The sequence below is a fragment of the Microscilla marina ATCC 23134 genome (assembly GCF_000169175.1).
Lineage (GTDB): Bacteria > Bacteroidota > Bacteroidia > Cytophagales > Microscillaceae > Microscilla > Microscilla marina.
Genome location: NZ_AAWS01000025.1, coordinates 1 through 115,343, shown reverse-complemented (window position 1 = coordinate 115,343; position 115,343 = coordinate 1). Strand labels below are relative to the sequence as shown.

Sequence of the window (115,343 nt, the reverse complement as noted above, 5' to 3'; positions counted from 1 at the left end):
AAAAACTATTGATGAGTAAATCCTCAAACCTGAGCAAACAACCAATGTAATGAATCATCTCTTTTTTATCATTCCCCTGCCTTGTGAAAAAGCTGGGCTTGTTCAAAAACAAAAAAGTGGTGTAATTATTTAGTCAAAAAAACCGTAATTTTACCTGCCATATGATACCTTATGGTAAAGCGTACATCATTGTATTTTTGATAAGTTTTAAAAGATCCAGTATTATGAATCAAGCCATCAAGACTGCCATTGACAAAGTAAGAGGCAATGACTTTGTCAGTTACTTCGAGATTATGGAACAAATAGTGCCTACCAGTAAAAGGGCCATGTTTAGTCAATTGCGCAGTAAATTTAATTCTGACCGAACTTCGGTACATTTCGATCAACAGTTGATTGTGTTTGCCAGAGAAGTAGAAAAACTGGTGGCAGATGAGGACTCAGTTCCTGCCCAGTCTGGTTCTTCTGATAAAGTGGCGATTGATGCCGTAAAGTTAAAAAAACTAATTGCGCAGGGGCAGTTACAAGTGGTAATCAATGAACTCACTGATGCATTGGGCACACCTCAGACTAAAGATTTATTTAATCGTGTGGTGGTGATTAGTGCTAACCTGAACAGCCTCAACTCTTTGACCATGACACACGACGAAATAAGCCGTAAGCAAAGTCAGTTAACTATGGAAGTACTGAACATCATCAACGAAATTGAATAATCTATCTATGGGTAACTTTGTGAAGGTTACCCTCCTTTGCCTGTTTCTATGTATACCCAATTTATTAGCACTCAATGATACCACATTTTATAAAAACACTACATAGTAAAATTTTAATTACTATTACCTATTTTTAAGTAGTTATACCCCCTATTTGTCATTTTTTACTATTTACTTTTCATATTTTATGAGGTGAAAAGTTTTTTTTATCCATAACAAATAATTATGTTAAATAAGTAATCCACAAAAAACTGCCTGTTCAAAAAGAACTTACATACCAAGCCTGAGGTATTAAACCCAAAACACAGGTTTATGCCAAACATGTGTTAAATTAAAAGAGAATTCACTAAAACATCCAAGGCAATATGACTGACTATCACCATATTTTAATTATAGATGATGACAAGACTTTTATCAAAGTCAATCACAAAATTTTTAGCACGATTACAGGGTGTAATAATGTAAATTTTAAAATGAGCGGAACTACTGCGCTGGAGTTTTTGGCTGAAATGGACAAAGCGGCTCAATTTCCCGACCTTATTACCCTTGACTGGCGTATGTCGCTGGGCAATGGCGCAGATTTTTTGAAAGCTTATGAGCAAAAATATTATGCAAACCACCCCAACACCAAAATACTCATCATCACAGAAGCATCTCAAGAGGTAGCCCCTTCGCACCAATCACTCGATTTTGTATCAGGAGTATTGGCAAAACCACTCAGGGCTAACCAACTTAAAGAAGTATTATAAAGAAAAAACCAGGTATCTTTCACCTGGTTTTATGCAATACACCCATCAAAAATCGGAAGGCTCTATGCTAATAGCATAGTCATCCACCAATACCTCCATCATTTCCCATCCATCTACATTGGCGTCATCGCAAGCCCACAGTATTTTTATTTGACTACTTTTTTCCACCGCTTCAAGCAATCGCATTAATATTTGCCACCCTCCTATATTATCCTGGTAGTAATACCACACCTTGACCCGGGTTTCGGGCAATGGGTTCAAGGCATACATACCCAACCAACGCTCAAATATAGCCCACTCCATAGCCGAAATCACTCGATTGCCCCAATAACCAATTTGAATGGCAAACTCTTGTTTGTAAATATCAAATTTTAAAAAGCACTGGTCACCTTCCTCATCATAAATAAAAAAGTTTTGATACGGCTTGACACAAGGTAACTTGGCAACTACTTCGGGAATATCTGAGTAAGCATCGTATACATACACACTTTTGAGTTGGGGACATTGCCTGATGACTTCGGGGGTGAGTAAAAATGATTGGGCACGGGTAAGCGACAAATACCGGAGTTGTGGCATATTGACCAACCACGAAATATCTTGTATTTGGGTGCCATGCAAAAATAATGATTTTAGGTGCTGGAGTTGCGACAAAGGCGTAGGCAAGGTAGTAAGTCTGGTGTGGGTAAGATCTAGAGTTTGTAGCAAGGGTAAATCGGTAATACTGTCGGGTAGAGCATCAATAGGGTTAAATGAAAAGTATAAATGGCGTAGATACGCAACAGGTGATAATTCGGAAGGAAAAGCTTGTACATCGCATCCTGACAGCGACAAACTATTGCCCCGAAAGGGTAAAAACCTAAAAGCTCCCTGCTCAAAATACAAACCCATTGTTTTGTTCAAATCAGTTGCTTTCAATAAACGATGTAATGTGATGTAGGCGGGTTGTTCTATGCTTCGCAGCAGCTGAAAAGCCAAGTCAATGTTTACCTTGTCTCTGGTCTTTAGTAATTGCTTTATTTTGAGTAGGTAGTTGCCTTCTTCGGAGTTGCCATCCGATGAATAAAAAAAGTTGCGCCAATGAGTCATAGATCAGCAAAAATAGCGTAAGGTGTTGTATAAAAAGTCACTTTTGCCCGCAATGGAAAACTGTTCAGGCTTTCTTATTACATTTGCTTGCATTTATCAACACCCAATAATGCCGCCAGACTCGTCTAATTTTACCTGAAAAAGCAAAATAATGATACTTGCAGCAAGCACTATTACTTGTCTTGCACAACAGATGGCATTGCTTTAAGCACTTGTTGAACAAGTATGACAAACGCTTTAAATTGCTATTGTTAGGGTTGTTGTTATTGGGTGGTTGCAAGTAATGACAATACCCACCACCCTGACCATACCTTTATACAAAAGAATGGGATAGAAACAGAACTGTTTTTTGTTATAAACACGCTTGTGGAGACACTAAGGGATGGTGTAAAAATAAAGTTCTATAGTAACGCCAAAATATTTTGTTGGCAGTAGAGGCAATATCCAGTGGATGTTGAGCCAGCCCTGCGGGACGGCGGCATAGCAGCGCTACGGCAAGTTTTTTTAACGAATTCTGTCAGCGAAAGATGACGTTAAAAATGTAAATTTATTTTGGTACTATTCCTAAGGGGAGCTTTTAAAAAAAATACAGGGCTTTCTACTTTTGACATTGTGCAGAAAACCCTGATTAACATACAGGAAGTTGACTTATAATATTGTTACAGAAACTTGCTATGGTTTGAAATTTATCTCATTATCCATTCAATGAACAAAAAGATTATTTTACCCAACGCTCCGCAGCATTAGGTTCGCTGTTGTTGGTATTTGCGTGAGTAGCTACCTTAGCCGCAGGAGTAGTAGTTTTGATGGCTAGTTCTTTGATTACCTGGTTTCCGCTGTGGTCGTTGGCAATTATACTTATTACATTGTATTTTTGGGTAAGGCGAATGCGTGTCTGAAAACTACCATAAGCATCTACATTTACTCTTTTACCATCTACAATAACCGATGCTACACCCGATACTTTGTCTTCTACCTTGCCTGTAAGCAAAAACTCATTCTTGTCGCATTTTACCAATATTCTTAAGGTATGATTAAAAACCTCTAACTTGGGCTTATGAAGGTTTAGAACAACTCTGGGGGCTTTTTTGTCAGTGCTGTTTGCTTTATTTTTGGTTACCAGACTCAATTCAGGGGTAGACTTGCTACTTGCTTTTAGCAGTTGTTTGTCTGGTGAAGCTACCTGAGCCTGTGCTGTATTTAGAAAAGCTACTGAGGCAAGTATTACAATAAAGGGGCGAAGTTTTGCAAAAATATTCTTCATTTTTTATAGATATTTAAAATAAGTATGGAATAGGGGGTTAGTTTTGTTGGGTCAATTGCCTTTAGTCGTACTATCAGGCAAAATTGTAGTGTACAAGCATATCGAATATGCTCAAAACAATATATTTTTGAAAATGTTGTTTTAAAAAAATTAAGTAAGCAAATTTACCATCATTTAAAGGGCAACAGGCATATAGCTACTGCCGAAAAAGATGGCTTACCCTGAGGGAACCTGGGGTGGAGAATACTCGCTGGCAATTACCAGAAAGGGGGTAACAGATAAAGAAGCGTAAACAGTGTTTGTGGGTGTGGGAATATTAATCATTATAATTCGTATTAAGATATTTAAAAATAAGCTTTGTAATCTGGAAATAATTGAGGTCAATGGAAGTAGTATTATTTTGATACTACAATTAATCAGTCTTTGTGCTACAAAGGTATAAAACAAGCAGACTAAGTGGAAGTGTTTTTAGTCGAAACAGTATGAAATACTTATTTGAGTAAGTTTTTTCAATACAAAATTATGAAAAACAGGTTCACCCACGAATCAGGTTTCTAATAAAATCATCTTATTTAATAAAAATCAGAATATAACTTATATAGTATAGCGTGCTGGCATATAGCCAGCCAGTTTGTAATTATTAAAAGTAGTCAAATGTTTTTATCATTAATTTCAGAGGCTTATACAATCATTCTCAAAGAACTCAATCTGTGGTTCGAGGTATTTGTAAAATTTTTACCCAATTTTTTACTTGCTCTTCTGGTAATGTTTGTTTTTCATCAGATTGCCAAGTTTGCAAAAAGAATAAGCCTTCGGATATTCGCTAAATTTTCTGACAGTTCTACCATCAATAGTGTACTGGTACAGCTGCTATTTATCACTATTGAGCTTGTGGGGATATTTGTTGCTTTAAATGTGCTAGACCTCAGCAAGGCGGTTACCTCATTGTTGGCGGGTGCCGGAGTAGTAGGCTTGGCGCTCAGTTTTGCGTTTCAAGACCTTGCCACCAACTTTATTTCGGGTTTCTTCATTGTTACCCAAAAACCATTTGTATTAGGCGACCTGATCAAAACCAATGATTATCAAGGACATGTAAAAGAAATAAACCTGCGTACTGTCATGATTGAAGATCTTGATGGTCAAGATATCATTCTGCCTTCTAAGATGATCATTCAAAACCCACTGACTAACTATAGCCTGGTACGAAAGAGAAGGGTTAACCTCACCATAGGGGTAGATTATGGGTCAGACCTGGGCAAAGTAAAGGAGGTAACAGTAAAGACTATCAAACAGTTATCGGTAGTAGATACCAGCAAAGGCGGAATCATTATAGATTTTAATGAGTTTGGAGGCAGTTCTATTACTTTTACGCTCCGTTTTTGGATCGGAAGAAGCGAAGAGAGTGATCATAACAATGCCATTGCTCAAGCGATTATGGCCATTACAGAGGCATACCGCAAAAGCGATATCAATATTCCGTTCCCAATAAGAACCTTGCACATGAAACCCAAACAGAGCGATGAAAAAAACAATTAGTTCATCATTTCCCGAACTTTTTTTTCCTAAGTTTGTACGGATTAACTCAGATTAAAAAACAAACAGGCACTCAATATTTGACACTGAATGGAGACCCAAATATTTTCTAACTACCTATTACCCATTACGCTTGCCCTCATTATGTTAGGCATGGGGCTTTCGCTGACCATGCGCGATTTCAGAAATATATTTTTGCAACCCAAAGCGGTTATACTGGGCTTGTTAAGTCAAATGATCATTCTTCCCCTGTTTGCCATGTTGGTGGCTCAACTATCGGGTTTGTCTGACGAACTTAAGGTAGGCTTGGTGTTGATAGCTGCCTGTCCGGGTGGTGCCGTATCTAACTTAATTACTCACTTGCTCAAAGGCAATGTGGCTTTGTCGGTGTCTATGACCACGGTAAACAGTTTTATTACTATTTTTACTATTCCAGCCATTGTAGGAATTGCCCTACACTATTTCATTGGCGACAGCAAAGAGATTGCGTTAGACTTTTGGGGTACGCTTATCAGGGTATTGCTCATTACTGTATTGCCTTGTGTAGTAGGGGTTATTATTCACCAACAGCATAAGTTGTTTGCCGAAAGTCTGGAAAAACCACTGAGAGTGATTATGCCTATTTCGCTGGCACTTATGATGATTGGTTCTATTTTTTTAGAAAAGAAAGAAAACGCCGTTCCCATTACATTTCATGAATACCTTACCGTGATCATCCCTTGTCTTATACTTAACCTGGGCGGCATGTTCATTGGTTACTATATCGCCAAGGCTTTTGGGTTGATCAAGAAAAACCAAATCACTATAGCAGTAGAAGTAGGACTGCAAAATACCGGACTAGCGATTTTTGTTGCCACCTCTTTATTAGAAAACCAACGCATGGCAATTCCATCGGCAGTATATGCCTTATTTACCTTTTTCTCAGCGGCTATTTTTGGTTTTTTGGTTAACAAAGAAGAAATTATGAAAAAACCTCCCCGAAAACCCCAGGCAGCCAATTAATCAAGTACCGCAATAAGCAACCAATCGATGTTACAACCAATCCAAGATACACTTTTTGACACCCATCAGGTCAAAGTATATGTGTACCGTCTTGACCTTATTCACCCACAGGTATCGGGCAACAAAGGTTACAAACTTAAGTATAACCTACTGGCAGCCAAGCAACAACAAAAAAACACCTTGCTTACTTTTGGGGGCGCTTATTCTAACCATATTTACGCCACGGCTGCTGCCGGAAAAGAGGCTGGTCTTCGGACTATAGGCGTAATAAGAGGAGAAGAGCACTTACCTTTAAACCCTACGCTCCAATTTGCCACTACAGCTGGCATGCACTTGCATTATATGGACAGAAGTACCTATCGAAATAAAAAATCGGAGGAAGTAATTGCTCAATTACGTCAAACGTTTGGGGATTTTTATTTGGTGCCCGAAGGAGGTTCCAATGCACTCGCGGTGAAGGGATGTACCGAGATATTGCCAGAGATTAATATTGATTTTGATGTAGTGGCTACAGCTTGTGGCACGGGGGGCACGCTTGCGGGCTTGGTAGCACACCTTGACGCCAGAAAACAAGTACTGGGATTTCCGGCACTTAAGGGTGGCGAGTTTTTGTACCAAGACATTGCCCAGTTGTTGGATGTCTACTACGCCCACGAACACCTGCCAGATACAAGGCAGTCCTATGCCCTGATAACTGACTATCACTTTGGCGGCTACGCCAAAAAAAAGCCTGCCCTGGAGCAGTTCATTGCCGAGTTTCAACAAAAGCACCGTATACCCATAGAATGGATTTATACTGGTAAAATGTTTTATGGCTTATACGATTTGATCGGCAAAGGTTATTTTGACTCAGGCACTACTATAGTGGCTTTGCATACGGGGGGATTGAGGTAAAACAAGTATTTTTGAAATAAATCGGGACTGTCTCATAAGGTATAGACAGCTCCACACTAACAATTCTCAGACAAACCGCTTACTTTCCCCACAAATATTCATCATCTGTAGGCTCACATAAAACTATGTCAGCATACTTCTTCATTTTGCGAGCAATCCCTCTTTCGGTGGTTTTAAATATGCTTAAATCTCCCGCTTCTCCAATATAAGAATAAAGGCGTTTTTTACCCCCTACTATACTGTTTGCTTCTGCTTTGGTTAAAGCCTGACTTTTGAAATTTGCTAACTTCTTCATAAGATTACTTTGATTTTTTAAAGCTTGTTTAAAATTAGCCAACAAGCTGAGCTTAATAGGCACTTTAAACAAACTCTTACAAATTTTGATGTCACAAAGGAAGGGATAAAACCAAAGAACAACTTGGACATATAGGTCAAAAAGTTGTTTATATGCATAAAAACAAAGCATTTTCACCTCTGAGGTTTACAAAAAAGGCTACACCACCAGTGGTCACTCCCCTACCCTCACTTCGCTCAAGTGCAACTCATATTTACCATAGCGCACTCCTCCTACTCCATAAAAAGCCACCGAAATACTTTTGCCTACGTAGTTTTTTAAAGGTATTTTACGCATCACAGGAGCAGTTGCTTTGATGTTTTGATGATTGTAAGCTGCAATGGTTTGGTAGGTTTTACCTCCATCAAGCGACACCCTCACCTCTAGCACATCATCGGTATCCATTGCCCGGTATTTGCCGGCATTGGGAGCGGTAGCAAAGGCTTTAAAGTAGAGCGTATCGGCAAGGCTACGTACCTTAAACACAGGACTTTTGACATAAGCATTGCGGTTGTTGGCCTGGAGCAAAAACACCAACGAACGAATGCCATAACGACGCTGTTGACGCAAGCTACTCAAGGCGGTACCCTTGCTTATCCAACCCAGGCGTTGGGCACCAGGCGGGTGTACCTGGTCAAGCTTCATTTGGCAGGGCAACGGTACTTTATTCACTACTACTTGTGATAGAATGGTGTCGTTTGCCAAAAAGTTGTCAACTGATGCTACATAAGCCCTGAGCTGGTAGGCACCCCCTTGCTTGATAGCAGGAATAAAAAAACTAATGGTGGTGTCTCTAAAAAAACCCAGCTTTCCTTTTTTAATCTCGATAGGTTGGATAGCAATTGCGGAAGATCCTACACTTTTGAGGTAAATTTTGAGCGGATGTTGGGCAAAATCAGCTTCTCTGATACGGATATTTTGCAGGGTCAAATCAATGTTATTATAATCGGCTTTAAGGTCTTGCCCGATGTCGGTTTTGAGTTTGGTCAGGCGCAGGTCAAAGTTGTTATTAAAAGTAAACATTGGGCGCAAGCCATCCATTTCGGTCAGTTGATCACTCATTTGGTCTGTGTTTCCCCGCACATAATAATGATACGCTTTTTGACGCTCGCCTTTGTTATGAAACACCTGAAAGTCAGCCCCATTGGCAGTAGGTTTGGTTTGTATATATTCTACCGCCATCAATAGGTTTTTGCCTTCAGTAGGGTCAAACCTAAAAGTATGATCTAAATGAAAATCAATGAGCGCATTGGGGTGTTTGGTATAAGGCAAAAAGTTGGTGTTCAAACTTTTAGCAGGATCTTGGTCGTACACCAAGGTCATATTTTCTATTGCGTTGCCCCAATCACGGTGTGCTTCGTTCAAGACCGAGTCGGGCACATTTTTCAAGTATATTTTTAACCTGCTTGCCCCAGCTACCACAATTGCCCGGTTCAGTTTTTTGTGCAAGGCAATTTCCAGGTTATAAATTTTTCCATCCACAAAAAAACGGTGAGGAATCATTTTCTGATCATACAAAAACAAGCTCCGGTTATAAGTATTTGGGCGGGCTGAAATATCCAATAACACCTTTTTTTGATAGTACTTATAGGTATTGGCTTGCGCCGACTTTCTTAATACTTGCTGCTTGCCCCTTGGCTTGTCTAAAGCAGGTTGGTTCAATGGCTTATTGCCTTGAGCCTGAGGACCCTTATTCAACCACACCGCCAGTTCGTCTATGCCCCGCACAATGGCCAATACATCTTGCCAGCCATCGCCGTTGAGGTCGGCTATAGCATACCCAAACTTTTTAGCGTCCACCTTGCCCAACATAGGCAAATAGTGGGGTTGATAAAACTGCCCCGCTTGATTGCGCAAAGCAAAAAATAGTTGGTCAAAGCCTTTTTTACGGAGCTGCACGCCCAATACATCTGCTGTACCGTCGTGGTTGAGGTCAGCCACGGCAAACCGCTCATTCTGTTGTTTGATAGGTACCGAAAGCTTGCTTTGCTGCACTACCCGTTTAAAATTTCCCAAAGAGTCGGCGGCAAGTACTTTTAGCTGCTGCCGGGTAGCTACATAAGCTTGAGTGCTGCCTTCAGCGCTTGTTTTGCACAATACTGGATAAGGCATTTTAAACGGACTACGCCTCCAGGTCGCTTTGAACTGTCCAGCACTGGTTTGCAAAAAGCTCACTTGAGCAAGCTTGTCAGTAACCAAAAAATCGGGCAAACCGTCATTGTTTAAGTCTGCCTGTAATACCTGATAATAAGTAGAGATATTGCCCACTGTAGATTGTATTTTTTTAGGAAGTTCAAAGCTCCCATCTCCTTTGCCTTTGAACAAATGCAACGCCAACGGTTCAAGAGCACCCGACGAAAAAGAGGCGATGTCTATATTCCCATCCTGGTCATAATCCAGGAAAAAAGTTTCCCCTCCGTGGCTACCTGTAGCAAAAAACTGGGGTGGTTCGAAAGCAAATTTGACTGAAACCTGAGGCACTTTCCCTTTGTAAAGCCAAAAACCATTTTTCCAGAAATGATGCACCACCATATCAGGGCGACCATCTTGGTTGAGGTCTGCCACATCGCTTATAAAAGCAAACTGATCGGGCTTTTCAAAAATAATTTCTTTACCAAAAATACCTTTGCCCTGATTCATAAATACAGAAGCTTTGGCAAGTTTGGGTCCCTGGCTCGACTGGTGCTGATGTAGCTGGGCGTCTAGTATTACATCCAAGTCACCATCGCCATCCAGGTCTTTGGTCAAGATGCGATTGGGGCAGTTTGCCTGCGGAATGTTGGCAATGGGTGAGCAAATATTGAAGGGGTAGTATTGAGGTGGAGCAAAACCTTGCCAAGCAATGCTTTGGCTAAACCCTGCCAGGCTCCAGAAAATAACAATTATAAAGATTGTGCCTAATGTTTTCATAAAGAACCTTTTACCAGCAACAAGTTGCTTTAACCTATAAACTTCATGTAAAAACTCAATCGCTGTTTTTAATCAACTGAATATAAAAACGAATTAATTGCTGATAGCTTTTCTTTGAAATACGTTCATTGGTTCCATGAAAACTATCAATTTCTTTGTTCTCCAGATACAAAGGGCTAAACCTGTAAATATTTTTGCTCAAGGTCTGATAGTGTTTAGAGTCGGTGCCTGCTACCATGAGCGCAGGAGCCACCAATGCCTCAGGAAAAAGTTGATGAATGGTTTTTTGCAGTTTTTGAAAGCTGGCTGCCTTTACATCAGACAATGGAACTGGGATGTTAAACTCAGTGTTCAGTATTTTCACCTTTACCTTGGGATTGTCAATTACTTTTTTGAAGTGAGCCAACAACGTTTTTTTAGTTTCGCCCGGGCTCAAACGCAGGTTAATCACAGCACTAGGGTTAGCAGGCATCACATTTGGCTTAGGGCTGCCCTGTAGCATAGTAGGCGCTATAGTAGTGCGCAACACAGCATTGGAAGTAGCTTCGCCTGCCATAATATTTTTGATCACCGAACTAAACAACCAACGATTGGCAAAGACCAATTTAAAACCCAGGTCCATCTCTGGAGCCAGAAAATCCATCAACTCTCCAGTAGCTCCTTGGATGCTTGCCGGAAACTGGTGCGTTTCGAGATCCACAATTGCTTGACTCAATATACGCACAGGGGTTTGTAGCGGTGGTCGTGACGAGTGTCCTCCGTTGACAGCTACACTTAGTTTTACATTGGCATAGCCCTTTTCTGCTACCCCTACATAAGCCACAGGCTTTGCCACCCCAGGCATTAGACCCTTTAGCACAAACAAGCCTTCGTCGAGTACATACTCTAGTTGTACCCCTCGCTTGATCAGGTATTGGGCAATTTTTTTGGCACCTTCGTGTCCACTTATTTCTTCGTCGTGCCCAAAAGCCAGGTAAATACTGCGTTTGGGTACATAACCGTTTTTAAGCAAATGTTCTACCGCCTCTAGCATTCCCAACACATTCATTTTGTCGTCCAGGGCTCCCCTCCCCCAAATAAATCCATTGCTAATATTGCCCGCAAAAGGAGGGTGTTTCCATTTACTTTCAGTGCCTTTTTCTACAGGTACTACATCAGTATGGGCAGCCCAAAGTATTGGCTTAAGCTGGGGGCTGGAGCCTTTCCAATAGTACAGCAAACTAAATTGATTGATTTTTCTCAACTTAAGTTGGCTATGCACTAGGGGAAAACTATTGCGTAAATGCTGGTGCAAGTGTATAAAAGCTGCTGTATCTATTGGGGCTCCTCTTTTGAGCGAGGTGGTGGGCAAAGTAATGGCTTTTGAAAGGTGCTCGAAGGCATTGGCAGAAATATCAACTGAAGCTACAGGTTTTAAGGCCATTTGGCGCGAAGGTAAACGATAGGCATTGATAAATAACACAATGACTATCAATAACAACCCCGCCAAAAATATAAATAAGATTTTTCTTAACATTATGATTTTCTAATTTCAGATGATTTATTCCATGCACTATTCACAATCTCTCGTATAATTTGTATATTTACTAACAGAGTCTGTACAACCAGGGTGTTCAGTATATTACTATCACTTTTGGTATAATCAATATAAACTTACCCACATCAAAGGGTACATTCAACACGGGCTGATCTTTCTACATATTTACTTAATGTTTTTGTATATGGCATCATTTTTTGAGCAAATTATAAAAAAATTACTTCCTACTCAACCCAATACTCACCAGCCACTGGTGACTGAAGTACTTAAACGCTCGCAGGCTCAGCTCGAAAAATACAATGAATGGCAAAGCGACCAACAACACCTTGCCCTGATCGAGTCTATTGCCAAGGCCTATTACCTGCGACAACAGAACATGAAGCCTGACTTGTCTATCCATATATTTGAATCACCTTATGCCAACGGTTTTGCCATTACTTATGATGAGCAACACATGGGCAAAAATGACTTGATGTTTTTGAGTGATTATTTCAAAGATATGCTACTGCCTCTAGAGTATACACTCAAATCAGCACAACGCGAAATCACCGATAAGGCCACCTATATAAGTACAGTAGAACGCTATTACTTAAAACCCGAAAGCAAGCAAGCCATGAGCGAAGGCAAACTCATTAACCAACTCTATGGCAATTTACTGCTGGAAAATGTGTGGGTAGACGAAAAACCCAGTTACCTCAAAGTTTTGTCTACCATTTATGCTGACCGCTCGTTTACACCTGCCCTTAAGTTTGACGATTTGGTGCAAATTCTTTTTCAGCTAAATCAATAATCCTTTCAGATAAAACCGTAATTTTGTTGTAACAAAAATGATTGTGTAGCTTGACCTCATAGCACAATGCCCCAAAACAATACTACAACATTAGTCAAAAAAGATTCCTGGACGAGCTTTCTTAAACTGGTAAGGTGGCAAAACCTGATGATCATAGTTTTTACCCAATACATGGTCAAAATTTTTCTTATCAGCCCTCAACAGCCCTGGCTTACTACTTTACAAGAACTTCCGCTATTGATCATTAGCTCCTCTACGGTGATTGTGGCAGCGGCGGGTTACATTATCAACGATTATTATGACATTAAAATAGACCGGGTCAATAAACCCAAACGCATTGTGATAGGGCGGCTCATCAAACGGAGGGTAGCATTAGGCGCACACTTTACCCTCAATTTTATTGGCATTGGTTTAGGTGTCTGGCTCAGCCTTAAAGTAGGGGTCATTAACTTTATTGCGGGTTTTCTGCTTTGGTTGTACTCCAACCAACTCAAACGCCTGCCACTGGTGGGCAATGCCGCTATAGCGGTGCTCACAGCAATGGTGGTGATAGTGATGGCAGTATACTACGAGCAACAGCAGCTGTCGTTGTTTACCTTTGCTACGTTTGCTTTTTTTATCACCATTATCCGCGAAATAATCAAAGATATGGAAGATGTAAGGGGAGATGCTACCTTTGGCTGCAAAACCCTGCCCATTGTATGGGGCATGCGCCGCACCAAAAACGTAATTTATGTATTTCTGGGTATTCTCACAGCTATATTACTCTCTACGCTCTTTGTATATCGTCATTTATTTATACTTTATCTGGTCATTTTTGTGCTCCCATCACTTTTTTTCCTTTTTATTCGCCTTCGCCGTGCCGATACCAAAAAAGAATACAGATATTTGAGTCACTTTTGCAAATTTATTATGCTGATAGGGGTGTTGAGTATGGTGTTGGTTTTTTAATTGAGAGTTATTCTATTACGAATGTAAAAACTAAAAAACAATCCATCAACCTATAAGCACCTGAAAATAACCAGCTTAATAAGCCAATTTTGCAAGTTCAACATAGCTAAAGACTTGTGGCTTAAAGTACCAACACCCAAGATTTACTGTAAAAAATAATTCATGAAAAACATTGCTATTTTTGCTTCTGGTACGGGCAGTAACGCCCAAAAAATAATAGAACATTTCGAAGACAGTTCGCTGGCAAAGGTGAGTCTGGTGGTGTCAAACAAACCTCAGGCAAAGGTACTTGACAAAGCGCAAAGTTTTGGTGTGCCTACCCAGGTGATCAACCGTCAAAGTTTTTACCAAAGCAACGAGGTGGTTGACTTGCTCAAACAACACCAGATTGACTTGATTGTATTGGCGGGTTTTTTATGGCTGGTGCCCCAAAATCTGATTGAGGTATTTCCTCAGCGGGTGATCAATATTCATCCGGCATTATTGCCCAAACACGGAGGCAAGGGTATGTATGGCATGAAAGTACACCAAGCGGTGGTGGCAAATAAGGAAACTAAAACTGGCATAACTATCCATTATGTAAACGAACATTACGACGAGGGCAAAGCTATCTTTCAGAAAAGCTGCCCAGTAGCCCCAGAAGACACTCCGGAAGTGGTGGCAAAAAAAGTGCAACTACTTGAACATGAGCACTTTCCAAAAGTGGTAGAAGAATTGGTAAAAAACCTACAGATATAACTAAAAAAACATGTAACTTTGTCGCCTAAATAAAGCCTGTCAAAAGCAGAATGCTAAGTCTTTAGCTCTCAAATAGTTACTTGATAAAATTTCGTGCAATAAAAACAGTGGGTTAGGTTTAATTTTCACACATTCACACAACCTGATTAAGTCGTTTCCCACCAGATTTATTCTTACTTAATGTTTATCAATACAATTTGGCAAAAGACCTGAGAGTTAGAAAGCAAGGCTGAGACAAAACCCCAAAATTTTAGTATACATTGAAAAAGATAGAATCTGCCCTGATTTCAGTTTTTCACAAAGAAAAACTAGACAAAATTGTCAAGCTTTTAGATCAAAACGGAGTCAAAATATACTCTACTGGTGGCACCCAAAAATTTATCCAATCACTTGACGTAGAAGTACACGCTGTAGAAGACCTCACCGGATACCCTTCTATTTTGGGAGGTCGGGTAAAAACCTTACACCCTAAAGTTTTTGGAGGTATTCTTACCCGCAGAGAAGAAGCACAAGACACCGTTCAAATTGAGCAATACGAAATCCCTTCTATCGACCTGGTCATCGTAGACTTGTACCCATTTGAAGACACTGTGGCTTCGGGTGCCAGCGAGAGCGACATCATCGAGAAAATAGACATTGGGGGTATTTCGCTAATAAGAGCTGCCGCCAAAAACTTTAAAGATGTGGCAGTGCTTGCCTCTCGTGAACAATACGACGATTTTAATGCCTTGCTTGAACAAAACCAAGGGGCTACCTCTTTGGCAGACCGCAAGCGTTTGGCTGCTCAGGCGTTTGACATTAGCTCTCATTACGACACGGCTATTTTCAACTATTTCAATCAAGACGCTGAACTTCCTCGTTTCAAGCAAAGCTTCCGCCAGGCAAAAACATTGCGTTATGGAGAAAACCCTCACCAAAAAGGGCACTTTTACGGTAACCTTGACGAAATGTTTGACCAACTGCATGGCAAAGAATTATCTTACAACAACCTAGTAGACGTTGATGCGGCAGTGGCATTGATGGAAGAATTTGACGAAACAGAAACGGCGTATGCCATACTCAAACATACCAATGCCTGTGGAGTAGCCACTGGCAGTACCCCCAAAGAGGCTTACTTAAGAGCACTTGCCGGGGATTCGGTTTCGGCTTTTGGTGGGGTAATTGTTACTAACAACACCGTAGACGCTGAAACTGCCGAAGAATTGCACAAATTATTCTTTGAAGTTTTGATTGCCCCCGATTTCAACGCAGATGCGCTGGAGATTCTCAAAGGCAAGAAAAAACGGATTTTGTTAAAAAAGAAAACAAATTTACCCGCTTCTCCGTTGTTCAAAACTTTGCTTAATGGAGTGATTGGGCAAGACAGAGACGCAACCATAGAAAGTGCTGCCGATCTGAAACCTGTGACGAAAAAAGAGGCTACCGCCGACGAAATAAAAGCTTTGGTGTTTGCCAGCAAAATAGCCAAGCACACCAAGTCGAACACTATAGTACTGGCCAAAGACAATCAGTTGTGTGCCAGTGGTGTAGGACAAACGTCGCGAGTAGATGCGCTTAAACAAGCCATTATCAAAGCCAAACATTTTGGTTTTGACCTAAATGGAGCTGTGATGGCTTCTGATGCCTTTTTCCCTTTTCCCGACTGTGTAGAAATTGCCCACGAAGCAGGCATCACAGCCGTAATTCAACCGGGGGGCTCTATCAAAGACCAAGCATCTATCGACTATTGCAACAACAACGACATAGCAATGGTCTTTACTGGGGTTCGCCATTTTAAACACTAATAAAAAGTGCATACACAGGTTAAAAAGCCTGCTTATAACTATCAATCAAGCTTTTTAGCCTGTATATGGCTTACTTTGTTACCTTTACGGAAGTAGTAAATCAGTACTTAAGAATTTTGTAGGTTACTGTTGGCTATTCCAAAATATTTGCCTAGCGTAGTGGTTTTTTAATAAAATAGCGTGTTGGATACCTGACAGGTTCTAAAACACTTGATACAAATATTAAATCTCAACTGCCTATACTAGAATCTGATCGTAATAACTGTCTGTTTTGACTTTATAGTACTCTTTGTTATGCTTTGTTAATTTTGGTTAGCCGTAGCTGTGGCTACAACTGCAAAAACCGATGGCTAAAGCTTCGCTTTGCCGAGCTCTGCCAAAGGCTAATTACCTCACATAACCTTGAGTTCCTTTGCCAAAACTCGACACTTATTTTGACCAAGCTCCTAAGGGCAAATACTATATCTGAAAAGTTTTATAAATATTGCAAAACTACCATGGGATTATTTGATTTTTTTACTGGCGACATCGCCATCGACCTTGGTACTGCCAACACTCTCATTATCCACAAAGATAAAGTTGTGGTTGATGAACCCTCTATAATTGCCATAGATCGAAAAAACAGTAAGGTAATTGCAATTGGCAAACAAGCCATGCAAATGCACGAAAAAACCCACCGGGAAATAGAAACTATCCGCCCTTTGAAAGATGGTGTAATCGCAGATTTTACTGCAGCTGAGCAAATGATTCGTGGTTTGATCAAAATGATCAACTCAGGAAGTCGTTTTTTCACACCCTCTTATCGAATGGTGATTTGTATTCCTTCTGGTATTACCGAAGTAGAAAAAAGAGCGGTAAAAGACTCGGCTGAACACTGCGGTGCACGCGAAGTATATATGATACACGAGCCTATTGCAGCCGCTATAGGTATTGGTATCAATATAGATGAGCCAGTGGGTTCTATGATTGTAGACATTGGAGGTGGTACTACCGAGATTGCCGTAATTGCCCTTTCGGGGATTGTATGCGAGCAATCTATCAAAACTGCCGGGGATGTGTTTACTCAGGACATTCTAAACTATATGCGTCGTCAGCATAACCTATTGATTGGTGAGCGTTCGGCTGAACGTATCAAAATGGAAGTAGGTTCGGCAATGGCTGAGCTCGACGAACCACCTGCCGACTACGAGGTAAGAGGACGCGACCTGATGACGGGTATTCCTAAAACAATCAAGGTGAGTTATTCTGAGATTGCTTTTTGCCTTGACAAGTCTATCTCTAAAGTAGAAGACGGGGTGTTGAAAACCCTGGAAATGTCTCCTCCAGAACTTTCTGCTGATATTTACAACAATGGTATTTATTTGACTGGTGGTGGAGCATTGCTCAAAGGTTTAGATCAGCGTTTGGCGCTTAAAACCAAGCTACCTATACATATTGCCGATGATCCATTAAGAGCTGTAGTACGAGGTACTGGTATTGCCCTAAAAAACCTTGAAGCATACAAACCAGTATTGATGAGCTAGGGTACTAGTAACCTACTTAATTGAAAGTATACTAAGTACACTGTAAAATAAATATCTTATGCTTTTTTCGGCTTCTTTTGCCCTCTGACTTCTCTTTACAAAAATCGCGTAGCTTTGGCTATGCTCTATTTGTAAAGATCGCCAGCAAACAAAATAAACTCGAACTAAATAACAACTTACTTAATTTACAGTGTACTAAGTTTTTTAGTGCTAATATACGCCTTATAATAATTTCTTTTGTGTATATGTTAAAATACATGGAAGAATTACTTATTGCTTGATTTTCAGGCAGTACTTGGTGTATATTAGCATTTTATTTTGGAGTATAACCAAAGTTTTTATTTACAGTTTTGTAAAATCACGCGAGTTTGCCAACAAAACCAAAAACTAACAAGGCAATACTTAAAATGGTTAGTAAGATAATACCATCGTACTCAGTCCCCGGAACCAAGTGGCAAATCCCGATTTATCGGGTATCTTTATAAATACTGAGAGTAAGGGACATTTAAATTTGTCAGAGTAAAAAATATGCAATCGCTATTTTTATTAATCAAAAGATTCAGGACTCCCATTTTATTCCTGCTACTTGAAATTTTCTGCCTGATATTAATTGTTACCCGCAATAAATATCAAAACACTATTTTTTATAACATTTCGAGCGAATATACCGGGCAACTGTTAGGTGTGTCGAACAGTGTCTGGGAGTATTTCAACCTGAGAGATGTAAACGAAAAATTGGCACAGGAAAATGCCCAGTTACGCTATTTGGTGGCAAAAAAACAATTTGCCAAAAATGCCCAGGTAGTCCCCATTCGCGATTCGCTCATTGTAGCACAGTACCAATATGATGTGGCCAAGGTAGTAAACAACTCTACCCATAAACACAATAATTATCTTACGATTAACCGAGGGAGCCTGCACGGTATAAAACCTGGCATGGGGGTCATTTCTCCAGAAGGAGCAGTAGGCAAGATCAAATCTTGCTCTAAGCACTACTCTATTGTAGTGTCACTGTTGCACTCTAAAATGAGGATTTCGTCAGAGATCAAAAAGAACAATTCATTGGGCTACATACAGTGGCAGGGAGGCGACCCCTCTCAAGCCAAAATGCTGGACGTACCCCGACATTTGAACGTAGTAGAAAAAGACACCATCGTTACCTCTGGCTATAACAGTACTTTTCCGGCAGGCATTACCATTGGTGTAGTAAAAAAAGTAGGTAGAAAAGCAGAAGAAACCTTTTTTGACATTGATGTACAGCTTGCCACTGAATTCAATCAGTTGTCTTATGTATATGTCATCAAAAACAGATTAAAATTAGAACAAGAGTCGCTTGAGCGAGAGTCATTTGAAGATATAGATGAATAACAAAACCATAGTAACCCAAGTAGTATACTTTGTACTCTACATCATTTTACAGGTATTTTTTGCCAAAAACCTTGAGTTATTTGATGTAGCCTTTTGCTTTGTGTACATCAATTTTATTTTAAACCTGCCCCAGGACACCAAACGTGATGTTTTGCTGTTTTCAGGTTTTTTGCTGGGCTTTATAGTCGACTCTTTTTACAATACCTGGGGTATTCATAGTGCTGCCTGTGTACTCATTGCCTTTATCCGACCCTTTGTGCTAAAGGTAGTGACTCCTAAAAATGCAGGTGATGACAATGATCTAAAAGAGCGAAGCCTGCTCAGGTTTAGTTTGTATGCCATCATTCTTATTTTTATACACCATAGTATGATCTTTTTTATAGAGATTGCACATTTCAAATTGTTCTTCCATACATTGGTTAAAATATTTTTTAGCACAATTTTCACTTTTGTATTAAGCGTTATTATTCAGTACTTATCGCCTAAAAAAGCAACAAAACAAGCATGAACGACAGTAGAAAATGGATTATATTGGGGCTATTTACGGCTACCGGGCTTACCTTCCTTATCAAGCTGTTTATGATCCAGGTTTTGGTAAGCGACTATAAAATAAAAGCCGAAAGCAATGCCATACGTTCTATAAAAATATACCCACACCGAGGACTCATTTATGACAGAAATGGTAAGCTGTTGGCTTTCAATACTCCAGTGTATGACCTGATGGTAGACCTTAAAAAAGTAAAGATAAAGGATACCCTTGCCTTTTGTAATTTTTTGAGCATAACCAAAGCCCAGTTTGACAAAAACATGAAGCGGGTAAAAGTACGTGGCAAGCAGCCCAAGGCTTTTCTAAAACAAATTTCCCGTAAGGACTTTGCCAAAATCCAGGACAAACTCATTGACTACCCCGGCTTTTATGCCGAATCTAAAATTGTACGTGCTTATCCTCATAAAAGCCTGGCAAATGCCTTGGGATACATCGGAGAAATAAGCAAAAAACAGCTAAAGAAAGAAAAAGACACGGCTAACTATTACCAACAGGGCGACTACATTGGTATTAGTGGGCTGGAGGCTGCTTATGAAAAGTATTTGCGTGGACGACGTGGAGTAAAAATGGTATATGAAGACGCTCGAGGTAATAAAAAAGGGGCGTATAAAGGAGGAAAATACGACACTGCTTCAGTGGCGGGCAAAGACTTGATTTCGAGCATAGACCTTGAACTACAAAAATACGGTGAACAACTCATGCGCAACAAACGGGGAGCTATAGTAGCTATTGAACCTACTACTGGCGAAATTTTAACTATGATTTCGGCACCTTCGTATGACCCTAATTTGTTGACAGGGCGTGAGTTTTCAAAAAACTTTGGCCCCTTGTTGCTCAACAAAACCAAACCTTTGTACAATCGTGCCATTCGGTCTAAGTACCCGCCAGGTTCTACTTTTAAGGCAGTACAAGCATTGATTGGGCAAGAAGAAAATGTAATTTCATCACAAACAGTATTTGCCTGCAACAAAAGCCTGGTAAAATGTCACTGGCACCCCACAGTAGACCTACAGCGCTCTATTCAACACTCTTGCAACCCTTATTATTTCAATGTGTTCCGACGCATTATTTACCAAAACAAACTGGTTGACAGTACTGGCGGAGTATCTAAAGGAAGCGATGGTAAAATTGGCTATGAAAAGTGGCGACAACACCTTTTGAGCTTTGGCTTGGGAGCCAAAACAGGCATTGACCTTAACAACGAAAAAGGGGGCAATGTACCATCACTTTCGTTTTATAACCGAAAGTTTGGCGAAGGTAAATGGAAATTTTCTAACATTTATTCTTTGAGTATTGGCCAGGGCGAACTAGGGGTTACACCGTTACAGATGGCAAATATTGCGGCCATTATAGCCAACCAGGGGTATTACTACACGCCACACCTGATTAAGGGGATAGGCAAAAACAAGAAAAAATTGCCTGAGTTTATCAAAAAACATAAGGTAACCATTGACCCTCAGTACTTTAAACTTATTATAGACGGTATGGAAGGGGCAGTAAAAGCAGGTACAGTAGCTGGTTATGCCATTATGCCCGACATTACCATATGTGGTAAAACTGGTACTGCACAAAACCCACACGGAGAAGATCACTCAGTATTTATTGCGTTTGCTCCTAAAGAAAATCCTAAAATAGCCATTGCAGTATATGTAGAGAATGCCGGATTTGGAGGAACTTGGGCGGCTCCTATTGCTAATCTAATGATTGCCCGCTATCTCAAGGGAAAAACATTGCGCCCCAGCACAGAAAAAATGGTCATAGAAAAAAGCTTTATCAATTGAACACACAGGACAAAAAAAACGGGCTCAACTTCGACGGGATGGCAGTATTGCTATACCTGGCATTGGTGTGTGTGGGCATTGTCAATATTTTTGCAGCCGTATACAAACCAGAAATACACCAGGGTTTTTTCGATTTTTCGCTTAGGTCAGCCAAGCAAATGATGTGGTTTGGCTTGGCGGTGATCCTAATTGTAGTAATTATAGTGGTAGACATGCGTTTTTTCGAAGCCTTTGCCTATCCCATCTACATTGCTATGTTGTCGGCACTGGTCATGGTGCTTTTGGTGGGCTCTACCATCAATGGTTCTAAGTCTTGGTTTATGATAGGCGGAGTAGGTTTACAACCCGCCGAGTTTGCCAAGTTTGCTACGGCGCTGGCGTTGGCGCGTTTTCTGCAAGTGCCCCGCCCGCAAAGCCTGGGATTTTTTGGCAGAATTACCTGGTTTTTCTCTGAGCAAGTATTTGGTTTATCACGCATTGGGTTAGGTATTCCACGAAAGGCGCTCGAAAAGCTAGACACTTATGTAATAGCCGGATTTATTATTGCTATTCCGGCAGTGTTGATCATCATTCAAGGCGATACAGGCTCAGCCATGGTGTTTGCTTCGTTTGCCTTTGTGCTATACCGCGAAAAAATTATCCCTCACTGGTTACTCTTGGGGGGGTTCTCGGTGGTTACTTTGTTTTTCTTAACCCTTATTGTAGGGGTTTGGAACCTTGCTGTTGGCATTGCCATTATGACTGTCATCAGTTTACTTTTGTTTACTGAGTCTAAGCAACGTACCGTCATTATCATGAGTGCGGTGTTGGTATTTGGCTATATATTTAGCGTAAGTTATATAGTAAACGATGTACTCAAAAAATACCAACGAGAACGAATCATAGTATTGATTAAGCCAGAAAAAGCCTCAAAACGTGCACGTTGGAATGTAGACCAATCAAAAATTGCCATTGGTTCGGGGGGCTTTTTTGGCAAAGGGTTTAGACAAGGTACCCAAACCAAACTGGGCTATGTACCCGAACAAAGTACTGATTTTATTTTTTGTACCATTGGCGAAGAACGTGGCTGGATAGGAAGCCTAGTAGTGATCTCGCTATACCTCTTGCTTATGGCAAGGCTGATAGCCATCGCCGAAAGGCAAAAAGATACTTTTGTGCGAGTCTACGGCTACTCGGTGGCTTCTATTATATTTTTTCACTTTGCCATCAATATCGGCATGACTATAGGGCTGTTTCCGGTGGTGGGTATTCCCTTGCCCCTCATCAGCTATGGAGGCTCATCTATGTGGTCTTTTTCTATTTTGATATTTATTCTGCTCAAACTTGACGCTCACCGTAAGCAAATACTGGCAAGACAGTAAAAGGCATCTCTACAGTTTTTAGAAATAAATTCGCACAACAGGGAATGAATGTTTATATTCATTCCCTGTTTTTATATAGTTTTTTGAGTGCTTGTTTAAAATTAACCAAAGGGCAGTTTGATAAGTTTCTAAAAAAATGATAAAGCGTATTTTTAAATGGTTGGGGGTTCTTTTGTTGGTATTGACAATTGTATACCTGCTAGGCCCTACTCCTCCCTCTCCTGTGCTTGACACTACCTTGCCTCAAGTAACCAATAACCTGGCACAACTTGAGCAAGAGGTAATCGCCAAAGAAAAAAAAGTAAAAGATCTAAGGCCGGATAATGAAGCACGCATTGTGTGGGCTGACTCAACTAAAAAACAAAAAACACCTTACGCTTTAGTATATTTGCATGGTTTTTCGGCTACTTGGGCCGAAGGCGAACCTGTACACCGCAATTTTGCTCGACGCTATGGGTGCAATATGTACCTGGCACGGCTTGCCAGACATGGCATTGGCAATCAGGAAGCATTTGAAAACCTCACGGTAGACCAATTATTAGCTTCGGCTAAAGAGGCAGTGGCCATTGCCCAGCAATTGGGTGAGCGGGTTATTATAATGGCTACCTCTACCGGGGCAACTTTAGGGCTATACCTGGCAGCACAACACCCCGAACTTGCTGGTATTATTTTATACTCTCCGCTTATCGACTTTTACTCTCCTGCACTTTATTTGCTCAATAAGCCGTGGGGCTTGCAAGTGGCCAGGCTGGTATTTGATAGCAAATATTACGATTTTACCGGAGAAAGTAGCCCAAAAAAACAACAATACTGGACTACCCGCTATCGCTTTGAGGGTACTGTGGCACTTAAATCGCTGGTAGCAAATACCATGGGCAACGCTCTGTTTGCCAAAATCAAGCAACCTTTGTTTTTGGGGTATTACTACAAAGATGAAGCACATCAAGACAAAGTTGTTTCGGTAAAAGCAATGAAACAAATGTATACACAACTGGGTACTCCCCCATCTCAAAAAAGACAGGTGGCGTTTCCTAAGGCAGGCTCCCATGTCATTGCTTCTTATATTACCAGCAAAAACTATCAACGAGTGGCTCAAAAAACCTTTGAGTTTGCCGAAGAAGTGCTTAAGTTGAAGCCCGTAGAAAAGTAATGCCTGTATACAGGGTTTGGTCGTAATATTCGTTAATAAGTCAGATTGAAGACAATCAATCACTATTATATATAACCTAAAATATCTAATCAATTAAATCTTATCAGGCATTCAATGCCAACAGCTTTGAATGACAGGGTTACTTAACTAATTAAAAATACAATGAATTTGAGAAAACCATTACATCAACAACACACACAACGAAAATACAAGCCTATAGGCCTCACTGGTTTTGGCTGGTGGTTGGTGTGCCTGGCTATTTTTATGGGTCATTGGGTACAAGCTCAACCTACCCAGCCCTGGGAACAGGTGTTTCGCAAAACTGAGCGTTTGTACAAAAAGGGGCGTTACAAAAAAGCGTTGCGCAAACACAAAAAACAAAAGAAAAAGCTTACAAGCGAGGTGCTCAAAGCCTGGGGAAAGATTCAGGAAGCGAAGAGCCGGGAAGCTTTGGGACACTTTGACAAAATGAATCAACTGCTGAATGAAGGACTGTCTACATTACAAGCCGTCAAAAGCAATGACTTTAAAAGCTATCTTGTAGGGGCCTACAAAGCCGCAGATGTATACCTGGAATATGGCTACTACTCGAAAGCCCGCAAGCTACTGGAAGAGGCCAGGCAAAACTGGTTGTCACAACCCACTGGTGACAGTACTGCCAAAGATTCAATAGGGCTAACCGAAGTAAACCATCGTCTGGCAGTCACTTATATTCGTATTGGCAAACTCAAAGATGCTGGTCAATTGCTGGATCAGGCGCTTCCTTTTTGGCAAAATCTGATTGCTACACCAGTGGCTAACAAATGGGTGCGTAGGTACCACAAACACCAGTATATAAAGTTGCTCATTGCCCAAAGTATGCTCATGACCGACAAAGGGGAGTATGAAAAGGCTGCTAAGTTTTTGTTGGCAAAACGCAGAAAAGTAAGAAAGCTGATTTGGAAAAAAAGCCAAACTTATGGATTGTACCTCAAACAAATCGCCGATAACTATGCCAACGACGAACGCTACGCCCGCTCGATGCGCTGGTACAAAAAAGCCCTGAAAATAGCCAAGCCTAATTTGTTTTTAACCAGAGGGTACATTAAGTCAAGTAAAACTTATTTGTCGGTGTATGATCAAACCATTCGGATGTATTTTGAAAACCGACACCCTATCAAGGCCAACCTACAGCAAGAATACCGCGATAAAATTATGTATGCATTTTATAGAGGCAAAAATATACAACGTCTGCGTGGGGAGTTTTTACGTGCCGAACGCTCTAAGCATTATAATCGTGGTAGCCGACGAACCAAAAGAAGGTTTGATGAATTGCAACAAACTGATAGTACCTTGTTGCCCGTGTATCACCCTCTAAGGGTGCGGTTGGTAGAAGACCTGTACGACTTGCATATGTACAAAGAAGCGAACTTGATACAGGCCGAAAAAGATATTAACCATTTGCTTAAGCTACAAAAAGAGCTGATGGGTGAAGATGCTCCCAAGTATGAGTTGTACAAGCTCAAATGGGCAAATTATTACCTACTGCACGCAGATGATTTGAGCAATGCTGAAAAAGTATTCACCGAGAAAAAATACCAAACATATTTGGACGAGCTCACCAAAACCCACAAAGATTATATTCCCATACAAAACTATATTGCTACCTATCATGATGTAAAAGAGGAGTATAAAGAAGCATTGGCGATTTTAGAAAATAACGTAAAAGTGCAGACAGAGAAATTGGGGGCTGAAGACCGTGAAACCGGAAAACAACTCGCCAAACTCGCCGAAATGCAAATTAAAGTAGGGGATTATAAAAATGCAGAGAAAAACATAGAAGAGTCTATGGGCATCATTAGGTCGAAAATTCGCCGACGTTCGTTTGAGTATGCCGATGCATTGAGCACCGCAGCCCGTTTGTATGGCATTATTGGGCAATATTATACCGCCGAACGTTTGCTAAGGCGAGCCCGTCGAATTTATTGGGGAATGCGCGCCCGCGATATTTCGCAACAATCGAAGTCGGTAGAAAACCTTGCTTTTTTGTACATAAGAATTGGCGAATACGCCGAAACTGAAGAGTTATTGAATGAAGCCATTGAACAAAAAGAAGCCAAATATGGCAAAGAAAGCCGTAAGTTGGTCAATTTACTCAACCAACTGAGTCAGTTGTACCTCATCACGGGTAAATATGCCGAAGCAGAAAAGCTTGCCGTGCGTGCGTCTGAAATATCTAAAAAGGTATATGGACATACTACCATTCGTTATGCCGAAAGTATTGGGTTGCTAGGCTCGTTGTACTTGGCTATTGGTGACTACCAAAAGGCTGAAGAAAGTATTAAAGAGGTCATGGATATACGCAAGGCTAAACTAGGCGAAAACCACATTACAATGGCAGAAGCATATACTCACCTTGCCTTGGTGAAATTTAACCGGGGCGGTCAGGACAGTACCGAGGTAAAGCCTTTGCTGGAGAAATCGCTTACTATTTATAAAACTACTTTTGGCGATAAGCACCCTTTGTATGCTGAGGCGCTCAAAAACATGGCGTATTATCACATAGAAAAAAACCAATATGAGACTGCTTTTGCCCAATTGAATCAGGCAGACGATATTTGGCTCGATGCTTTTGGCAAAGAAAATGTAAACTCAGCAAGGGTAGCCATGCTCAGCGGTGATTTATACGCCAAAACCAAAAACTTTAAAAAAGCCAAAGTAGAATATCAGCGGGCACGCAAAATGTATAAAAAGGTGTTTAATGACGAACATCCTGAGTACGTGCGTTCGTTGAGCAAAATAGGTAAAGTGGAGTTTGTAAGGGGAAGGTACCGTCAATCAAACAAAATTTTAGAGCAGGCAACCGATCAATACCTAGAGTATATCAAGACTTACTTTCCGGTGTTGAGCGAAGGCGAAAAAGCCAAGTACTGGGGGCTGATACGGGCTGACTTTGAGTTTTATAATACACTGGCTGTTAAACAGGCACACCGCAAAAGCCGACGCAAGAAGCTGTTAAGTAAAATGTATGACCACGCGCTTGCTACCAAAGCACTGTTGCTGAGTTCATCAAGAAAAGTACGTAACCGTATTTTGAATAGTGGCGACCAACAATTGATAGACTTGTACAAGCAATGGGTAGATCGAAAGGAGTTTCTGACCAGCATATTATCGTTGAACGAAGACAAGTTAAAAGAAAGCAATATCAAGCCTCGTAAAATAGAGAAGGAAATTGAACAACTTGAAAAAAAACTCAACAAAAAGTCAAACCTGTTTGCCAAAGAGTTTGAAAAGAAAAACTATACCTGGAAAGATGTACAAAAAACATTGAAAGATGGGGAAGCTGCCATAGAGGTTATCCGTTACCGGGAATACAATCAAGGGTTTACCGATTCGGTACGTTACGCGGCACTTATTGTAACCAAACAGAGTAAACGAAGCCCACAGTTGGTATTGTTGAGCAATGGCAATCAACTAGAAAACCGTTACCTGAGGTATTATAGAAACAGTACCCGTTTTCGTCGCAAAGATCGCTATTCTTATAAAAACTACTGGTTGCCCATAGACAAGGCACTGGCAGGAATCAATAGGGTGTACTTGTCGCCCGATGGAGCCTACAACCAAGTAAATGTATCGTCGATGCGCATAGCTGATACTACTTATGTGATAGACAAAACCAACGTGGTATTGGTGAGCAATACTAAAGATTTGGTGATAAACCAGCAAAATAAGCTGGCCAAAGCAAACGACAAACCAGCAGAGGTAAACAATCGGGCGGTATTGTTTGGAAACCCGGTATTTTACAGTAACGACAAAATCTTAAAAATAGCTCGTTCGGCAAGCAAAAGAGGAGAAATCGGATTTATTAGCCGCTTGCCTGGCACGGAGAAAGAAATAAGCGAGGTAAATAAATTGTTGCGCCAAAAGGGATGGAAAACCAACGTGTTTACTAACAATGTGGCCGAAGAAATTAACATAAGAGGCTTGCAAAACCCCAGAGTGTTTCATGTGGCAACACACGGTTTTTTTGTCAGTCACAAAAAAGATGACACTCCTGGAGCAGAAGGATTAAGAAGCAATCAAATCACCAGTGGTCCTTTGCACCGTTCGGGTTTGCTTACCCACGGCGCAGGCGATTTGTTGGCAAAAACAAATAACTTTTACAGCAGCGATGGTATTTTGACAGCTTATGAAGCCATGAACCTCAATTTTGACAATACCGAATTGGTGGTGTTGTCAGCGTGTGAAACCGGGCTGGGAGAAGTTCAGATAGGTGAAGGGGTGTTTGGTTTGCAACGCTCGTTTTTGGTAGCAGGAGCCGATGTGTTGATCATGAGCTTGTTTAAAGTGTCAGATGATGCTACTCAAAAGCTGATGAGTAAATTTTATAAAAAATGGCTTGCCACTGGCAACAAACGCCAGGCTTTTGTTGAAGCCCAAAAAGAGATCAAAGCGGAATACAAAGATCCTATATACTGGGGGGCTTTCAATATGATGGGCATTGATTAAAAGGCGCATACCTCCACTTCAAGGGCAGTTACTTTTTTGAGTAACTGCCTTTTTTTATGGGTGCTTATTCAAGATGAGTTCATCGCTTTAAGCAGCAAACTGAAGGTCACGCTACAAGCTCCCTCGGTTTTATAGTACATTGATTTTTAGCAACTTATAAAATCGGCAGATGAAAGTTGGTTGCTAGGCAACTATTTCCCACTGCTGTTTCCTTAAATACTGAACCCTTAAAAAGACAGTTGCGTAAGCCATCTGCGAGAGGTAAAAGCTAATAGCTAAAGGCTAAAAGCTTTGCTAAGGAAGCAACATTAAAATGAACACTTTATACCTACCACACTTACTTTAAAGCTCAGCCACACCTTCGTTTACTTCATTGATAAAGCTCTGCAGATTGGCTCTATACTTCAAGGCTTGCAACTTTTGCAAATATGCCTCAGCCGCCGCTTTGTCTTTATGTACCACCTTGATATCGGCTAAGTGCAAATACACCAGCGCTTCATTGTTTTGAGTACGCACACCAAACTCCAGGGCTTGATTAAACATTGTTTCGGCAGTATGAATATCATCTTTTGACATAGCCACAAATGCTTTGATAAAGTAATAGTAGCCTTTTTGACTTTTTGCCAGTCGCTCTGGTTGTTTTATTTCGCTCAAATACTCATTGGCTTTGTCATATTTTTGCCTACGCAACTGTTGCAAAGCCAGCCATACAGTGCCATTGCGATAATACCCCACCACTAACACCGCAATGCAGGCAATGTATAAAATGGTGCTGGGATAATTTTGATAAAACAACGAAAAAACAGTGGCTAAAAGGGCTGCTGTCCCCAATAAAAGCCGAACCTTGAGTGTAAACATGGTATTGATTAAGTTGTATATTTAGACACAAAGGTAATGAAGATGCGCTTTAGGTAGTGGAGATATAGAAAATTATTTCTATGGATGCACAAATGGTTTACTGCCCATAAAACCCTGTAAGAGTATGTTTAAATTTTGTCTTCGGAGTTAAAAATGATGAGTTTTTTGTGCTGACGAGATATATTTTTAAGTGAACCGATGGCTACAGCTATGCTGTGCCGAGCTCTGCGAAGCTAATAGCTAAAGCTATTGACGCAAAAATTAACGAAGTCAGCGCGTAAAAATCACTTTTTTAGCCCAGATTATAACCGAGCGTAAGCGAGCTCTGTTTCACCATTGACAATAAACAAGAAAACTAATTTTTAAACATACTCTAAAGCCATACACAGCTTACAGGGCGATGCAAGAAATCAGTTTTTATATGAATTATCCCATCGGAATATCATCCAGCTCTTTCAGGTTTTTGGTCAATTGCTCATCAGAATAATGGTGATCCTGGAGTTTTCCAGCAAAATAATCTTCGTACGCCCGCAAATCAAAATGCCCATGCCCACACATATTAAACAAAATCACTTTAGACTTTCCTTCCTCTTTGGCTTGATTCGCTTCGCGAATGGCACCCGCTACTGCATGCGTAGCCTCTGGTGCAGGTAAAATCCCCTCAGTTTTACCAAACAATACCCCCGCTTCAAAACACTCCAATTGCTGAATGGCCTGTGCCTCAATGATTTCGTCTTTGAGCAACTGGCTTACAATAGCTCCTGCCCCGTGGTAACGCAACCCTCCTGCATGAATGGTAGGTGGCACAAAGCTATGCCCCAAAGTATACATAGGTATCAAAGGAGTCATACCTATACTATCGCCAAAGTCATAACGGAACTCGCCTCTGGTAAGCTTAGGGCAAGAAGCTGGCTCAATGGCCAAAAAACGCAAATGGTCTTTGCCTTTGGTAAGCTTATGACGCAAAAATGGAAAGGTGATGCCAGCAAAATTAGACCCGCCACCAAAAGGAGCCACCACCACATCAGGAAAGTCTCCTGCCATTTCCATTTGCTTCATTGCTTCCATGCCTATAATGGTCTGGTGCATAAGCACATGATTGAGCACACTGCCCAACGAATACTTGGTATGCTCATCTTGCACCGCACGTTCTACGGCTTCTGAAATAGCAATGCCCAAACTACCTGGCGAGTGAGGGTCTTGAGCCAATATTTGCTTGCCCGCTTCAGTCAAGTTGGTAGGCGAAGCATACACACTTGAGCCCCAGGTATTCATCATAATCTTACGATAAGGCTTTTGCTCATAACTCACTTTTACCATAAACACCTCACACTCCATGTCGAACAAACCACAGGCAAAACTCAAGGCACTCCCCCACTGTCCAGCCCCTGTTTCAGTGGTAATCCGCTTTACCCCTTCTTGTTTGTTGTAATACGCCTGCGCCACTGCAGTATTGGGCTTGTGCGATCCACTGGGGCTTACTCCTTCGTATTTATAGTAAATTTTGGCAGGTGTATCCAACGCTTTCTCCAGGTCGTACGCCCGATACAAAGGGGTAGGGCGCCATTTTTTATAAATGTCTTGTACTTGTTCTGGTATTTCATGCCAACGCTCTTGCGAAACCTCTTGCTGGATAAGTGCCATAGGAAACAAAGGCGCTAAATCGTCGGGACCAATGGGCTGTTTGGTACCTGGATGCAAAGGAGGCAACATGGGGTTGGGCATATCAGCCTGAATATTATACCATTGGGTGGGCATATCTTTTTCAGATAGCAAAATTTTGCGTGTTTTACTCATAGTTTTGAAAATAGGTATTGGGTAATTAGTAGCGGTAAGCCTTGGATACCGAGGCATCCCGGTGCAATTAGCCCTGAGCTATCAATAAATATAACTGACTCATTATAAAATATTTACACCTAATTATTAGATGCATTTCATTCTCTTGTAATATATAAATTTTAGAAGAAAAATGTTAACATCCGAAGGATTTTAGTCAAAAGGTGAGCCTTGCCCACAAATCAATAATTCTATGCATATTTGCAGATTATAAAAATAGCATTTGCCAATAAATTCATTCACCCATGTTTTTACTCAAAACCCATACTGTCCCCCACAACGCCCCCGCTGCCCGCCTGAGTGACTACGCTTGTGGCATTTTTGAGCAACTCCCCTCACGCAAAGGTGTAAAAAAAGCCATCAAAAAAGGCGCAGTACGACTCAATGGCATGCCTGCCGAAACGGGTCGTTGGGTACAACCAGGCGACATTATCACATTGGTCGATTTGGAAGAAACTCCCCCCAAACAGTACGAGTTTACCTTGGAAGTGGTATACGAAGACGACCACTTTGCCGTGATCAACAAACCCGCTGGGGTAAAAGTAAGTGGCAACCAGTACCGCACTATAGTAAATATGCTACCAGGTAACCTTAAGGCCTCTCCCCTACCCGATGCCCTCAAATGGGCAAAACCTGTACACCGACTAGATGTGCCTACCAGCGGGCTGTTGATGGTGGCAAAAACCACTCAGGCACATATACACCTGGGGCAACAACTGGAGCAAAAAACCATCAAAAAAGCTTACCATGCCATAGTAAAAGGCACACCCGCTGCACGGGGGCATATTCGTACCCCAATTAATGGGCAAAGCGCCCACAGCGAATTTGAGGTATTGCAAACTGTGCCTTCGCTTCGCAACGAAACTTTGTCGTTGGTACGTCTATCGCCCCATACTGGACGCACCCACCAATTACGCGTTCATCTGGCAAGCTTGGGGCACCCCATCACTGGCGACACCACGTACGACGAAGCCGGTAATACCATGTTACACAAGGGTTTATTTTTGGCGGCTACTTCATTGCAGTTACAACACCCAACGCTCACTCAAACCATTGAAGTGAGTATTGATATTCCTCACAAATTTGCCAGTTTGCTCGAACGCGAAGCCAGAAGGTGGGAGAAGTTTAGGGCTACATAAGCAATAAACAATGTTGATATGCTTTGGCAAGGCGTTGCAGGGCTCAATATATCTTTTGCTAAAATTTGCTTTCTGTAAAAAATATCTGAATTTTTGAAGCTTGGTACACTAAATAAAACAACGCATGTTTGCTATACAAGAGGTGATACACAAATATGGTGATAAAACAGTGCTCCAAGCTCCCAACTGGTCAGCCGCTCAAGGCGAACAGTGGTTGTTACTGGGGAATTCGGGGAGCGGTAAAACCACGTTGTTGCACATTCTGGGGGGGCTGCTCAGGCCTACATCGGGCCAGGTACAAATGGCTGGGCAAAGTTTACAAACCTTACAAGGCTCCCAGCTCGATAAATTCAGGGCAAAAAACATTGGCTTGGTTTTTCAAAAACCGCACCTTATTCAAACCCTCACCGTATTAGACAACCTGCTGCTGGCGCAATACCTGGCAGGAGTTAAACAAAGCAAGGCAAGGTGTATGGATGTACTGGAACAATTGGGCATGCAAACCCATAAAAAATCGTATCCCAATAAGCTTAGCCAAGGCGAAATGCAACGCGTATCGGTGGCGCGGGCAGTACTCAATGCTCCCAAAGTGTTGCTTGCCGATGAACCCACTGCCAGCCTTGACGACCATAATACAGTACAAGTCATCAATTTGTTGAAACAACAGGCACAAGCAGTTAACGCAACCCTGGTGATAGCCACCCACGACCAAAGGGTAAAAACAGAAATAAGCCAAGTGTATGAATTGTGAGTAATGACTAGTATTGTTGTTATGACAACCCGTTCTTTTAAGTCTCCAGACTTGTTTGCGAATGCAAAGCCAGGTAATAGTTAAAGCCTGTTGAGCCATTCGGCTAGAAAGCCTGCCTTGTAAAGATCGGAGACTTCTTTTTGCCATAAGTTTCAAGTGCCCTTATGGAACACTTAAAACAGCCTGGGGAGCTACCGACTCCGGGCTAATTAACTCCGGACTAATCACTTGTTTGCGAATGCAAAGCTCGGTCATAGTTAAAGCCTATTGAGCCATTCGGCTAGAAAGTCTGTCCTATAAAGATCGGAGACTTCTTTTTACCATAAGTTTCAAGTGTGGGGTTTCGATAGGGCGTGGAGACACTGCCCTCCGAGCACAAGCTCGGAGCAGGCGAGGCGGGAATATGGTTTTTCTGGAGTATATTCTCCTAAAGAACCTTTTATAAGAAAACCCTGATCAACCATGAATTAATAACTAAAGCATGAACTTACTCAAATTAAGCTGGAGTTACCTCCAAAAGAAAAGACTCAACACCTTCCTCAACACTTTGTTGTTGGCGTTTGGGGTAGGCATCATTATATTCTTATTGCTAGTGTTGCACCAGGCAGAAGAAAAACTCAGAAACAATGCTCAAGGCATAGACTATGTCATTGGCGCCAAAGGCAGTCCATTACAACTCATTCTTAATGCAATCTACCACATGGACAGCCCTACGGGCAATATTCCACTTTCTGAAGCCAACGCCATTGCCCGCAACAAACGCCTGGTAAAACGAGCCATTCCGCTTGCCTTAGGCGATAGCTACAGGGCTTACCGCATTGTGGGTACCACCCATGAGTATGTCGATTTTTATCAATGCAAAATAGCTGAAGGCAAGCTTTGGCAAAAAAACTTTGAAGTAACCATAGGAGCCACTATAGCCCAGCAACTGGGGCTAAAAGTGGGCAGTAAATTTTATAGTGCGCATGGGTTAGAAGACGATGAAGACCTTGCCCACAAAGACCACCCATTTATAGTAAGCGGCATTTTGGCACGTTCGGGCACCGTAGCTGACCGCCTGATACTGACCAACATTGAAAGTATATGGGAGGTACACGGGCAACATGATCATCATCACGAGGAACCTGTAACACATAAAGAACACCATGAGGAGCATACAACCGACTCAACCCATACTGAAAACCACCACCCTTTTGTGCAAAAGAAGGAACCTGTAGCACATAAAGAACACCATGAGGAGCATACAACCGACTCGACACATACCGAAAACCACCACCCTTTTGTACAAAAGAAGGAAAAAGAAATCACGGCGATGCTCATTCAACGCCGCTCGAACATGGCTATAGTGATGATTCCGGCAATAGCCAACCGAAGTAATAAAATACAGGCAGTATCGCCCGCCCGCGAATACCTCAATCTGCTCGAAAACATAGGCATAGGAGCCGATGTATTGCAATACTTTGCTTATATCATCATTGGCATTGCCGGGCTAAGTATTTTTATTGCTTTATATAATGCCCTCAAAGAGCGGGAATATGACCTTGCCATTATGCGTACTCTGGGAGCCACTCGCCTCAAATTGTTTACCCACATTATTTTAGAGGGAATGTTATTGGCAAGCGTGGGAGCAGCTTTAGGTCTTTTGTTGGGGCATGGGGCAGTAGAGTTTACCGGGCAGATGATTAGCCACAGCTCGCAAATGTCGATCACAGGCTGGCAATGGCTCACCGCCGAACTAGGAGTAATAACCCTGGTATTGGGAGTTGCCTTATTTGCCGCACTTATTCCTGCCATACAAATCTATCGAATCGATATTTCTAAGACTTTGAGTAGATAGGTTTTTAATTACGAATGGATCAATTACGAATGAGGGAATTACGAATTACGAATGAACGCGAAGCAACTACGGTCTACCGACTACCGACTCCGGACTAATAGACGAATGGATCAATTACGAATTAGTCAATTACGAATTAAAGCGAAGCCACTATGGTCTACCGACTCCCGACTAATAGACGAATGGCTTCGCCCAATTCATAATTCGTAATTAACTTACGCAAAGCGACTCCCGACTCCGGACTAATAGACGAATGGCTTCGCCCAATTCATAATTCGTAATTCTCAAACTCGTAATTAACTTACGTAAAGCGACTCCCGACTCCGGACTAATAGACGAATGGCTTCGCCCAATTCGTAATTCGTAATTCTCAAACTCGTAATTAACTTACGCAAAGCAACTACGGTCTACGGACTACTAACTCCGGACTAATAGACGAATGAGGAAACCGACCATAAAACCATAAAAAATGAAAACATTCATCGATCAACTCTTCGCCCAACTACCTACCCAAAATGCCCCAGGGCTTGCTTTAGCAGTGGTGCAAAAGGGCAAATGTGTACTCCAACAAAACTATGGGCTTGCCAACCTTGCCGAAAACACCGCCATCAACTCAAGTACTGTGTTTGACATTGGCTCTACGGCAAAACAGTTTACTGCGGCTTGTGTGGCTTTGTTGATAGAAAACGGTGATTTGAACCTGGAAGACAACGTACAAACGTTTGTGAGCAACCTGCCCGATTATGGCTACCCTTTGCAAATAAAACATTTGATTTACCACACCAGTGGGCTAAAAGACTACCTCGAACTCGCCTATTTGCGGGGAATGGACGAACACGCCTATTATAATACAGCCTACGCCTTGCAATTACTTTTGCATCAACCCGACCTTAACTTTGTGCCAGGCGACGAAGAGAGGTACAGTAACTCTAACTACTTGTTGCTGGGACACATAGTGACACAAGTCAGCGGTCAATCGTTGCGGGAGTTTGCTCACCAGCACATTTTTGAGCCACTGGGTATGCACAATACCCATTTCCACGACTCTTTTGCCGAAATTACTCCTCATAAAGCTGTAGGCTATTTGCCCGACCCTAAAGGTGGCTACCAAGAGTTTACCTCTAAAATAGACGTTGTAGGTGATGGAGGGCTCTATACCACTATAGAGGATTTAACACGTTGGGATCAGAATTTTTATGACAACCAGTTGGGCAAACAAAACCCTGACTTGATAAAGCTCATGGGTACACCGGGCAGGCTCAACGATGACACGGCTTTTGAGTATGGATTTGGGTTGATACTGGGCAACCATCAGGGCAAAACTGTACAACGCCATGGAGGAGCCTTTGCGGGCTACTGCGCCGAATTGCTTCGGTTTCCCAAAGAAAAACTATCTGTCATAGTATTGGCAAACCTTGCTACCCTATCGCCTTGGACTATAGCTGAGCAAGTAGCAGAGGTATTTCTGGGCAATGCTCCTTTGCCCTCAGTGGCTTGGGCACCTGCCCACGCTCCTACCTCCCCTTCGCTCCAACTGTCCAAAGAACTATTGACCCAATACACCGGAGGTTATGACTTGGGGGCAGCTACTCCACTAGAGGTCATCCAAGAAGCTGGACAACTACTGTTAAAATATGGTGCTGAAGATATTTTACAACTCACTCCACAAGCTGAAGGTATTTTTACAGAACCTGAATACAATATTGTAATAGAGTTTAAGCAATCGAAAGGTGCAAGGGTACCCTTTATGGTATTCAGGACTCCCGATCAGGAAATTATTGCTGCCAAAGTACCCATCAATCATCATGTAGATATAGAGGGGCTCAAACCCTACACAGGTAGTTACTATTGTGCAACGCTCAAAGTGGTGTACGATTTATTTGTAACTGAAAAAGGGCTACAGTTGAGCATAGACTTCAACCCACCTTTTTTATTGCACATTACCGATACCGACTTCGCTGAAGGTAAAATTGGCTCGTTTCGTTTTTTTCGCAACAACGACCGCTCCATCAGAGAGTTTACCCTCAATACAGGCAGGGCAGACTACCTTCAGTTTATAAAATTATAATTGTTTTGTTATAAAAATTTGGCAATTGCACTTCACGAAAAAGCATATAACTACTCAAAAAAGCATTGCCATTATTTTATTTCGCATAAAACCTTTATACTTACTGTGATTTTTACCTAAAAAAACGAACTTTGTTAGTAGACTTTCGTGATAGATTAGTAGGGTTTATGAGTAGAAAATATTTATATATCAATTGATTATAACAAATCTCTACAACTCTTACTCTTTATATTGGTGAACTAAATGAAGCAAATCTTAATTATATACGGCCCTCCTTATTCTGGCAGTAGTCATACTGGCTTGCAAATAGCAGATTACTACAAAGGCGTATCTTTATCAGTAAGTGATTTGATGCGTAAAGAAGTAAGAGAAAAAAGCAAGTTGGGCAGTTTATTGTCCAGTTATATCCAAAAAGGTCAGGTAATTCCCCTCTCAGTTACTGAGCAACTATTATACGAAAGCTTCAAACAACACCAAAACGAAGAGTTACTCGTTTTTATCAACTTCCCCAAAAACACCTCTGAGGCAGAATCTATTGCCGAAATAGCCCCTCTGTTTGGCTACCAAAATATCAATACTGTATCGCTGGTCATTAACGAGCAAATGATTATTGAACGTATGCAACAAGCCAATACCCATGATGTAGAAGCCATCTGGGAAAAGCTGGAGAGCTATTATACCAATATTTCATTTGTAATCAATCATTATGAAGAAACAGGTATCCTTCAGGTCATTGATTTTAGCGAAAATGTCAACTTTCTGGTAGAAGAAATCAGTAAATCGACTGGCCTAAAGGTCACCCCCTAATATTTTTTTTGCTTACTCTAGTCACTTTGCACTAATTTTACTTTTTTATATAAACTATTCGCCCTATATTTGCAACATCATTTAGGGAAAGGCTACCAATATTGTCTACAGCCACCATTTTGATAAAAAGTAAAACTTAAACTTGTAACGATGGCGTCTACCAAGGAAAAAATAGTACAGATGGCAATTGAGATATTCAACAAGAAGGGGATCAAGAATACCACTTCGCGTGATATTGCCGATGCACTAGAGATTAGCCGGGGAAACTTATCGTACCATTACAAGTGTAAGACTGACTTGATCGAAGATGTGTATAAATACATTTTTGAGTCGAAAGAAATAGAAATATTGCCCAATGGCTTGGTAACATTGCACCATTTTCACGCGCTTTTTAAGCAAATGATTGATTTTCAGGATCGTTACCGTTTTTTCTTTTTAGATATTATAGAAATACTACGCGACTACCCCGCAGTGGGCAAGCTGTACCGCGAGCGTGCCCATCGCCGAACGGCACAAGGCAGAGCTTTGATCAATTACTATATAGGCAGTGGGTTGTTTCAACCCGAACCTATTCCAGGCATTTATGACCAACTCTCTAATACAGTTTGGATTGTGCGTGTATTTTGGCTCAACCAAGTGTGGATCAAACAAGAATGCAAAAAAGACGGTACAGTGGCGATGGATAAAAAACGAGCGTTGGAGTCTATCTGGATGCTGCATTATCCGCACCTTACCGACAAGGGCAAGGTAGAATACTTTGAAATAATGAAGCTGGTAGCAAAGCCTGCTTCTTAAAAGATACAACACTATACACTTAAATATCAGTCATCCTTCTTCTGCTGGCTATCATCAATATCAGGTTATTTACACCAACAAAATTGGCTACAAGCCAAAAAAATTTAAAATATATTAAAGAACATTAAAATTTCACATGTTGTGAGACACAAAGAAACACTATGGACAAGAGACTTCGTATTGTTCTGCTTGTCGTACTTGCTCATGGCAGCCGGGTTTTATTTTTTACTTCCGGTATTGCCTCTATATGTTACTCAAGTACTCGAAGAAGATAAAACAAAGATTGGTTACATCATAGGTTTATATGCGCTGTCGGCTTTATTGATCAGGCCATTTAGCGGCTATGCGCTTGACACCTTCGGGCGCCGCAAAGTCTACATCATATCTATGGTATTGTATGCCTTTTCTATGTTTTTGTATAGCTATGCCACTACCTTTTTACTTCTTTTAAGTTTGCGTTTTCTGCACGGTTTTGCCTGGGGCATGGTCACTACCGGAGGGGGAACCATTCCGGCTGACCTTGTCCCTGCCCGTCGCAGAGGCGAAGGCATAGGTTATTTTGGGCTTTCGGTTACACTGTCGATGGCACTAGGGCCTTTGGCGGGGCTTTGGATATTGGGCAACAACAACTTCTCGCTGCTATTTTATATAGGCTTTGGTGTTTCTATAGCATCGCTGATACTTGCCTATATGGTAAAATATCCCAGCATTGCCCAAGCAACCAGCGAAAGCAAACAAGTGGCTCCTGCCCCCCGCAAAAAAGGACAAATGTTTGAGGCTAAAGCAAGCCATGCATCAGTAGTAGTATTTTTATTTGGCTTTGCCTACGCCAGCATATTTGCTTTTGCGGCAGTATACGGCACCGAAACAGGTGTAGGACACAGTGGCATGTTCTTTTTGCTACTGGCAATCGGGGTAAGCATTTCGCGCCCTTATGCGGGCAAGCTGATGGATAAAAAAGGCCCCCAACAAATTATGCTGTTAAGCTTTATATTGGGCTTTGTGGGCTTTTTGTTGCTGTCTGCCACTGGGCACAGCCTAATAGTATACCTCACGGCTGGTTTTATCATAGGCTTGGGTTGTGGGTCTATTATTCCTACCCTGCAAACAATGGTCATGAATATGGTAATACCCGAACGCCGTGGAGTAGCAAATGCTACTTATTATGCAGCGGTTGACTTGGGCATTGGCTTAGGCTCGATCATACTGGGCTATGTTGCCAATTGGGCTTCTACTGCTCAAATGTTTCAGTTTTGCGCCCTGATGTTTGTATTTGCTGGCATTTACTTTTTTTCTATGGCAATCAAGCATTATCTCCGCAACAGCATTGCACTTAACTAAATTCGCATTAATTATGGATTAATATTATAGATTAATGAATCAATGACCAAACCCAATACTTCCTTGAGAGGTGTTGGGTTTTTTTGTTGTTATTTGGCAGCGTATATTTTATCTTGGGTAACCTTTACCTAAAAAATTGTCCCTAATATGACTAAAAAAATCTCTTATTCCCTCATAGCAATTGCTATTATAGCTATAGTAATCATACTTACAATCCAACAAAAATATAAATACGGTTTTATTGACAAAACTGGCAAGATAGTCGTCAAAGCTAAGTTTGGCTACCTTAACCCTAGCAAATATGGTGAAGGACTTTGGGGAGTAGCAAATGGGGGCAAGTATGGATTTATCAATGCTAAAGGTGAGTTTGTAATAAAGCCTCAATACGATCTCAGTACGGGCTTTATCGGAGGAGTTGCCGCAGTAAAAAAAGGGGAGAAATGGGGCTATATAGACAAAACAGGCAAAGAGGTATGCCCTATAGTATACGATAAGGTAGATGTATTGGTACACTCACCTATGTGTATGCTCCAAAAAGATAAAAAATATGGGCTTTTCAATCGCCAAACTAACACCTTTATTGACCTCAAAACAGACAAACCTATTTTTTTTGAACCTAACAAACCTATAGCTCCATTCGTGAAAAACGGGCTTTATGGCTTTGTAAACCGCCAAGGCAAAGTATTGATTCAACCCACTTATGACAAAGTCACTTTCTTTTATGATGGGCTCGCAAGAGTAGAAAAAGCAGGCTTTTATGGCTTTGTAAACCGCCAAGGCAAAGAAGTGATTCCTGCAAAATTAAAAAATGTTTATACTTTTTCGGGAGGGTTAGCCGCCCTCAAAAAAGACAGCTTGTATGGATTTATGGACACTACAGGCAAAATGGTAGTTAACCCACAGTTTACCAACGTGGCAGGCAGCTTTGCCGAAGGTTTGCAGGCAGTGCAAAAAGACAAACTATATGGTCTAATGGACACTACTGGCAAGGTGGTGATTGATTATCAATTTGATAAGGTCGAAGATTTTTATAAAGGAATCGGTTTAGTAAAAAAAGGGGGATACTGGGGAGCCATTGACAAAACAGGCAAACTGCTCATGCCTGCCCAATACGATAAGCTAAAGGTATTAACAACGCAATTGCTCAGCTTTGAAAAAGACAAAAAAACTGGTTTAATAGACATCAAGGGTAAAGAAATACTCAATACACCTCAAGCCTATCGTTTTGCTTTGTTGCAGCCAGAGATATTGGTAGTAACACTCAACGACAAGCATGGCATCATGGACACCCACGGGAAAATGATTACTCCTCCTCAGTTCGACAAAGCACCCCAAAAAGTAGGCAATGTATATTTTGCGCCACAAGGCGAACGTTACGCTATACTAGACAGTATGGGCAAAAAAATATCAGATACCATTTATAGCACTCATCAAGATGAGGCAAAAGAAGGGCTCATTTATGTAGAAAAACTTGGTAAGTACGGCTTTGTTGATACCCAAGGAAGACTAGTGATTGATTGCCAATACAACCTGGCTTATCCCTTTTCGGAAGGCTTGGCGGTAGTGAAAAAAGGCGATAAATATGGTTATATTGATAAAAATGGCAAAGTCGTGATTCCGATAAAATATGCCCAAGCATTTAGTTTTCAGGATGGAATTGCTATTTTTCGTCATGAATATTGGGGTTGGTAGTTAAGAACTGAAGTTACGCAGACCTACTTATTTTGATGGTTATATGGCTTTATTGTTCAATGGTTGGGCTACGCATTGCTCAACAATAGAAACATGTGACCTTCAGAAAACTGCGTAACTTGAGTTAGGAATTAAGAATTAACCACTCCTGACTAATTACTAAACCATGGGCTACGAATTTTTAACTAACAAATTCATAACCCACTTAAAATGAGCATACTATGAATTTGTCAGCTGCTTATGAATTGAATCTACAGCAGCTTGCTGTGATGAGCTCAACAAAGTTAAACAGGGTGTACCTAGTGGAGGTTATGCCGACATCCCGTTTGTGGGGCACCTAGTGTTTTGGGAACTAAGTAGTTTATATACTATTTCGAGTTTATTTTGGTGGCTGTCAAACCTCCAAAAAACGAGCATAGCTTAAGCTACGTGAGTTTTTTTAGGTGAAGTCAGCAGGCAAAAGAAGCCGAAAGATGTGAAAGGAATTTAGTACCCAGAGCACTAGAACCCTGTCGGGGCTTCTAACTAATTACTCATTATCTATTGAATAATTCAACTATATTTGTAATTCATCATCAGACATTCGGGTTATGGAAATGAAAGAAATTTTATCTAAAATCAGACACTACGAAGTACGTATCCGTAAGGCAGTAAATGCCCAAATGCGCGGAAGTTACGACTCGGTGTTTAAGGGTTCGGGACTGGAGTTTGATGATGTGCGCGAGTACCAATACGGCGACGATGTGCGAAGGATTGACTGGAACGTGAGCGCCAAAGGGGAAGAAACTTATATCAAGGTTTTTAGAGAAGAAAAAGAACAAACAATTTATTTTTTGCTCGATGTGAGCGACTCGCAAAAAGTGGGGACAAAAAAACGTACCAAGTTAGATGTAGGCAAAGAAATATGCAGCGTATTGGCATTGTCAGCAGTAAAAGAAGCCAGTCAGGTGGGGTTGATCTGTTTCAGCGACCGAAAAGAACGCTACATAAAACCTGACAAAGGAATGAAAAAAGGGTACGAAATTGTGTTGAACCTGTTCAAGTTAATTCCTGAATCGGGACAAACCAATATCACCAAGTTTATTCATTATGCCCTCAACCTCATGAAGCGTCGCAGCATTGTAATTTTAGTATCCGATTTTATCGACAATCAAAATTACCTGCATTCGCTTAAGGCAATGGCACGCAAGCACGACTTGATTGTGATTCATTTGTTAGACGAAAAAGAGATGAAAATGCCTAAATTGGGCATTGTGCCTTTGGTAGACAAAGAGACCCAAAAAACGGTGTGGATCAATACTTCAGCACGTTCGTTTCGCAAGGGTTTGATCGACCGCTATCGTTATAATAGGCAAGGGTTGGAAGCTACCTGCAGAAAATACCGGGCTAACTACCTCAATGTCAAAACAAATGAAGATATTGTGCCCAAGCTCATCAAGCTATTTAAAGTACGTAATAAGAAAATTAATGTAAAATAAATAAGGGGAATTATGAATTGATTAATTACGAATTAAAAAATTACGAATTACGAATGGATCAATTACGAATGAACGCAAGCAACGCTGAAACTACGGGTTACCAATTCCTAACAAATTCGCAAATATGATAATCAAAGACTAAAGTTACACAGAGATCAAAAAAAGCTAAAGGCTAAAAGCCCATCATAGCTCAAAGAAAAAGCTAAAGGCTAAAGCTATACAGAGAACAAAAAGGCTAAAAGCCCATCATAGCTCAAGAAAAGGCTAAAGGCTCATCATAGCTCAAAGAAAAAGCTAAAGGCTAAAAGCCCATCATAGCTCAAAGAAAAAGCTAAAGGCTAAAAGCCCATCATAGCTCAAGAAAAAGCTAAAGGCTAAAAGCCCATCATAGCTCAAAGAAAAAGCTAAAGGCTAAAAGCCCATCATAGCTCAAGAAAAGGCTAAAAGCTCCCTACAAACAGCCAAAAAACAACATTGAACGACAAACTATTGACTAGACATTGAGTACATACATTGACAACATATTTATTAAGCAACGGCTCGCACACCAACCACTTAGGCTTGGTTTTATACTACTGCTCTTGCTTTGCCTCTACCCCAGTAAAACAGCGGCACAAGACGCTACACAAATGGCATTACCCCCCGAATATGCTGCCTACAAACCTGTGGGGTATTTTATACAAGACAGTTCGGCTATAGGCGTACCTCTGTATTATTCTCTTAGCTTTAAACACCCCGCCAAAATGGAGGTGATTTTTCCGGGCAAAGAGTATTTTTATGACCCTTTTGATTTCTACGAAACACAATACTTCCCTACTAAAACCACTTCAGGCGGCAGTCTTGATAGTGTGGTATATAAACTGGCCACTTTTGAAATAGACAAAGTCCAAAAGATTGCGCTTCCGATATTTATTCTTACCCCCAAAGATTGTGTAACTATTTACGCTGAGCCTGATTCGATCATACTCAAAGAACTTGTCAAAGGTGACATCAAAGAATTGTCTACCCGCGAAAACGTACAACCACGCCCACTCAAAGAACTTGTCAATTACCCTTATTGGGTGGCTGGGTTTGGCGCATTTGCCATTGTATTGCTCATTGGGTGGCTTGCCTTGGGTAAACGCATCAGGCGTGCCCTGAGCTTGTACCAGTTTCAGGCACGCCACACACGTTTTTTGCGTGAGTTTAACCGCCTATCCAATCGTTTTGCTTCGCGCAAAGCCATTAATGATATAGAAAAGGCACTCACTATCTGGAAAAAACACTTGGAATACATAGAAGATAAACCTTTTAGTACTTACACTTCTAAAGAAATAAGCCAGGTAATACCTAACACTGAACTGGCGCATTCGCTCAAAATGATCGACCGGGTAATTTATGGAAAATCGATTGCCAGCGACATCAGCGAATCACTGGAAGTATTAAAAGAATTTTCTATATTGAGATACGAGACCAAACAAGAGAGCCTAAGAGATGCTTAATGATATAGTGACGAGTACCTGGGAGTGGATGTCCCCGGAATGGTTTTTACCCAATACTTTGCTCAGTTTTGAGTGGGAAAATGAGCTATACGCTTACTTGGCGCTTGCCACTCCACTTGTTTTTGTGCTTCGTTGGCTTATCCATTTACGTCTTCGGCAAAAAGTAGAGGTGGCCTTCTCGGAAGAACAAATGCAGTCGAGCAGGGTAAAATGGTTGCGTTTTGTCCCCTCTCTTATCCTGTTGCAGGCAATGATCTGCATTATGGTAGCGCTTGCCCGCCCCCAACGTACCAACGAAGAAATTATCCAAACTTCTGAAGGAATCGACATTTTGCTCACGCTTGACATTTCAGAGTCTATGCTGATCGAAGACTTTACCCCCAACCGATTGGAAGCGGCCAAGTTAGTAGCAAAAAACTTCGTGCATGGGCGCAAATATGACCGAATTGGACTGGTTATTTTCTCAGGAGAGGCTTACTCTGTGTCGCCGCTCACTACCGACTACAAACTACTCAAACGATACATAGAAGACATTCGCGAAGATATGATCCAAGAAAATGGTACCGCCATTGGTAGCGCCCTGGGTATGGGCACCATCCGCATGCAAGAGTCTGCTTCACGCTCTAAAGTAGTAATTTTGATAAGCGATGGCGACAATACAGCGGGCAACCTTGACCCCATTACAGCCTCCAGGCTTGCCACCGCACACAACATTAAAATTTACACTATTTTGGTGGGCAGAAGCGGTAAAGTGCCTTATGGCAGAGATATGTTTGGACAACCCCAGTATGTAAACAACACTGTAGATGAATCGGTATTGCGGGAAATTGCCAAAATAGGCGAAGGCAAGTTTTACCGGGCTTCAGACAACCAGGCATTGAAAAATGTTTTTGCTGAAATTAACCGCCTCGAAAAGACCGAAATCATAGAAAACCGCTTCAAAAGTATCAAAGATTATTATTATGTATACCTCACCTGGGGGCTCATCTTTATTGTACTTTGGCTTGCCCTCAAAAGCTCTTTTATGAGCAATGTACTGGAAGATTAATCCAGTTGGCAGCTAACTACCAAGGAGCCTGATCACAAGCAATATTACGCCTCACCTGGCGAACAATTTAACAATACAACCATTAGATCAACCAATGAACAACCCTGCACTTATTCAGTTTACCATTGACCATGAAATAACTATAGCTGCCGAAGCCTGGGGCAACCCACAAGCCAAACCTGTGATACTACTACACGGCGGTGGACAAACCCGGCATTCGTGGGGAGAAACTGCCCAGTTACTTGCCGAGCAAGGTTGGTACGCTGTAGCTTACGACGCCCGTGGACATGGTAAAAGCAGTTGGGCTGCCAAAGAAGAAAACTATGACCTGGAGCTGATGGTACAAGATTTAAAAATGATTGCAGCCCAACTAAAGGGTAAACCTATACTGGTGGGCGCCTCTATGGGTGGGCTTACAGCTATGCTGGCACAGGGCGAATCGGAGGAGGTGTTTACTTCTGCAGTTATTCTGGTAGATGTGGCTCCACGTATAGAGCAAAAAGGGGTAGAACGTATCTTTAAGTTTATGAGTGCCAACATGGAACAGGGGTTTGCCAACCTTGACGAGGCTGCTGATGCAGTCGCAGCTTATATGCCTCATCGCCCTCGTCCCAAGACTTTGTCAAGACTGGAAAAAAACCTGCGTAAAAAAGAGGATGGACGGTATTACTGGCATTGGGACCCTAAAATTATGCGTCATTGGATGCGTACCAACCCTGACAAGGTGCTGAAAGACACCCAAAGAATGTACGCTGCCGCCAATCAGCTAAGTGTACCCACCCTAATAGTACGCGGAGGCATGAGCGATGTAGTAAGTGAGCAAGTCATGGCAGAATTTTTAGACAAAGTTCCTCACGCCCAAAGTGTAGATGTATCGGGTGCTGGACACATGGTGGCAGGTGACTCTAATCACGCCTTTAGCAAGGCAGTCATTCAGTTTTTAAACGATGTGTACTCAGTATAACATTACCTAAATGTGAGGGTTACCTCTTGCGTAACCTCACTATACTAAACCCTCTAAAACAATCTGAAGGGCAGTTTTTGAGTAAAAAACCACTCATTGAAAGTAAGCCATTATTGGCAAATTTCACCCAATGTTGTTGATTGCTTTGGGGAGGAGAAGAAAGCTGCACAAAAGCATTTTCATAAATTTTATCCATTTGCGCTGCCTTGTACCGCTCTGCCTTGGTATACAAACGACGGCTTGCCCTCCCCTGCTTAACTCTTGTTTCTACTAGTTTTATGATCTTCCCCTTGTCTACCAAAATGTTTTTTTCTACTTCCAACTGATCAGTAGGTTGCTTGGTTTGAATGATAAAACTGTAACGGTTGTTGCACTGGGTCTTAAAGTCTACCCAGGCAGTCCAACTCACAATCAACTGTTCAATTGCCCCAAGTGTAAGTCGAATATCAGCTATTTTGTAGCCTTTATAACAATCGCCTTTGCAGCCTACCTCCTCATAACCCGCCTGAACCAATAAGTCCCGCTTGTCGAAATAAAGCTGCAGATTTTTACCTGCTTTTTTTACAATACCACCAATTGCCTGATCGTATACCTGACCTAAAGTAGGTAAACGCTTAAGCGCCTGTTGGCTCAATGGAGTATACAAGGGAGGGGTACCTGGGCTGATGCTCACTCTTTGCACTGCCCCCGCTACTTTGCCTTGTTTTACGGTTACTATAGTGCGGAAATTGCGCCCGCGTGCCGACTCCAACAAGTGAAAAGAATAATTAAAACCTACCTTAGCAGCCATTTTTTGCCACTTTTTTTGGCTTTGCTTCAATTGTTGGGTGGCTGTTTGTGCCTGTGCCAGTTGCCCGACCCACAACCACAAGCTCAGTCCAAGTATGTTGATAAAATGTTTCATTACTGCTGTTTATTCTTCATTACCAGAAAACAATCGCCTACTCTTTCTCAATTAATTAGGTAATACGCTCTCCAAGGTATATACTGTCACTCCTTTATTGCGGGGGCGAAACTGGTGCAAGGTAAAACTCATTGCTTGGGGCGATTGATCTAACGACGCATGGTAGCTTTGTTGCAATACAGTCAATGCTTGCTCATAAAACTCATCCAGGCTTTGAGTAGCCCTCCGGTCAGCGTCTGATAGGTGCAAAGGCTCGCTTTTGTACTCTTTTTTGTGGGTTTTGCCCAACCAATTTTGTTCTACCCTAAAAGCTTGCACATTTACTATTTTACCATTTTTTACTTTTACTACCTTTTTTACTCCAATTGCCTTTCCGGTACGCTTCGACACACTATCTTTGCGTAACACGTACGTATAACTGTTTTTCCATTGGTGGCGGGTATGCTGCCAACGTTGTTGCAAACGGGCAAGACGGCGGTAGTCTAACCTCGAATAAGGTATTTTTACCAAGTGTTTAATCTCAAAATCGATGGGGGTAGCCTTGGGTAGGTTCTTCCCGCTATTGGTTCTGAAACCTTTGGGCGAAACACGCCAAGACTTTACTAAAATGGTTTGCTCCTCTATGTTTTTGTCTGGTGAATAATACAAGAGGTTTAGGTGGGGCAAGCGGCTCATTTCCAAAGCAGTGAGTTCACGGGTAAAAGGTGGCTCACCAGGTTTTATCACTTTCTGCTTGGCGTAAAATACTGTTTGATGCAATCCTTCTATATAGGTGTCGTATCGAATGCCTTCAAATTGCGACGATAACACAAAGCTATAAGGCGAATGACATACAATGTCGCCAAGAGAATAGTTACGATCAAACGAAAAGCGAGGAATATGTTGCGCCTGAAGCTGCGCAAACGACAGCCATAGACCTACAATTAATAAAGATATTTTTTTCATTTTCTTATAGTATTTGTGGATAGGTTATTATGCCATATATAAGGCAGCTGTATTGCAAAGAATGATCAATAAATGTAAATATACTTAGTTTTTTACTATTTTGCCAAGGAGCAACCAACCGTTAAGGCTTTTAACATGTACCTAAATTAACCATTATACTTCACTTTTTATCCCTCCTCACTTGGTGGCTTTTAGCCAAATAATATATTTTTTGTCCGAAATAGTCAATTGAGTGCCTTGTATCTGATAGGTTTTCAACGATGGAGAGTCAAGCATTGCAGCCAGAGCTTTGGCTTCTTTGGTATCGCAGCAAGCGGTTGAGCAAGTGGTTTGATCAGGAGAGGTTCGAATAGTGTTTGAAGTAATATCAGCTTTGCCCAAACAACTGTTTACGTCGAGGTGTAAGCTAAATGAGGCTTTATAAAATTTTATTTTATAACCTTTTGCTGTAGTAATTGTCTGTCCTGTGGTTTTATCTTGTACCTTTTTTATATGCCACTCGCTATTCATCAAGTGTTGTTGCTGGCTACTTATGAGCAACTCTGCCGTAAAAGCCCAACACAATAAGCCCACAAAAGAAACCACTGCCAACGCCATTATTTGTTTCATAACTTTACAAGTTTGTTAACGCTTACCAATAAGACAACAGCAAATGCAAAAGGGAGTAGTTGGTGACGACTTTTTTTGGTTAAATGCTTGTGCCGTTATCGCTATTTTTTTGCCCACCGCTTGAAGACTCAAGCTCCAGGCAGCAACACATTGCCCCCTTTACCTCCAACATCAAGCGTATCAAACCGTTCATGTCTAGTAAAAATTACTATTCATATAACGAATAACACCTATTTTAGAAGTGTTTAACATTTTTTTTCTAAAAAAACGCAGCCTTTTTGTCCTAAAAAAAGTTATATACAGAGAGGAGAAAATTACACCCTTTAATATTCAGCTTTTCAATCTACTTTAACAAAATGAACTATGAATAAATTATTAATTGCTCTTTTGGCTTTTAGTTCACTCTCCACATTTAGTTATACAAGTCTTGCCCAACACCAAAATATAGAAGCCTCACTCAAAAAAGAGATCAAAGATTACCATAAAAGTTTCACCCAAAAAGTAATATTCGACATTTCACGTTATTTCAAATACCGGGGCAAAGTACTGCCCGAAATCACTCGTTATTTTCGCGGAATCAAAGTTACCCGACGACAAACTGCTAGTAAAGAACCCGCACTTTATGAGTTTTTGTACCACAACCAAACCATCAAACTTCCAGAGCCTGAAGTAAGGAAACTGGTAGGGTTGCAAACCCAACTCGCGCTCAACCTCCACGGGGCAGATTGAGCCAACAGGTAAAAAATAAAACCCAATCATTGCCTTAGTGCAATAATTGGGTTTTGTATGTTAACCAGGTAATCTTTAAAACTTACAATTTTTATATAAACGACTACTTGGTAGTACTTTCGCTTTTGGTTTTGCTCACAGGTATTTTCTTAGCCGCAGGTTTTTTCTTTTCGGCAAGTTCTGCCTCAAGTTCACCTATGCGACTTTGCAATACCTCTACCTCAGTGGCAGACACCAAACCAAAACTTTTGGTTACTTTGTCGAAAATTTTTCCTACCTGGGCTTCAAAATCAGTTTTTTTGGTTTCTGTATTCTGAAAATTGTTCAAAAACTCATCAACAATTTTTTTACCTTCTTCCACCGATAGTTTTCTATCATCTACCAGCTTGTCAATGGTTTGTTTCACTGTTTCAGCTGTCAGAGCCGCCATTCCTACTCCTGAATACAACCATTTCATCAATAGATCCTGCATTATGTTTATTCTTTAGTTGGTAATTGTTTCAATATAGCAAAAGTACAAAATATGTGTTAAGAAAACAATTAGTATGCGTGCATACTTTATTTGTGCTCGGGATTAGATTTTATAGTGATACGCCTACAATCGAGGGATTAAGTAAACAAAAACAGCGATAATGAAAGCTACTATTACCAGCTACCAAGAGAAGGTGGCTTATGAGATAAAAAAGCCCGACTCATAAGAAAAGAGAAAGTAGCCAGGGCTTCATAATAGTGTGGTGGTGATGATTATTTTTTTGAAAAACAAAAAAAGAGAATGCCTTTCGAAAAAAACATTCTCTTTAAGCGAATAAGCCTTATCGATAATAGCTTGAAGCTTAATTTAATACTTCGTTACCCATATTTTGCTACCAAAAGTGCCCGTATAACCATTGCGTTTGCTTTCGGCCTCTGCCTCTGAGCTGTAAGCTCCTAGCACTACCCGGTGTAATGCACTACTACCTGTAGGTGCCATAATTTTAGCCGGGTAGTTGCGGCTCTTGAGGTTATTATACAATGAGTAAGCATTGGCTTTGTTGCCAAAACCACCCAGTACTATATAATACTGCGACGTAGGCGAATTGAGCATTGCTGTACTGAGATCGGCAGGTGTTTGGGGGCGATAAGCAAAACTACTAATGATACCACTGTTGGTATTGTTAGTAGCAGAAGGCCTGTAAGCAGGTGTGGTGGTGTTGTTACCTGTGCTGGCGCTGCCTGTGCTGGTATTCTCAGTAGTGGTAGTTTTAGGCGCTTCCTTTTTGGTCTCAGTTTTAGTATCTTCTTTTTTGTCAGAAGAAGTAGAACCCTGATCGTTTTTGTTGGTATCGGCCAGATTTACCTCAGTAGACGTAGTCACGCTGGTATCTCCTGTGTTGTTATTAGCAGCAGCTATTTTACTGCTATCGGTTTTTTCGTCTTTCTTGGCGCTTTCTCCATTACCAAACATCGCCGGAATATACATAATACCCGCCGTTACCAACACCCCGGCAAGCAATATTACCACTACAGGTATAAGCCACTTACGCCTGATAGGTTTGTCATCATCGTCATCATCAAAATCGTCGTCATCGTCATCATCATCTTGGTAAGTGTTTTCGGGCTTGTGGTCACCCGCCGCCACAAAACCTGCCGGATTATCCTCTGTTTGGCCAGTTACTTCTGGGTTGCCCACTGGTTGGGGCGTTACAGGTTCGTCGTCTACATCTAACTGATCAAAAAAGCTTAAATCATCCTGTTTCTCTACTGGCTTGTAAAACAGTTTGGGTAAACCAAAACTTCCCCCTTCGAAGTTGACATTTTCGTCAGCACTAAACTCTATCTCACCCATCGGATTTTTTGAAAAAGTACCAAAGGCGGGCAGTTCATATTTTTGATCAGATGCCAATGCGATTTTAAGCTCAGTAACTACTTGCTTCAGATAGCTTTGTACCTCCTCTTCGGGCAGGTCTTCTTGTTGGCATATAAAACCTGTCAATACTCCGTCATCATCGCGGTTGTCTGTATTAAAGATAACCGTTTTGTTAGGGGGCAACATACTGCTGGTGGTAGCTGTAGGCTGTATAGAAGCACCCTTAAACTCTGCCACAAACTGTCCGAGTTCGGGTACTATGATAGTCTCATGATCAAGCAACCATTCATAAATGTATTTTTGTATAGGGTATTTCTCAGAATCCATACATTAGTCCAATTAAAAAGTTGAAACCCTGCCGTGGGTAATATAAATATCTTTGGTAATTTTTTGCAAAAATGTTGTTCAATGCTACAAAAGCCGATAAGTTGGGCAAGCCATTGCTGCCTTTTTCCCAAAAAACATAATCAACCTTTAGGTTCATATCGGCAATAAAACCGAGCGAAGTAACCTCATTGGTAGCAAAGTTTTTTGCTTGAATGCCCCCTAACCCATAAAAGTTAAGGTTGAGGCGCCACTTGGGAGTAGGTACCCAAACTCCGGCTAATTCGGCCTGAAACAAAGGACGATGCCAGGGGGCTTCCATAGCGTCAGGCAATTGATAATTGTACACTACTCCGTTGATGTAAAACTTGTATGCAGCATTGGGTTCATACCCCAATTGTGCCTCTAGTTTTAAGCGATTGATGTTGTCGGTCTGGTACATCAGGTCAAACCTTGCCGTATCGGTAGCACTATTAACAAAGAAATATAAATTTTGGAACTGTTCATAGCCCACCTGTAATTTATAAAATATTTTTTGATAAAGGGTACCGTTCACCCCCAACAAGGCTTCAAACCGTTGGTTGGTATGCGCCAGATTTACATTGGCGTTTACAAAAGGGTTTTGTGTGGTAAAAGAGTTGAGCGAAGTACGTTGAATATCGCCTTTGAGACTGGCATTGAGCAACAGGTTGGGCAACAGCGCGTATTCGGCAAGCACATGAGGGTAAAAATGCAGGTTGTTTTGTTGCCCAAGTGTATCGTTTTCAAACACCATATTTACTCCCCCCTCCAGGCGCCAGTTGCCCTTGCTGTAGCCATAAAAGGGTTTGAGTTGGTATACAAAACGCGACACTTGTTCGGCATCGGTGCGTTGCCCCAAATGAATATTGGTATGTACATTTACAGTACTATGACTGTCTAAACGATACAACAGCTTACCAAACAGGTCGCCCAAGGTTTCGTTGGCAGCAAAGGCGTCTTTGAGGTAGTTTACCTTTACTCCCCAATCATACTGAAAACGGTTTTTGACATCGGTGCTCACTTGCCTAAAAGTAAGTCCAAAACGTTGAAAAAGCTGCCGAACGGTATCTTTTTCTACCGACTGCCCCAAGTCGTAGCCATAAAAGTGGTATTGACTCAGCTGATAATTGGCCTTGAGCCTCATAGCAAAGGTATTGGCAAAATAACGGGCTTGCACTTGCACATCGTTTTGGGCAGTAGCCGACAGATCGTCACGCACTGCACCATTGCGCGACTGATGGTGCCGTAATGAGATGCCATACAATGCAGTGGAGTTAGGGCGATAACTCACGGCTCCCTCAGCATAAGAAGTGGCAAAGTTTCCGCCTCCAGCTTTGATATACCCCTCTAGCATACGACTGCTTAAAGTGGACGCTTGATTGTCTTCGGCAAATACTCCCGCTGGCTTTACAAGGGGCAAATGCCTCTTGGCAGAAAAAGCAGGATTCAGAAAATCGTGAAAATTAATGTACTGTTGGGTTGAATCTTTTTTGGTGGGTGGTGGCAAATTTATTTTATCGTGGTGTTTGTTGGCCTTGGGCAATACAATTTTACGGTTCTTTACTACCTCTATTTCTCGGTCTAGGTTACCTTGCGCCCACAAAGTTGGGCTCAACACACCCAACAACAATAACAAGCAGAGAGTTTTGTTGGGTATCCTGATATTTTGGTGCAGATATGTGTTCATTTTACAAATCACTTTCAGTTAAAATAACTTATGTTTTGCGTTATATGGCCTTCAAAAAGTTAAATATAAAAACTTTTGCTTAATGATAAATGTTTGACCACTAATTATTAATGAGTTAGCTTACATTGCCTATATTGCAGGCTTATTGAGAGAAGGCTTTTTTAATTACGAATTAGTCAATTACGAATGAAGGCAAAGCCACTATGATCTACAGACTACTAACTCCGGACTAATATTCAATTACGAATTACGAATGAAGGCAAAGCCACTATGGTCTACAAACTACTAAACTATGAACTAAATTACGAATGGTTTCGCGTAATTCGTAATTCTCAAACTCGTAATTCCTAATGGGCGCGAAGCCACTATGGTCTACAGACTACTAACTCTGGACTAAATTACAAATGGCTTCGCCCAATTCGTAATTCTCAAACTCGTAATTCCTAATGGGCGCAAAGCGAACCTTAAAACTACGGACTCCAGACTCTGGACTAATTGCTTGCTACTTGTTGCTTAAAGCACCAATATGCGTCGGTATCTAAGGACTTGAGGCTGTAGAAGCTCCCAACTACCGACTCCCAACTATTGACTATAAGAAAAATGAATCCAGAACAATTTACTCAAAAAGAAGATACTATAGTAGCACTCTCCACCCCCAGTGGTTCGGGTGCTATAGGCGTGATAAGGGTGTCGGGCAAAGACACTTTTGCGGTATGTGATCAAGTGTTTTATGGTAAAACCCTGAGCGAACAAGCCTCGCACACCGTGCATTTTGGTACCATTCGCAACGACGAAGGGCAAATCATAGACGAAGTGGTGGCGGCATTGTTCAAAGCGCCCCGTTCGTTTACCAAAGAAGACGTGATAGAGGTTTCGTGCCACGGCTCGCAGTACATTATTCAGCAAGTGATTCAATTGCTCATTGGCAAAGGGGCGCGCCTCGCCAAGGCGGGCGAATTTACCCAACGTGCCTACCTCAACGGACGCATGGACTTGGCTCAAGCCGAGGCAATTGCCGACTTGATTGCTTCTGACTCTAAAGCCGCCCACCAAGTGGCAATGAAACAAATGCGGGGTGGTTTCTCAAAAAAAATCACCCAATTGCGCGAAGAGTTTACTAAACTTGCCGCCTTGCTGGAGCTGGAGCTCGATTTCTCGGAAGAGGACGTGGAGTTTGCCAACCGCGACGAAATGCAACGCCAACTCAACCACCTCAAAACGGCAGTAACCGACATGGCACAGTCGTTTGCCTTGGGCAACGCCATCAAAAACGGGGTGCCCGTGGCTATAGTGGGCAAACCCAATGCGGGTAAGTCTACCCTACTCAATGCCTTGCTGCAAGAAGATAAAGCGATTGTTTCGGCTATACCAGGTACTACCCGCGACTCTATAGAAGACGAAGTGGTGCTTGAGGGCATCCGGTTTAGGTTTATAGACACGGCAGGGCTACGCGAAACCGCTGACGAGGTGGAGAGCATAGGCATAGCACGGGCTTTTGCCAAAATGAAGGAGTCGCAAATATTGCTGTATATGTTTGATGCGGTAGAAGAAAAACGCGAAGACTGGCAAGCGCAAGTGGCTCAATTGCAAGCTGACCATCCCGACACCAAGGTGATTGTGGTGGCGAACAAAATAGACGAATACGCTCGTTTTGACTTGTTTTTGCCCGATGGGGTGGTAGGGTGTGGCATTTCGGCTAAAGAACACCAACAAATAGACCGTCTCCAACAATTACTCATTGAGGCGGTGCAAGCCCACCAACTCTCGAACCAAGACCAGGTGATTGTGACTAACTTGCGCCACTATGAGGCACTGCAAGACACCCTCAAGGCACTTGCCCAAGTGCAACAAACTCTAGACTTGGGGCTCTCTACCGAGATGGTGGCAAGCGACATCCGCACCGCCATTTATCATTTGGGGGAAATCACGGGGCAAATATCTAATAATGATTTGTTGGAGTTTATTTTTAGTAAGTTTTGTATTGGGAAATAGCGCCTAAAAATCAAGGTATTAGGAGGCTCCACTCTTTTTGGGTGGGGCTTTTTTTGTGCGGAAATTTTAACCTTGCAGGGGTGGGGTTTGGATTGGGATAATGGGTATATTGTTTTCTATACAAAAATCTTCTTACGCCGTTGCTTGTGTCTCCACAAGCAACCCACAGGGCAAAACCATTACAAAACATGGAGCTCAACCAGATTTACTTTTATACTGCTACCATATTGAATTGGAAAAGGTTACTCAAAAAAGATGATTACAAAAACATCATTATTGATAGCTTGCAGTACTTGTCTACCAAAAACAAAATCGCGGTGTACGGTTTTGTCATCATGCCTAATCACATTCACTTGATTTGGGAAATGCTGGAAAAAAATGGCAAAGAAATGCCTCACGCCAGTTTTATGAAATACACTGCTCACCAATTTTTAGAACATTCACGCACTTATTATCCGCAAATCCTTCCATATTTTCAAGCATCAGATCAAGCACGAAATCATCGGTTTTGGCAACGCAACAGCTTACCTGTTTGGTTGTATACCCCTGCCGTACTGGAGCAAAAGCTGGAATACATTCATAATAACCCTGTTGTAGAAAAATGGTCGTTAGCAAATGAACCTGCTCAATATTATTATTCTTCTGCCAAATTTTATGAGACTGACATAGACGATTTTGGTTTTTTAAAGCATTACAAGGACAGAGTGTAGGAGGAATTGCTTGTGAGGACACAAGCAATGGCGAGAAGAGAACTTATGAGACTCGCATAGGCGATTTTGGTTTTTTAAAACATTATGGAGACAGAATGTAGAAATTGCTTGTGAGGACACAAGCAATGGCGGGAAGTAAATAAAATAAAGCCCAATTCAGGTATATCTGAACTGGGCTTTTTGTTTTTTCAATAAAAAGGCAGTGCAGGACTTATATCTCTTACTTTTTTCTCAATATGTCCAACTTCTTCAGGCATTTACTGGCTTCCTTTGCAATATTAAATCAATACAATTTTTTATCAATCCTATTAATTACATAAAAGATGAAAAAAATATCAAACCTACATGCTTTCAAAGCATTCAAACTACAAAAAGAAGAGTTGTCAGCACTTAAAGGTGGTATTAAGTGTAGCAGAGTATCAGTTGTGATTAATCACTTAAGAGCAAAAGGACATCACGCACAAGCCGACAGAGTACAAGACATGTGGAATAGCGGTAATTTACAGTGTCAAGCAGATAATATTGTCGCATAAATAATCAATTTAGGAATTGCTTGTGAGGACACAAGCAATGGCGAGAAGTGCCCCCACTGGTGCAAGTTTAGCGCAGCGTAACTTGTACCCATCATTGAGGAAGCTTGTAGCTTCCATTGCGTAAGCAAAATACAGCGAGTAAATAAAGCCCAATTCAGATATACCTGAACTGGGCTTTTATAATTTGTTTTTTGCAAAAACATGGAAGTTTCAAAATCCCGATTTTTCCCCCCACTGGTGCAAGTTTAGCGCAGCGTAACTTGTACCCATCATTGAGGAAGCTTGTAGCTTCCATTGCGTAAGCAAAATACAGCGAGTAAATAAAGCCCAATTCAGATATACCTGAACTGGGCTTTTATAATTTATTTTTTGCAAAAACATGGAAGTTTCAAAATCCCGACTTTTCTTCAGGGCAAGATGCTTCCGCAATAAAAAAGCACAAGTTTATAAATCCCGATTTTTCTTCGGGGCGAGGGGCGCTTACGCCAGAGAAGGGAGTTTAATCCTCAATTACCAAGATTCTAATACACACAAATATTGTTTTATATAAAGCCTATTAAAGAAATATTTATCTCTTAGATACAAAAACCAATGGAGGTGCTTCTTCTCCATCGTTTGGAAGCTGAATCACTAATCGTTTTTTGGTAAGCTCTATGATTTTTATTTTTTCCTCTATCCCAAATTCATCGATGGTTATCAAGGTTTTACCATCCTCAGAAAGCTTCCACTCCATCTTCTCCTTTTTGCCATTCATAACACCTTTAAAAATACCTCTGGATTTAAAAACCAGGTAACTTTGAGACATTTCCTTCTTGACCAATTTTAATTGATCGGCAGGCATGGCTTCTATCACTTTCTTTTGCTCTGGTGATAGCACTTTCATCATTTCATCAAAAGAGAATACCCAAGTTCTGGTAAGTAATTTTTTAGCCGATTGAGCCTGCAATTGAGTGAAGGAAGTAATGGCAAAAATGAAGGCAAATGCCCGTAAATATCGATTTAATCCCATAATTACTCGTTTAAAATGATATGAAGGTTTCTAGACCCGAAATATTAGTTTACTCTTAATAACGGTTAATTGTTTGTAAAACTTACCACAATAGTCCATAGTATTTAGTCGATAGTCCATAGCTGATTCGAGTAAATGTTCCCCCACTGGTGCAAGTTTAGCGCAGCGTAACTTGTACACAATAGTCCATAGTATTTAGTCGATAGTCCATAGCTGATTCGAGTAAATGTTCCCCCACTGGTGCAAGTTTAGCGCAGCGTAACTTGTACACAATAGTCCATAGTATTTAGTCGATAGTCCATAGCTGATTCGAGTAAATGTTCCCCCACTGGTGCAAGTTTAGCACAGCGTAACTTGTACCCATCATTGAGGAAGCTTGTAGCTTCCATTGCGTAAGCAAAATATAGCGAGTAAGGGATAAGAAAGTAATTAATTACCCAACTTAAAAAAATGGCATACACACTTGTACTTTGAAACAGTATACTCATTTGCGTCGTGTCTGACCAACAGCGCCTTTCTTTCCGCCGGCGTATGCACTCCTTCGCTAGGGCGACCATTCCGATAAATCGCGAACTTCCATTGCATTACAGCAAGGGATTGCCCCTACAATAAACCTCTTGATTTATGCATAAATGTTTGTATATCAATAATTTTAAAAACTTCGCACAACCCTAATTCCGTATGCCAAAAATAGAAGTCAAGGAAGTTATTTTTTTCGCTTCCCTAAATAAAATAAAGCCCAATTCAGATATACCCACTGGTGCAAGTTTAGCGCAGCGTAACTTGTACCCATCATTGAGGAAGCTTGTAGCTTCCATTGCGTAAGCAAAATATAGCGGGTAAATAAAATAAAGCCCAATTCAGATATATCCTACGCCGTTGCTTGTGTCTCCACAAGCAACCACTAGATGGTGGAGCTAACCAACCCCACCAAAAGCCGCCCTAAAAAACCCCGTCAAATTGAAAAAGTTGATTGTCCACTGGTGGTGGTTTTGCTGAATGTTGGCAAAAGCCGCGTCTTTGTACTGACTGGCTTCTTTGCGTTGGTGATCACTAAACAGGTGTTCTCCGTTTTGTTCGAAGTGGGCAAAATGTGAAGCTTCTTGGCTGATGGGTTTTTGCCAGGTGGCAAGGGTAAATACCTCGTTGTTTAGCTCACAATAGCACCTTACAAATGCTTGATGGTCTTTTTGCTTGGGGTGGAGTATTTCGCCTATGGCATATTTTACTAAGGGCTTTTGTAGCAATGTATCAATATTGAGAATAAACTTGAGGGCATTGTCTACAAAGTACAGGTTTTGGGTTTTGCACTGAAGCAAGGCAATCTCCAGTTTTGACAAATCAGGGTTGGTTTGTTCGGCTTCACCAAAAAGAATGTCTTTGAGGCTTACCCCTAAAGCCGCTGCAATACTTTCTAACTGTTCAATGGTTAGTTTCTTACCTCTTTTTTCAAACCTACCATAATTAGTCTGATCAATACTGAGCTTTCCTGCCATGTATTTTTGGGTGTACCCCTTTTGCTCTCTTATGTCCTTTATTCTCTTTGAAATACTCATACACAAATTTACTTAAACTTGCGTAATCTTTAATTTTTAGACTCTTATTTGCTTTAATAAGTATTTTTAATCAATTTTATGCAGAATAAAACATTTTTAAGTAAAATTTTACATTATGATTCATATTTCAAAGAAAATTAACGGGTATTTAAACTACACCCATAAGCCCTTAAAAATGAGCTTCATCGTACCACGACAAAAACTTTTAATCAATGGATAATCAATTGCAAAAAACCTACTTAGGCAAAGACATAGTGTTTACTCCTGATGGTTGGATAAATGCTACTCAAACTATAAAAGCTTTAGGAGAAAAAAGATTAGACGGTTTTATTAACTCAAAGTATTTCAATGAATACCTAAATGCTTATTGCAATTTTTATGATGTATCAAGAGAAGATGTTGTAAAAGTTGTGGTAGGTGGTAACGTTAAAAATATCGCTTCCAGAAATTATGTAAGCGATCAAGGTACTTACATACACCCTGACTTTGTGGTACTGTTTGCCCGATGGATAAACCCTAAGTTTGCGGTATGGTGTGATGCCATCATAAAGCAAATATTAGCTGGTAGAGTAGAAATTAGGCATAAAGGATTGCAACAAGAAATGCAGAAAGATTTTGAAAAACTTGAAGAAAAGTATGACAAACTTTTTGAAGAGTTGAGGCTTTACCAACGCCCTGATGAAAATAAAGACACTCCCGAACTTTAAAACCCCTGACAACTTATGACAACGATAAAGAACAACCCAAGCGCTGTACAACAGTTTGCTGAAACCTTTGGCAGTATGGACGAACTACTGGAGCTATTTGATCACCTATTGGCTCGTATTACTTCGGCTTATTCGGGCAGCGCCCAAGAAAATTATCATTTGGTGGGTGACTATGATTTTATTTACCAACTAAAGCAAGCCCTCAAAGCAGATTTACAAAATGTGGCTTTGCCTTATGCTCAAGCGCCTTATTATGGCAATACGCCCTCGCTTGCTACCCCTCCCAAGGTAAGTAGCATAGCTCAAGCCATGCAAATAGCTGAAGCCAAAGGCATACGCGACTTTAGGGCAGTAAAACTCAACGATGAATATGTATTGTTGACCGATTGGACACAAAGCGAGGTAAGCGCCTACCAAGCATCTGTGGGCAAGCTTTGGGGTAGTTTTTCGGATGAAGGTGTTTTTATGATTCGTTTTTTACACTTGATGCAAGATGAAGACAGCCAATAAAACAGCCACACAAGCACTTGCTGCTAATCATTTTACCAGTTTTGAGGGTTTTATGAGCTATTTGGACAAATTACTGGAGCGGCTTGTTTGGGCTTATGCAGGCGTGCATCAGCTTGCAAGCCATAGAGTGTGTGACTATGACCTGATAAGAAAGCTAAAGCAAGCCATCGCTCAAGACTTGCAAGGGGTAGATGTACAATTTAATCCCCCTCCGTTATTACCTCCTTATGAAAGCGATTTGGCAATACGCCCTTGTTTGTGGCGCCCTGCCATTGATAGTATGGCAAAGGCTACTCGTTTGGCAAAAGCTAGAGGGTTGAGCAACTTTGAGGTAAAAAAGCACAAAGACGATGTTTATTTGGTGATATACTGCACGCTCAACGAGCTTGACCAATACCCCTACCCTATTTGGGGAGCTTTCAATGAAGCCAAACAAGCTTTGATTGTGCACAATTTACACTTGATATAGCCCCGTGTTTTGAAACTCTACTAATTGAAAAAGCTTAAGCCAGCGAAACACTCGGCAATTTACAAAGCAAAAAGCCCTGTTCTAATGCTAGAACAGGGCTTTTTTAGAATATGTGAAAATCATCTAAGATTAACCATTTCCATCAATACATATTTCTGTACCATTTGGATTGATTGGGCTGGTAATAGGACCATTTTTTTGATTGTTATTGCCACAATCATTTTTATCTTTATCGTCCTTGGTATTGCCAGCATTGCCGCCTGTAATTGTGATCAGTTGTTGTTTTGATAACTGTGTAAAGCCCTGATTTTTTAGTTTAATCTTTTTGCTCTTAAAATTCATAACGTTTTGAGTTATTTGATAAAATATAATCTTATGTGTCAAAATTACACAGGCAGAAAGAATCTTTACACATTTGGTTATGCTTATCCAGAATGGCTTTATACTATTTTAGCATAGACCCACGAATTGCTTGTAAAGACACAAGCAATGGCGGAGCTAGTTGTGTCAAGTCTTCCGCAGGGCAACGTGACACGGTTGATTATAAGAAGTCTCCCTACGAATTGCTTGTGGAGACACAAGCAATGGCGGAGTATTTAAATCAAATACTTGCTACAAAATCTGAAAAGACTTTTTTGTGCCGTTCCAAATCTAAATTGGCAGAAAGTGCTACGCGGACAATATAGTCTTTGTCGTCTTCTTTGGTGGTGCCTTGGGTAGAGGTGGCAGGTATGGTCCAATAACAACCCTTTAGCTGCCCATAGCTCACACAAAACTTACTTTCGTGGGGTATTTCACCAATCATTCGATTGATCAATTGGAGGTTCAAGTCTCTTTTATAAGCCTCCTTTTCTTCGTCAGAGTTGCCTTTAGTGGGCAGGTCGAGCGAAAAAACGGAGGGTGTAAACCCTTGAGCGGCTAGTTCTTCCGACACAAAGTTGATTTTTGCCTCAGGCAAAGTCTCCTCAATAAAATTCACAAACTTTCGTGCATTCTCATAGGCTCCCTTAATTCGTTGATTCATAGAGGGTAGTTGCTTTGCCAATATTTCCAGTTGAAGGGCAGTAGCCTCATTGTCAGCAATCTTGAGGTGCAAGGCTATTTTTTCCATCAAAGGCTCCGCTTTTTTGTTGGCGGTGCAGTATCCCGCCGTACACAAACCCCCGCTCGGAAACTTAGACCCACTCACGTAGGCAATGGTTCGCACGGTTGACAGCATGTCGTTTTCGCCCAAAAAGTATACATTAGGGCAAAACGTTTGGTCTAAAATAAACACAGGATCAACGGCTGCTCCCCCTCCCCTGGTTTTACGTACTTTGCTCAATGCCTCCTTCAATTTCACCAAATTGGGCACTTCTACCCTGGGGTTGGTCGGAATCTCAACAATGATGTAAGGCACGGCATCTTCATCCGCAATTTTATCCAACACAGTATCAATGCCCTGCGCCATATCTTTGCCGCCATCTACGGGTAAATCTACTACCTCGATATGGTCGCTACAGGCAGCCACGCGCCTTGCCTGGTCGTTGGTGCCTCCGTAGCAGTTGGGCGGCACCACAATTTTGATGGCTTTCCCCTGATGGGTGTCAAGCGCCTCGTGTACCAGCCCCATTACAATGGCATATTGCATAGAGAGCCCGCTAGAGCCCACCAATGCGGGTATATTGGTATTCGTAATTTCTTTGATGGCATCCAACACAAGCGTTTTGTCTGCCTCGGTATTGTCTTGCTTATTTTCAATAGAAGATGGCGCCAATAAAGTTTTTAAAACAGTAAGCACATTGGCTGGTGTCATGGCAATGGTTTCTCGCCTTCTTACGTGTTGAATTTCTGAGATATAACCCGCATTTTGTTCCCCATTTACCAATAAAACACTGCCAAAGTGGGCGTGTGTATTCACAAAAAAGTCAACACCTTGAGAGAGGTCAAAATCAACAATATTGTCTTGTGCGGCAATAAAAACAGTGCTGCCATCAAACCCAGTAGCATCTCCGGCTTGCTTCAGCTCAAATTGATAACCATAAACCCGTCGAAGCACATCCGCGTCGAAATATGCAGGCAATTCGCCTTTATAAATAATTTGGGTGTTTTTATTCGCTAACAAGTTCTTTCTTAGCACAGCTAACACAGGGGCTATCTTTGATGAAAAGCTAATGACATTTTCTGGTGGCTGATTGTGTAGTTTGGCAATCGTCCATTCTAGCACACAAGACAAAGGGTGACCTAATCTGATATAGTCGTATGCTGTGGGCAACTCGTTCAATGCCTTCGATTCAAAGTTATTGGCATTGAACAGGTTTTCAAGGTGTTCTAAAAATTGAGTTTTAGCCAGTTCTTCCTCATAAATATCCAGTCGGTGCGTGGTGAGTTTCAACCAGTCGGCAGGCATATTTTCTATTACCCCTTTAATATAGTCGAGTGTATGATTGTGTTGTGTCATTTTCATTCAGCATTTTTTTTAAAAAAAGTGTTTTTGTTGAGTAGGATAAGGGCGGTAAAGTTAGTAAAACGGAGAAAATAAATTGCCCCAAGTGTGGAGCAATATCTTGTAGGTAAGCGATAAACTTGTTGAAGTTTTTTGATTTTCAAGCAAGGGTTATCAGGCAACACCTGGTAGATGTTGGGTCAGTGGAGCATAAAATTCATCAGAAATTACTCTCAATGCTAAAGTTTAACCACAGGAGGCTTGCCTCAAAGCCCTGCGAAGCTTCGAAGAGCTCCCTCTGGTCGGTTCGTAATTGACCCATTCGTAATTAAACCATCTTACCGCAGGGTGACCTAAGCAATGCTCACCCCAAGCTTTGAAAAACAACTTGTGTATGAGTTTTTGGGTTGGGTATTGGTCTGGCTGAAGCCTGAAGACCAATACGAGGAGGTTGTTTTTGGGATTGAATTGTCTTGGCTTGCCACTCCTCTTGATAAACGATTTCCTGTGAAGAAGCTAAACAAACCCCTCCCTCTTTTTTCACTATATCGCCAAGTATTTTCACTATACGTCTACACCTGCCCCAAAAGCCCTATATCACCAAGTATTTTCCAGATATGTCCAAGTTTGCCCAGAAAGTTTTCAAGTTATTTGCAGCCAATTAACGGAGGCTCTTCACCCCTGTTTTACTGTGAATGTATAGTAATGAGTGCTAACTCAAATAATCATTTTTAAATCAAATTAACCTTATACTTTTACTCATGAAAGTTCTAAAACTCACCTGTTTATTCGTATTAGTTTCATTTTTTGCCCAAGCTCAGTTAACGTCGGGCAATGCCATAGTACAAGGCGAAAATATTACCAATCCTACCACCAACTATGTACGCGCAGTGTTTTCGCATAACGCACTTTGGGACAACACCCAATCGCGTTGGACGGTCAACCGTATTGGTGCCAACGACGCTCAGGCTATTCTTATCCCCAACAATGGAGGATTTAATTTTATTGTGCACAAAAGCACCGGAAACTTTCCAAGAACTTTCACCCATGGTGATTTTGTAAACGGCAAGGTGATGACCATCTCAAGAGACGGAGACGTGGGCATTGGCACTGATGCCGTAAGCGACTATAAACTATCGGTAAACGGCAACGTGAGTCTGGGAAACAATGCTTTGTTGCATGTAAACTCGTCTGACAATGAAGTATCTACCAGTGGCAAGCTTGCGGTGGGCTCTGCTAACTTTGACGTAGACGCGATGCTTACTGTAGCTGGCAAAGCCAACGTACGCGAGCTGAGGGTACACATTGACGCTGGCAAAGACATTGTTTTTCAAAATAACTACCATTTGATGCCTCTGGAGCAAGTAGAAGCTTTTATTAAGCAACACAAGCACTTGCCCGAAGTAGCCCCTGCACTAGTGATGGAAACAAACGGGTTAGAGTTGGGCAAGTTTAGCATGACCCTTTTGCAGAAAGTAGAAGAACTGACCTTGTATACCATTCAATTACAAAAAGAAAATAAAGCTTTGAAGCAACAAATGAAAAAATACGAGGCACTCGCCCAGCGTTTGGAGCAGTTGGAAAAAGCAATGAAGAAAAACAAATAAGTGGTATTAGTATCAAACCTTAAAAAGAAGATATAGCAATGAAAAAAATGCTTAAGGTTCAGTTATTATTCATTGTTGGAATAATACTGTCTTTTGGAGAAGTAGGTTGGGGACAATGCCCCTCGACCCAAGACGAAATGATCAAGTATATGCAAGAGTTTGCCAACAAGTATGAAGTGGTAGACGAACTGAGCCCAGACTACTGCAAAGTATGGACTGCCTACACACCATCGAACGGAGTGATACGGGTTGGCTCTCCTTTTTTAAACGCCAAAGACCCCAAGTTAGACGTGATCAACCAACAAGAAGATTACAAAAAAGCAAATGGTTGGGAAGTAATGGCGGTAAACCTGGGAGCAAACGGGATTGTTGCCCACCCCTACTTTGTGCTGTATAATAAATACAGGGCATTGTTACGCCTGTTTATTTGGTTCAATAACACAAACAACCACCAACAGTATGTAGTTACGATGAGCCATACTACAGGTGGCAGTAAGCCAGCGGTTTTAGGGCACGCCAACCACCTGGTAAAAGCTCCGGACAAATACCTTGATGCAGTAAACGATCAGGAGATCAACAACGAGTCTATTTCTTATGTTACCTCCAAAACCAACTCTAACCGCCATTGGGTAGTGGCAGAGTACCGCATGATGTATGACCCTAACATTAGTAATAACAAGTACAACGGGGCGTCGTTGCAGTTTGCCGTACATGGGGTGACAACGTCTAATGTAAAGGCAAAAATTTCGGGCGAAAATATTACCGAAGAGTATTCTATCACAGGGAATAAAAGCGAGATTCAAAAACCCAAGAAAGTAGACTCAAAAGACATCATCGAGTTTGCTGCTTCGGGCAAAAAGTTCTTGAAAAATGTGACCGACCTAGATGCTGATAAACTAGCCAAAGAGGTAAATGATTTTATTACTGACAAAGATAAGCTATACCCACCACTTCCTACTAGTGGAGGGTTAGGTCCTCTTCTCTCTTATGGTACTCAGCTTGCCATCAATTTATTGGACAACAAAGAGAGAGAAAATAAGTTTGCCAAGCTGTTTGGTAGCGTGCAAAAAATAGCGGGTGGAGCTTCTAAGTTTCTGGGAGCCATTGGTGTTGTTGGGCAAGTGATTGGTTTTTTGGCACCCAAAAAGGAAGGTGCAGCAGCTAAACCACCCTTTACCCCTACCATTACCAAAGTAAATGAAACACTCACGGGTACTATAGAAACTTCTTTGCCGCTTGACAACATCATTGTACGCCTACCGGGCACCCAACAGGGGAGCGGGGGCAATGAAACTTACTTTACTTGTCCTTTGGGTATTTTTAACCTCAAAAATACGCCAAAAGCCGATATGGTAGCCTACTCTAATTACATTGGGTTGAAAGAGTTTTATGATTATTATGATGATTACGGCGAGTATGAACCTAGACACCTAAGCACAAAATCATACAAAATAACGAATGATGTGCTGGCCGAATACAACAAAAAAGCAGGGCTGGACTTGGTATCAGCCCAGATAGCTTTTATTGCTGAGTTCAATCACGCCTCTATGTTGAGTAAACACGTGGAACGTAATAATGAATACAGGTTCAACCCTTTCTTGTTTCGGGTGCAAAGAGGTCAGTACCGTATTGCCTATTACAACCCCGACACAAACCCCAACAATGATGACAACCCCAATAACGACATTGCACCACCCGCTGGGCAACCTATAGACAAACAAAAGAGACCTTTTGTACAGGTGCAAACTCCCTATGTAAATGTTGACTGCTTTAAAGGCATGACTTTCAATGTAAGCCATGGGGGAAAAGTATATATAAGGGTAAAGGCGGTACTTAAACGAAGTGATGGGGGCAACGATGCACCTATCTTGTTTATCAAAGATTATGCATTGGATGTAAACGACATCACGGCTGATTTTAACCTGAGCAAGTACCGACAGTGGATCCACCACGTTCCTCCTTTTGCTAACCAGAGTGCTACTATCAATGATCGCTTTAAGATGTATGACAGTCGCCTGAGTTGGGCACGGTTAAACAAAGCCAACGTGAGCATCACGTATGATGGCAGGAATCCTGTAAATGCCTCTAAGTCTTATGAGGTAGAAGCTGGGGTGGAAGTAACTCTCAAGCCGGGCTTTAAGGTACCTCTGGGGGCAGAGTTTAACGCTAAAATCACCGATTTTGGTTATGCATTGCCTGATTGTGGCGATCCGGGGCAAATTACTGCTTTTGATAATAGCCTGGACTGTTATAACCTCAACGCCACCGCCAGAACTACTGAAGCACAAGTAGCCACCCCTGCCAAGGAGCTGGGCAATCAGCTCTTTGATGCCTACCCCAACCCTACCAATGGACAAGTAACTATTGACTACCAGGTAGGCACCAACGGAGGCAAGGTATATATGTATTTGTCGGATGTAAATGCCCGTATGGTAAAAATATTGGTGGCTTCGCAAGTAAACAACCAAGGGCAACACCAGGTAACCTTTGATACCAGTGAGCTCAAACCGGGAATGTATTTTTATACTCTGCAAGTAGACAACTACAGCAAGGTAAAACGTTTGTTGGTAGTAAAATAATTGCTGAGCAGGAGGTTGTTTGGTTCAAGTTTAAAACCCTCCCTAGTTCAAATTGGGCTTAGAAAACCTACGCCAGGGAGGGTTAAAACCTTCAAAGCTAAAAATTACCGGAATTTGTGTTAGTCAATCTGGATTTTGTATAAGTATATCATTATCTTAATTACGAACTTTGAATTGTTCAACTCTACACTTAAAAAAACAAAACAGATGATTACAAACACCATAGAAACTCTACACCTAGAGACAGTACTCAACAACCACGCCCAGGATATGACTGGTAAGGTAGTCGCCATTACTGGAACCACCAGCGGCACTGGCTTTGTATGTGCCCGCGAAGTAGCCAAAAAAGGGGCGAAAGTACTGTTGCTCAACCGCCAAAGCGAACGCGCCGAGCAGGCACTCAAGCAACTACAAAATGAAGTTCCCAACGGAAAATTCGAAGCAGTCACTTGCGACTTACAAGACTTTGACAGCGTACGAAACGCCATAGACACCATCAAGGCAAAACATGAAGTAATTGATGTATTGGTAAACAACGCGGGCGTAATGGCACTGGAGGACAAAGCCACCAAAGATGGCTACGATGTACAAATGCAAACCAATGTTATTTCGCACTTTCTGCTTACCAAAGAGTTGTTTCCTTTGCTTAAAAAAAGCCCTGAAGCACGTGTTGTCAACCACTCTTCTATGGCACGTTTGGGAGGCCCTCTAGTGACCGAGTATTTTGAGAAAAAAGGCGGCGATTTGGGCGGTGATGGCACTGAGGAACAAAACTTGAGTTTTCAGGGTCCCCGCTGGGAGCGTTATCACCAAACCAAGTTGGCCAATGCTACTTTTACTTATGGGCTAAAAAAGAAACTGGAAGAAGCCAATATCAACCATGTCATTCCTTTGTTGGCTCACCCTGGGCTCGCCAAAACGCAGCTTCAGGTAACCAGTGCCACAGCTGGTGGTATGGACAACAAAGCTGAACTCATGAATATGGCACAATCGGCCGAAGACGGTGCCACTGGTATTATAAGGGCAGCCATGGATCCCAAAGCAAAGCCAGGCGATTTTTTTGGCCCTTCTGGTCAAGGTTGGAAAGGCTTTCCTGAAGCGCTTACTCCTGAAGAGTTGCTGGTAGATGAAGCCAACCTGCGCACCAACTGGGAAGGATGCGAAAAAGCAGTAGGCACTTTTGAGGTATAGTTACGCTTACAGCCAATCATTTTGCTCACAAAGCCTTGTCCATTCAGTTGGAGAAGGCTTTTTTCGTGTTAACTCCTGTTACGCTGTTTGAGCAACAACTGGGCAAAGTGTACATCTTGTCGGTTCCACTCGTTGGGTTTCTGTACAATATCCTTGAGTTCCTGGTTGTCAAACTGATGTAGGTAGTGTTCTTTGGGCACCTCAGTAACTTTTTCAACTTCTTGCTGAAGCAAATAGTCCGCTTTGACAACATCTGCCGCATGTATTTTCAACACCCATTCGTTTTGCAACGACTCCCCTGGCTTGATAAGAATAGAGGCCGCTTGCTCTGCGTTGGGTTCTATGGTGTAGTTTCGTTCAAAAATATGGCGGATGTTGTTTTCTTCAAAAAAATCAATAAACGCCTGCGCTTCGTCTTGACTAAAAAAAGTTTGAAAAGTTTGGTAATCAGATTTTTTCATAGGTACGGGGTTTTGTCAGGTCAAAAAAACATAAAAATTAGCCGGAAAAAAATAAACCCGCCATTATTTCCTCTCATTGTAAGTGACTGTTGCCCCATGTACTTGTTTCAGGTAAAAACCCAAGGCTAGGAAGGCGGCATGTCAGCATAGCCTCCAATATGCATTCGGCATCTAAGGACTTAAGACTGTAATAACCACCAACTCGTCTTCACTCACTAATAATCCATGTTTAACTTTATAAAATTTGATTACTTTTGTGACTCAATGCAATTTTCAAAAAACGACTTTATTAAATGAAAATATACCATAATAACCGTTGCGCTAAAAGCCGGGACAGTTTCAAGCTTTTGCAAAGCAAGGGGGTAGATTTTGAAACTATAGAATACCTCAAAACACCTCCCAATAAAGCAGAAATCACCAATTTACTTGTAAAACTAAATATGCCTGCCAAAGACCTGATAAGAAAGGGAGAAGCGGTGTACAAAGAAAACTATAAAGGCAAAGAGCTTAGCGAAGAAGAATGGATTGATGCCATGGTACAACACCCCAAGCTTATAGAGCGCCCCATAGTAGTAAAGGGCGACAAAGCAGTGATTGGCAGACCCATTGATAAAGTAGAAGAGCTATTGGCTAATTAACCTAAACATTCACTAACCGTTCTTAAGGGCAAACCTCTTAAGCCTCTGTCAGAGTCAATGACTTGATAAGCCTGGGGGTTTTCTTCACCTAATTCTACTCTATAAAATTGCGTATGCCTACCAAAACTAATATATTGGGTAAACCCTTTGATGCTTTATTATAATGGCAAACGCACCCCGATATCGACACTTCAAAGATCAGCAAACAGTGCTGATGCTTATTGCAGAAATTAAACAAAGGTACGCTTTTGGATATACAGCCCTGACCAACAAGGTCATTGCTCAAATCAAGCATTACTTTCAGGCACAGTTTCCCGATGCCGACCCTACGTCAGGACACTCCAGGTTTGATAATAAAGAAGACTCCTATTTGATTAGACCCAAGCTTATGCTGGGGCTATCGGGAGGCATTGATAGCACCGTGGCGACTTATTTGGCTGTACGGGCAGTAGGCAAAGCCAACGTGTTGGCAGTATCAATGCCTGCCCGTCCCGACGATTTTCAGAGTTTGGCACACGCCAAGTTGGTAAGGCAAGCGCTTGAACTACCCACCAACAATGAACAGGTGCCCACCATTGTTGATATTTCGCCCATTGTACAAGCCCACCGTGAGGTGATGAATCAAACCCACCTTGCCGAATTGGGGCTCAATGCCGGGCACTTGGCACAAAACACCGAACAGCGTTTCAGAAGTGGTAATTTTGGTTCACGCATCAGAATCGCTATTTTGTATGATTTTAAGCGGGCAATCAGGGGTAGGGTGTTGGGCACGGGCAACAAAACCGAGTTGTGCCAGGGGTATGGCACCAAATACGGCACTCCACTGTCTTACGATTTTGGGTTGTTTAACCAATTGTACAAAATTGACATTTATGAAATGGCTAAAGTGTTGGAGGTACCACAGGTAATCATAGATACCCCGCCTACTACCGGCTACTTTGAAGGGCAAACCCACGAGGGTGAGCTGGGAGCCAGCATTGAAGAGCAAGATATATTTACTTACCTCTTATTTGAAAAAAACCTGACGCCTACCCAAATACAAGCAAAGTATGGTGCAAGCCTTGATTTTGCCCTGCTCATGCAAAACCGCTACAAAGTATCTGCCCACAAAAGGGTATTGAACGAGGGGCAACAATGCATAATGATCACCTAATGCCATCAAAGAAACCCTTCTATGAAACACTTCAAGACCATTTCAGCCTATTGTAAAGGAATCAATATAAGTGCTCCCAAACATCCCCACTTCGACATTAGAAGCTTTGAGGAAAACATGACCACAGTGGCCCCTCAAATGTCTGTATTTCGGCATGAGTTTTACGCCATTGCCATCAAAGCGGGGGGTGATGGCAAAGCAATGACAGGGCACTTTGCCGACTTTCCAGAAGGAACCACGGTGTTTTTCAATACTCCTTTTCAGCTCCTTTCGTGGAACATAGTACCCAACTGGCAAGGCTATTATTTGATGTTTAGCCAGGATTTTGTGGCACAGTCTCACATTCTTTCACAAATACTAAAGCTGTTTCCTTTTCTCAAAATAGAGCAATCTATCCCTTTTGAAGTGCCCCCCAGCGAACTGCCTGTCATCTTGTCTGTTTACCAAAATATTTGGAACGAATACAATGGTACAGCTGCCGATAAATTCCAAATTATAGAAGCCCACGTTTATCTGTTGCTATCGCTCATAAAGCGCTTGTTTGAACAACAAGTAGACGACAAAATGAGCAGCATTGGCCTCAAGACAACAAACCTGCAATTATTGTCTCGTTACCAAACCCTTATTCAAACTAGTTTTTATCAAGACACTCCTCCCACCCCCTCTGCCAACCTGCATTCTACCAGCTACTATTCCAACCAACTACACATACACCCCAACCATTTGAACGCCGTAGTAAAAAAGCTCACCGGCATTACTGCGTTAAACCATATACACCATCACCTATTGATGCTGGCAAAGGCTTACCTTGCCCAAACTACCTGGAGCATCAAAGAGATTGCCTACACGTTGTATTTTGACAGTCCTAATAATTTTAGTTCTTTTTTCAAGAAACGCACTGGCAAAACTCCTTTGGAATACCGCCAAAAGACCCACCTTTGAAATTCATACTCCTTCGTTTGAAATCACCAGGTTTCCTTATAATGTTTTACAGAACTTTGGGCAAACAAAGTAATGATATACTTTGAACGGCCTGGTTAACCGAAAACTAGTGCATCAGGTACTAAGTTACTCACATATTATTTGGCGACTTATTTAATCCCTAATGCACTAGTGATTCCAATGGTTGTCGCTCCGCTCATTGTTCCGCTGCGCTTAATGGTTAAATGGTTGCGCAAAGCGATACAAAGATTAAAATCTAAAAACGGTTTTTTATCCTGTTCAAAGTATCACTTCAAACAGTGTAATCACATATTTATTTATAGGCAACAACTCAAAAAAAGGAAATATGAAAACTGTACACTCAAAACCCACCACCCACCAGACAAGCATCAAAAAAGTGCGCTTTCAGAGCGAAGGCGCCCAACTGGTTGGTCACCTTTACTACCCTCCAAACTTTACTCCTGACCAAACGCTGCCCGCCATTGTGGTATCGGGTAGTTGGACTACTGTCAAAGAACAAATGGCGGGAAGCTATGCGCAACAACTGGCAGCGCAAGGCTTTATTACCCTGGCATTCGATTTCAGAAATTTTGGCGAAAGCGAAGGAGCCCCCCGTTTTTATGAGAGCCCAGCGTTAAAGCAGGTAGATATACAAAACGCAGTAGCTTACCTGGCGAGCCTTCCAGAAGTAGACCCAACAAAAATAGGGGCTTTAGGAGTTTGCGCTGGGGCAATGTACACCTTGATGGCGGCGGCAGAAAACGACAAGATCAGAGCGGTAGTGACGGTAGCCTCCTGGCTCCACGATGCCGAAGCAGTAAAGCTATTTTATGGGGGTGAAGAAGGCGTAAAAGCCAAGATAAAAGCTGCCCAAACTGCCAAACAAATGTATGCCGACAATGGTACAGTCAGGTATATACCCACGATTTCGACTGAGGACGAAACAGCTGCCATGTATGGCGCTTACGATTATTACCTCAACCCTCAAAGAGGAGCCGTTAGCCAATGGAGTGCCGATAAGTTTGCGGTCATGTCGTGGGAAGATTGGCTTACAACCGACCCTATGCCTACAGCTGCTCACCTTAAAGTACCCACCTTGATGATTCACTCAGATGGGGCAGTATTACCTCAATACACTAAAAATTATTTTACAAAAATTGCTACTACTGATAAAAAACTGCATTGGATGGATACAGAACTGGAGTCGCCTTTTCACCAGTTTAGTTACTACGACCAAGCCGACGAAATGAAAGAAGCAGTGACTGAAGCTAGTCAATGGTTTGCTCAAAAACTGAAATAAAACAAGGTTTTGTTCAGGCCTAAGCCACAGTGATTGGGCTATTCAGGTCTAATACCAAGTCTGATTGAAAACCCATACAAACTCACTTGTAGTGGTCTTTTTTTGGCAAGACCAAGTTCTTCGCTATCGTTACCCGCTCTCTTGGTCAGCTGCGCTTAAGACCAAGAGGAGGGGACAAGCTTGGTGGTGGCTTTTAGATGTAGACAAAGAATTTAGTGTAAGGGTAATGGCAGTGACTGAAGCTAGTCAATGGTTTGCTCAAAAACTGAAATAAAACAAGGTTTTGTTCAGGCCTAAGCCACAGTGATTGGGCATTGTAATTAACTAACTGACCTTTCGCAATGGACATTTTTGGTTAATTCAGAAAAAATACAGCGTTGTTTTATAAGTGCGTCAGCTGGACTCAGCCTTATTTTGTGGGCGTTAAGAAATTACCTTCGGTGAGCTCAGCACAGCGAAGCTGTAGCTATCGGTTTGAGTAATGAAGCCGTAAAAACAGATCACTGACCGAGGTACGAGGGAATGTTTGAGCTGTTTAGCCGAAAAGGCAGAGCTTGCCCTTACGGGCTGCGGTTCGGCGGAATGAAACAAATTTTAGCAACCACAAAATACAGCTGCGGGGTTTTGGTTCCTTTTGACCTGGAGCAAAAGGAACGGCTTACAAAAACTCAGTTCTTGGATGTTTAAACGAATCTTGATACACTGCTAAAGTATACAAAAGAACAAATTTTTAACCTGCGAAAGGTCAGTAACTAAAGCAAAAAAAGCGACCACAGTCGCTTTTTTTGTTATACATAAGTGTTGTCTGGGCTCACCCACCGCAACCACCACAGCCTCCGCCACAACCTCCTCCGCAAGAACTGCCGCACGAAGTACCACAGGTCGTGCCTCCGTTGCTGTTTTTGTCTATATAGCCTGAAATAGACATAAAAGCAGTATCTAACGCCACATCTCCCCTTAAAAAGTAGTCCCACTTCCAAGATGCCCTCTGTTCTTTGCTGGGTTGTTGGGTTAACATTTTTTTATACAAATTACTGACCGTACTTGTGAAAATCAAGCGGCAAAGTCGGTAAAGATACATTACACTAAAGTAAACAACGACAGCAGTCAACACTACCAAAAATGTAACTGGTTTTTCTGTGTATAATCCAGTAATGATTCTACCTACCCCCAACAGAGTCAATAGCGAAAGTAGAACAAAGTTGATATAAAACACGACCCTAAACCCGATACTATTTGTAATATACTTTTTTAGTTCATCCATTGCCTGTGTAGTATTGGCAAATACTGGCTTGGTAGCAAGTACTGGCCAAATAGAAGGATAATGTGTTTCACCTAAACCTTCCAATACACTTACTATTTGCGTTTGTTCCTGTGAGTTATCGTGTGACTTGTGGTTCAATTTCATTTTGTAATCAAAGCCAATATGAATGGCTCCAAGACCTATCAATTTGCTTACAAAACCATTGATTACTTTTACTATGTTTTGGGTTTTGAGGTAAATCACTTCTGAGGGCTTCAGTTGATAAATAAACGCATCTTTGTCCGCTTTTTTTATGATTTTGCTAAGTGCTTGTTGGTTGTATGCTTCCAGAATCATAAAGATAAATAACACTGCAGCTATAAAGACCCATATAAAGTCAGCCCCTTCAATGCTGAGGTAAATAGGCTCCATCAATGCCCTAAAAGGTAGAATAAACGCCAAAATACCCAGTATGCCCAAAAATATAAAAGACGATAAATTCACGGTTGACTTGCGTAGGTTCAAGCTACCAAACATATCGTCATAGGTCCAAAAGGCTTTGGGTTGTTTGCCAAAAGTTTGGGTATAAAGGTGTTTGGTACGACTGGCGGCTTCTTGAAATTTCTGAAAATCTTTTTTGTCGTGTGTAGAAGGAATGTGTTGGACGTTTTTGCCTAATATTTGACAAAAACTGCAGTAAGATTGGGTGAAAATAAGGTGTTGATGCCAGACAATGTCTACGATCTTTGAAGGGGACACCATACCTTGCGAAGTAGCTGCCAGGTACATAAACTTTTTGTACTCTAAGATTGCTTCAGTGGTAAAGTTTTTAGTCCAGTTATTTTCTTTTGCCAGCCTAAGTGTAAAACTGTATTCGGCAGGTGGGTTGTCAAAATCGAATGCAACGATTTTGTTCCAAAGTAATTCATTCATTTTTTTTCATGTTTAAGTTGATCCATCGAATGAGTAACATTCGATTATTTTCCATAAGCTCTTTTTATCCAAACGATGAGCTATTTTTTTACATCATACGCAAAATTATAAACAAATGTTATAAAAATTAACCCACTTACAACATACCCTACTGATGGTTCTGTGCAGTTCAGAAAAAGCTTATTTTGGCTACGCTGTATGTCTCCTCAACGTATCTATTATTTGTATTACCTATCACGATTGACTCATTTTTTAACAAAAAACATCCATGAATATCCATCCATCCCCTGAGATTCCTATAGAGTTGCTCCAACGCCTTGATCCATCTTATGAAGCCTTGCTCAAGGTATTGGCAGAACAAATGACTACCGAAGTACTTGAACAAATTGCCCTTGCTGACTATGGCATGGGGGTTGATGAATGCTTGCGTGACCTGCAACAAATAGTGACCACCTACCAGTTGCCTTCCAAAGTCAGCTTTGCCCTGACCGAATGCCTGGAGTTGACCCGTTGGACTGAGCCTGACACCAGGGCAACACACCTGGCACGTGCTTTTAGTACAGCATTGTTACTTATGCTCGAAAAAATATCTGACTATACCAGTATCAGCGATGAGAACGAAACCCTGGTGGCATTGATCGACAGCATTGTTGCATTGCAAATGGGCGCCAAGTCTGCCCAGCAATTGATTGCCTGGAGAATTTTGACCGATTATGAAGAAGAGAAGAGCGCATACATGGCAGACAAAGAAAGCCAAGCTTATATAGATGAAATAGCCGCCAACGATTTTTTTATTTATGGTTTGCTGCTTTTATTGGTGTATAATCAAGCCGATGTACAAGACATTGACCGAGTGACAGCATGGGTAATAGATACCGAAAAAGACGCCAAAAATATTCCCCCTTTTTATAACGAGTATCGCGCCCAGCACATGAACCCTCAACTTTTAAAAGCACCTTTTTTACTAGGGCAAACCAATTTTAACCAACGACATTACCTTTGGAAGGCACTGAGTAAGCAAATGCACTCATGGATGGTAAATATTTCATCAGAGGTAACCCGACACACCCTAAACAACCTCGTTCATTGCATTGTGCATGAGCAAACAATACGTTTTTGAAACCTTCACTTCACCACCTATGTATTCCCTATTACTTGCTCACCTTTAGAGTGTACCAAACACTTTTCGCAGTCAAAACAAATCATCAAAGGCTACCCTGCGTCAATCAGGCAAAGTCGAGCTAATCTTCCATAAAAAAAACACTCAAGGCAACCCTTCTTTATCAACGCTGGTCTTCCCCCACAGATTCCAAGTATTGCAATACCAACATAAAAATTACCTATCGTGCACAATGGGTAATGTCCACAAAAACACTTTTATACAACAATCAAATGAACAACTTAAAGTTTTTATTATTGCTGGCTACTTGGATAGGGGGCATTGTAGGAAACCAGGCACATGCCCAAAGCCGCAAAGTAACCCTGAGTGGCTATCTCAAAGACGCCCAAACTGGTGAAGGTTTGATCGGTGCCACTGTTTTTGTAAAAGAACTGGCTTCGGGGACGGTAACCAATACCTACGGGTTTTATTCGTTGAGCCTGCCCAAGGGCAAATACACGGTGAGTTTTTCGTACATAGGCTATGTTGCCCAAACCCAAAAAGTAAACCTGCAAACCCAACAAACCCTCCACGTGGAACTTGCCGAAGAAGTAGCACAAACCGACGAGGTGGTGATTACTGCCGAAAAGCTGGACAAAAATGTGCAAAGCATGCAAATGAGTGTACAAAAAATCAGCGCCAAGCAAATAAAATCTATCCCTACTTTTGGTGGTGAGTCCGACATTATCAAAGTACTGCAAATGACCCCAGGCATTCAGAGCGTGGGCGAAGGTACTACGGGGTTGTTTGTACGGGGAGGTTCTGCCGACCAAAACCTCATTTTACTCGACCAAGCACCTGTATACAATGCTTCGCACCTGATGGGTTTTTTCTCGGTTTTTAATTCAGATGCCATCAAAGATGTAGAAGTATACAAAGGTGGGATGCCTGCCCGCTACGGAGGGCGGTTGTCTTCGGTGGTAGACATTAAAATGAACGAGGGCAACTCCAAACAGTTTTCGGGTTCGGGAGGCATAGGATTGATTTCCAGTCGCCTGACTTTGGAAGGTCCCATTGCCAAAGACAAAGCCTCGTTTGTGGTATCGGGCAGGCGCACTTATGCCGATATGTTTTTGCGGTTGTCAAACGATAAGGAAATCAAGGACAACCGTTTGTATTTTTATGACCTCAACGCCAAAACCAATGTAAAACTGGGTGAAAACGATCGCTTGTTTCTTTCTGGATACTTTGGGCAAGACGTGCTAAGTGTAGGCAATAACTTTGGGTTTTCGTGGGGCAATGCTACCTCTACTTTGCGCTGGAACCACGTGTTTAACTCACGCTTGTTTATGAGCACCACTTTGTTGTACAGTCGTTTTAACTATTCGTTGTTTGTAAACGAAGGGGTACAAAATTTTGAGTGGACGTCGCAACTACAAAATGTGAGTGGCAAATTCGATTTTTCTTATTTTGTTGCACCAGAGCTACAGGTAGATTTTGGTTACCACAATATTTATCACACGTTTTCGCCAGGTAAACTAGAACCAAAGGGAACGTCTATTTTCAAAAAACTGGAAGTGCCTCAAAAATACGCCCTGGAGCAAGCAGGTTATATCAGCATCGACCATAAGCTCACCCCAGCTTTGTCGTTGCAATACGGCTTAAGGTTTTCGGCTTTTTCTAATATAGGCAAAGACCGCATCTTTACTTACACCAAAGACGCTCAAGGCAATTCGGTGGCAACCGATACCACCCACTATGGCAGTGGCGAACTATACCATACTCAAATGGGGTTTGAACCGCGCATAGGTGCCCGGCTTTTGCTCAATGCCCGCAGTTCGGTCAAGGTGTCTTATAACCGTACCCGCCAGTACATTCATTTAGCCTCTAACAGTTCGGCAGGATTTCCGTCTGATGTATGGGTTCCGAGCGACCCGAACATCAAGCCTCAGATTGCCGATCAGGTAGGTGTAGGCTATTTTAGAAACTTCCACGACAATATGTATGAGTTTTCGGTAGAGGGGTATTACAAATGGATGCAAAACCAAATAGACTTTAGAGACAATGCCAACCTATTGCTCAACGAAGCCATTTCGCAAGAGCTACGCCCTGGCGAAGGTTGGGCAAGCGGGGTGGAACTCATGCTACGTAAAAACAAGGGGAACACTACGGGTTGGGTGAGTTATACCTTATCGAAAACAGAACGTAAAGCAGCTGGAATAAACAATGGCAATCCGTATGCCCCACGCCACGACCGCCGTCATAGCTTTAACTTGATTGTAAACCACGAGTTTAGCCCACGTTTGAGCCTGGCGCTTAATTTTACTTATGCTACGGGTGCCTCGGTAACAATGCCCGCAGGGCGCTACATAATCGACAATAAAACGGTGCCTTATTATACCGAACGCAACGGTTATCGTATGCCTGCCTATCACCGTATGGACTTATCACTTACCTGGAAACGCCCCCAAAAGCGGTTGTTTGGCAAGAAGTTTCAAGGCGAATGGAACCTGTCTATATACAATGCGTATGCCCGCAAAAACCCGTTTTCTATCCAGTTTAGAGAAAACGAAAACAACCCTGGCAAAACTCAGGCAGAGATGACTTACCTCTTTGGCATTATGCCTTCGATATCTTATAATTTTAAGTTTTAAATGGTGGGTTAATTACGAGTTTTTCAATTACGAATTGATTAATTACGAATGGATCAATTACGAATTACGAATGGATCAATTACGAATTGGCGCGAAGCGCAGCTAAAACTGCGGGTTACCAATTCCTAAATAATTCGCAAATATGATAACTCAAGGCTAAGAGCTTAATACAAACAGTTAAACAATTACGAATGAGCGCGAAGCGAGGCTAAAAGCTAAAAGCTAAGGGCTCAATACAAACGGTCAAAAAAAGGCTAAAAGCCAATCGTAGTTCAAGAAAAAGCTAAAGGCTAAAAGCCCAATACAAACGGTCAAAAAAAGGCTAAAAGCTAATGGCTAAAGCTATACAGAGAACAAAAAGGCTAAGGGCTAAAGCTACACAGAGAACAAAAAGGCTAAAAGCTCTATACAAACAGCCAAACAAAGGCTAAAGGCTGTAGAGGCTACTAAGTTTCGACTATTAACTAAACAAACAATGAGAAAAATACTTAATAAATTGATATATAGTGTATTGGCATTCACGGTTTTTGCCAGCTGCACCAAAATAATTGAAGTAGATTTGAACAGTGCCGCCCCCCAGCTGGTGATTGAGGGGGAGGTAACCGACCGTGCTGAGCCTTACCGGGTAAAGGTGAGTCGCACGGGAGACTATATGGGCAACGAAGTGCCACCCAAAGTAAGTGGGGCAATGGTAACCATCAGCGATGGCAAGCGTACTTATACGCTGCAGGAAAATACTGAACAGTCCGGCACTTATCAAACCAATGCTTTTGTGGGCACGCCAGGAGCTACTTATGTACTAAAGGTAATTGTGGGTGAAACCACCTATAGCGCCCAAAGTACTATGCCCAACGAGTTGCTGGATTTTAAGGTAGAGCAAACCGCTTACTTTGAGGGAGATGCGTCGAAAGGTGCAGGATATTATTTGCAAATGTACGCAACTGACCCGCAAGATGAGGTAAATTTTTATCAATGGCGCTTTACCATCAACGATACCATTCGTGACAAGCCCGAAGATTTGGCAGTGGCAGATGATGCCTGGATTCAAGAGAATATTGAGGGTTTTCAAGCACCTTATGCGCTCAAACCCAACGACAAGGTAAGTTTTTCGATGCTTGCCATCCCCAAGGCTACTTATGAATATTACCGGGCACTCGATGAGCTTTTGTTTAACGACGGAGGCATGTTTAGTCCGCCACCTGCCAACCCTACAGGCAATGTAAGTGGTGCCTTGGGCGTATTCAGTGCGGTATCTATCAAAACCAAGCATTTGGTCATTGCAGAGCAATAGCGTTTCTCTTTGTTTGATTACTGGATGTACTTGATTTGAGAAGTTTGTATAATGCGGTGTGTGTATATACTCATTGTCTGGGCTTACATACACCGCATTGTTTTCTTACCAACGCCTCAAAGCTCCACCTTGACTTTATCGGCAGTATCAAGTGTTTTCAGGGCACTGTCTCTATAAGTTTTGGCAGTTTTCCCTTTGTTTTGTGGATGCCAGCCAGGAGGCATTACCAAATACTTTATTTTGTCAATAATTTTTGGAGTGGCTTTTATGTCTTTGATCAACGATTTCCATAAATCAAACTGACTACTCAAAACACTTTCTGTGTTCAGGTCTTTGTCCATGACCCCAAAAACTGGCTTTACCTGGGCTACTTCGCTTTGGTAGGTCTTAAATATTCTATCCCATATCGACAATGTATTGGCAAAATTGGTATCGATATAGAGGTGATTGCTCGAATGGTGTACCCTGTGCAACGAAGGAGTGATCAGAAATTTGTCAAGCAAAGGGGTATGTTTGAGGTGCCGCTCGTTTAAATGGGTAAACACGGCATAAATACGCGATAAACCATTCATTATAAAAATAATGTAAGGGTGAAAACCCAACAAAGGCAGCCAGATCATCAAGTGAATGTATTGCACAAAGTCAAACACCGAGCCCCTGATAGATACACTCATGTTCATTTCTTTGGGAGTATGGTGTACCCCATGAATGCACCAAAAAAACCGCACTTTGTGTGCCGCAAAATGAACTACCCACCAGACAAAGTCGAAACAGACAAAAGCAAGTACCCACACATACCATTCATTGCCCAAGGTAAGTAGTCGGGCATTTTCATAAAGCCAAAACATTATTTTGAGCTGCAACACAGCAAAAAACAAAAAATAGGGCAAGCTTCCCAGTGAATAACAAAGCAGACTTACCCAACTTTCTTTTTTTAGCTTTATTTTTTTGCCTACCCAAAGCAGGAGCAATTCTACTATAATAAGGGTAAAAACAATGGGCAAGAAAAAGGGGGCAATTTGGTCGAAGACAGATTGAAATGTTGATTGCATTAGATCAAATAGTTTAAAAATCAGGCATTTAGCCATAAATTAATAACTTAAGTTTATTTAATCTAATTCTAAATAACAAAAAACACATCATAGTATTTGCATTTATAAAAACAACTCTTGAATAAGTGCCAGTTGTACCAAATAAAGTTACAAAACACCACGATGCATGGCTCTTTTAGCGACTTCGCACTTGAGCTATCAAGTAGCTCCTGTCAAAACCAATTGCTTCGTCAAAAGAGCCATAAAAACCTTCAATATTCATCGACTATCTCCAAGCTGAGTTATATCGAGGCTACTTGGCATAGTCAAGCCTATAAACATATTTTTCCGGCCCTTTAAAAACCTTGTTTTGGTACTGATGGCTTTGCAAACGTTGTTGGGCGTAAGCCTCAAAGCCAGCTTTGTTTTTGACTGTCCAGGCTATCTCTATTGCTTTAGCATCGGCATAATCTTCCATTCCCCGTTGCTCGTCTACCAAACCAATAAAACCAGTGGGCGAAGTCTGATAAATTTTTGTCCAGCCTTGGTCGGCTACCAAACGATACCCCAGAGTTTCTTCATAAAAACGCTGCATTTTGAGCAAGTCTTGGTGGTAAGTCCAGGTGATGGCTCCATAAAAATTTAATTGATTGATGCGAGTTGTTTTGCGGGGAGCCTGGGCAAGTACTGCCATCAGCAATTCGTTTTCGGGGTGTTGTTTAAACTGTTCAAACTCCAGCAAATATCCCCCAGGGTCTATAGCCACAAAACCATCATGAGCACCTCCCTCCTGGGGTTTGTAAGTATACTTGATGGGTACTTTGTTGACCTGTAGGTGGGCGTACCAGTCCGGCAATTGATCCGTCAGAAAGGCTACTGCCGTAGATTTGGTTTGCCCTTTGGGGTGGTGTTCGTTCAGTGGGTGTAGTTCAATGGCAGCATCAGCGCTTATCCAAAACTTTGTCGAATCTGCTTTGGCCAAGCCTAAAGTATGGGTATAAAACTGCAGGGCTTCGGTCACATTTTCATAATATAGGTGGGTTACTTGCTGGGTTACCCCCAAAAAAGCCAGGTTGCGATAGTCAGCGTTTTTACTCAATAACATATTCACTCCCTGAGGGCTATAGCCCAACAAACGCCCCAAACGTCGGGCAAAAGCTTCCCTAACTGCCAGATCATTGCCTTTATAGCGTTTCAGGTCAGCTTTTAGTTGTTGATATTGCTCCAGTCTCTTACCTCTATAAATCAACACCACTGTCTTGCCTTTGGTCAACTTTGCCGGAAAAAGCAGCGTTACCGGAAAGTCTGTTTCGCGATAAAGCTGTACTGGGTATCGTTTGGCCACCAATACAAACTCTTTCCACCACTCATCCAGTACTGCCTTTTCCATTGGGTAATGAAGGCTCATAGGTTTGGCATCGTTGGCTACCATTTCGCAATAAACATCAAACGCAACCACAATGCTTCGGTCTTTGGGTGGGCTTTGACAAGCTGCCAAACCAACCACTACAAAGTATAGGTAATGTATAAACTTTTGCATGTGGTCAAGATAGAAGAAATATAGTAAGACTCAAAAAGGAGGTTTTTAAAATTTTGAGCACTCGAATACAACAAATATTCCACTATCAGAAACCCTTAACTAAAATAAATTGGCAGCTCATCGTCATTCAAAATTATTTTGAGCAAATCCATTACCCGTGGTCGGGGTTGAACCCCCCGCTTGACGGCTTGCTTCACCTGTTGTTTGATTTGATCTTTGAGCCCTGCATCAAAAAGCAGCTTTACCAATACATACAACTTTACATCTTCTTGATCTGCGTAATAGTGTTGATGAAAAAAGGCAATGGCTTCGTCGTACTCAAACAAGCTAAGGTGCATAGCAAAACCCAATGTAGTCAGGTTGTTGTTCTTGTTTTCCTTTATTTTTCCCTCCCGTTTGTAACTGTAATAACTTTTTTTTGCGTTTTTTTTGGGAGGTGCAAAACCATTGATTTTGAGTAATTGCGTAGCTTTTTCTATGGCCTGATATTTAAGGTCAGGAATGGTCAAAAACTCTTCAAATGCCGCTTGTAAACTCTTGTACTCTGAATAACCGCCAAAACTATGTGCATACATCAGGTCAATGCCCTTGTCTACTACAGCAGCTTTGCCCTCGTTGAGTTCTATCAAAAACAGTATACTTTCAAAAAACTGGTCTTTGTTGATGCCCACCGAATTAAAAGGGCTTTGGGTAGTAAAATAGCTCAAGCTTTCTGCTTGGCACAGCACCCCATACAACCCCGAAAGCAATTGTACCTGAAGCCCCAGGTCTTTGTCAGGGCGGTTGTGTTTACTCAATGCTTTGTACAATTGTTTCACCAAAAAACGCCACTTACTTCGATCTTTTTTGGGCACCATCTGGTTGGGTTTTATATAGTTTCCTTCCTTGGCATTGAGAATAAAAACTTCGGTTTCATCTTTTAGCTCCGCCAAAGTAAGCCCCGCCTTGCGCACCGAAGTAGGCTTGGCAGCGGGGTTTTCTATCAAATTCTGTAAGGCTTCTTTCTTTGCTTTAGGCAATTGCTTATAAAATTCAGCTGCTATTTTTATCAGCTCTTCTTTTTTATAGTTAGCTAGTTTTTCCCTTAGCTCACCTACTTTCATCATCTGCTGTTGTTATTTGGTTACCACGGTTTCCCAACCATCATACGATCCATTAAAATCTTCGGCAAGTTGGCGTAAGCCAGAAGTTACCGGAAATATAGTGTCTAGCTCGGGTACATCGTTGCGCCATACCTGTACTTGCAAAGGGAGCTCTTTGTCGTCACTCTCAGAGGTGCCCTCTACCTTGAACCCTTGCTTGGCTACCTCACCAGAGAAGCGTTCCAAATCGTCTTGATGGGCAAAAAACACCCAATGGTCAATTCTTCGGGAAGCTAACAAATTGTCTCCGGCTTCTTCTAGGTGCAACACTACTTTTTGGTCATACATGTGGTGCATAATCTCATCAGTAGGAAACAAAAACTCTTGGTACAACGCCCAGTCTTTGTCTTCTTCTATGCTAATGTAGCACTCATAGCCAGGTAGTTGGCTTTCGTATAACTTATTGAGCCCTTGTTCTACATTATTTTTTTCCTTCAGATAAAAATACTCCATGCGCTGAAAGTCATACATAAATGAAGCTACATGAATGCAATCAAAATTTTGCTCCATAAAACCTACTATAGCATCACTGGTATCGTGCACTGCCTGCAAGTCGCGCTCTTCCGGAAAACCATCTTCACGTTCGCCTCCAAAATTAAATCCTGTAATCAGCGCAAAAGGATAGTCTGCCTCTGGCGCAGTTTCTATCAAATCCATCCTCAAAGTAGTGAGCCCTGGCTTGCCTTCTTCATAACTGGCAATGTATGAGTCCCAATGTTCTTGCACTTCTTCTTCCATTATTATAATTGTTTATTTAGTTAATAGTTTTTTAGTCAGCAGTCAGTAGTCGGGAGCTTTCTCGATTTACCTAGCCCTTGGTGTAATTTAGTCAATAGTTTTTTAGTCAGTAGTCAGGAGCTTTCTCGATTTACCTAGCCCTCAGTGTAATTTAGGTAACACCAATATTTTTGCAAGTATGATAGTCAATAGTTTTTTAGTCAGTAGTCAGGAGCTTTCCCAATTTACCTAGCCCTTGGTCTAACTTAGGCAACATTAATATTTTTGCAAGTATGATAGTCAATAGTTTTTTAGTCAGTAGTCAGGAGCTTTCCTAATTTACCTAGCCCTTGGTCTAATTTAGGCAACATTAATATTTTTGCAAGTATGATAGTTAAAAATTGGGAGTCCGTAGTTGGGACAATAATTTTGTTCCTGTACAAAATCTAGTGATAGTCTATTTAGAGTGTTTTAAGCGCAATATAAATCTATGTTACAAGCTTAAGTGAAGTACTGATATTTACTGAAGTTCAACACTTGTTAAACCATCACTTAATTTTGTACAGAAGGATAATTTTTAGCCCCGCTTCGCGAACCATAAAGCCATATAACTATAAAACAATCATGAAAACTACCCCGCCCAATTCTCCCTATCCAGGCTGCGGTATTGAATCGCTTCCGCTAAATGTTCTACCTTTATTTCTTCGCTATGGGCAAGGTCGGCAATAGTGCGCGACACCTTCAAAATACGGTCATACGCCCTTGCCGAAAGCCCCAAACGCTCCATCGCCGTTTTGAGCAAAGTTTTTCCTGACGGACTAATGCTGCACAATTGCTTGACCATCGCAGGGGGCATCATGGCATTAGAATGTATCTTTTTTTGGTCTTTAAATCTATCAGTTTGTATTTCGCGTGCCTTTATTACCCTTTCCCTTATACCGGCACTGGTTTCGCTCTTGCGCATGGCTGTCATTTCGTCAAACGATACTGGAGTTACCTCTACGTGCAGGTCGATACGGTCGAGCAAAGGACCACTTACCTTGTTGAGGTAGCGTTGTACCACTCCGGGGCCACACACGCACTCTTTTTCGGGATGGTTGTAATAGCCACAAGGACAAGGGTTCATACTGGCAATCAGCATAAAATTGGCAGGGAAATCTACCGACAACTTTGCCCGCGAAATGGTTACCTGACGTTCTTCCAAAGGTTGGCGCAATACCTCTAGCACGGTACGCTTAAACTCAGGCAATTCGTCTAAGAACAGCACACCATGGTGCGACAAAGATATTTCGCCCGGTTGAGGAATGCCTCCCCCTCCTACCAAAGCCACATCGCTGATGGTATGGTGGGGCGACCTAAAAGGGCGAACAGAAATAAGTGCCGAGTTAGCAGGCATTTTACCCGCTACCGAATGTATTTTGGTGGTTTCGAGGGCTTCGTGCAGGGTAAGTGGAGGCAGTATAGACGGTAGCCGTTTGGCAAGCATCGTTTTGCCCGCCCCCGGAGGTCCTATCATAATCACATTGTGCCCTCCGGCAGCAGCTATCTCCAGGGCGCGTTTGATGTTTTCTTGCCCTTGTACGTGTTCAAAATCTGCCTCGTAGTCGTTCAACGTATCAAAAAACACTTCACGGGTGTTACTTTCCACAGGTTTAATCTGAGAATTACCCTCCAAAAAATCAATTGCCTCCTGCATGCTTTCTATGCCTATTACCTCCAGGTTGTTTACAATGGCGGCTTCTTTAGCATTTATTTTGGGTAAAATAAAACCTTTATAGCCTTGGCGGCGGGCTTCTATAGCTATAGGCAATACTCCTTTGACTGGACGCAAACTGCCATCGAGCGAGAGCTCACCCATGATTACATATTGGTCTAACAAGTCAGGGCTGATTTGCCCAGAGGCTGCCATTATTCCCATAGCAATGGGCAAGTCATACGCAGCCCCCTCTTTGCGAATATCAGCGGGCGCCATATTAATCACTATTTTTTGGCGGGGCATTTTATAACCCAAGTATTTAATGGCGGCTTCTATGCGTTGTTGGCTTTCTTTTACTGCATTATCGGGGAGCCCTACCATAAAGTATTTGGTTCCCTTACTTACGTTTACTTCTATGGTGATCAGGTAAGCATTGACACCATACACCGCACTTCCGTAGGTTTTGGCTAACATGGAGGGTTCTTTATTAAAGTTGGTGAGCAATTATTTTCTTTACACTCTTTTTGCGGTTTTTTAACATCCGCTTGAGGGTTTAAAGCTAGTAAAAAACCTTTAAAATAAATCGAAGGCTTGGGTATTTTGATCAAGATGTGAGGCAATTATGTTTGGAGCACTGATTTTTTGTTGATTTATAGGCAAGTTTTATAAAAATAACGATGATTTAAGTCAGGTAAGTAGCCGCAAGTAATTAGCTATAAGTCCTTAGATACCGATGTATATCGGTGCTACAAGTAAGGATAACTCATGCATAATATGGCTGTTACACCTACTCATTAGGTATATTTAATTCTGCCTCGGTACTTAATTTACCCAAGAATCCTTCTGCCGTACTCAATAACTGTTGTTGTTTTGCTTCGTCCATCTTATCAAAGCTTTTCACCAACATGCCCAGGCGGGGGTTTTGTTGAAAAAAACTGCGGTGTGTGTGCATAAAGCGCCAAAATAAGGCATCCCAGGTGGCTTGCCAATCGCTTTTTTTATAATTACTCATTTTCATTAAATAGTTACTCCCACTGATATAGGGCTTGGTAGACATTAGCCCTCCGTCGGCAAACTGGCTCATACCGTATACATTGGGTACCATTACCCAGTCGTAGGCATCAACAAACAACTCCATAAACCAACGATACACTTCATCAGGATCAAACTCGCACAATACCATAAAATTGCCCAACACCATCAATCGCTCTATGTGGTGGCAGTACCCCGTTTTCAGTACTTTTTTAATGGTCACATCTACTGGGGTTATTCCTGTGGTTCCTTCATAAAACGAAGGAGGTATTTTGCGGGTAAAGCCCCAATAGTTTTTGGTGCGTTCTTCGGTACCTTTGTATTGGTATACTCCTCTGATAAACTCTCGCCAGCCAATAATTTGCCGCACAAAACCTTCTAAAGAATTTAGGGGCACCTGTTGGGCCTGGCTAAACGCTAAGGTGTTGTCTATTACTTGCCGGGGAGTAAGCAAGCCCACATTGAGCATAGGCGTCAACACGCTATGATTCAAAATTACTTCTTCTTGAACAATGGCATCTTCGTAAGTACCAAACTCGGCAAGTCGTTCCGTTAAAAACGCCTGAAGCCAAGCCTCAGCATCGGCAAAGTTGGTGGCATACAAAGGGGTGTCTCCAAGCCAGCCAGGGTGGGTGCCAAAGTGTTGTTTGGTATAACGTTTGGCTTCTTCATAAAAGGGGTTGGTAGCAGGAAACCGGATAGGTGGTGGTACTTTTTTGCGAGGGTATTTTTTACGGTTTTCAGTGTCAAAGCTCCACTTACCACCCACCGGGGTCAGGTCTTCTTCTACCAGGATTCTACGCTTTTTGCGTTCTTCAATATAAAACTTGGTTTGAAAAAACTTCTTCTTCTTGGTTTGAAAAAAAGCCTCTAAGTCCGTCAGGGTATTTAAAAAAAGCGGGCTGGCAAGAAAGCAAACTTCTATGTTTTGTTCTGCAGAAGTAGTCCTTATTCTTTTCTCAAGCCAGTTGTCAGCAACCTCTATACACTGAATGCTTTGTACACCCTGAGACTTTAAGGAACATGATCGCAATAACTGTCCGGTTTAGAACATATCCTCTTTACTGACTTTCGTTACTTTTTTCGCCGTAGCTATGGCTACGACTGCAAAAAGTGCCTCAGCCAGCCTCGAGTATACGCCCTCAATCTCGACACTTATTTTGAACATGTTCCTAAGTACACAACTAACTTGCGAATGTCTGACAATTCATCCTGAGAAGAAATGTAGTGCACCTCGCAACCTTTAGTCTCTAAATAATGGGCATAAAACCGCATGCTGGCTCTATGGAAAGCTATTTTTTGTTGGTGAAATGGGTATTGCCGAAAAAACAGCCACTCTTCTACTATGTATACTGGGTGTTGGCGCAGAGGCAAGGGGCTTTGGGCAAACAATTGATGAGGGAAAACAATATTGGCTGTATGCATTTCTTCTATGATATTTTTTTCAACAGGGCTACTTACTGCCCCGGTTAGACCGACAACGTTGGCTACAATACTTGACCTCATCCCATACCTTAGCCCATTTTTTGCGCCAGGTAAACGGCCTGCCGCATACTTTACAATCTTTTACAGGTAGATGTTGCTTTTTCATAGCATTGTATCTTTTTAGTCTTGATAAATACTTGTCAAAGCCGTTTGTTTATTAATCAAGTAAAATCAGGGTAAAAAGTCTCTACTAGCTTAAATTTCTTTTACTTACTCTAAGCGATACAACAAACTTGTCCCTCTTTATCTTAACTTAAGCCAAGGTAGCAAGAAACAGCGCGTAGCTACTGCCTTATTTTTATTTGAATTAAGCCAAATAATAACTAATTTAACGAATCGAAATCCAAGCTTAGATTTTAAAGCAACTTAATAATCACTATTTAGGTCAAATGTTTGCTTTAATGTCTACTTTTAGTAAAACTACAAAAATAACCTAATCCATGGAACCGTATCTCTGAATGTTATACTTCTTCAAAAACCTGTCCTGCAAGGAGTTTTCCGTAGTCTTGGCTACGCAAAGATTAGCTGAAGCAGAGCTCGGCACAGTACAACTGTAGCCTCGGTTTTTTTCACCGTCTAACATCCTGATATTGTCTTCTCTTGGAATACTTTATTTTTTCCGTTTTACTTAGATAAAATCACTCAGTAGTTGATCATTTTAACAAAGCTATTTCTCCCAATATCTCACAAATGAAAAGCGACAGATATTTACATTTTTCTATTACTTTAGATAGTTTCTTCCGAAAATATCAATCAGGGCTCACCTTTTTGTTTGTACTATTTTGTGTGTTCCTTGCCGATCTCTTCTTTAGTACTTTCATTCCTGCCAACAAAATTCCGGTATTAGAAACTTTTCTAAAATCGCAAAGTCGCTTGATCATAGATTTTGCCCCCGAAATATGGCTTACCTTGTTAGGACTGGTGCTGGGTACACTGATTATTGTTATTTCTATTGCTTCGCAAAGCACCCCCAAACTAATTGACCTTTACATTAGCGACCAAACCAGTTTATTATATGTATGGTACATTACCTCAGGCTCGGTGCATAACTTGTTTTTGCAAATAGAGTTGGTAAACAACCAGGCATACAAAGTCAACATACTGCTCAACACCTACGTAATGCTGCCCATTGCCCTATTGCTTGCCATTCCTTATGTGTTGTATATATTGCGTTATACCAAAACCAGTAACGTCATAGAAAAGATTTTTGCCGATAATATGATTCGCCTTGAGCGCCTCATTCATCCTGCCAATCAATCGTTGCTCGAAAGCAGTAAAACTGTGGCAAGTTATCAGCATCGTTTATTCGAATCACTCAACCAATTAGACGATTTGCTGGAGTATGTGTCGTTTAAAGAACCCAAAGGCGACGTAATCAATAAAATGGGCGAAACTATCCGATCTTACATCAAAATCAAAGACCAGGTCAATCCCACCTTTTTCAAAATAAGCCCTTCTATCCGCAACGATGTATCGTTTAAAACAATGACTGGGCAATTTGATGACATAGAGAAAGAACGCACTTTTTACGAGCAAAAAGGGTATCGCCTGTTTGGCAATGCTTACCTTAAGTTGTTAGACAAAGATTTTTTTGACCTGGCATCGTTGTGCGCCTCAGAGCTTGCCAGCTGTGGCAAAACTGCCATTGAGCAAAAAGACGACCCACTCATCAACGCCACCATTATTCGTTTCAATACTTTTTTGAGATTTGGCATCAAGCACGGCTTGCGTAACGGCGAAGCCCGTAACCTTTATAATGCTATTTTTCATTATAGCGACTTTATTAAAGCTATGGTACATCAACGCTTTTTGCAACACACCAAAAAGAGTTTCTTTTACCTTAAAATTTATGTGAGCGAAATTTACCGCCATAGCCTCAAAGAGCCTTCGTTTGCGTTTTTGGTAGATGTGTTTACCTGGGAAATGAAAAAGATATTGGTAGAGGTAAGCAAAACTGAGTTGCCCATTTCATTGCAAGAAGAATTGCTGGATATATTTTTACAAATAGACAACCTGGCAGGCTTCGAGCAAGACCTTGACCACAAACGCCGCTTCAACCAAAATATTCGGTTGTTCCATATTGCTATGGCATTGTATTACCTACGGGTAGATAAAAAATCGTTGGTAGAAGCAATTATTGAAGATATTTTGGAAGACCACCAATTCATAGGTGCCGAAGCATTGGGGCAAGACATTATTGCAATCTGTAAACGTTTGGAAAGCTCAAGTCCTACGTTTTGGGAAGACACCGACCGAGGCAACGCCAACTTATATTTTTCAGAAGATAAAGAGTTTTTATCTGAGTTTATTACAATGTTTAACAAACACCTCAACCACGCCCTGGCTTACAACCCATCTAAGTTGCAAAACAAAGCCAAAGACAGCGACCAACCGACCGATCAAAACGACGAGACATAAACCATTCGTTATATTTTAAAAGACTATAAAAAAGCCGAATGTTTACAAACAACATTCGGCTTTTTTAGTTCGATAATCAATCATTGCCAAGTTTTTTCAAACAAGCCAAACTACTTTGGCGTTTTTCTATTATTTGTGTATTTTCATCAAAGTTTAAAGAAGAGTAAAAAGCATATCCCCTATTGGTAAAACAGAAAAAATAAAATGCCCCAAGGGAACAAAATACCTGTTTGGTGAACAAGTGCATCGATGAGAGATGACGTTTGGTAAAGTAGGTTATTTTTGTAGTTTTACTTAAAGCTTGTTTACAGTGTATCTTTGAAGTAAAAAAAGATGTTACCAAGCATAACAAGTGTGCTTATTCACCTACAAATCAATAAACAATGCAAAAAAACCTCAAGAGGATATTTTTTCTTGGCATCGTGTGTCTGCTTTGGCAGTGCAAAACAAACCAGGCAAGCAGCAAAAAAGTAAAAGTAGATATTGCCCCCAAAGCATCGCTTAAGCTTACTTTCAAAGGCAGTCGGGGCTCTAATGCAAGTTCGGTGGTATATCACCCCAACAAACAAATGTATTACTCGGTCATTGCGGGTAGCTATCGTTATCCACTTGAAACATTTGACAGCCAGGGCAAGTCTATTTATCAGGCAAGGGCAGGTATGAGCACCCGTGGCATGTGGTGGAACCCCCAAACCAAGCAACTGGAACGCAATGTAAAAAAAGGAATTGCCGCAACACAACTCAACCAAGATGGTTATGCTACAAGCGATGACCTGAAGGTGATATTAAAGGCTGATTTACACCAACCCAATGGCAACTCATGTGGCGTGTATGACCTTGACGCTGACGAGATTTTGTATTATAGCTATGAAAAAATATATCGGTATAGCCGTAAAGATGCCCAACTCATTAGCAGTTATTACCTGATAGGCTTACCTACTGATGGCGACAACTTGAATGCCAACAGCATGATTTATACAAGTAAGCCTGGTATGGAAATAGGCTTGCTTGACTATAAGAATAAAAAGGTGCATTTGTTTGACAAAAAAACGCACAAGTTTGCCAATACCATAGATTTGCCCGAAAACACTGTCACTAGTAAAGAGTACCGCTTTGGGTATGCCAATGATTATATCTGGTTGTTTGACATTGGTGAACGTAGTTGGGTGGGTTACAAAATATTTAAATAGATTAATTACGAATGAGGGAATTACGAATTACGAATGAAGGCGAAGCAACTATGGTCTACAGACTACTAACTCTGGAATAATAGACGAATGGATCAATTACGAACCGACCATAGGGAGCTCTGCTTTAGCTAATTACGAATGGTTCAATTACGAATGAGGAAATTACGAATTAAAGCGAAGCCAATATGGTCTACAGACTACTAACTCTGGAATAATAGACGAATGGATCAATTACGAACCGACCATAGGGAGCTCTGCTTTAGCTAATTACGAATGGTTCAATTACGAATGAGGAAATTACGAATTAAAGCGAAGCCAATATGGTCTACAGACTACTAACTCCGGAATAATAGACGAATGGATCAATTACGAACCGACCATAGGGAGCTCGCTGGGCAGTGTGGGCTATTGGACAAGCACCAATACAAAATACATTGAGCTTAGGTCGTTAAGTACTACCCCCATGCAAATAGGCAAGGTGAAGTTTCCGGGCAGCAATGCCATTTATAGCCTTAAAACTACCCAAGGTGGTTTATGGTGCACCCACCCCAATGGTAAAAAGCAGTTTTTTAAGTTACTGCCCACTACTTACAGAAGTAAAGGGTTTGAGCAGGCTGGAGTGATTGAATATTTAGAATCCTCAGGAGACTTTACAACCTATTGGTATTATACCAGTCAAAATCCTCGCAATAAAATTAAACTGCAAACTTTGAGGCGAGACGGTAAAAAGTTCCGCTTTCAGGTGAAGTTCCCCGGGCAAAAGGCTACTTACTGGCTAAGTTATCAGCCTATGTGTGATAGCGATATTACTTGCCTGCACCCCAATGGACGCAAACAAGTATTTGAATATTATCGTTGGAATAAGTAAGCTTTTTGTGTATCAACAAAAGCAAGTTTGAACAATTGGTTCAGGCTTGTTTTTCACTTGAGGGCTTACAAAAAGGTGACCTTAGCTAACTTAAGTAGCCGCAAGTAATTAGCCATAAGCTACAAGTAAGGGTAACTCACTCATCATAATGCTGTTACACTTACTCATTAGATATATTTAATTCTGCCCCGGTACTTACTGTATAAAAATATTAAACTTATGAAAACCATAAAAAAATCAGGCCTTATTTTATGTTTTTTATACTTGATGAGTTTACAAACCCAGGCTCAGATAAGGTCGTCTTTTTTTCAGAGCAAGGGCTTTGAGAATTCAGGGGTAACCGAATACTTAGAAATAGCGGAAGGTAGCCCAGTTTTGTATTGGACAGGTTACAACAAGAAACCTGTGACTTTGATAATAAAAGACACGAAGCATGTTTCGTTTGATGGTAAAAGCATTTCGCACTATTGGGTAAGTTTTCCTGGAGCCAAGGCAAAATATCATTTGATTCATACAAAATATTATGGGTTGTCAGACGAAACAATACACAAACTAACTTGTATTCACGCCAATGGCAAAGTGCAACTCTTTACATCTTCACCAGCGGTATTTTATAGCAAAAATTTTGTAAAAAAAGGCTTGACAGAATTTCTGGAGAAGTCAAAAGATGGTAAATTTTTCTGGTATTATACCAATTTAAATAAGCAGCGTAAAATCAAGCTAACAAAAGTGTCAAATTCTGACGGTGCCAACCCAAAGTATAGGTTTCCGGGGCAAAACAAACTTTATGAAATTACCACTACTATGTCGTGTCGTGGAGGGTATTTTTGCCGCTATCCCGACGGGCGTGTTCAAAGGTTTGATATTTATCATGGACATGAATAGGGGGGAGGAGAATGAAAGACGATCGCGTAAAAGTATATTTTGATACTGAGTTTATTGCCAAGCCTTTTCATTTAGAACTTATTTCAATAGGCATGGTACGCGAAGATGGCAAAACCTATTATGCCATATCATCAGAGTTTGACCCCAACAATGCCAAGCCTTGGGTCAAAGAAAACGTAATAGCCCTGCTTGAGCCCGAAATCACCCCAAAAGCCATTGCCCAAATACGCGAAGAAATTCTCCTGTTTTTGGCGCATCGAACTCCCGAATTTTGGGCATATTATGCCAGCTTCGATTGGGTGATTTTTTCGTGGATTATGCAAGATATGAATGCCATGCCTGCCCATTATCCCAAATATTGCAACGACTTGCGTCAGGAAATAGCCCGCCTCAAATTTCCAAAAAACGAAATACCCCGTGCCCATAACAAACACAACGCCCTAAACGACGCCCTTTGGAACCAGCAGTTACACCAATTATTGATAGATTTTGAACAAGGGAGGGGTTAATCATGTGCCTAAAGTACTTGGGCTTACCTTGGAATCCGCTCCAGGTCTTGTTTTAGCTTACGCAACAAAAATGTTTGTGTGGCTATTTGCTCATTCAGCATTTTCAGGTTTTGTTTTACATTGGGCGCTTGGGTGGCAAGCTCAGTATATACAGGTACGAGGGTTTCGTACAGGTCTTTGAGTTCCAGGTTTTGTTTGATCAGTTTTTGGTAAGCTTTTACCAATTTGCCCGTGTGGGTAGTCAGCCGTTCTTGGTAGGGGTCGAGCGTGGGCAGATTACTTGATATTATGCTGGCAAATAGTTGTCTGCGTTAGAGCCAGCATTGATGTATGTTAAGCAATGAGTGTTTTGCGGTACTCGTCAAGGTAGCTATGCAGGTATATCACAATAAAACTATACTTTGACTGAAGAAAATGAGTAAGTTCACATGGTTTTACTGTCATGGCAGTGTGACGCTTCTCTATCAGGCTAAACACATATTTTATTCCTTCTACAATGGCAAACAAACCTTCGGTATCTTCCATTACTTCTTGTTTGCGAAATCGGGTCACTTTTATTTGTAGCTCTTTGAGCAACTTACATATATCATCACTTTGGGGGCATATAATCTGTAGGGCACGTTTGAGCTTTTTATCTGCTTCGTTTTGAGCCGCTTGTTGTTGTGCCTGACTTTTATTGGGCAACACCCACAGAAAAAACACTGCCCAAAAAAGAATGAACGAATATTTCATAGATACAACTGATGCAATTTGTTTTGTTAAAATAAACGCCAAAACTACACCAAGAGTTGGTCTATCTCCAAATATATTGCGGGTTGTCTACCCCAAAGTTCCTACATTTATCCAATCATTAGTTTGTTCGTCTTTGCTGTGGAGGCGTGCCATTTGGTCAGCCCTTCGCAGTACATCAGGAATACGGTATTCGCTTACTAGGTTCAATGCCACTGTTTTGGCAGTATCCAGTGCTACCAAATGTCCAGGGCTTACATATTCGGGTTTTATACCTGTTTGAGTACGCAAGGCGTAGCCTACGACTTGCCCTTTATGGGCAATATCAAGTATACTTCCTTGCTCGTTGCCTACTTGCCCCGAAAATTTTAACAAGCTTTTTTTTGCTATACCTATAGTGGGCAAACCAGTTTTTACTCCCAGCCAGCAAGCTACACCAAAAGTACGTGGATGTGCAATACCGTGCCCATCAACCACCAGTAAATCAGGACGTGGCAATGTAGCATCATTGAGCAAGTGGTTTACCAGCGCAAATAATGGGGGGCCTTCGCGAAAACAAAAAAAGCCTGGTACATACGGAGCCATCACCGCTGTTACACCACTGTAGGTACCCAAATGGTGGCCATTATAGTGCTGCAAGTCTCCGGCAATATAGGCTTTGTCGCTCTCGTATTGAATGTCTAAACCTAAGATTACGTCATTGTCTTGTGGCTGATATCCTTGCCCCAGCGTGGGTATTTGTACTTGAGCTGCCATCAAGCGTTGTTCGTTTGCCCATTGAGTTTCTATATCATTCATATTACTAAAATAGGTATTTGTATAAAAGCATAGATTGATTTCACATAAAAAACTTTTTTTATGTTCAAAAATGCTTGTATTTCGTATCAACTAATAATCAAATACTTATATAATTTATGAAAAAAAATATTTTTATAACCATTATTGGCTTGGCTTTGTGTGTGGCTCAGCTACATGCACAGCAAATTTTTAAAGGAAAGATTACCTATAAAACGACTTTTTCGGGCGATGAAAAACTAATAGAGCAAGCCAAGCTTTTTCTGGGAACCACCACCGAAGTGGTCAGCGATGGCAAAAAGTTCAGGTATTATATAGACGGAGGAATGAGAAACAGTGAATTTATCTTTGAAGCAGGAAAGAACGTGTTTTATAGTATTGATACTAAAAAAGAAACCATCACCAAAAATAGTTTAAGAGCAAAGTCTACCCGCGACCGCAAGGTAACTGCTAAGAAAACGGGCAAGGTAAAAATTATAGCAGGGATCAAAACCCACCATATAGAGCTCTACAGTGGCGACAAAAAACAAGTAGAGGTGTGGCTGAGCGATGAGTATTATTGGAATTTAAAAGACCACCCTTATAAAGTAAAAGGCATGTTGCTGGAAGGGAGTTTTAAAGACCTGAAAAACCAAGTCATACTGGCTTTGGTATTGTTGCACCCCAGTGGCAAAGCTGCCATAGAAATGACTGCTCAGGAAGTGGATACCAACGTGCCTAAAGATGCTTTTAAGCTTCCTAAAGGGTTTAAAGTGACTGACAAGACCAAATCCAAATCACAAGAAACAGAGAAAAAAGTCGAGAAAAAGAAAACAGTAAAAGGGGGCGAATAAAGCCCACTTGACAGAATATACAAAAGAGCCTTACTTTGCTAAACATTCGCAAAGTAAGGCTCTTTATTTTTTAAGGTTAGTATAGATACTCTAAAATAATTACATATTGTACTTGCCTGGTGCCAATATGTTTTCAGGGTCAAAGCTGGTTTTTAACGCACCAAGCAAATCTACATACTCAGGTTGTAAACCCTCTTTATAACCTTCAAAAGCTCCTATGCCACCACGGTAGGGATAAAACCCTTGTGCTACCAAAGCTTTAGCTCCTTCTTTGTAAAATGCTTCGGCTTTTTGCACTTCCTCAGGAGCGTCGCTACAATCGGTGTTGGCAATCATTACCAAAGTACGAGGAGTAATAAAGGTAAAAGTTACCTTAAGCTCGTAGTGGTACTTATCACACAAGGCAGTAACCAAAGCATAGAGCTTTTCTATATTAGTTTGTGTAGCATTGCAAGTAGCGTTTAACCAACGAAACCGCCCATCAAAATCTTTGGCATATTTGATATGATCTACATTGGGCTTGTTGAGTAGTATGCTAATGGGGCGATTGCTCGGAATCCCTTTTTGTAGCCCCACTACAAACTGAAATGTATGCAGGAATGGCAACTTTTTAAGGTTTTTATCTATCCAGTGCAACCTGTTTAGAAAAGCATCGGTTACAAAGTGTATTTTGCACCCCTTTACCCCTTTTTTAAAGGCTTTTTTTACCGCTTTTTTGCGGGCGTGTGCAACTCCTTTTTCACTAGATACCGACCCGGTAAGGCTCCAGGCACCCGTCACATTTTCTTTTTCATTGCCCGACGCCCGCGACTTATTTGTAATATGCACCGCACTATTTACAATGCCTTTGAGGCGAAGTTCCCTCATTACCTCTACCAGGTTGCCCAAGTCGCTTTCGTGTTTGGTAGCCACAGCAAACATACAAAAATGGTCGGGTTTGGGCATCAGCTCTAGAGTCATCTCTAGTACTATGCCCAGGTTAGACTGTAAGAACATACCATCGAGACAAGGACCAACGCCTTGACGAAATATATTCCTGTCGTGGTTTTTTTGCTGAAAAGCGCCAAAACCAGTTTGCACGATTTGTCCGTTGGGTAGTAATACTTTAAGGCTGATGATGCTATTGTATCGGTTGCCATAGTCGGTATGCCCAAAACCCCTTTCGAGAAAGTTGGCCAATACACTTGAAGTTACCGGACCAGCCGTTACATCCATTTGCAGCCTTGACCCGGTGTGTTCCAAGTGAGCCGATAATTGCCCCTGGGTAACGCCAGGCTGTATGGTTACATAGCCCAGTTGCTCGTTTACCTCAACAATATTGTCCATTTTAGACAATTCCACAATTACCTGGTTTGGCTTGGTGCCCTGAGCACTTCCATACCCCCAGTTTTTACCCTTGCATATAGGGTAAAGCGCTGCCCCTGTGTTTTTTGCCCATACCAATAATTTTTGCAAATCATTGATAGAGTCAGGCAGCACTACACAACAAGGGTATACAGTAGTACCTGTAAGGCTTACTGCATAGTTTTCGAGGGTTTCGTTGTCAGACAATACCTTGCCTGGTTCTTCAAATAAGCCTTGAATAGAAATGGTTTTCTCGCTGTTCATTTGATGTAAAGCACTTGTATGCTTAGAAAAGTTCTTACTTTTTGATCATTTTTAGCATACCATTCCATAGGTTACTTAAGTTGACAGGAATGAGCGTAAGCAAACCTTCACTATTGAGATAGTGAGGGTTTAGCCGCATAAACTCTTGTATGTATTCATTGGTTTTTGCCGCTTTATCAAACCTTGCTACATCCTCTTCGGTAAGGCGGGGTGCATAAGGCAATGATACAATATTTTCACTTATCATATTGAGGTTGTAGGTGTCTATTACAAGTTGTCTAATACCTTGCATGTGGCTATTGTAACGCAGGTTGGGTCTGGGATAGAGTTTTTTCCAATAACGACAGCCTCCACTATACACAAGGGGGTTGAGCGTAATACCAAGCAAGATTACTTCTGAAAGAAAATGCTTGAGTTTAAACTCTATCAAGAGTTTAGAGTAAAGACCAGTAGGAAATGAACTTCCTCTTTTACTTTTATCAATGCCCATGGCAGGACGTGCCACGTAGAGATTTTTTTTGCCTTTGATTTTACGGTAAGAGTATGAACCAAAGCCTATATCTTCTCCTTGCTCATTTTTGATAAGCAAGATGTCTATTTGATCACAGCCTTCATACGTTTTTCTAAAATAATGAAGGTTAAACCTCTCATCTGCGGTTAAAGAAAATAAACGATAAATTCTTTGCTCAAGCGATGAGTCAGGGGCAATACAATTTGTTTTGATTACTTCTATGCTTGTTTTCATTAAATAAATTAATCAGTATTGTAATAAATAAAGAACATCTAGCATGCTGAAAGATCACTAATTCAATTTCTGTTTTAGCCGATTTATATATTAACTCTCAATTATCCTGTGACAAAGGTATTTGAAATGATATATATAATTACTTGCTTGTACCTTTTATAATACTTTTGCATCATGGTAATTGTACTTTTTGAATAAGTTGTCGCATTTTTACAACAAAGCAAAATGTACATGCTATCTAAACAAGGCTTTTTGAAGCGACAGGTTAAATACCTGTGTGAAGTGTCTGTGTTTGGGAAGTTTTTTGATGAGCTTTTTGTCAGGATTTGGCAAACCAAACCTATAAGCCTTCCAGGGATGAGTACGGGTTTGTGAGCCTGTATTGCCTTTGAAAATTAATATTTAAAGTTGAGCAAAAAGAGAAGGAACATCGTGTTGTAAGAGAGTAGGAATCACTTATGAAAAAAGAGAAAAGAACGTTTGAAGGTAAAGTTCTTTTCCCTGTTCTTTGTTGGGGGGCAGACTGTTTGGGAGGAGCAATTGCTGACTTGCGGTGTGTACCAACTCACCAAGGTTAAAACCTTAACCCTAAAACCAATACGTCATCAGTTTGCTTACCGAAACCTTTCCAGTCTTCCAGGCTACGTTCCAGAAATTCTTTTTGGGCAGGCATAGTCAAATGTTCTATTTCTTTCAGTAAATTCTTGAATTTTTTGACCATAAACTTGGTATTGTTTTCCCCGCCAAATTGGTCGACATAGCCGTCTGACAACATGTATAACGCATCACCCTTGGTAAAAGTCAGGAAGTGTTTTTCAAAGCTTTTTTGGGCATATTGCGTACTGCCTATGGGGTATTTGCTGCCCTTAATTACCTGCATTTGATGTTTGTGAAAAAAATACAACGGACGCTTGGCTCCAGCAAAGGTAATTTTCTCGGTCTCAAAATCAATCAGACACAGCGCCATATCCATACCGTCTTGAATTTGGTTTTTTTTGTGCCCCTTGGTAGGGTAACTTGTTATCCCCAGGGCGTTCATTACCCCATGATCCAACGCCGACAATATCTTGGCTGGGTCAGTCATCCCTCGCTCTTTTACCAATTGGTTGAGCAAATCATTGCCCATAATGGTCATAAAAGCCCCTGGCACCCCGTGTCCGGTACAATCTGCCACCGCTATAATCAATTGCTTGCGTCCGGCTTTTTCTACCTCTGCAAACCAGTAAAAATCACCACTGACAATGTCACGGGGTTTATACAATATGAAAAAGTTCAGCCCTTGTTTTGTCAATACTGTTTGCGGGGGTAACAACGCCAGCTGAATACGTTTGGCGTATTGAATACTGCTTTTAATATTATTGTGGGCAAGGTGCAGGTGTTGGATTGATTCTTCGAGCACCTGAGCCTGGGCTATAATTTCTTCTTTTTGGTGCTCTATTTCGCTGGTGCGGCGTTCTACCTCCTTTTCAAGGTGTTCGTTTTGTTCTTTTACAAGGCGTTCATTTTCTTGTTGGGTGCGTTCCTGCTCTTTGCGGTAAAAATTGAGACGGTTGGCAAGTGCCAGCGAAAACAGTAAAACTTCGCCAGTGGCGCCCATTTCTATAAAAAAAATATTGTCTATATTGATTGGCAACAGGTTGGCATAGCTCAACGAAGCTACCGAAGAGGTCACAAATATACTCCCCCAACCCAGCAGGTAAAGCCGGGCAGGTGCATATTTTTTTAGTGCTACTTTTACCCCCATTGCAATCAGTAGTAGAGAAGTAATAAGAATAAACACTTGCCCTAGTTTGAGCGCAATATTGAGGTCAAAAAAGCTAATCACCGCTACCACCGTAAAACAAGGGTGTAACCAATAAGAAGCAGTTCTGAGGCGGGGTGCGTAGCGTTTGGTATGCAAAAAACGGTTGGCAAATAAGATCGAGAAATAACCGATCAAAACCAGCAACAAAAAATTGTATTCATCCAGGGTAGGGTGGTTGGGCCACAAAAACTCTTGCGAATGCCCTGCCATGGTAGCAGTGAGCAAGGTAAGGCTGACTACATAACATACATAGTACAAATAAGCTACCTCGCGGGTACTGACATAAATAAATAAGTTGTAAAGAATCATGATGATCATGAGCCCAAAATACATCCCATGCATCAGGTCTTTGGTGTGGTTTTTTTCTATAAAAGCAACGGCAGTACCTATATACAAAGGCGCCATTAACACCTTTTGACTATGGCAACGCATATAAAAAGTGTGAGGTTCGTTATCAAGCAAGCTTACTTTAAACAACAAACTGGTAGCTTTGATTGCGCGCTCGTCGTAAGTGCCCCGTTTGGCTTCGTGATAATGCCCATTGGGTATAGGCGTATAAAACTTAAGGTCTTGCAACGAAGTATTGGTGAGCTCTAGCACATATTGCCCAGGGTTGCCTTGTAGTACCAGTTTAAACCATACAGTGCCTCCGTTTGAGCCATAATTGACATTATTTTGCTTATTCAGCTTAAAGCGCTTTTGTATCTCAGGGGTTCGTATTTTCTGAAGGGTAATTTGGTGAGTAGTATCAGTAAAAAAGCCCACATAAGGGGTCACATCAATGATTCTGTCGCTTCCGTCGAGGTACAAGGTTTTTTGAGCCAGCGCAGGAACACTCTCTGTTATAATCAGGACTACTACCCATAAAGCTATACAAAGTACTTTGAACCTCTTCATGATCAAAACCTTTATTTTTATTAATCCCTTTAGTCTCCATACACTCATCTCCAGGCAAGTGCTTACCAGGTTTGTATATTCAAACATTGACTATGCCAAGATAACAAAAATTTGGTCTTAAGTAATGGACAAAAAATAATCTTTCGATTTAGGAAATGATCTTTACTACTGATACTTCGTTATTTTTATTGCTCGTAGCGCTGCTACGAACGCAAAAAATGCCTCGCCTCAGTGGTAAATCTCTATCTCCAAATGGATATCTTATTTTTCAACCATTACTAAACTACATCGCCAAAGAAGTTTTGGTAAACTGCTGTCTGGCAAAATAAGCTGTTCACTTGGTGCCTGCTTTATGGTGGGGTACTTACAGGCAATCGTTGGTTTACTACTCTCTGCAATTGGAGGAGCAGGCAACGGGACGATTAAGAGACAAAACACCTACTCTTTAGCTAACTTGATAAGCTCCTGATATTTTTTTTCATTGTAATTGTACACTGTCTGGGCTATTTGTTCTTTCCAGATTTGTGCTTCACGAGGCGACGTCTCATCAATTTTTTGTAAGATCGATAGTATTTTGCTTGCCTCATATATTTCCGTGTTTTTCAGGTTTTGCCTGCATTGAAGTACAATTGGGGGCAATGCCCTGCCTTGGGTGATTGGAGTTGGTCTAAGACGTTTGCCAACTATTTTCTCTACCTCTTGAGCAGGGGCTACTGGCACTACAACCGAAAACGTAGCCCCTTTATTTTCTTCTGAACGCACACTTACTTTTCCCCCATGGGCTTTTGCTACCAGTGCTACAAAAGCCAGCCCCAAACCAGTACTTCCTTTGCCATACATGGGATTGGCTCCTTTAAATTTTTCAAATATCACTTGCTGCTTTTCCAGTTGTATGCCTACCCCTTCATCTTTTACACAAACCTCTACCATCTGTTGGTCTACACTAGAGGCGTTTACCCATACTTGAGTGTTCACAGTACTGTGTTTGACTGCATTGGTGAGTAGATTGATCAATACCCTCAGCATTAAGTCCGGATCTGCTTTTATCCATAACGAAGTAGTCATGTTTTGTCGCAACACCACACCTTTTTGTTGAGCCACAAAGCGTACATTGTCTAAAGCCTCAGTTACCAACTGGTTTAGCTCACAACTTTGTAAAGCTGGCACTAGCTCTGCCTCTTCTAACCGGTGTACATCCAGCATATTATTCACGATGTGGAGCATGCTTTTCCCTGCCTGATGTATAGTAGCTTGCTGGGTTTTGGTGATAAGCATGCCCGATGCCAACCCTATGATGGTATTGAGTGGGTTTTTGAGGTCGTGCACCAACATACTGCTTAGGTCGGTCTTAAACTGGCTCAGTTCAAGCAAGCGATTATTGACTACCTGTAGCTCTTCGGCTTGGGTGGCTATTTCTTCTTTTTGATTACTCAAAAGCTGGTTTTGCTTTTTTGTCCGACGGTTTACATACACTGCATACAGAACAAACAACAACATGAGTAAGGCACCCAGCGCAAACAGCAGGTTGAGCGTATTTTTTTGTTGAATTTCTTTTGCTTGAGCTTTGCTTTTGGCGTTGGCTATTTCTATTTCCTTGTCTTTAAGTTCGGTTTTATATTTAATTGATAATTCCTCGTCTATCGATTCAATTCTTTGCGTTACTTGCTTGGCGTGGCTTTTAAAGCTCTCGTTGGCATAATACAAGGCTGTTTTATAATCCTTCCGACTTTTATAAAGCTGAAATAATCTGAAATCAACAGCCGATTGGTAATTGGGGTCAACTGTCAGTTTTTTTGCCATCAGTAGAGTCTCCAGGGCCATTGTTGGCTTACCTTGTTGTTGTTGTATAGCTGCCAATGCCAGGTAACTTTCAAATATAATGGGGTCACGCATTTGTTTGCGGAAATTGATTGCTTGTCTACAGTAATACAAAGCAGAGTCCAGGTTGGGAGACTGTCTCACTGTGTATACATGGCTTAACAAATGCCAGGAATCTGCCTGAATTTCCAGAAGCTTGGGATGATTGGGGTACTTGGTGAGCAATTGGTCGCAGATACTCAATGATTTCTTAAAGCACCGAAAAGACTTTTCTAAATCCCCTCCCATATACAAGTTGGTATAGGCTCCTCCCAGCAAAAAATAGGTTCTTGCCAAGCTTACAGGAGGTACTTTATATTTTTTGCCAATTTCTACTGCCTTTTTTAGGTAAAAAAAATCTTGCTTGCTTACTGTACCAAAGAAAATCGTAATATTATTATAAAGTTGAATTTTGAATGGATGATTTACATCAACAGAATCCAGTAATTTCAAGGCTTTTTGGGCGTATTCCATGCCCTTGTTTGGGTTGCTTATTGGTCCGTTACGGCTATGTAATTTCTGGAGAGTCGCCCAAAACATTGCTTTCTGGTAAACATCATCAACTCCTTGTAATACTTTTTCTCCCTGATCTTTATACTCGTATGCTTCTTTGAGCTTTCTCTTGGACAAACAAGTGTTGATAAGCTGAATATATGCTTGAATCTTTTTTGTCTTACTCTTTTGCAATGTTGCAGTTTTCAAGGCTTGCTTGGCATAGTCGAGACTAAGGCTACTGGTATCATTTTTTGTTTTGCGTGCCAATGCGCAAAGTATACTTACTTTAGATGTATCAGTATCGTTCAGGGCTTTGAGCTTGGTTTGCAATGCTTCTTTGCTTTCCAGTCTAATATGTTGAGCAGCTCCGGAAAAACTCAGTAAAAAACATATAATGCAAAAGCATAGAAAATGTTTCATGGCAATGAATAAAATGCTGTTGAATGTAAAAAGTAAAGGCAACCACCTGCAGGCAGTTTACCTTTACTTTGGGATATATTGGCAATCAACCATTCCTTTATATCAGGTAGTTGATTGATACCAATAGCTAAAAAATAACCTGTTTATTGTACTACCAACACCTCAATACGACGGTTTTTCTTGCGTCCTGCGGCAGTAGCATTGCTTACTTCTGGTCTGGTTTGTCCATACCCCTTGGCTATCAATCGCGATGCAGCAATACCATTGTTTACAAAGTACTGTCTTACACTATTAGCCCTTTGTTGCGACAGTCGCAAGTTATTGGCAGCGTTACCTACATTATCTGAGTGTCCCTCAATGTTAAACTTGTTTTTGGGGTACTTTTTCATAATGGCAAGAATCGCCTTCAGGTCTGGAATAGACTCATCGTTGATGGTAGTTTTGCCTGAGGCAAAGTGCAAACTATGGGCGTGTCGGGCAAGTTCCTTTTGTATGTCACTTAGTTTTGCCTTACTGATGGTTTCAGGGCAACCCTTATTAGCCAAAGTTCCTGCTTCGTCGGGACAGTTATCGTTTACATCAGCTACTCCGTCACCATCCTTATCTTTCATTTTGGCCTCCAGTGTATCTCTTCTTACTACATTGCCATTCTTGTCTTTAATCAACTTGATTTTATAACTATGCGTAGGGGTTTCGCTGGAGGTTAACTCTTCAGTAGTCAGACTTTCAGTTTTAATTGTATCTCTGCTAATCACATTCCCAGCGGCATCTTTTACTATTTTGATGGTATACTTTGCCGTAGGGGTTTCGCTGGTAATGGTTTCTTCAGTGTTTTGCTGTACAACCTTCTTCGGTTCTTTTTTCTTCTTTTTGCGCCCACCCAAGGTTTTACGGTAGCCAATTACAATTTCTGGTACGGTGCCCCTACTTTCACTTACATAAGACAAGTCCGAACTAATACCAATCAACAAGTTTTTGTAAGTATACTCTATAGACCCCACAAACGCCTTGCGGGTAGCCCATACTCCAGCTCCCAGGTGGTGGTTGCTATTGAGCGCATAGTGCCCCAACGCCCCTATGTTAAACTGGTTATCGTTTTCGTTATAAGTCCAGCGAAAATTGGGTTGTATTGAGATAGTACCGTTGTTCCAAACCTCATAACCTCCCGAAAACACCCAACCATAAGGCAAACGGTTTGTGTTGCCTATGTCTCTAAAATTATAATTGGGCTGATTGAGGTGGTTTGCCGATACACTGAAGTAGTTTTTGACTCCACCTATAGCATTCGACTGGTACCACATTGCCCCTAACCCTAACGAAAAGTAGCCATTTGCCCCATCGTTGGCAAGCAAAGCCTCTTGGTTGCCCGTGTTCAGGATTTGGCTTGCTGTAGTCAAATTACTTGAATTAAGACTTTTGCGGTAATAAGTACCTTGTGCCCCAAAACTAATAAAATGATTGTCGGCAAGCTGAAGGTTGTGGGCATAAGTGCCCGAAAACCCCAAGGTTTGCAAAGCACCCCCGTTTCCGGCCGCAGTCTGGTCTTGCATTAGCCCCAGCCCAACGCCTCCCCAACGTTTTTTGGCGGTTACCTGCCCGTTGGCATCCAGTTGTTGTGTTATCAGCGGATACACCACTGACAACATAGGATTAGAATAACTGAAGCCATTGCTGAGGTTTTCGTGGCGGTAATGAAACAATGCTTTCAGGTCGTTGTCTGAAGCCACCATCGCCGGATTGGTAAGCAAAGGGCTGTGGTGAAACTGGGCGTACTGTTGGTTTTGCGCTTTGGCAACCCCTACACTAAGCAACATGCCCAGTATATATATATAACTAAATATTTGTATCTTTTTCATTTGAGTTCAATTGTGTTGGTGATAAGTAGTAAGTTTTGTGAGGCATCTCAGTGTGATTAGTTTCAAGCGACAAGTCCCCATCCAGGCAAAAACCAGTGGTTTGCCTGAAATGATCCTGCCCAACTAACCTTGCCTTCAGGTTTGTTTGTCAAGAAAATGGACTGGATACCTGAAAACAGGCACCCAGTAAGTAGCAGCAAGTAATTAGCTATAAGCGACAAGTAAGGGTAACTCATTCATAATATGGTTGTTACACCTACTCATTAGGTATATTTAATTCTGCCTTGGTACTTATTTGCAATTTATCTTGCCAAAATGATGAACCCTTTTTTTCTTACTTCTTTGCCATCAAGTGACTTATACTTAATAAACCACACATACCTACCGTTAGGCTGTGGTTTGCCATTAAAGCGTCCATCCCAACCAATAGTGAGGGCATTGCTCACGTCTTTGGTTTCGTACAAGGTTTGGTTTTGTACGTTCAAAATTCTGAAATCAACACTTGCGGGAGCGGCATTCATAATCACATAAAACATATCATTATTGCCATCGCTGTTGGGGGTAAACAAATTAGGCATGTTCAGCACCAACTCAGGCACTACTGTAACAGTAATAGCCTCAGAAATAGCCAGTTGGGTAGTTAAACAGGTAGCAGCACTGGTCATTACCACCGTTACCTTGTTTTGGTCTGCCAAACTAGTAGTGGTAAAAGTAGCATTGGTTTCTCCTGCTACAGCCGTACCGTTTACTTGCCATTGATAGGCTGGGGTAGCTCCTCCGTTTACCGGAGTAGCCGTAAACGTAATACTTTGCCCTTGGGTAATGGTAGTAACCGATGCCGCCACAGTTACCGCTGGCACCTCTTTGGTGGCAATATTGAAAGTAACCTCAGTCGCAGTGGCTGTTTTATTAGTTACACAAGTAGCACTTGAGGTCATCGCTACCGTCACCTTGTCGCCACTGCTCAGTGTTCCTATGGCAAAAGTACGATTAGTTTCGCCAGTTACATCAGTACTGTTTACCTTCCATTGAAAAGTAGGGTTGCTACCCCCTGCCGAAGGAAACGCCGTAAATATGGCAAGGTTACCATTGCCACAAGCGGTATTGTTGGGCAAATTTGAACCTACGGTTACTGCCGCCGCTGTTGTGGTACCTACCGATAAGGTTAACTCCTCAGAAGTAGCCGTTTTATCTGTCAAACAAGTCAGGCTTGACGTCATCATTACCGATAACTTATCGCCATTTGCCAGTGTGTTGCTGGTATAGGTGCTACTGGTGGCTCCCGCAATATCAACCCCGTTCAGTTTCCACTGATAAGCAGGATTGGTACCCCCAGCCGAAGGGTTGGCCGTATAAGTAACCGTAGTACCACTACACAATGTATTGTCGCCCGTGATAGTCACCGCTGGAGTAGCGGTAGGATTTACCACCATTGCCAACGTGTTAGAGTTGGCCGTAGCACTGCTCACGCAAGTCAAACTACTGGTCATCACCACCGACACTACATCACCGTTTTTCAAGGTAGTGGAGGTAAAGGCCGCATTGGTTTCTCCGCTCACATTGGCATTGTTTACCTGCCATTGATAAGTAGGCGAAGTCCCCCCAGTAGTAGTAGCGGCAGTAAATGTGACAGAAGTCCCCTCGCAAATAATGCCATCGGCAACGTTGGCGCTGATAGCCACACTTGGCGCCACCTGGCTGGTAATGTCTACCTTGATTACCTCAGAATTGACCGACCCACAAAAGGCAATTGATGAAGTAGCCACTCTACGGAAGTAAGTAACCGCCGTCAAAGCACCTGCCTGATAATCTTTACTCGTGGCTCCTGCAATATCTGCCCAGGTAGCATTGTCGGTAGACGACTGCCACTGATAAGTAATGGTACCATCACCACTTGCATCCACCACCGACGTAAACTGATTGGGCGTGTTGCCACTACAAATGATTTGAGCACTACTTAGGGTGCCTGCCAGCATAGGAGTACAAATGTACCCAACGGTAAAAAACTGACCATCTGCAAGGTTTATATTGTCAAAAGTAACTACATTGGAGGCAAAACTTGCCGCCCTTATTTTGGTAGCACTGCTAAAATTGGCACCATCAGCACTTACCAAAAATACATAGTTCTCTTTGGCAGCACCAGGAAAGTTTAAACCGCTCAAATCAACCTTGACCTGGGTATTGCCCACATCGCCGTTGTTTTCTTCTACCCTCCATACTCTTGCCATCAAAGCGTCTACTTCCCCAGGTAAGTTGGTAGTGGTTACATTGGCAAAATCGGTAGAACCGCCATTGTCAGACCAAGCCAAAAACATTTTGTCAGTAGCAAAGGTATTGGTGTTGCTGGCACTACTTGCTGCAATTATACCCAACCCCATGGCTACCACACTACCACTATTGATAGACTTAGATTGGGTTTGGTTCAACGCCGAAGCATCGTCTCGCCCTATCCCTGCAATGTTATTCTTATAAGCAACTGAGACTGTACCATCCCACATCTTGGTGGTACCATCAGAGGCAAGGTAATCGGTGGCGGTGGTTTGGTCTAGGGTAATTCCATATTTGAGGGCAAGATAACTGTTTACTTTTTGACGGTCAGCGGCTGATAGCCCACTGCTATACACGATGATTTCTCCCAGGTTACCCTTCAAATCTCCTACTCGAAGGTTACAACTTCCTAACACAGGTCGTGCGGTAAAAGGAGTCAGCCCGTTATTGGCGGCAGGCAAGTTAGTTACTGTTCCATCCAATCCGTTCACCGCTATTCGGCTGTCAGTGTTGGCGCCTCCTTTGAGTTCACCATTCAATATATTGAACCCAGTCACTGAAGGAATACTCACATAATCAGAATTAAAATCTCCATCTCCAATGAACATTTTGGGAGCTACTGAACCAAAGAAATAAGCACCACAACCTCCAAGAGTTAAATCTCCTCCAAGAACTCGTCCCTTAGGACCATCGTGTGACACACTCGCAAATGCCTCTGTAAAAGTGATTTCACGATCTCCAACAAAGAAATCGCCTTCTCCGTCCAGATCCAGTACATTGTTAAAGTTCATGGCAGTTGCTCCAGTTTGAGGGTCACCGTTCAAAGTAAGACTATTGTTGTTGGTTTGGTCTATCCAACTGCTTACATTGTTACCAGTAGCAGTTACGCCAGTATTAGCTTTTACCCACAAAGCAATATTGGCAGTTACCCCACCTGGTGCGGTTACTAGTGCACCCAACGTAATAAACTGCCCATTGCTTAGGTTTACATTGTCAAAGGTAGCCACACCGTTGGCAAAGCTCGTCGCGTTTACAACAGTAGCTCCGCTAAAATCGGTAGCACTGCTACTAATCAATAAGAAAGCTTTTTCTTTAGCATCTATAGTATAGCTTAAGCCCTTCAAGTTAAATTGTATGCTAAGGTTGCCCACATCGGCTTGAGGTTCTTGTACTTTCCAAACTCGTGTCATGCGTACATTCATTGCCGTAGAGGGCAGCCCACTAGTAGCAGCATTGGTAATGTCAGCAGCGGCGTTGTCGTTTGCCCACGAAAAGAAAGTTTTATCGGTTCCAAAAGCATTGGCGTTGCTGGCATTGTCAGTAGCAATCGTACCCAAGCCCATGCTAATAATCGCATCAGGGCTGGCGCTTTTTGCCTGCTTTTGGTTCAAAGCCGACCCGTCGTCTCTACCAATGCCCGCAATGTCGTTATTGAAGGTAGCACCGGTAGCAGCATCCCACATTTTGGTGGTGCCATCCGAGGCAAGGTAATCAGTGGCTGCGGTCTGGTCTAGAGTAATGCCATATTTGAGGGCAAGGTAAGACTCTATACGTTGCAATTCGGCAGTAGTAAAGCTTTGCTTTGCCGCCAATACCTCGGCTATGCCTCCCTTAAAAACTCGGTCAGGCAAACTTCCATTAATTCTTCCACCAACTTCAAATCTATTGCCTCCTACAGTACCACAGTTTATACCAGTACCTGTTTGTTTACCATCTACCCACATAGTACCACCATTGGTATTGTTAGCCGTGGTGTAAGTTGCTCTAATGATGCGGTACTGCCCCAAAGCCCCTACAGTGGCTGCCGAGGTACAACCATTACCATCTAGTTGGTAAGTACCACCCGTAACCCATACCACTCCTGGTCCAGGAGCGCCAGTGGCAAACAAACCTGCAATGTTTTCGGTAGTGCCTTCGTCTTTGGCAACAATGAACATAGTCAAGGCTGCAGTGCTCCAGTCTGACGACGCAAAGCCCTCAAGCTCTTTACCCGAAGTTCCTGTAAACTTAATGGTAGGATTAAAATTGGCTTCGCTGGCATTGAGGGTAATGTCTGCCGATGCTGTAGCTGTTGCCTGTGTAGTGATAGAAGTCCCTACTTGATCTGCCCAAGTAGTTACTTGTCCACTGGTAGCCGTTATTCCTATATTGGCTTTGAGCCAAAGGTTAAAAGCTGTAGTAACACCCCCTGGGCTTTGTGCCTGTGCCTGTGGTAGCATGAGCCCAAAACAAACCAACCAGCTACACATTGCCCTCAACCACCAATATTTGGCTATAGGATGCTTAGGTGCTAAGCTGGTTAGATTAAATTGAAAATTGTCTGTTTGTTTCATAAATAAAATATAGTTTTCTAATTACAATGGAAGTGGCTCTTTGTTAGTGCACTTCTCTATGTGTTGCTAATTCGTACAGGTCAAATGTAATTAGTCTCTACTCATGTTTACAAACATCATTACCCCAATAATACCCTCTTTGTATTGTTATAAGTGTTATGGCTAAAATTATATTTAAAATGTTTTTCGGATCTTATTCAAGTAGAAATACTCGAACAATCAATGGTAAACCATTGTTCTTCATTGAATGGTGTTTTTTCTAGGGAGGGGGCACCCCTTCAAAACCCCTGCATAAAATTGTACTGTAGAGGGTTTTGAATATAAACTTTTGAAACACAGGAGTTTAAAAACTGACATGGTATGTGCTTTGTCTACCCTTTAGGTAAAAAGAGTAAAAAGTAAAAAGGGGAATATGGAAGTGTTAAATATTTGCCACAAACTGATTAAGGTCTTGCGAAGCCCTCAGCCTCAACCTTTTCTTGAGTCGGTAACGTGCCGATTCCATTCCCTTGGCAGAGAGGTTGAGTAAGTGGGCAATTTCTTTGTTGCTTAAGTGCATTTTTACGTAGGCACAAAGCCTCAATTCATTTTCATTAAGTTGTGGATACCGTTGCCCCAGTACCTTAAAAAAATCAGGGTGAACACTTTCAAAGTGGGTTCTGAACAGCTTCCAGTCATCCCCTTTGCTCAAATGTTTTTCTATACTTTTAATGGCTTCTATGATATCATCTTTGTGGGTGGCTTGTTTTAAACTGCACTTCACTTGGTGGAGTAATTCGTTCTTTTGTGAAATTTGCATTGCCAACACCGACAACTCCCTCGCTTTATGATCAATGATTGTTTTTAACAACTCCTTTTCTTTTTTGTACAAAGTGGTTAAACTCTGATTTTTTTCCTCTATCTCAAGCTTTTGGGCATAGTTTCTCTTAAAAGATTCGGCAAGCGTAAGTGCCGAGTTGATCCGGGCAATGAGTTCTGTAGAATTGAACGGCTTACGAATATAATCTACCACGCCTGCCTCAAAAGCCTTTTCTAAGTGGTGGTCTTTGAGCATTTGCCCAGTAATCATTACTATAGGTATATGTTGGGTTTCGGGTTGAACCTTAAGATAAGTGGTAGCTTCTAAGCCATTCATGATAGGCATGTCCCAGTCCATCATAATCAGGTCGGGGCATTTTTGCATGGCTATGCTGCAAGCTATTTGTCCGTTGGGTGCATGGTATACCTCGTAGTTTTTTTTAAACTCCTTAAAAAAATGGATGACGACCTTCAGGGTATTAGGGTCATCGTCAGCTAATAAGATACTTTTAGGCATTGGTAAAACAGGGCTAGGGTGAATATCTTTTGGCTGCAATAACTGGTTAATTTCATACTTGACAAAGTTTTTTATAACAGAAAATCTTCAAAAGGGTTGTAATCGGGCGTATAAGAGAAGCTTTGGATTACTTTGGGTTTGAGCATTTGTACAAACAACTTGGTAATCTCTGTTTTGAGTTTTTCTTCGTAGCTATAGGCAAGGGTTTCGGTCAGAAAAAAAGCCAGTTGCGCCAGCAAACCTGCATCTTTAGGCACAAACCTAAAGTGCGCGTCTGAAAATAAGTTAGGAACATACTTACCTTTGATATAGCGGGCAAACTTGGGGATAAACTTACTGGAACGGTTGCTGGGGGGAGCCACCAGCTTTAATTGGGGAAACCGGGTAAAAAACTCTTCATCTGCCACAGTATTGAGCAGCTTATAAAACCTTACCCAATGGTTTACCTCTTCTTTTGATAATTTTTTTTTGTCAATCACAATGTAGTGAATCAGAAACGGTAGCTCACTCAACTTTTGTAACAAATTAATGCGGGCATCGTGGTTGTTTTCCAGTGAAGTAAGAATGTTTTGAGGGCTTTGGGGAGTAAATAAAGGCATTTGGTTGGGGGTTACGTCACTGATAGGTTTTATCTCACTTATAATTTTTTTTACCCCCTGTTCTACTTCTTCTACCTCCTCACATTTTATAATCATCGCATTAATTATAAAATGCGAAGAGGTTTTACTACGGTCAAAGTTTAAATTACTATTGCCGCTTTCATCTAAAAATGCCCAGTAATCTGTCATAAACGCTAAAACAACTCAGACACAGTACCTTACATTGGTCTGATATATTATATCTACATTAGTAATCCGCAATTTACGGCAAAAATACTAAGAAAGGCTATTGTTTAAATTATTTGCCTTTGAATTTATGGAGTTTCACTGCATTTTTTTTATTTTTAAGAAACATATCTGTGTTTTAAATGCTTCTTATTGAGTAGCTTTACTTAATAAATCCTATAACTTTTTTTATACTCATACAAATCGATCAGTAATATCTTATTAAAAAGGGTAAGGAGTAATAAAAATCAAACAAATATTTCATTTGATAGGATTTTTGTAATATTGCCACACATTTTTACCTTAAACCTTATATATTATTTTTTTTTAAACTATTCTATATTAGTTTCCAACAAGGGAGTTCATAACAAACAATCTCCCAACTTTTAGTAAGTATGGTTTTAATTTACACCATGTTGTGGTATTAAAATCATCCAAACTTATCGTGGTTATCACCTTTGAGGGAAAGCAAAGTTAACCCCATAAAAATCAAGAAAATGATACAAAATAAGTTCAATATCTAACCCCCTAATTATGAAGCCTGTTATACTTTTATCAAAAAACACAACTTACGAATTATGATAACACTATACCTTATTGACGATCACGCCCTTGTAAGACTTGGGTTGAAAAAGATTTTATCCAGATTTGATGAGATTAAAATTTTATCAGACTTTAGCAGTGCGGCCGAAGCACTGGAGCAATTAGACCATGTAAAACCAGATTTGGTATTATGCGACATTAGTCTGCCCGAAATGGATGGTATAGAGTTTACTAAAAAAGCCAAAAGCAAGCATCCCGACCTGAAGGTAATTATGCTAAGTTCGCACAAAGAAGAGTTTTATGTATTGAAAGCAGTGGAAGCCAAAGCTGACGGGTTTTTGCATAAGGATGTGCTCGAAAACGAATTAATAGAGGCAATCAAAAGGGTCAATCAAGGAGGAAACTTTTATAGCCAAGACATTTCTCAAATCATTATCAACAGTTTTGTCAACGGCGATAAACCCTCTATTCCTCAATTGTCTGCCCGTGAAAAAGAAGTGCTACACTTTTTGGTAGAAGGATTGTCGAACAAAGAGATAGCCGATAAACTATTTATTAGCTCCAAAACTGTAGACAACCATCGGGCAAATATTCTGAAAAAATTGAATCTCAAAAACAACGTACAGCTCGTAAGATTTGCCCTCGAACATAAGCTGGTATAGTTTTTTGAGGGTTTTTGCTTGTTGAATAGGGGTTTTACCTATTACCCCTATCATTTACCCCATATCATTTCCCAAAAACAACCTATTTACTGGTATTATAAAATCTGCTACCTTTGTAACAGACAATTAGAGAGAAGTACAAAACAACTTCTCACTAAAACCAAACAAGACCTTATTATCTTAA

91 protein-coding genes are annotated in these 115,343 nt (G+C 41.5%); 53 read left to right on the top strand and 38 right to left on the bottom strand.

Going from position 1 to position 115,343, the window contains the following annotated elements:
• Positions 1–224: 224 nt before the first annotated feature.
• Together M23134_RS21810 and M23134_RS21805 are read left to right on the top strand one after the other, a co-directional pair.
• Positions 225–710, top strand: coding sequence for a hypothetical protein (locus M23134_RS21810; RefSeq protein ID WP_157558582.1), 486 nt, complete (start codon positions 225–227; stop codon positions 708–710).
• A gap of 365 nt (positions 711–1,075) precedes the next feature.
• On the top strand, positions 1,076–1,459 hold the full coding sequence (locus M23134_RS21805; RefSeq protein ID WP_002699996.1) for a response regulator: 384 nt from the start codon (positions 1,076–1,078) through the stop codon (positions 1,457–1,459).
• Positions 1,460–1,504: 45 nt separating this feature from the next.
• On the opposite strand, the gene M23134_RS21800 is transcribed toward M23134_RS21805, so the two are convergent.
• Positions 1,505–2,545: a leucine-rich repeat domain-containing protein gene (locus tag M23134_RS21800; protein ID WP_002699995.1), complete on the bottom strand. Its 1,041-nt coding sequence runs from the start codon at positions 2,543–2,545 to the stop codon at positions 1,505–1,507.
• A gap of 718 nt (positions 2,546–3,263) precedes the next feature.
• Entirely contained in the window at positions 3,264–3,809 is a 546-nt protein-coding gene (locus tag M23134_RS21795; RefSeq protein ID WP_002699991.1) for a hypothetical protein, read from the bottom strand.
• 654 nt (positions 3,810–4,463) lie between these two features.
• Between M23134_RS21795 and M23134_RS21790 the strand changes: the two genes are divergently transcribed.
• The 3 genes from M23134_RS21790 (at position 4,464) to M23134_RS21780 (ending at position 7,238) form a co-directional block, all read left to right on the top strand.
• Entirely contained in the window at positions 4,464–5,345 is an 882-nt protein-coding gene (locus M23134_RS21790; protein WP_002699989.1) for a mechanosensitive ion channel family protein, read from the top strand.
• Positions 5,346–5,432: 87 nt separating this feature from the next.
• Positions 5,433–6,344 carry a bile acid:sodium symporter family protein gene (locus M23134_RS21785; protein WP_002699987.1) on the top strand — a complete coding sequence of 304 codons (912 nt, stop codon included), beginning with the start codon at positions 5,433–5,435 and terminating at the stop codon, positions 6,342–6,344.
• A gap of 27 nt (positions 6,345–6,371) precedes the next feature.
• Positions 6,372–7,238 carry a 1-aminocyclopropane-1-carboxylate deaminase/D-cysteine desulfhydrase gene (locus M23134_RS21780; protein ID WP_002699985.1) on the top strand — a complete coding sequence of 289 codons (867 nt, stop codon included), beginning with the start codon at positions 6,372–6,374 and terminating at the stop codon, positions 7,236–7,238.
• Positions 7,239–7,317: 79 nt separating this feature from the next.
• On the opposite strand, the gene M23134_RS21775 is transcribed toward M23134_RS21780, so the two are convergent.
• Genes M23134_RS21775 through M23134_RS21765 form a run of 3 tightly spaced genes read right to left on the bottom strand, consistent with a single transcriptional unit; the run spans position 7,318 to position 11,998 of the window.
• Positions 7,318–7,704, bottom strand: a complete 387-nt coding sequence (locus M23134_RS21775; RefSeq protein WP_045114071.1) for a hypothetical protein — start codon at positions 7,702–7,704, stop codon at positions 7,318–7,320.
• Positions 7,705–7,746: 42 nt separating this feature from the next.
• On the bottom strand, positions 7,747–10,482 hold the full coding sequence (locus M23134_RS21770) for an FG-GAP repeat domain-containing protein (protein WP_002699981.1): 2,736 nt from the start codon (positions 10,480–10,482) through the stop codon (positions 7,747–7,749).
• A gap of 55 nt (positions 10,483–10,537) precedes the next feature.
• Entirely contained in the window at positions 10,538–11,998 is a 1,461-nt protein-coding gene (locus M23134_RS21765) for a M20 family peptidase (RefSeq protein WP_002699980.1), read from the bottom strand.
• A gap of 205 nt (positions 11,999–12,203) precedes the next feature.
• Here M23134_RS21765 and M23134_RS38655 point away from each other — a divergent pair, with 205 nt between their 5' ends.
• From M23134_RS38655 to M23134_RS21710, 11 genes are all read left to right on the top strand, one after another.
• Entirely contained in the window at positions 12,204–12,809 is a 606-nt protein-coding gene (locus tag M23134_RS38655) for a hypothetical protein (RefSeq protein ID WP_157558581.1), read from the top strand.
• A gap of 66 nt (positions 12,810–12,875) precedes the next feature.
• Positions 12,876–13,760, top strand: a complete 885-nt coding sequence (locus M23134_RS21755; RefSeq protein ID WP_002699978.1) for a geranylgeranylglycerol-phosphate geranylgeranyltransferase — start codon at positions 12,876–12,878, stop codon at positions 13,758–13,760.
• A 162-nt stretch (positions 13,761–13,922) separates the two neighbouring features.
• Complete coding sequence (gene purN / locus M23134_RS21750) at positions 13,923–14,498, top strand: phosphoribosylglycinamide formyltransferase (RefSeq protein ID WP_002699977.1); 576 nt, start codon at positions 13,923–13,925, stop codon at positions 14,496–14,498.
• Positions 14,499–14,758: 260 nt separating this feature from the next.
• Entirely contained in the window at positions 14,759–16,282 is a 1,524-nt protein-coding gene (purH, locus tag M23134_RS21745; RefSeq protein ID WP_002699976.1) for a bifunctional phosphoribosylaminoimidazolecarboxamide formyltransferase/IMP cyclohydrolase, read from the top strand.
• Between the two features lie 497 nt (positions 16,283–16,779).
• The gene (locus M23134_RS21740) at positions 16,780–17,805 is read left to right on the top strand and encodes a rod shape-determining protein (protein WP_045114084.1); all 1,026 of its coding nucleotides are present in this window, start codon (positions 16,780–16,782) and stop codon (positions 17,803–17,805) included.
• A 528-nt stretch (positions 17,806–18,333) separates the two neighbouring features.
• Positions 18,334–19,173, top strand: coding sequence for a rod shape-determining protein MreC (gene mreC, locus M23134_RS21735; protein ID WP_002699973.1), 840 nt, complete (start codon positions 18,334–18,336; stop codon positions 19,171–19,173).
• The gene (locus tag M23134_RS21730; protein WP_002699972.1) at positions 19,166–19,681 is read left to right on the top strand and encodes a hypothetical protein; all 516 of its coding nucleotides are present in this window, start codon (positions 19,166–19,168) and stop codon (positions 19,679–19,681) included. Before mreC ends, M23134_RS21730 begins: the two co-directional genes overlap by 8 nt.
• Complete coding sequence (mrdA, locus tag M23134_RS21725) at positions 19,678–21,501, top strand: penicillin-binding protein 2 (protein WP_002699971.1); 1,824 nt, start codon at positions 19,678–19,680, stop codon at positions 21,499–21,501. Before M23134_RS21730 ends, mrdA begins: the two co-directional genes overlap by 4 nt.
• Positions 21,498–22,862 carry a rod shape-determining protein RodA gene (gene rodA / locus M23134_RS21720; RefSeq protein ID WP_002699970.1) on the top strand — a complete coding sequence of 455 codons (1,365 nt, stop codon included), beginning with the start codon at positions 21,498–21,500 and terminating at the stop codon, positions 22,860–22,862. The genes mrdA and rodA overlap by 4 nt, the downstream gene beginning before the upstream one ends.
• Before the next feature lie 136 nt (positions 22,863–22,998).
• Positions 22,999–24,012 (top strand): alpha/beta hydrolase, encoded by a 1,014-nt coding sequence (locus tag M23134_RS21715; RefSeq protein ID WP_002699969.1) that lies wholly within the window; start codon positions 22,999–23,001, stop codon positions 24,010–24,012.
• Positions 24,013–24,174: 162 nt separating this feature from the next.
• The gene (locus tag M23134_RS21710) at positions 24,175–28,500 is read left to right on the top strand and encodes a CHAT domain-containing protein (protein ID WP_002699968.1); all 4,326 of its coding nucleotides are present in this window, start codon (positions 24,175–24,177) and stop codon (positions 28,498–28,500) included.
• 342 nt (positions 28,501–28,842) lie between these two features.
• Here M23134_RS21710 and M23134_RS21705 read toward each other — a convergent pair whose 3' ends face one another.
• Together M23134_RS21705 and M23134_RS21700 are read right to left on the bottom strand one after the other, a co-directional pair.
• Positions 28,843–29,358 (bottom strand): tetratricopeptide repeat protein, encoded by a 516-nt coding sequence (locus M23134_RS21705; protein WP_002699967.1) that lies wholly within the window; start codon positions 29,356–29,358, stop codon positions 28,843–28,845.
• A gap of 426 nt (positions 29,359–29,784) precedes the next feature.
• Entirely contained in the window at positions 29,785–31,155 is a 1,371-nt protein-coding gene (locus M23134_RS21700) for a TrpB-like pyridoxal phosphate-dependent enzyme (RefSeq protein WP_045114070.1), read from the bottom strand.
• A gap of 284 nt (positions 31,156–31,439) precedes the next feature.
• On the opposite strand from M23134_RS21700, the gene M23134_RS21695 reads away from it, so the two are divergent.
• From M23134_RS21695 to M23134_RS21640, 12 genes are all read left to right on the top strand, one after another.
• Positions 31,440–32,333, top strand: coding sequence for an RluA family pseudouridine synthase (locus M23134_RS21695; RefSeq protein ID WP_002699964.1), 894 nt, complete (start codon positions 31,440–31,442; stop codon positions 32,331–32,333).
• 124 nt (positions 32,334–32,457) lie between these two features.
• Positions 32,458–33,084 (top strand): ABC transporter ATP-binding protein, encoded by a 627-nt coding sequence (locus M23134_RS21690; protein ID WP_002699962.1) that lies wholly within the window; start codon positions 32,458–32,460, stop codon positions 33,082–33,084.
• A gap of 481 nt (positions 33,085–33,565) precedes the next feature.
• Positions 33,566–34,921, top strand: a complete 1,356-nt coding sequence (locus M23134_RS21685; protein WP_002699960.1) for an ABC transporter permease — start codon at positions 33,566–33,568, stop codon at positions 34,919–34,921.
• A gap of 469 nt (positions 34,922–35,390) precedes the next feature.
• A complete protein-coding gene (locus M23134_RS21680) occupies positions 35,391–36,989 on the top strand; it encodes a serine hydrolase domain-containing protein (protein ID WP_002699957.1) in 1,599 nt (532 codons plus the stop codon).
• A 243-nt stretch (positions 36,990–37,232) separates the two neighbouring features.
• Positions 37,233–37,796 (top strand): nucleoside monophosphate kinase, encoded by a 564-nt coding sequence (locus M23134_RS21675; RefSeq protein WP_002699953.1) that lies wholly within the window; start codon positions 37,233–37,235, stop codon positions 37,794–37,796.
• A gap of 150 nt (positions 37,797–37,946) precedes the next feature.
• The gene (locus M23134_RS21670; protein WP_002699952.1) at positions 37,947–38,591 is read left to right on the top strand and encodes a TetR/AcrR family transcriptional regulator; all 645 of its coding nucleotides are present in this window, start codon (positions 37,947–37,949) and stop codon (positions 38,589–38,591) included.
• A 141-nt stretch (positions 38,592–38,732) separates the two neighbouring features.
• Positions 38,733–39,932 (top strand): MFS transporter, encoded by a 1,200-nt coding sequence (locus M23134_RS21665; protein WP_002699951.1) that lies wholly within the window; start codon positions 38,733–38,735, stop codon positions 39,930–39,932.
• Positions 39,933–40,079: 147 nt separating this feature from the next.
• Positions 40,080–41,624, top strand: coding sequence for a WG repeat-containing protein (locus M23134_RS21660; RefSeq protein WP_002699950.1), 1,545 nt, complete (start codon positions 40,080–40,082; stop codon positions 41,622–41,624).
• A gap of 596 nt (positions 41,625–42,220) precedes the next feature.
• Positions 42,221–43,102 carry a DUF58 domain-containing protein gene (locus M23134_RS21655; RefSeq protein WP_045114082.1) on the top strand — a complete coding sequence of 294 codons (882 nt, stop codon included), beginning with the start codon at positions 42,221–42,223 and terminating at the stop codon, positions 43,100–43,102.
• Positions 43,103–43,602: 500 nt separating this feature from the next.
• Positions 43,603–44,583: a hypothetical protein gene (locus tag M23134_RS21650; protein ID WP_045114068.1), complete on the top strand. Its 981-nt coding sequence runs from the start codon at positions 43,603–43,605 to the stop codon at positions 44,581–44,583.
• Positions 44,576–45,631 carry a VWA domain-containing protein gene (locus tag M23134_RS21645; RefSeq protein ID WP_002699947.1) on the top strand — a complete coding sequence of 352 codons (1,056 nt, stop codon included), beginning with the start codon at positions 44,576–44,578 and terminating at the stop codon, positions 45,629–45,631. The genes M23134_RS21650 and M23134_RS21645 overlap by 8 nt, the downstream gene beginning before the upstream one ends.
• A 94-nt stretch (positions 45,632–45,725) precedes the next feature.
• On the top strand, positions 45,726–46,595 hold the full coding sequence (locus M23134_RS21640; RefSeq protein WP_002699946.1) for an alpha/beta fold hydrolase: 870 nt from the start codon (positions 45,726–45,728) through the stop codon (positions 46,593–46,595).
• A gap of 19 nt (positions 46,596–46,614) precedes the next feature.
• Here the strand turns inward: M23134_RS21640 and M23134_RS21635 are convergent, their stop codons facing one another.
• The 3 genes from M23134_RS21635 to M23134_RS21625 form a co-directional block, all read right to left on the bottom strand.
• Complete coding sequence (locus M23134_RS21635) at positions 46,615–47,499, bottom strand: hypothetical protein (protein WP_002699945.1); 885 nt, start codon at positions 47,497–47,499, stop codon at positions 46,615–46,617.
• 51 nt (positions 47,500–47,550) lie between these two features.
• Positions 47,551–48,444 carry a hypothetical protein gene (locus M23134_RS21630; RefSeq protein WP_002699943.1) on the bottom strand — a complete coding sequence of 298 codons (894 nt, stop codon included), beginning with the start codon at positions 48,442–48,444 and terminating at the stop codon, positions 47,551–47,553.
• Between the two features lie 177 nt (positions 48,445–48,621).
• Positions 48,622–49,053, bottom strand: a complete 432-nt coding sequence (locus M23134_RS21625) for an META domain-containing protein (RefSeq protein ID WP_002699941.1) — start codon at positions 49,051–49,053, stop codon at positions 48,622–48,624.
• Positions 49,054–49,416: 363 nt separating this feature from the next.
• Here M23134_RS21625 and M23134_RS21620 point away from each other — a divergent pair, with 363 nt between their 5' ends.
• The gene (locus M23134_RS21620; protein WP_002699939.1) at positions 49,417–49,782 is read left to right on the top strand and encodes a hypothetical protein; all 366 of its coding nucleotides are present in this window, start codon (positions 49,417–49,419) and stop codon (positions 49,780–49,782) included.
• A gap of 103 nt (positions 49,783–49,885) precedes the next feature.
• Here M23134_RS21620 and M23134_RS21615 read toward each other — a convergent pair whose 3' ends face one another.
• The 3 genes from M23134_RS21615 to M23134_RS21605 all read right to left on the bottom strand — a co-directional run bounded on the left by M23134_RS21615 (position 49,886) and on the right by M23134_RS21605 (position 53,660).
• Complete coding sequence (locus M23134_RS21615) at positions 49,886–50,254, bottom strand: phasin family protein (RefSeq protein WP_002699937.1); 369 nt, start codon at positions 50,252–50,254, stop codon at positions 49,886–49,888.
• Positions 50,255–50,620: 366 nt separating this feature from the next.
• Positions 50,621–51,955 carry an HU domain-containing protein gene (locus M23134_RS21610; RefSeq protein ID WP_002699935.1) on the bottom strand — a complete coding sequence of 445 codons (1,335 nt, stop codon included), beginning with the start codon at positions 51,953–51,955 and terminating at the stop codon, positions 50,621–50,623.
• Positions 51,945–53,660 (bottom strand): hypothetical protein, encoded by a 1,716-nt coding sequence (locus M23134_RS21605; protein ID WP_045114067.1) that lies wholly within the window; start codon positions 53,658–53,660, stop codon positions 51,945–51,947. The genes M23134_RS21610 and M23134_RS21605 overlap by 11 nt, the downstream gene beginning before the upstream one ends.
• 600 nt (positions 53,661–54,260) lie before the next feature.
• Between M23134_RS21605 and mnmE the strand changes: the two genes are divergently transcribed.
• The 3 genes from mnmE (at position 54,261) to M23134_RS21585 (ending at position 56,895) form a co-directional block, all read left to right on the top strand.
• Complete coding sequence (gene mnmE / locus M23134_RS21600; protein ID WP_002699932.1) at positions 54,261–55,652, top strand: tRNA uridine-5-carboxymethylaminomethyl(34) synthesis GTPase MnmE; 1,392 nt, start codon at positions 54,261–54,263, stop codon at positions 55,650–55,652.
• A gap of 146 nt (positions 55,653–55,798) precedes the next feature.
• Positions 55,799–56,362 carry a transposase gene (locus M23134_RS21590; protein ID WP_232296825.1) on the top strand — a complete coding sequence of 188 codons (564 nt, stop codon included), beginning with the start codon at positions 55,799–55,801 and terminating at the stop codon, positions 56,360–56,362.
• 323 nt (positions 56,363–56,685) lie between these two features.
• On the top strand, positions 56,686–56,895 hold the full coding sequence (locus M23134_RS21585; protein WP_002699926.1) for a hypothetical protein: 210 nt from the start codon (positions 56,686–56,688) through the stop codon (positions 56,893–56,895).
• Positions 56,896–57,463: 568 nt separating this feature from the next.
• On the opposite strand, the gene M23134_RS21580 is transcribed toward M23134_RS21585, so the two are convergent.
• Positions 57,464–57,904: a hypothetical protein gene (locus tag M23134_RS21580; protein WP_002699923.1), complete on the bottom strand. Its 441-nt coding sequence runs from the start codon at positions 57,902–57,904 to the stop codon at positions 57,464–57,466.
• A 917-nt stretch (positions 57,905–58,821) separates the two neighbouring features.
• Positions 58,822–59,460: a helix-turn-helix domain-containing protein gene (locus tag M23134_RS38650; protein WP_002699921.1), complete on the bottom strand. Its 639-nt coding sequence runs from the start codon at positions 59,458–59,460 to the stop codon at positions 58,822–58,824.
• Between the two features lie 212 nt (positions 59,461–59,672).
• Between M23134_RS38650 and M23134_RS21570 the strand changes: the two genes are divergently transcribed.
• The 3 genes from M23134_RS21570 to M23134_RS21560 are packed head-to-tail and all read left to right on the top strand — an operon-like array spanning position 59,673 to position 61,146.
• Positions 59,673–60,167 carry a KilA-N domain-containing protein gene (locus M23134_RS21570; RefSeq protein ID WP_002699919.1) on the top strand — a complete coding sequence of 165 codons (495 nt, stop codon included), beginning with the start codon at positions 59,673–59,675 and terminating at the stop codon, positions 60,165–60,167.
• A gap of 15 nt (positions 60,168–60,182) precedes the next feature.
• Complete coding sequence (locus M23134_RS21565) at positions 60,183–60,677, top strand: hypothetical protein (RefSeq protein WP_002699918.1); 495 nt, start codon at positions 60,183–60,185, stop codon at positions 60,675–60,677.
• Positions 60,661–61,146: a hypothetical protein gene (locus M23134_RS21560; protein ID WP_002699917.1), complete on the top strand. Its 486-nt coding sequence runs from the start codon at positions 60,661–60,663 to the stop codon at positions 61,144–61,146. Before M23134_RS21565 ends, M23134_RS21560 begins: the two co-directional genes overlap by 17 nt.
• A gap of 129 nt (positions 61,147–61,275) precedes the next feature.
• On the opposite strand, the gene M23134_RS21555 is transcribed toward M23134_RS21560, so the two are convergent.
• Both M23134_RS21555 and M23134_RS21550 read right to left on the bottom strand, forming a co-directional pair.
• The gene (locus M23134_RS21555) at positions 61,276–61,488 is read right to left on the bottom strand and encodes a hypothetical protein (protein WP_002699916.1); all 213 of its coding nucleotides are present in this window, start codon (positions 61,486–61,488) and stop codon (positions 61,276–61,278) included.
• A 259-nt stretch (positions 61,489–61,747) separates the two neighbouring features.
• Positions 61,748–63,592, bottom strand: a complete 1,845-nt coding sequence (locus M23134_RS21550; RefSeq protein ID WP_002699915.1) for a PLP-dependent aminotransferase family protein — start codon at positions 63,590–63,592, stop codon at positions 61,748–61,750.
• A 740-nt stretch (positions 63,593–64,332) separates the two neighbouring features.
• Here M23134_RS21550 and M23134_RS38645 point away from each other — a divergent pair.
• The 3 genes from M23134_RS38645 to M23134_RS21530 all read left to right on the top strand — a co-directional run bounded on the left by M23134_RS38645 (position 64,333) and on the right by M23134_RS21530 (position 68,948).
• On the top strand, positions 64,333–65,178 hold the full coding sequence (locus M23134_RS38645; protein ID WP_002699913.1) for a hypothetical protein: 846 nt from the start codon (positions 64,333–64,335) through the stop codon (positions 65,176–65,178).
• 38 nt (positions 65,179–65,216) lie between these two features.
• Positions 65,217–67,757, top strand: coding sequence for a T9SS type A sorting domain-containing protein (locus M23134_RS21535; protein WP_002699911.1), 2,541 nt, complete (start codon positions 65,217–65,219; stop codon positions 67,755–67,757).
• Positions 67,758–67,964: 207 nt separating this feature from the next.
• On the top strand, positions 67,965–68,948 hold the full coding sequence (locus M23134_RS21530) for an SDR family NAD(P)-dependent oxidoreductase (RefSeq protein WP_198145070.1): 984 nt from the start codon (positions 67,965–67,967) through the stop codon (positions 68,946–68,948).
• 68 nt (positions 68,949–69,016) lie between these two features.
• On the opposite strand, the gene M23134_RS21525 is transcribed toward M23134_RS21530, so the two are convergent.
• Positions 69,017–69,409, bottom strand: coding sequence for a hypothetical protein (locus M23134_RS21525; protein WP_002699907.1), 393 nt, complete (start codon positions 69,407–69,409; stop codon positions 69,017–69,019).
• Positions 69,410–69,702: 293 nt separating this feature from the next.
• Between M23134_RS21525 and arsC the strand changes: the two genes are divergently transcribed.
• The 5 genes from arsC to M23134_RS21500 all read left to right on the top strand — a co-directional run bounded on the left by arsC (position 69,703) and on the right by M23134_RS21500 (position 73,716).
• The gene (gene arsC / locus M23134_RS21520; RefSeq protein WP_002699903.1) at positions 69,703–70,047 is read left to right on the top strand and encodes an arsenate reductase (glutaredoxin); all 345 of its coding nucleotides are present in this window, start codon (positions 69,703–69,705) and stop codon (positions 70,045–70,047) included.
• 163 nt (positions 70,048–70,210) lie between these two features.
• Entirely contained in the window at positions 70,211–71,200 is a 990-nt protein-coding gene (nadE, locus tag M23134_RS21515) for an NAD(+) synthase (RefSeq protein ID WP_002699901.1), read from the top strand.
• A gap of 21 nt (positions 71,201–71,221) precedes the next feature.
• Positions 71,222–72,142 carry a helix-turn-helix domain-containing protein gene (locus M23134_RS21510; RefSeq protein WP_002699899.1) on the top strand — a complete coding sequence of 307 codons (921 nt, stop codon included), beginning with the start codon at positions 71,222–71,224 and terminating at the stop codon, positions 72,140–72,142.
• A gap of 346 nt (positions 72,143–72,488) precedes the next feature.
• Positions 72,489–73,442, top strand: coding sequence for an alpha/beta hydrolase (locus M23134_RS21505; protein WP_002699897.1), 954 nt, complete (start codon positions 72,489–72,491; stop codon positions 73,440–73,442).
• Positions 73,443–73,506: 64 nt separating this feature from the next.
• On the top strand, positions 73,507–73,716 hold the full coding sequence (locus tag M23134_RS21500) for a hypothetical protein (protein ID WP_045114065.1): 210 nt from the start codon (positions 73,507–73,509) through the stop codon (positions 73,714–73,716).
• Positions 73,717–74,253: 537 nt separating this feature from the next.
• Here M23134_RS21500 and M23134_RS38640 read toward each other — a convergent pair.
• Positions 74,254–75,618, bottom strand: coding sequence for a glycine-rich domain-containing protein (locus tag M23134_RS38640; protein ID WP_002699893.1), 1,365 nt, complete (start codon positions 75,616–75,618; stop codon positions 74,254–74,256).
• A gap of 268 nt (positions 75,619–75,886) precedes the next feature.
• Between M23134_RS38640 and M23134_RS21490 the strand changes: the two genes are divergently transcribed.
• The 3 genes from M23134_RS21490 (at position 75,887) to M23134_RS21480 (ending at position 80,662) form a co-directional block, all read left to right on the top strand.
• The gene (locus tag M23134_RS21490) at positions 75,887–76,738 is read left to right on the top strand and encodes a hypothetical protein (protein WP_002699892.1); all 852 of its coding nucleotides are present in this window, start codon (positions 75,887–75,889) and stop codon (positions 76,736–76,738) included.
• Positions 76,739–77,010: 272 nt separating this feature from the next.
• Complete coding sequence (locus tag M23134_RS21485; protein ID WP_045114064.1) at positions 77,011–79,371, top strand: TonB-dependent receptor; 2,361 nt, start codon at positions 77,011–77,013, stop codon at positions 79,369–79,371.
• 475 nt (positions 79,372–79,846) lie between these two features.
• On the top strand, positions 79,847–80,662 hold the full coding sequence (locus M23134_RS21480) for a DUF4249 domain-containing protein (protein WP_002699888.1): 816 nt from the start codon (positions 79,847–79,849) through the stop codon (positions 80,660–80,662).
• Between the two features lie 116 nt (positions 80,663–80,778).
• Here the strand turns inward: M23134_RS21480 and M23134_RS21475 are convergent, their stop codons facing one another.
• From M23134_RS21475 to M23134_RS40025, 8 genes are all read right to left on the bottom strand, one after another.
• Positions 80,779–81,714: a sterol desaturase family protein gene (locus M23134_RS21475; RefSeq protein ID WP_002699886.1), complete on the bottom strand. Its 936-nt coding sequence runs from the start codon at positions 81,712–81,714 to the stop codon at positions 80,779–80,781.
• Between the two features lie 292 nt (positions 81,715–82,006).
• Positions 82,007–83,233 carry a VOC family protein gene (locus tag M23134_RS38635; RefSeq protein WP_002699884.1) on the bottom strand — a complete coding sequence of 409 codons (1,227 nt, stop codon included), beginning with the start codon at positions 83,231–83,233 and terminating at the stop codon, positions 82,007–82,009.
• A 95-nt stretch (positions 83,234–83,328) separates the two neighbouring features.
• Entirely contained in the window at positions 83,329–84,339 is a 1,011-nt protein-coding gene (locus M23134_RS21465; protein ID WP_002699883.1) for a hypothetical protein, read from the bottom strand.
• 9 nt (positions 84,340–84,348) lie between these two features.
• Positions 84,349–85,113, bottom strand: a complete 765-nt coding sequence (locus tag M23134_RS21460) for a DUF695 domain-containing protein (protein ID WP_002699882.1) — start codon at positions 85,111–85,113, stop codon at positions 84,349–84,351.
• A gap of 610 nt (positions 85,114–85,723) precedes the next feature.
• On the bottom strand, positions 85,724–87,262 hold the full coding sequence (locus tag M23134_RS21455; protein WP_002699881.1) for a YifB family Mg chelatase-like AAA ATPase: 1,539 nt from the start codon (positions 87,260–87,262) through the stop codon (positions 85,724–85,726).
• Between the two features lie 313 nt (positions 87,263–87,575).
• Entirely contained in the window at positions 87,576–88,853 is a 1,278-nt protein-coding gene (locus M23134_RS21450; protein WP_002699880.1) for a cryptochrome/photolyase family protein, read from the bottom strand.
• A 122-nt stretch (positions 88,854–88,975) separates the two neighbouring features.
• Positions 88,976–89,245: a cryptochrome/photolyase family protein gene (locus tag M23134_RS21445; RefSeq protein ID WP_002699879.1), complete on the bottom strand. Its 270-nt coding sequence runs from the start codon at positions 89,243–89,245 to the stop codon at positions 88,976–88,978.
• Positions 89,246–89,273: 28 nt separating this feature from the next.
• On the bottom strand, positions 89,274–89,411 hold the full coding sequence (locus M23134_RS40025; protein WP_002699878.1) for a DUF2256 domain-containing protein: 138 nt from the start codon (positions 89,409–89,411) through the stop codon (positions 89,274–89,276).
• A 584-nt stretch (positions 89,412–89,995) separates the two neighbouring features.
• Here M23134_RS40025 and M23134_RS21440 point away from each other — a divergent pair.
• The 5 genes from M23134_RS21440 (at position 89,996) to M23134_RS21420 (ending at position 95,175) form a co-directional block, all read left to right on the top strand.
• Positions 89,996–91,723 carry a hypothetical protein gene (locus tag M23134_RS21440; RefSeq protein WP_002699877.1) on the top strand — a complete coding sequence of 576 codons (1,728 nt, stop codon included), beginning with the start codon at positions 89,996–89,998 and terminating at the stop codon, positions 91,721–91,723.
• Positions 91,724–92,106: 383 nt separating this feature from the next.
• Entirely contained in the window at positions 92,107–92,913 is an 807-nt protein-coding gene (locus M23134_RS21435; RefSeq protein ID WP_002699875.1) for a hypothetical protein, read from the top strand.
• Positions 92,914–93,376: 463 nt separating this feature from the next.
• Positions 93,377–93,781 (top strand): hypothetical protein, encoded by a 405-nt coding sequence (locus M23134_RS21430; protein WP_045114061.1) that lies wholly within the window; start codon positions 93,377–93,379, stop codon positions 93,779–93,781.
• 219 nt (positions 93,782–94,000) lie between these two features.
• A complete protein-coding gene (locus tag M23134_RS21425) occupies positions 94,001–94,666 on the top strand; it encodes a hypothetical protein (protein ID WP_002699872.1) in 666 nt (221 codons plus the stop codon).
• An 11-nt stretch (positions 94,667–94,677) separates the two neighbouring features.
• Complete coding sequence (locus M23134_RS21420; RefSeq protein WP_002699870.1) at positions 94,678–95,175, top strand: 3'-5' exoribonuclease domain-containing protein; 498 nt, start codon at positions 94,678–94,680, stop codon at positions 95,173–95,175.
• 23 nt (positions 95,176–95,198) lie between these two features.
• Here the strand turns inward: M23134_RS21420 and M23134_RS21415 are convergent, their stop codons facing one another.
• The 3 genes from M23134_RS21415 to M23134_RS21405 form a co-directional block, all read right to left on the bottom strand.
• The gene (locus tag M23134_RS21415; protein ID WP_002699868.1) at positions 95,199–95,399 is read right to left on the bottom strand and encodes a hypothetical protein; all 201 of its coding nucleotides are present in this window, start codon (positions 95,397–95,399) and stop codon (positions 95,199–95,201) included.
• A gap of 109 nt (positions 95,400–95,508) precedes the next feature.
• A complete protein-coding gene (locus M23134_RS21410; RefSeq protein WP_002699866.1) occupies positions 95,509–95,907 on the bottom strand; it encodes a hypothetical protein in 399 nt (132 codons plus the stop codon).
• Between the two features lie 87 nt (positions 95,908–95,994).
• The gene (locus M23134_RS21405) at positions 95,995–96,702 is read right to left on the bottom strand and encodes an endonuclease V (RefSeq protein WP_002699864.1); all 708 of its coding nucleotides are present in this window, start codon (positions 96,700–96,702) and stop codon (positions 95,995–95,997) included.
• 116 nt (positions 96,703–96,818) lie between these two features.
• Here M23134_RS21405 and M23134_RS21400 point away from each other — a divergent pair, with 116 nt between their 5' ends.
• Complete coding sequence (locus tag M23134_RS21400; protein ID WP_002699862.1) at positions 96,819–97,532, top strand: hypothetical protein; 714 nt, start codon at positions 96,819–96,821, stop codon at positions 97,530–97,532.
• A 99-nt stretch (positions 97,533–97,631) separates the two neighbouring features.
• Here M23134_RS21400 and M23134_RS21395 read toward each other — a convergent pair whose 3' ends face one another.
• The 8 genes from M23134_RS21395 to M23134_RS21360 form a co-directional block, all read right to left on the bottom strand.
• A complete protein-coding gene (locus M23134_RS21395; RefSeq protein WP_002699860.1) occupies positions 97,632–99,140 on the bottom strand; it encodes an FAD-binding oxidoreductase in 1,509 nt (502 codons plus the stop codon).
• Positions 99,141–99,174: 34 nt separating this feature from the next.
• Positions 99,175–99,885 (bottom strand): hypothetical protein, encoded by a 711-nt coding sequence (locus tag M23134_RS21390; protein ID WP_002699858.1) that lies wholly within the window; start codon positions 99,883–99,885, stop codon positions 99,175–99,177.
• 574 nt (positions 99,886–100,459) lie between these two features.
• On the bottom strand, positions 100,460–102,673 hold the full coding sequence (locus M23134_RS21385; RefSeq protein ID WP_002699851.1) for a 7TM diverse intracellular signaling domain-containing protein: 2,214 nt from the start codon (positions 102,671–102,673) through the stop codon (positions 100,460–100,462).
• 351 nt (positions 102,674–103,024) lie between these two features.
• Positions 103,025–105,358: a tetratricopeptide repeat-containing sensor histidine kinase gene (locus M23134_RS21380; protein ID WP_002699847.1), complete on the bottom strand. Its 2,334-nt coding sequence runs from the start codon at positions 105,356–105,358 to the stop codon at positions 103,025–103,027.
• Positions 105,359–105,501: 143 nt separating this feature from the next.
• Positions 105,502–107,214, bottom strand: a complete 1,713-nt coding sequence (locus M23134_RS38630; protein WP_002699845.1) for a PorP/SprF family type IX secretion system membrane protein — start codon at positions 107,212–107,214, stop codon at positions 105,502–105,504.
• A gap of 302 nt (positions 107,215–107,516) precedes the next feature.
• Positions 107,517–111,815 carry a T9SS type B sorting domain-containing protein gene (locus tag M23134_RS21370; RefSeq protein ID WP_002699841.1) on the bottom strand — a complete coding sequence of 1,433 codons (4,299 nt, stop codon included), beginning with the start codon at positions 111,813–111,815 and terminating at the stop codon, positions 107,517–107,519.
• 421 nt (positions 111,816–112,236) lie between these two features.
• On the bottom strand, positions 112,237–113,130 hold the full coding sequence (locus M23134_RS21365) for a response regulator (RefSeq protein WP_045114059.1): 894 nt from the start codon (positions 113,128–113,130) through the stop codon (positions 112,237–112,239).
• Between the two features lie 71 nt (positions 113,131–113,201).
• Positions 113,202–113,918 (bottom strand): DUF3800 domain-containing protein, encoded by a 717-nt coding sequence (locus tag M23134_RS21360; RefSeq protein WP_002699838.1) that lies wholly within the window; start codon positions 113,916–113,918, stop codon positions 113,202–113,204.
• A gap of 614 nt (positions 113,919–114,532) precedes the next feature.
• Between M23134_RS21360 and M23134_RS21355 the strand changes: the two genes are divergently transcribed.
• Entirely contained in the window at positions 114,533–115,159 is a 627-nt protein-coding gene (locus M23134_RS21355; RefSeq protein WP_002699836.1) for a response regulator transcription factor, read from the top strand.
• The last annotated feature ends 184 nt before the right edge of the window (positions 115,160–115,343 follow it).

Coding starts and splice junctions, on each gene's coding strand:
- M23134_RS21810 (WP_157558582.1), top strand. CDS start 225: ATGAATCAAGCCATCAAGACTGCCATTGACAAAGTAAGAGGCAATGAC.
- M23134_RS21805 (WP_002699996.1), top strand. CDS start 1,076: ATGACTGACTATCACCATATTTTAATTATAGATGATGACAAGACTTTT.
- M23134_RS21800 (WP_002699995.1), bottom strand. CDS start 2,545: ATGACTCATTGGCGCAACTTTTTTTATTCATCGGATGGCAACTCCGAA.
- M23134_RS21795 (WP_002699991.1), bottom strand. CDS start 3,809: ATGAAGAATATTTTTGCAAAACTTCGCCCCTTTATTGTAATACTTGCC.
- M23134_RS21790 (WP_002699989.1), top strand. CDS start 4,464: ATGTTTTTATCATTAATTTCAGAGGCTTATACAATCATTCTCAAAGAA.
- M23134_RS21785 (WP_002699987.1), top strand. CDS start 5,433: ATGGAGACCCAAATATTTTCTAACTACCTATTACCCATTACGCTTGCC.
- M23134_RS21780 (WP_002699985.1), top strand. CDS start 6,372: ATGTTACAACCAATCCAAGATACACTTTTTGACACCCATCAGGTCAAA.
- M23134_RS21775 (WP_045114071.1), bottom strand. CDS start 7,704: ATGCTTTGTTTTTATGCATATAAACAACTTTTTGACCTATATGTCCAA.
- M23134_RS21770 (WP_002699981.1), bottom strand. CDS start 10,482: ATGAAAACATTAGGCACAATCTTTATAATTGTTATTTTCTGGAGCCTG.
- M23134_RS21765 (WP_002699980.1), bottom strand. CDS start 11,998: ATGTTAAGAAAAATCTTATTTATATTTTTGGCGGGGTTGTTATTGATA.
- M23134_RS38655 (WP_157558581.1), top strand. CDS start 12,204: ATGGCATCATTTTTTGAGCAAATTATAAAAAAATTACTTCCTACTCAA.
- M23134_RS21755 (WP_002699978.1), top strand. CDS start 12,876: ATGCCCCAAAACAATACTACAACATTAGTCAAAAAAGATTCCTGGACG.
- purN (WP_002699977.1), top strand. CDS start 13,923: ATGAAAAACATTGCTATTTTTGCTTCTGGTACGGGCAGTAACGCCCAA.
- M23134_RS21740 (WP_045114084.1), top strand. CDS start 16,780: ATGGGATTATTTGATTTTTTTACTGGCGACATCGCCATCGACCTTGGT.
- mreC (WP_002699973.1), top strand. CDS start 18,334: ATGCAATCGCTATTTTTATTAATCAAAAGATTCAGGACTCCCATTTTA.
- M23134_RS21730 (WP_002699972.1), top strand. CDS start 19,166: ATGAATAACAAAACCATAGTAACCCAAGTAGTATACTTTGTACTCTAC.
- mrdA (WP_002699971.1), top strand. CDS start 19,678: ATGAACGACAGTAGAAAATGGATTATATTGGGGCTATTTACGGCTACC.
- M23134_RS21715 (WP_002699969.1), top strand. CDS start 22,999: ATGATAAAGCGTATTTTTAAATGGTTGGGGGTTCTTTTGTTGGTATTG.
- M23134_RS21710 (WP_002699968.1), top strand. CDS start 24,175: ATGAATTTGAGAAAACCATTACATCAACAACACACACAACGAAAATAC.
- M23134_RS21705 (WP_002699967.1), bottom strand. CDS start 29,358: ATGTTTACACTCAAGGTTCGGCTTTTATTGGGGACAGCAGCCCTTTTA.
- M23134_RS21700 (WP_045114070.1), bottom strand. CDS start 31,155: ATGAGTAAAACACGCAAAATTTTGCTATCTGAAAAAGATATGCCCACC.
- M23134_RS21695 (WP_002699964.1), top strand. CDS start 31,440: ATGTTTTTACTCAAAACCCATACTGTCCCCCACAACGCCCCCGCTGCC.
- M23134_RS21690 (WP_002699962.1), top strand. CDS start 32,458: ATGTTTGCTATACAAGAGGTGATACACAAATATGGTGATAAAACAGTG.
- M23134_RS21685 (WP_002699960.1), top strand. CDS start 33,566: ATGAACTTACTCAAATTAAGCTGGAGTTACCTCCAAAAGAAAAGACTC.
- M23134_RS21680 (WP_002699957.1), top strand. CDS start 35,391: ATGAAAACATTCATCGATCAACTCTTCGCCCAACTACCTACCCAAAAT.
- M23134_RS21675 (WP_002699953.1), top strand. CDS start 37,233: ATGAAGCAAATCTTAATTATATACGGCCCTCCTTATTCTGGCAGTAGT.
- M23134_RS21670 (WP_002699952.1), top strand. CDS start 37,947: ATGGCGTCTACCAAGGAAAAAATAGTACAGATGGCAATTGAGATATTC.
- M23134_RS21660 (WP_002699950.1), top strand. CDS start 40,080: ATGACTAAAAAAATCTCTTATTCCCTCATAGCAATTGCTATTATAGCT.
- M23134_RS21655 (WP_045114082.1), top strand. CDS start 42,221: ATGAAAGAAATTTTATCTAAAATCAGACACTACGAAGTACGTATCCGT.
- M23134_RS21645 (WP_002699947.1), top strand. CDS start 44,576: ATGCTTAATGATATAGTGACGAGTACCTGGGAGTGGATGTCCCCGGAA.
- M23134_RS21640 (WP_002699946.1), top strand. CDS start 45,726: ATGAACAACCCTGCACTTATTCAGTTTACCATTGACCATGAAATAACT.
- M23134_RS21635 (WP_002699945.1), bottom strand. CDS start 47,499: ATGAAACATTTTATCAACATACTTGGACTGAGCTTGTGGTTGTGGGTC.
- M23134_RS21630 (WP_002699943.1), bottom strand. CDS start 48,444: ATGAAAAAAATATCTTTATTAATTGTAGGTCTATGGCTGTCGTTTGCG.
- M23134_RS21625 (WP_002699941.1), bottom strand. CDS start 49,053: ATGAAACAAATAATGGCGTTGGCAGTGGTTTCTTTTGTGGGCTTATTG.
- M23134_RS21620 (WP_002699939.1), top strand. CDS start 49,417: ATGAATAAATTATTAATTGCTCTTTTGGCTTTTAGTTCACTCTCCACA.
- M23134_RS21615 (WP_002699937.1), bottom strand. CDS start 50,254: ATGCAGGATCTATTGATGAAATGGTTGTATTCAGGAGTAGGAATGGCG.
- M23134_RS21610 (WP_002699935.1), bottom strand. CDS start 51,955: ATGGATTCTGAGAAATACCCTATACAAAAATACATTTATGAATGGTTG.
- M23134_RS21605 (WP_045114067.1), bottom strand. CDS start 53,660: ATGAACACATATCTGCACCAAAATATCAGGATACCCAACAAAACTCTC.
- mnmE (WP_002699932.1), top strand. CDS start 54,261: ATGAATCCAGAACAATTTACTCAAAAAGAAGATACTATAGTAGCACTC.
- M23134_RS21585 (WP_002699926.1), top strand. CDS start 56,686: ATGAAAAAAATATCAAACCTACATGCTTTCAAAGCATTCAAACTACAA.
- M23134_RS21580 (WP_002699923.1), bottom strand. CDS start 57,904: ATGGGATTAAATCGATATTTACGGGCATTTGCCTTCATTTTTGCCATT.
- M23134_RS38650 (WP_002699921.1), bottom strand. CDS start 59,460: ATGAGTATTTCAAAGAGAATAAAGGACATAAGAGAGCAAAAGGGGTAC.
- M23134_RS21570 (WP_002699919.1), top strand. CDS start 59,673: ATGGATAATCAATTGCAAAAAACCTACTTAGGCAAAGACATAGTGTTT.
- M23134_RS21565 (WP_002699918.1), top strand. CDS start 60,183: ATGACAACGATAAAGAACAACCCAAGCGCTGTACAACAGTTTGCTGAA.
- M23134_RS21560 (WP_002699917.1), top strand. CDS start 60,661: ATGAAGACAGCCAATAAAACAGCCACACAAGCACTTGCTGCTAATCAT.
- M23134_RS21555 (WP_002699916.1), bottom strand. CDS start 61,488: ATGAATTTTAAGAGCAAAAAGATTAAACTAAAAAATCAGGGCTTTACA.
- M23134_RS21550 (WP_002699915.1), bottom strand. CDS start 63,592: ATGAAAATGACACAACACAATCATACACTCGACTATATTAAAGGGGTA.
- M23134_RS38645 (WP_002699913.1), top strand. CDS start 64,333: ATGAAAGTTCTAAAACTCACCTGTTTATTCGTATTAGTTTCATTTTTT.
- M23134_RS21535 (WP_002699911.1), top strand. CDS start 65,217: ATGAAAAAAATGCTTAAGGTTCAGTTATTATTCATTGTTGGAATAATA.
- M23134_RS21530 (WP_198145070.1), top strand. CDS start 67,965: ATGATTACAAACACCATAGAAACTCTACACCTAGAGACAGTACTCAAC.
- M23134_RS21525 (WP_002699907.1), bottom strand. CDS start 69,409: ATGAAAAAATCTGATTACCAAACTTTTCAAACTTTTTTTAGTCAAGAC.
- arsC (WP_002699903.1), top strand. CDS start 69,703: ATGAAAATATACCATAATAACCGTTGCGCTAAAAGCCGGGACAGTTTC.
- nadE (WP_002699901.1), top strand. CDS start 70,211: ATGGCAAACGCACCCCGATATCGACACTTCAAAGATCAGCAAACAGTG.
- M23134_RS21510 (WP_002699899.1), top strand. CDS start 71,222: ATGAAACACTTCAAGACCATTTCAGCCTATTGTAAAGGAATCAATATA.
- M23134_RS21505 (WP_002699897.1), top strand. CDS start 72,489: ATGAAAACTGTACACTCAAAACCCACCACCCACCAGACAAGCATCAAA.
- M23134_RS38640 (WP_002699893.1), bottom strand. CDS start 75,618: ATGAATGAATTACTTTGGAACAAAATCGTTGCATTCGATTTTGACAAC.
- M23134_RS21490 (WP_002699892.1), top strand. CDS start 75,887: ATGAATATCCATCCATCCCCTGAGATTCCTATAGAGTTGCTCCAACGC.
- M23134_RS21485 (WP_045114064.1), top strand. CDS start 77,011: ATGAACAACTTAAAGTTTTTATTATTGCTGGCTACTTGGATAGGGGGC.
- M23134_RS21480 (WP_002699888.1), top strand. CDS start 79,847: ATGAGAAAAATACTTAATAAATTGATATATAGTGTATTGGCATTCACG.
- M23134_RS21475 (WP_002699886.1), bottom strand. CDS start 81,714: ATGCAATCAACATTTCAATCTGTCTTCGACCAAATTGCCCCCTTTTTC.
- M23134_RS38635 (WP_002699884.1), bottom strand. CDS start 83,233: ATGCAAAAGTTTATACATTACCTATACTTTGTAGTGGTTGGTTTGGCA.
- M23134_RS21465 (WP_002699883.1), bottom strand. CDS start 84,339: ATGATGAAAGTAGGTGAGCTAAGGGAAAAACTAGCTAACTATAAAAAA.
- M23134_RS21460 (WP_002699882.1), bottom strand. CDS start 85,113: ATGGAAGAAGAAGTGCAAGAACATTGGGACTCATACATTGCCAGTTAT.
- M23134_RS21455 (WP_002699881.1), bottom strand. CDS start 87,262: ATGTTAGCCAAAACCTACGGAAGTGCGGTGTATGGTGTCAATGCTTAC.
- M23134_RS21445 (WP_002699879.1), bottom strand. CDS start 89,245: ATGCATACAGCCAATATTGTTTTCCCTCATCAATTGTTTGCCCAAAGC.
- M23134_RS40025 (WP_002699878.1), bottom strand. CDS start 89,411: ATGAAAAAGCAACATCTACCTGTAAAAGATTGTAAAGTATGCGGCAGG.
- M23134_RS21440 (WP_002699877.1), top strand. CDS start 89,996: ATGAAAAGCGACAGATATTTACATTTTTCTATTACTTTAGATAGTTTC.
- M23134_RS21435 (WP_002699875.1), top strand. CDS start 92,107: ATGCAAAAAAACCTCAAGAGGATATTTTTTCTTGGCATCGTGTGTCTG.
- M23134_RS21430 (WP_045114061.1), top strand. CDS start 93,377: ATGCAAATAGGCAAGGTGAAGTTTCCGGGCAGCAATGCCATTTATAGC.
- M23134_RS21425 (WP_002699872.1), top strand. CDS start 94,001: ATGAAAACCATAAAAAAATCAGGCCTTATTTTATGTTTTTTATACTTG.
- M23134_RS21420 (WP_002699870.1), top strand. CDS start 94,678: ATGAAAGACGATCGCGTAAAAGTATATTTTGATACTGAGTTTATTGCC.
- M23134_RS21410 (WP_002699866.1), bottom strand. CDS start 95,907: ATGAAATATTCGTTCATTCTTTTTTGGGCAGTGTTTTTTCTGTGGGTG.
- M23134_RS21405 (WP_002699864.1), bottom strand. CDS start 96,702: ATGAATGATATAGAAACTCAATGGGCAAACGAACAACGCTTGATGGCA.
- M23134_RS21400 (WP_002699862.1), top strand. CDS start 96,819: ATGAAAAAAAATATTTTTATAACCATTATTGGCTTGGCTTTGTGTGTG.
- M23134_RS21395 (WP_002699860.1), bottom strand. CDS start 99,140: ATGAACAGCGAGAAAACCATTTCTATTCAAGGCTTATTTGAAGAACCA.
- M23134_RS21390 (WP_002699858.1), bottom strand. CDS start 99,885: ATGAAAACAAGCATAGAAGTAATCAAAACAAATTGTATTGCCCCTGAC.
- M23134_RS21385 (WP_002699851.1), bottom strand. CDS start 102,673: ATGTTTGAATATACAAACCTGGTAAGCACTTGCCTGGAGATGAGTGTA.
- M23134_RS21380 (WP_002699847.1), bottom strand. CDS start 105,358: ATGAAACATTTTCTATGCTTTTGCATTATATGTTTTTTACTGAGTTTT.
- M23134_RS38630 (WP_002699845.1), bottom strand. CDS start 107,214: ATGAAAAAGATACAAATATTTAGTTATATATATATACTGGGCATGTTG.
- M23134_RS21370 (WP_002699841.1), bottom strand. CDS start 111,815: ATGAAACAAACAGACAATTTTCAATTTAATCTAACCAGCTTAGCACCT.
- M23134_RS21365 (WP_045114059.1), bottom strand. CDS start 113,130: ATGCCTAAAAGTATCTTATTAGCTGACGATGACCCTAATACCCTGAAG.
- M23134_RS21360 (WP_002699838.1), bottom strand. CDS start 113,918: ATGACAGATTACTGGGCATTTTTAGATGAAAGCGGCAATAGTAATTTA.
- M23134_RS21355 (WP_002699836.1), top strand. CDS start 114,533: ATGATAACACTATACCTTATTGACGATCACGCCCTTGTAAGACTTGGG.